The organism is Paenibacillus sp. 32352 (assembly GCF_002042965.1).
In the GTDB taxonomy this organism is placed as follows: Bacteria; Bacillota; Bacilli; order Paenibacillales; family NBRC-103111; genus Paenibacillus_S; species Paenibacillus_S vulneris.
In genome coordinates, this window is record NZ_MZNT01000004.1 from 346,029 (window position 1) to 461,371 (window position 115,343).

The 115,343-nt window shown below is 50.2% G+C and carries 101 protein-coding genes and 1 other RNA gene (2 of these 102 cut by a window edge); 9 read left to right on the top strand and 93 right to left on the bottom strand.

Features of this window, described 5'->3' with window-relative positions; genetic code table 11:
• The 19 genes from spoVE to B1728_RS12340 form a co-directional block, all read right to left on the bottom strand.
• A protein-coding gene (spoVE, locus tag B1728_RS12250) for a stage V sporulation protein E (protein ID WP_079910486.1) crosses the window boundary here: on the bottom strand, window positions 1-516 show its 5' end (the start). Its footprint begins 582 nt before the window's first position; only the first 516 of its 1,098 coding nucleotides appear in the window; it begins with the start codon at window positions 514-516; its stop codon lies off the left edge, out of view.
• A gap of 54 nt (window positions 517-570) precedes the next feature.
• Window positions 571-1,989 (bottom strand): UDP-N-acetylmuramoyl-L-alanine--D-glutamate ligase, encoded by a 1,419-nt coding sequence (gene murD, locus B1728_RS12255; RefSeq protein ID WP_079910487.1) that lies wholly within the window; start codon window positions 1,987-1,989, stop codon window positions 571-573.
• Between the two features lie 3 nt (window positions 1,990-1,992).
• Window positions 1,993-2,955 carry a phospho-N-acetylmuramoyl-pentapeptide-transferase gene (gene mraY / locus B1728_RS12260; protein ID WP_079910488.1) on the bottom strand — a complete coding sequence of 321 codons (963 nt, stop codon included), beginning with the start codon at window positions 2,953-2,955 and terminating at the stop codon, window positions 1,993-1,995.
• Between the two features lie 94 nt (window positions 2,956-3,049).
• Complete coding sequence (locus B1728_RS12265) at window positions 3,050-4,453, bottom strand: UDP-N-acetylmuramoyl-tripeptide--D-alanyl-D-alanine ligase (RefSeq protein ID WP_079910489.1); 1,404 nt, start codon at window positions 4,451-4,453, stop codon at window positions 3,050-3,052.
• Entirely contained in the window at window positions 4,446-5,936 is a 1,491-nt protein-coding gene (locus tag B1728_RS12270) for a UDP-N-acetylmuramoyl-L-alanyl-D-glutamate--2,6-diaminopimelate ligase (protein ID WP_079910490.1), read from the bottom strand. Before B1728_RS12270 ends, B1728_RS12265 begins: the two co-directional genes overlap by 8 nt.
• A gap of 89 nt (window positions 5,937-6,025) precedes the next feature.
• A complete protein-coding gene (locus B1728_RS12275) occupies window positions 6,026-7,966 on the bottom strand; it encodes a stage V sporulation protein D (RefSeq protein WP_079910491.1) in 1,941 nt (646 codons plus the stop codon).
• An 81-nt stretch (window positions 7,967-8,047) separates the two neighbouring features.
• The gene (locus B1728_RS12280; protein ID WP_256865336.1) at window positions 8,048-10,351 is read right to left on the bottom strand and encodes a penicillin-binding transpeptidase domain-containing protein; all 2,304 of its coding nucleotides are present in this window, start codon (window positions 10,349-10,351) and stop codon (window positions 8,048-8,050) included.
• Between the two features lie 21 nt (window positions 10,352-10,372).
• A complete protein-coding gene (ftsL, locus tag B1728_RS12285) occupies window positions 10,373-10,801 on the bottom strand; it encodes a cell division protein FtsL (protein WP_079910493.1) in 429 nt (142 codons plus the stop codon).
• Window positions 10,802-10,849: 48 nt separating this feature from the next.
• Entirely contained in the window at window positions 10,850-11,800 is a 951-nt protein-coding gene (gene rsmH / locus B1728_RS12290; protein ID WP_179135988.1) for a 16S rRNA (cytosine(1402)-N(4))-methyltransferase RsmH, read from the bottom strand.
• A gap of 34 nt (window positions 11,801-11,834) precedes the next feature.
• The gene (gene mraZ / locus B1728_RS12295) at window positions 11,835-12,272 is read right to left on the bottom strand and encodes a division/cell wall cluster transcriptional repressor MraZ (RefSeq protein ID WP_079910494.1); all 438 of its coding nucleotides are present in this window, start codon (window positions 12,270-12,272) and stop codon (window positions 11,835-11,837) included.
• A 117-nt stretch (window positions 12,273-12,389) separates the two neighbouring features.
• A complete protein-coding gene (locus B1728_RS12300; protein WP_079910495.1) occupies window positions 12,390-13,451 on the bottom strand; it encodes a DUF4349 domain-containing protein in 1,062 nt (353 codons plus the stop codon).
• A 258-nt stretch (window positions 13,452-13,709) separates the two neighbouring features.
• Window positions 13,710-14,972 (bottom strand): adenosylhomocysteinase, encoded by a 1,263-nt coding sequence (locus tag B1728_RS12305; protein WP_079910496.1) that lies wholly within the window; start codon window positions 14,970-14,972, stop codon window positions 13,710-13,712.
• Between the two features lie 111 nt (window positions 14,973-15,083).
• Window positions 15,084-16,724, bottom strand: coding sequence for a bacillithiol biosynthesis cysteine-adding enzyme BshC (gene bshC, locus B1728_RS12310; protein WP_079910497.1), 1,641 nt, complete (start codon window positions 16,722-16,724; stop codon window positions 15,084-15,086).
• Between the two features lie 154 nt (window positions 16,725-16,878).
• A complete protein-coding gene (locus B1728_RS12315; protein WP_079910498.1) occupies window positions 16,879-17,835 on the bottom strand; it encodes an ABC transporter ATP-binding protein in 957 nt (318 codons plus the stop codon).
• Window positions 17,832-18,857, bottom strand: coding sequence for an ABC transporter ATP-binding protein (locus tag B1728_RS12320; RefSeq protein ID WP_079910499.1), 1,026 nt, complete (start codon window positions 18,855-18,857; stop codon window positions 17,832-17,834). The genes B1728_RS12315 and B1728_RS12320 overlap by 4 nt, the downstream gene beginning before the upstream one ends.
• Before the next feature lie 74 nt (window positions 18,858-18,931).
• Window positions 18,932-19,849, bottom strand: a complete 918-nt coding sequence (locus B1728_RS12325; RefSeq protein ID WP_079910645.1) for an ABC transporter permease — start codon at window positions 19,847-19,849, stop codon at window positions 18,932-18,934.
• Entirely contained in the window at window positions 19,849-20,784 is a 936-nt protein-coding gene (locus tag B1728_RS12330; RefSeq protein WP_079910500.1) for an ABC transporter permease, read from the bottom strand. Before B1728_RS12330 ends, B1728_RS12325 begins: the two co-directional genes overlap by 1 nt.
• 291 nt (window positions 20,785-21,075) lie before the next feature.
• Window positions 21,076-22,731, bottom strand: a complete 1,656-nt coding sequence (locus B1728_RS12335; protein WP_079910501.1) for a peptide ABC transporter substrate-binding protein — start codon at window positions 22,729-22,731, stop codon at window positions 21,076-21,078.
• 368 nt (window positions 22,732-23,099) lie between these two features.
• Window positions 23,100-24,089 (bottom strand): asparaginase, encoded by a 990-nt coding sequence (locus B1728_RS12340; RefSeq protein ID WP_079910502.1) that lies wholly within the window; start codon window positions 24,087-24,089, stop codon window positions 23,100-23,102.
• A 167-nt stretch (window positions 24,090-24,256) separates the two neighbouring features.
• Between B1728_RS12340 and B1728_RS12345 the strand changes: the two genes are divergently transcribed.
• The gene (locus B1728_RS12345) at window positions 24,257-24,619 is read left to right on the top strand and encodes a helix-turn-helix domain-containing protein (protein ID WP_079910503.1); all 363 of its coding nucleotides are present in this window, start codon (window positions 24,257-24,259) and stop codon (window positions 24,617-24,619) included.
• Between the two features lie 92 nt (window positions 24,620-24,711).
• Here the strand turns inward: B1728_RS12345 and B1728_RS12350 are convergent, their stop codons facing one another.
• The 3 genes from B1728_RS12350 to B1728_RS12360 all read right to left on the bottom strand — a co-directional run bounded on the left by B1728_RS12350 (window position 24,712) and on the right by B1728_RS12360 (window position 26,833).
• On the bottom strand, window positions 24,712-25,107 hold the full coding sequence (locus tag B1728_RS12350) for a DUF3397 domain-containing protein (RefSeq protein ID WP_079910504.1): 396 nt from the start codon (window positions 25,105-25,107) through the stop codon (window positions 24,712-24,714).
• Window positions 25,104-26,096: a ketopantoate reductase family protein gene (locus tag B1728_RS12355; RefSeq protein WP_079910505.1), complete on the bottom strand. Its 993-nt coding sequence runs from the start codon at window positions 26,094-26,096 to the stop codon at window positions 25,104-25,106. The genes B1728_RS12350 and B1728_RS12355 overlap by 4 nt, the downstream gene beginning before the upstream one ends.
• A gap of 83 nt (window positions 26,097-26,179) precedes the next feature.
• Window positions 26,180-26,833, bottom strand: a complete 654-nt coding sequence (locus tag B1728_RS12360; RefSeq protein ID WP_079910506.1) for an RsfA family transcriptional regulator — start codon at window positions 26,831-26,833, stop codon at window positions 26,180-26,182.
• Window positions 26,834-27,171: 338 nt separating this feature from the next.
• On the opposite strand from B1728_RS12360, the gene B1728_RS12365 reads away from it, so the two are divergent.
• The gene (locus B1728_RS12365) at window positions 27,172-27,402 is read left to right on the top strand and encodes a DUF2626 domain-containing protein (protein ID WP_079910507.1); all 231 of its coding nucleotides are present in this window, start codon (window positions 27,172-27,174) and stop codon (window positions 27,400-27,402) included.
• A gap of 24 nt (window positions 27,403-27,426) precedes the next feature.
• Here the strand turns inward: B1728_RS12365 and B1728_RS12370 are convergent, their stop codons facing one another.
• Window positions 27,427-28,545 carry a class I SAM-dependent methyltransferase gene (locus B1728_RS12370; protein WP_079910508.1) on the bottom strand — a complete coding sequence of 373 codons (1,119 nt, stop codon included), beginning with the start codon at window positions 28,543-28,545 and terminating at the stop codon, window positions 27,427-27,429.
• A gap of 145 nt (window positions 28,546-28,690) precedes the next feature.
• Between B1728_RS12370 and B1728_RS12375 the strand changes: the two genes are divergently transcribed.
• The 3 genes from B1728_RS12375 to B1728_RS12385 all read left to right on the top strand — a co-directional run bounded on the left by B1728_RS12375 (window position 28,691) and on the right by B1728_RS12385 (window position 31,407).
• Window positions 28,691-29,656, top strand: coding sequence for a hypothetical protein (locus tag B1728_RS12375; protein ID WP_079910509.1), 966 nt, complete (start codon window positions 28,691-28,693; stop codon window positions 29,654-29,656).
• A gap of 115 nt (window positions 29,657-29,771) precedes the next feature.
• Window positions 29,772-30,869, top strand: a complete 1,098-nt coding sequence (locus B1728_RS12380; RefSeq protein ID WP_079910510.1) for a hypothetical protein — start codon at window positions 29,772-29,774, stop codon at window positions 30,867-30,869.
• A 34-nt stretch (window positions 30,870-30,903) separates the two neighbouring features.
• A complete protein-coding gene (locus B1728_RS12385) occupies window positions 30,904-31,407 on the top strand; it encodes a hypothetical protein (RefSeq protein ID WP_079910511.1) in 504 nt (167 codons plus the stop codon).
• A 96-nt stretch (window positions 31,408-31,503) separates the two neighbouring features.
• Here the strand turns inward: B1728_RS12385 and B1728_RS12390 are convergent, their stop codons facing one another.
• Window positions 31,504-32,835, bottom strand: coding sequence for a PhoH family protein (locus tag B1728_RS12390; RefSeq protein WP_079910512.1), 1,332 nt, complete (start codon window positions 32,833-32,835; stop codon window positions 31,504-31,506).
• A gap of 102 nt (window positions 32,836-32,937) precedes the next feature.
• Here B1728_RS12390 and B1728_RS12395 point away from each other — a divergent pair, with 102 nt between their 5' ends.
• Window positions 32,938-33,480 carry a YhcN/YlaJ family sporulation lipoprotein gene (locus B1728_RS12395; RefSeq protein WP_225948174.1) on the top strand — a complete coding sequence of 181 codons (543 nt, stop codon included), beginning with the start codon at window positions 32,938-32,940 and terminating at the stop codon, window positions 33,478-33,480.
• Between the two features lie 43 nt (window positions 33,481-33,523).
• On the opposite strand, the gene B1728_RS12400 is transcribed toward B1728_RS12395, so the two are convergent.
• From B1728_RS12400 to B1728_RS12465, 13 genes are all read right to left on the bottom strand, one after another.
• Entirely contained in the window at window positions 33,524-33,976 is a 453-nt protein-coding gene (locus tag B1728_RS12400) for a pyridoxamine 5'-phosphate oxidase family protein (protein WP_079910514.1), read from the bottom strand.
• 186 nt (window positions 33,977-34,162) lie between these two features.
• Complete coding sequence (locus B1728_RS12405; protein WP_079910515.1) at window positions 34,163-34,435, bottom strand: hypothetical protein; 273 nt, start codon at window positions 34,433-34,435, stop codon at window positions 34,163-34,165.
• 433 nt (window positions 34,436-34,868) lie between these two features.
• On the bottom strand, window positions 34,869-35,306 hold the full coding sequence (locus tag B1728_RS12410; protein WP_079910516.1) for a hypothetical protein: 438 nt from the start codon (window positions 35,304-35,306) through the stop codon (window positions 34,869-34,871).
• A gap of 17 nt (window positions 35,307-35,323) precedes the next feature.
• The gene (locus B1728_RS12415) at window positions 35,324-35,608 is read right to left on the bottom strand and encodes a YlaH-like family protein (protein WP_079910517.1); all 285 of its coding nucleotides are present in this window, start codon (window positions 35,606-35,608) and stop codon (window positions 35,324-35,326) included.
• A 150-nt stretch (window positions 35,609-35,758) separates the two neighbouring features.
• Window positions 35,759-37,606, bottom strand: a complete 1,848-nt coding sequence (typA, locus tag B1728_RS12420; RefSeq protein ID WP_079910518.1) for a translational GTPase TypA — start codon at window positions 37,604-37,606, stop codon at window positions 35,759-35,761.
• Between the two features lie 196 nt (window positions 37,607-37,802).
• Complete coding sequence (locus tag B1728_RS12430; protein ID WP_079910520.1) at window positions 37,803-38,471, bottom strand: TerC family protein; 669 nt, start codon at window positions 38,469-38,471, stop codon at window positions 37,803-37,805.
• An 81-nt stretch (window positions 38,472-38,552) separates the two neighbouring features.
• Entirely contained in the window at window positions 38,553-39,755 is a 1,203-nt protein-coding gene (gene thiI / locus B1728_RS12435; RefSeq protein ID WP_079910521.1) for a tRNA uracil 4-sulfurtransferase ThiI, read from the bottom strand.
• 2 nt (window positions 39,756-39,757) lie between these two features.
• Window positions 39,758-40,924, bottom strand: coding sequence for a cysteine desulfurase family protein (locus tag B1728_RS12440; protein ID WP_079910522.1), 1,167 nt, complete (start codon window positions 40,922-40,924; stop codon window positions 39,758-39,760).
• Between the two features lie 91 nt (window positions 40,925-41,015).
• Window positions 41,016-41,717 (bottom strand): lytic transglycosylase domain-containing protein, encoded by a 702-nt coding sequence (locus B1728_RS12445; protein ID WP_079910523.1) that lies wholly within the window; start codon window positions 41,715-41,717, stop codon window positions 41,016-41,018.
• A gap of 199 nt (window positions 41,718-41,916) precedes the next feature.
• Window positions 41,917-42,339 carry a hypothetical protein gene (locus tag B1728_RS12450; RefSeq protein WP_079910524.1) on the bottom strand — a complete coding sequence of 141 codons (423 nt, stop codon included), beginning with the start codon at window positions 42,337-42,339 and terminating at the stop codon, window positions 41,917-41,919.
• A gap of 36 nt (window positions 42,340-42,375) precedes the next feature.
• On the bottom strand, window positions 42,376-42,582 hold the full coding sequence (locus B1728_RS12455; RefSeq protein WP_079910525.1) for a DUF1540 domain-containing protein: 207 nt from the start codon (window positions 42,580-42,582) through the stop codon (window positions 42,376-42,378).
• Between the two features lie 47 nt (window positions 42,583-42,629).
• The gene (locus tag B1728_RS12460) at window positions 42,630-43,745 is read right to left on the bottom strand and encodes a glycoside hydrolase family 15 protein (RefSeq protein ID WP_079910526.1); all 1,116 of its coding nucleotides are present in this window, start codon (window positions 43,743-43,745) and stop codon (window positions 42,630-42,632) included.
• A gap of 71 nt (window positions 43,746-43,816) precedes the next feature.
• Complete coding sequence (locus B1728_RS12465) at window positions 43,817-44,317, bottom strand: YpuI family protein (RefSeq protein ID WP_079910527.1); 501 nt, start codon at window positions 44,315-44,317, stop codon at window positions 43,817-43,819.
• Window positions 44,318-44,514: 197 nt separating this feature from the next.
• Here B1728_RS12465 and B1728_RS12470 point away from each other — a divergent pair, with 197 nt between their 5' ends.
• Window positions 44,515-46,428 carry a S8 family peptidase gene (locus B1728_RS12470; RefSeq protein ID WP_079910528.1) on the top strand — a complete coding sequence of 638 codons (1,914 nt, stop codon included), beginning with the start codon at window positions 44,515-44,517 and terminating at the stop codon, window positions 46,426-46,428.
• 78 nt (window positions 46,429-46,506) lie between these two features.
• Here B1728_RS12470 and rnpB read toward each other — a convergent pair.
• The 27 genes from rnpB to efeO all read right to left on the bottom strand — a co-directional run bounded on the left by rnpB (window position 46,507) and on the right by efeO (window position 71,685).
• Window positions 46,507-46,913, bottom strand: an RNA gene (gene rnpB / locus B1728_RS12475) — RNase P RNA component class A.
• Window positions 46,914-47,038: 125 nt separating this feature from the next.
• On the bottom strand, window positions 47,039-48,154 hold the full coding sequence (locus B1728_RS12480) for a Nif3-like dinuclear metal center hexameric protein (RefSeq protein ID WP_079910529.1): 1,116 nt from the start codon (window positions 48,152-48,154) through the stop codon (window positions 47,039-47,041).
• On the bottom strand, window positions 48,121-48,891 hold the full coding sequence (locus tag B1728_RS12485; protein ID WP_079910530.1) for a tRNA (adenine(22)-N(1))-methyltransferase: 771 nt from the start codon (window positions 48,889-48,891) through the stop codon (window positions 48,121-48,123). The genes B1728_RS12480 and B1728_RS12485 overlap by 34 nt, the downstream gene beginning before the upstream one ends.
• Window position 48,892: 1 nt before the next feature.
• Window positions 48,893-49,729 (bottom strand): hypothetical protein, encoded by an 837-nt coding sequence (locus B1728_RS12490; protein ID WP_079910531.1) that lies wholly within the window; start codon window positions 49,727-49,729, stop codon window positions 48,893-48,895.
• Between the two features lie 125 nt (window positions 49,730-49,854).
• On the bottom strand, window positions 49,855-50,970 hold the full coding sequence (gene rpoD / locus B1728_RS12495; RefSeq protein ID WP_079910532.1) for an RNA polymerase sigma factor RpoD: 1,116 nt from the start codon (window positions 50,968-50,970) through the stop codon (window positions 49,855-49,857).
• Between the two features lie 45 nt (window positions 50,971-51,015).
• Complete coding sequence (gene dnaG / locus B1728_RS12500) at window positions 51,016-52,848, bottom strand: DNA primase (RefSeq protein ID WP_079910533.1); 1,833 nt, start codon at window positions 52,846-52,848, stop codon at window positions 51,016-51,018.
• 40 nt (window positions 52,849-52,888) lie between these two features.
• The gene (locus tag B1728_RS12505) at window positions 52,889-53,350 is read right to left on the bottom strand and encodes a YaiI/YqxD family protein (protein ID WP_079910534.1); all 462 of its coding nucleotides are present in this window, start codon (window positions 53,348-53,350) and stop codon (window positions 52,889-52,891) included.
• Window positions 53,351-53,444: 94 nt separating this feature from the next.
• Window positions 53,445-54,257, bottom strand: coding sequence for a pyruvate, water dikinase regulatory protein (locus B1728_RS12510; protein ID WP_079910535.1), 813 nt, complete (start codon window positions 54,255-54,257; stop codon window positions 53,445-53,447).
• 231 nt (window positions 54,258-54,488) lie between these two features.
• A complete protein-coding gene (recO, locus tag B1728_RS12515; protein WP_079910536.1) occupies window positions 54,489-55,235 on the bottom strand; it encodes a DNA repair protein RecO in 747 nt (248 codons plus the stop codon).
• 34 nt (window positions 55,236-55,269) lie between these two features.
• Window positions 55,270-55,413: a YqzL family protein gene (locus tag B1728_RS12520; RefSeq protein ID WP_079910537.1), complete on the bottom strand. Its 144-nt coding sequence runs from the start codon at window positions 55,411-55,413 to the stop codon at window positions 55,270-55,272.
• A 145-nt stretch (window positions 55,414-55,558) separates the two neighbouring features.
• Window positions 55,559-56,470 (bottom strand): GTPase Era, encoded by a 912-nt coding sequence (gene era / locus B1728_RS12525; RefSeq protein WP_079910538.1) that lies wholly within the window; start codon window positions 56,468-56,470, stop codon window positions 55,559-55,561.
• A 4-nt stretch (window positions 56,471-56,474) separates the two neighbouring features.
• Window positions 56,475-56,885, bottom strand: coding sequence for a cytidine deaminase (gene cdd, locus B1728_RS12530; protein WP_079910539.1), 411 nt, complete (start codon window positions 56,883-56,885; stop codon window positions 56,475-56,477).
• A gap of 30 nt (window positions 56,886-56,915) precedes the next feature.
• A complete protein-coding gene (locus tag B1728_RS12535) occupies window positions 56,916-57,617 on the bottom strand; it encodes a diacylglycerol kinase (RefSeq protein WP_079910540.1) in 702 nt (233 codons plus the stop codon).
• Window positions 57,614-58,168: an rRNA maturation RNase YbeY gene (ybeY, locus tag B1728_RS12540; RefSeq protein ID WP_079910541.1), complete on the bottom strand. Its 555-nt coding sequence runs from the start codon at window positions 58,166-58,168 to the stop codon at window positions 57,614-57,616. The genes B1728_RS12535 and ybeY overlap by 4 nt, the downstream gene beginning before the upstream one ends.
• Before the next feature lie 4 nt (window positions 58,169-58,172).
• Window positions 58,173-60,425: an HD family phosphohydrolase gene (locus B1728_RS12545; protein ID WP_079910542.1), complete on the bottom strand. Its 2,253-nt coding sequence runs from the start codon at window positions 60,423-60,425 to the stop codon at window positions 58,173-58,175.
• Between the two features lie 53 nt (window positions 60,426-60,478).
• Window positions 60,479-61,441, bottom strand: coding sequence for a PhoH family protein (locus B1728_RS12550; protein ID WP_377739581.1), 963 nt, complete (start codon window positions 61,439-61,441; stop codon window positions 60,479-60,481).
• 31 nt (window positions 61,442-61,472) lie between these two features.
• Window positions 61,473-62,654: a sporulation protein YqfD gene (gene yqfD, locus B1728_RS12555; RefSeq protein WP_079910544.1), complete on the bottom strand. Its 1,182-nt coding sequence runs from the start codon at window positions 62,652-62,654 to the stop codon at window positions 61,473-61,475.
• Between the two features lie 14 nt (window positions 62,655-62,668).
• Window positions 62,669-62,947, bottom strand: coding sequence for a sporulation protein YqfC (yqfC, locus tag B1728_RS12560; RefSeq protein ID WP_079910545.1), 279 nt, complete (start codon window positions 62,945-62,947; stop codon window positions 62,669-62,671).
• A 247-nt stretch (window positions 62,948-63,194) separates the two neighbouring features.
• Complete coding sequence (locus B1728_RS12565; protein ID WP_079910546.1) at window positions 63,195-63,704, bottom strand: hypothetical protein; 510 nt, start codon at window positions 63,702-63,704, stop codon at window positions 63,195-63,197.
• A gap of 36 nt (window positions 63,705-63,740) precedes the next feature.
• Complete coding sequence (gene floA / locus B1728_RS12570) at window positions 63,741-64,730, bottom strand: flotillin-like protein FloA (RefSeq protein ID WP_079910547.1); 990 nt, start codon at window positions 64,728-64,730, stop codon at window positions 63,741-63,743.
• A 149-nt stretch (window positions 64,731-64,879) separates the two neighbouring features.
• Window positions 64,880-66,274, bottom strand: a complete 1,395-nt coding sequence (locus tag B1728_RS12575; RefSeq protein WP_079910548.1) for an NfeD family protein — start codon at window positions 66,272-66,274, stop codon at window positions 64,880-64,882.
• Between the two features lie 156 nt (window positions 66,275-66,430).
• Window positions 66,431-66,874, bottom strand: coding sequence for a GatB/YqeY domain-containing protein (locus B1728_RS12580; protein WP_079910549.1), 444 nt, complete (start codon window positions 66,872-66,874; stop codon window positions 66,431-66,433).
• A 12-nt stretch (window positions 66,875-66,886) separates the two neighbouring features.
• On the bottom strand, window positions 66,887-67,060 hold the full coding sequence (rpsU, locus tag B1728_RS12585) for a 30S ribosomal protein S21 (RefSeq protein ID WP_010491812.1): 174 nt from the start codon (window positions 67,058-67,060) through the stop codon (window positions 66,887-66,889).
• Between the two features lie 106 nt (window positions 67,061-67,166).
• Window positions 67,167-67,511: a histidine triad nucleotide-binding protein gene (locus B1728_RS12590; RefSeq protein WP_079910550.1), complete on the bottom strand. Its 345-nt coding sequence runs from the start codon at window positions 67,509-67,511 to the stop codon at window positions 67,167-67,169.
• Between the two features lie 158 nt (window positions 67,512-67,669).
• Entirely contained in the window at window positions 67,670-69,469 is a 1,800-nt protein-coding gene (locus B1728_RS12595; RefSeq protein ID WP_079910551.1) for an FTR1 family iron permease, read from the bottom strand.
• A gap of 37 nt (window positions 69,470-69,506) precedes the next feature.
• The gene (gene efeB / locus B1728_RS12600; protein ID WP_079910552.1) at window positions 69,507-70,808 is read right to left on the bottom strand and encodes an iron uptake transporter deferrochelatase/peroxidase subunit; all 1,302 of its coding nucleotides are present in this window, start codon (window positions 70,806-70,808) and stop codon (window positions 69,507-69,509) included.
• A 4-nt stretch (window positions 70,809-70,812) separates the two neighbouring features.
• Complete coding sequence (gene efeO, locus B1728_RS12605) at window positions 70,813-71,685, bottom strand: iron uptake system protein EfeO (protein WP_079910553.1); 873 nt, start codon at window positions 71,683-71,685, stop codon at window positions 70,813-70,815.
• Window positions 71,686-71,921: 236 nt separating this feature from the next.
• On the opposite strand from efeO, the gene B1728_RS12610 reads away from it, so the two are divergent.
• Complete coding sequence (locus tag B1728_RS12610) at window positions 71,922-73,877, top strand: FAD-dependent oxidoreductase (RefSeq protein ID WP_079910554.1); 1,956 nt, start codon at window positions 71,922-71,924, stop codon at window positions 73,875-73,877.
• Here B1728_RS12610 and B1728_RS12615 read toward each other — a convergent pair.
• The 26 genes from B1728_RS12615 to gpr form a co-directional block, all read right to left on the bottom strand.
• Entirely contained in the window at window positions 73,867-75,990 is a 2,124-nt protein-coding gene (locus tag B1728_RS12615; protein WP_079910555.1) for a stalk domain-containing protein, read from the bottom strand. The two genes, B1728_RS12610 and B1728_RS12615, sit on opposite strands and share 11 nt — an antisense overlap.
• A gap of 86 nt (window positions 75,991-76,076) precedes the next feature.
• Window positions 76,077-79,535 (bottom strand): AAA family ATPase, encoded by a 3,459-nt coding sequence (locus B1728_RS12620; RefSeq protein WP_079910556.1) that lies wholly within the window; start codon window positions 79,533-79,535, stop codon window positions 76,077-76,079.
• A 21-nt stretch (window positions 79,536-79,556) separates the two neighbouring features.
• Window positions 79,557-80,720: an exonuclease SbcCD subunit D gene (locus B1728_RS12625; RefSeq protein WP_079910557.1), complete on the bottom strand. Its 1,164-nt coding sequence runs from the start codon at window positions 80,718-80,720 to the stop codon at window positions 79,557-79,559.
• Between the two features lie 68 nt (window positions 80,721-80,788).
• Window positions 80,789-84,817 (bottom strand): helicase-exonuclease AddAB subunit AddA, encoded by a 4,029-nt coding sequence (addA, locus tag B1728_RS12630; RefSeq protein WP_079910558.1) that lies wholly within the window; start codon window positions 84,815-84,817, stop codon window positions 80,789-80,791.
• Window positions 84,798-88,502, bottom strand: coding sequence for a helicase-exonuclease AddAB subunit AddB (gene addB, locus B1728_RS12635; protein ID WP_079910559.1), 3,705 nt, complete (start codon window positions 88,500-88,502; stop codon window positions 84,798-84,800). Before addB ends, addA begins: the two co-directional genes overlap by 20 nt.
• Window positions 88,503-88,828: 326 nt before the next feature.
• Window positions 88,829-89,932 (bottom strand): rhamnogalacturonan acetylesterase, encoded by a 1,104-nt coding sequence (locus tag B1728_RS12640; protein WP_079910560.1) that lies wholly within the window; start codon window positions 89,930-89,932, stop codon window positions 88,829-88,831.
• A gap of 205 nt (window positions 89,933-90,137) precedes the next feature.
• Window positions 90,138-90,734, bottom strand: a complete 597-nt coding sequence (locus B1728_RS12645; RefSeq protein WP_256865337.1) for a nitroreductase family protein — start codon at window positions 90,732-90,734, stop codon at window positions 90,138-90,140.
• A 221-nt stretch (window positions 90,735-90,955) separates the two neighbouring features.
• Complete coding sequence (locus B1728_RS12650) at window positions 90,956-92,329, bottom strand: class I SAM-dependent rRNA methyltransferase (RefSeq protein ID WP_079910561.1); 1,374 nt, start codon at window positions 92,327-92,329, stop codon at window positions 90,956-90,958.
• 127 nt (window positions 92,330-92,456) lie between these two features.
• Window positions 92,457-92,885 (bottom strand): NUDIX hydrolase, encoded by a 429-nt coding sequence (locus B1728_RS12655; RefSeq protein WP_079910562.1) that lies wholly within the window; start codon window positions 92,883-92,885, stop codon window positions 92,457-92,459.
• Window positions 92,886-92,966: 81 nt separating this feature from the next.
• Entirely contained in the window at window positions 92,967-94,307 is a 1,341-nt protein-coding gene (gene mtaB / locus B1728_RS12660) for a tRNA (N(6)-L-threonylcarbamoyladenosine(37)-C(2))-methylthiotransferase MtaB (protein WP_079910563.1), read from the bottom strand.
• Between the two features lie 5 nt (window positions 94,308-94,312).
• Window positions 94,313-95,116, bottom strand: coding sequence for a 16S rRNA (uracil(1498)-N(3))-methyltransferase (locus B1728_RS12665; RefSeq protein WP_079910564.1), 804 nt, complete (start codon window positions 95,114-95,116; stop codon window positions 94,313-94,315).
• Window positions 95,117-95,243: 127 nt separating this feature from the next.
• Window positions 95,244-95,921, bottom strand: a complete 678-nt coding sequence (locus B1728_RS12670; protein WP_079910565.1) for a site-2 protease family protein — start codon at window positions 95,919-95,921, stop codon at window positions 95,244-95,246.
• Between the two features lie 9 nt (window positions 95,922-95,930).
• Window positions 95,931-96,908: a 50S ribosomal protein L11 methyltransferase gene (gene prmA, locus B1728_RS12675; RefSeq protein WP_079910566.1), complete on the bottom strand. Its 978-nt coding sequence runs from the start codon at window positions 96,906-96,908 to the stop codon at window positions 95,931-95,933.
• 108 nt (window positions 96,909-97,016) lie between these two features.
• Window positions 97,017-97,409: a hypothetical protein gene (locus B1728_RS12680; protein ID WP_079910567.1), complete on the bottom strand. Its 393-nt coding sequence runs from the start codon at window positions 97,407-97,409 to the stop codon at window positions 97,017-97,019.
• Window positions 97,410-97,435: 26 nt separating this feature from the next.
• Window positions 97,436-97,588 (bottom strand): YfhD family protein, encoded by a 153-nt coding sequence (locus tag B1728_RS12685; RefSeq protein ID WP_079910568.1) that lies wholly within the window; start codon window positions 97,586-97,588, stop codon window positions 97,436-97,438.
• 194 nt (window positions 97,589-97,782) lie between these two features.
• Entirely contained in the window at window positions 97,783-98,898 is a 1,116-nt protein-coding gene (gene dnaJ / locus B1728_RS12690) for a molecular chaperone DnaJ (RefSeq protein WP_079910569.1), read from the bottom strand.
• 317 nt (window positions 98,899-99,215) lie between these two features.
• Window positions 99,216-101,057: a molecular chaperone DnaK gene (dnaK, locus tag B1728_RS12695; protein WP_079910570.1), complete on the bottom strand. Its 1,842-nt coding sequence runs from the start codon at window positions 101,055-101,057 to the stop codon at window positions 99,216-99,218.
• A gap of 152 nt (window positions 101,058-101,209) precedes the next feature.
• Window positions 101,210-101,779: a nucleotide exchange factor GrpE gene (gene grpE, locus B1728_RS12700; RefSeq protein WP_079910571.1), complete on the bottom strand. Its 570-nt coding sequence runs from the start codon at window positions 101,777-101,779 to the stop codon at window positions 101,210-101,212.
• 113 nt (window positions 101,780-101,892) lie between these two features.
• Window positions 101,893-103,434 carry a TCP-1/cpn60 chaperonin family protein gene (locus B1728_RS12705; RefSeq protein WP_079910572.1) on the bottom strand — a complete coding sequence of 514 codons (1,542 nt, stop codon included), beginning with the start codon at window positions 103,432-103,434 and terminating at the stop codon, window positions 101,893-101,895.
• The gene (hrcA, locus tag B1728_RS12710; protein WP_079910573.1) at window positions 103,431-104,456 is read right to left on the bottom strand and encodes a heat-inducible transcriptional repressor HrcA; all 1,026 of its coding nucleotides are present in this window, start codon (window positions 104,454-104,456) and stop codon (window positions 103,431-103,433) included. The genes B1728_RS12705 and hrcA overlap by 4 nt, the downstream gene beginning before the upstream one ends.
• A 116-nt stretch (window positions 104,457-104,572) precedes the next feature.
• On the bottom strand, window positions 104,573-105,034 hold the full coding sequence (locus B1728_RS12715; RefSeq protein ID WP_079910574.1) for an N-acetyltransferase: 462 nt from the start codon (window positions 105,032-105,034) through the stop codon (window positions 104,573-104,575).
• Between the two features lie 187 nt (window positions 105,035-105,221).
• Window positions 105,222-106,376, bottom strand: a complete 1,155-nt coding sequence (gene hemW, locus B1728_RS12720) for a radical SAM family heme chaperone HemW (RefSeq protein ID WP_079910647.1) — start codon at window positions 106,374-106,376, stop codon at window positions 105,222-105,224.
• Window positions 106,377-106,445: 69 nt separating this feature from the next.
• The gene (gene lepA / locus B1728_RS12725) at window positions 106,446-108,257 is read right to left on the bottom strand and encodes a translation elongation factor 4 (RefSeq protein ID WP_079910575.1); all 1,812 of its coding nucleotides are present in this window, start codon (window positions 108,255-108,257) and stop codon (window positions 106,446-106,448) included.
• Window positions 108,258-108,350: 93 nt separating this feature from the next.
• Complete coding sequence (locus tag B1728_RS12730) at window positions 108,351-108,728, bottom strand: DUF3679 domain-containing protein (RefSeq protein ID WP_079910576.1); 378 nt, start codon at window positions 108,726-108,728, stop codon at window positions 108,351-108,353.
• Window positions 108,729-108,758: 30 nt separating this feature from the next.
• Entirely contained in the window at window positions 108,759-110,015 is a 1,257-nt protein-coding gene (locus tag B1728_RS12735; RefSeq protein ID WP_079910577.1) for a stage II sporulation protein P, read from the bottom strand.
• Between the two features lie 618 nt (window positions 110,016-110,633).
• Complete coding sequence (gene gpr / locus B1728_RS12740) at window positions 110,634-111,626, bottom strand: GPR endopeptidase (protein ID WP_079910578.1); 993 nt, start codon at window positions 111,624-111,626, stop codon at window positions 110,634-110,636.
• A gap of 190 nt (window positions 111,627-111,816) precedes the next feature.
• Between gpr and rpsT the strand changes: the two genes are divergently transcribed.
• On the top strand, window positions 111,817-112,089 hold the full coding sequence (rpsT, locus tag B1728_RS12745) for a 30S ribosomal protein S20 (RefSeq protein WP_079910579.1): 273 nt from the start codon (window positions 111,817-111,819) through the stop codon (window positions 112,087-112,089).
• A gap of 137 nt (window positions 112,090-112,226) precedes the next feature.
• On the opposite strand, the gene holA is transcribed toward rpsT, so the two are convergent.
• The 3 genes from holA to B1728_RS12760 form a co-directional block, all read right to left on the bottom strand.
• Window positions 112,227-113,246, bottom strand: coding sequence for a DNA polymerase III subunit delta (gene holA, locus B1728_RS12750; protein WP_079910580.1), 1,020 nt, complete (start codon window positions 113,244-113,246; stop codon window positions 112,227-112,229).
• A gap of 229 nt (window positions 113,247-113,475) precedes the next feature.
• Window positions 113,476-114,843 carry an anti-sigma factor family protein gene (locus tag B1728_RS12755; RefSeq protein WP_079910581.1) on the bottom strand — a complete coding sequence of 456 codons (1,368 nt, stop codon included), beginning with the start codon at window positions 114,841-114,843 and terminating at the stop codon, window positions 113,476-113,478.
• A gap of 102 nt (window positions 114,844-114,945) precedes the next feature.
• On the bottom strand, window positions 114,946-115,343 hold the 3' portion of the coding sequence (locus tag B1728_RS12760) for an RNA polymerase sigma factor (protein WP_079910582.1). Its footprint extends 160 nt past the window's final position; 398 of the gene's 558 nt are visible here — the last part of the coding sequence; the start codon falls outside the window, past its right edge; its stop codon occupies window positions 114,946-114,948.

Genomic DNA, 115,343 nt, shown 5'->3' on the forward strand with positions numbered 1-115,343 from the left:
CCCTACGAGCACCGCACCCGTCCCCAGATCGGGCTGAAGCATGATGAGGCCGAAAGCCAAGCCTACCAACCCCAGAGGAGGCATAAGTCCCTTCGTAAACAGCGTAATTTTACTCTGCTGCTCGGACAGCATTTTCGATAGAAATAAGATCATGCCCATTTTCATAAATTCGGACGGCTGAATACCGAAAGATCCGATCCCGAGCCAGCTGCGGGCTCCCCCGCGAATAACGCCTATGCCTGGAATCAGCACAATCACCAGAAGGGCAAAGCAGATGATAAGGCCGATTTTGGCGTACTTCTTCCAGACCAGATAATCTACATTCATCGTAAATATCATGGCTGCTATCCCGAGAACGGCAAATAGTAGCTGTCTTTTCAAATAATAGTACCAGTCTCCAAACTCATGAAACGCCAGTACTGCGCTGGCGCTGTACACCATTACCACGCCGATAGCCAAGAGCATCATCGTACATACCAACATTGTTACATCCGGTGCAGACCGCGCTTTTGCCATGCATGCCACCTCTTACCTTATAAAATGGTAGGGTAGGCTTGTATACCCCCCTCTTTAAAGGGTATGCACGGACTGCCTAAACATTCTTCCCCTTTCCTCGTAGGAAGGAAACATGTCCCAGCTGGCGCACGCCGGAGATAATAGGACCACATCTCCCGCTTTAGCCATCGCCGCAGCCTGTCGAACCGCTTCGGTCACCGTGTCCTGCACACTGTTAGCAGTATCGACCAATTTGATTTGACTCATGCCTGCAAGCTTGGCGACATGACTTATTTTCTCTTTGGTTTGACCAATGGCGACCAATCCCTTGACCCTGGTTTGGAATACGGGCAGCAGGTCCATATAATCCATGCCCCGCTCCAGACCTCCGGCGATAAGGATAACGTCCTGCTCGAAGGATTCTATCGTTTTTATCGTTGCCGTAGGATTCGTAGCTTTGGAATTGTTAAAATACAGAACCCCGTTGAGCGTTGCTACGTGCTCTAACCGATGCTCCACTCCCTTGAACTCCTTCAAAACCTCAGCGATGATTTCGATAGACACGCCGAACGTCAATGCGGCACAAGCCGCTGCAGCCGCGTTCTCTACGTTAAAGCTCCCGAAAATCCCCATCTCTTTCACCCCTACGATACGATGGGTCTTTCCTTGAGCGTCACGGTAGACAATACTGCGCTCAGCATCAGGCACGTCATCGGAGAAGGACGGCTGAACGAAAACGCCATAGGACAACTCCTCCTTGGTCGAAAAAGGAAAGACGGAAGCTTTGACTTCCTGGGCCACTCGACGGCATACAGGATTGTCCCAGTTCAGCACGGCTGTATCTTCAGCGGTCTGGTTAGCGAACAGCTTGACTTTTGAAGCTATGTAGTCCTCCATTGTTCCATGGTAGTCCAGATGGGTTTCATACACATTTAACAGGCAAGCCACTTGAGGCCTGAAGTCCGTAGTGCCCTTCAGCTGAAAGCTGCTCAGCTCGACTACCATATGGTTGTCGGGGCCGGCCTCCAAAGCCGCTTCGGTTAAGGCACGACCTATATTGCCTGCCACAATAGGCTTTAACCCTGCTTTATCCAGCATGAGCCCAATCCATGTGGTGGTTGTCGTCTTTCCGTTGGAGCCGGTTATACAAACCATCGGCGCTTTGCATACATGGTAGGCAACCTCGACCTCGGTAACGATTTCTATGCCCAGCTCCAGCGCTTTTTGAATCGGTTCGATCGTATAGGGGATCCCCGGGTTTTTCACGACAAGCTTCACGCCTTCGTGAATCAGCCCGGACGGATGGCCCCCGCAAATAACAGAAATACCCAGAGCCGTAAGTTCATCGGCCTCAGGGCATAAGTCGCGTTCCTTTTTATCGTTAACCGTGACGACGGCTCCCAGCTCATGGAACAGCTTGGCTACAGCGACGCCGCTGCGAGCCAAACCTATAATGACCACTTGTTCGTTCTGATATGCTTGTGGATGCTTCATATGCTACAACACCTCGTTTACGAATAGTCCGATTCCCGCCAAAACGATGCCTGTTGCCCAGAAGGTGATGACAACACGCCATTCGGACCAGCCAACCAGCTCAAAATGATGATGAATCGGGCTCATTTTAAATACGCGTTTGCCCCTTGTTTTGAAGGAGACGACCTGAATGATGACCGAAAGCACTTCGACTACGAAAACCCCGCCAATCAGTACAAGAAGAATTTCCGCTTTGGTCAATATGGCTACTACGGCAAGACCTCCGCCGATACCAAGCGACCCCGTATCCCCCATGAACACCTTGGCCGGATGGGCATTGAAAACGAGAAAGCCCAGCACAGCTCCTACCATGGCAGCAGAGAATACCGCTACATCAGGCATCGTATTATTTAATGCAATAATAGCATACGCCCCAAATGCTACTGCACTTGTCCCCGCCAGCAAACCGTCCAATCCATCGGTAAAATTCACCGCATTGGACGTCCCCAGCATCATAACGACGACAAATGGGTAATAAAGCCAGCCCATCGGGATCGTATAATCGATAAAGGGAATGCGAACATCTGTGCTGTGACCGATTTTGGCAAGCAGGATACAGACAATCACCGATACGATCAGCTGACCGAGCAGCTTTTGTTTGGCTGTTAAGCCTAGTGAACGCTTCAGCAAGATTTTAATATAATCATCCATAAATCCAACTAATCCGTAACCGAGGGAAGCGACCAGCAGAATGACCATTTCCATGCTCTTATCGGCAAAACGCAGCACCGCCAGCGCCAGAGCGAACAGGATGATCGTGCCTCCCATGGTGGGCGTTCCCGCTTTTTTCAAATGACCCTGCGGTCCGTCCGTACGGATTTGCTGTCCAAATTTCAACCTCCTGAGCAGAGGTATGCCCAATGGTCCCATAATGACGGCAAGCAGGAACGCTGCCCCCAAAGTGATCATGACCACGTTAAAATCCACAATTAAGTCCCCCTAAAACTTTCCGTAGGAAAGTTACATCGTAAGCATCATCAAACCTATATGACGGAAAAATACCCTGTTGTTGCCTATGATTCTACTTGACTTGTTGGAGCAGCGTTACGACCTGCTCCAGCTTCATGCCGCGTGAGCCCTTGACCAATACGACGTCTTCCGGTGCCGCGTATGCAGCGACGGCTTGCGCCATCTGACTCTTATCCTCGAATGTATGAACGCGTCCTGCCGGATATCGTGTGGCGGCCTCTTCCGATATCAACTGTGCCAGCTTGCCGAATACGTAAACTCTATCGATGGTTGCCGGATTCAACAATCGGCCGATCTCTCTGTGAAACTCCTCTTCCCGTTCCCCGAGCTCCAGCATATCGCCAAGAACTACAATCTTCCGCCGATAGCCCTGAAGCTCATCCAGAAGGGACAGCGCCGCTTTCATAGAAGTAGGACTTGCATTATAGGCATCGTTTAAGATGGTAAGCCCCGAAGGTGCCTTAAGCATTTCAATTCGCATGCCGGTCATAACGGACGCTCTCAAGCCTTCCGCGATCTTGGCGGCAGGTATGGCAAAATGAATCCCCACGGCGATAGCTGCCAGAGCGTTTACTACGTTATGGAAGCCCAGGAGTGGTATATAGAAGGACACGCCATCGAACCGTTCAATGCGAAAATGCGTTCCGGCTGCATCCATCCGGGTATCGGAAGGATACAAGTCATTGTCCTTGTTGGCGCCAAAACGAACGTGATGAACCCTTGTCGCTTTCATTCCGCCTTCCGCTTTCAGCTCAGGGAGCACCTTCTCTATCAATGGCTCGTCGCCATTGTAGACGAGCGTCCCGTCCTGCTGCAAACCGGCCAAAATTTCCGTCTTCGCCCTTGCGATCTCTTCCCGGCTTCCGAGCTGGAGCAGATGCGCCTCGCCGATATTCGTAATCACTACAATCTCCGGTTCGGCCAGTTCCGACAAGAAACGGATTTCCCCCCGGCCGCTCATTCCCATTTCGAGAACGGCGACCTCCGTGTCCTCTTCGAGCTGCAGCAGCGTCAAAGGAAGACCGATATGGTTATTGTAGTTGCCCAATGTCTTATGCACCTTATAAGAAGCGGACAATACGGAAGCGGTCATGTCCTTCGTCGTTGTTTTCCCGTTGCTGCCGGTGATCCCTACTATGCGGACAGGCAGCTGCAAGCGGTACGCTTTGGCGAGCTGCTGAAGTGCCTTTAGCGTATCATCCACCAGGATTAACGGAACACCTTCCGGACGATTATCGTGATCGTTCTGCCACAGCGTTGCCGCCGCTCCTTTGGACACAGCATCAAGAGCGAATTGATGCCCGTCGAACGATTCTCCGATTAAAGGCACATACAAGTTGCCTTCCTGCAGCGTGCGCGTATCCTTGGACACGCCCTTTATCACAAGATTATCGTCACCATATGCGAGAGTGCCTCCCGCCATGTCGGCTATCTGCTTTAATGTACGTTTAATCATGGTATCGTCCCCTTATTGCTTCTTTGGCGACCTCACGGTCATCAAAATCATGCTTGACTCCCATGATTTCCTGATAGGTTTCATGCCCTTTCCCCGCAATCAATACTACATCGTCAGGGGTTGCCCGAGCAACGGCTTTTTGAATAGCTTCCCGCCGATCGGTGACCAATTCGTATCGGTCCTCATGCAGACCCGCCTCTACAATACCCGGTACGATATCCTGCAGTATTCGTTCCGGATCCTCGGTACGCGGGTTATCGGAGGTTACATACACATAATCGCTGTACGCCGCCGTTACTTTGCCCATTAACGGGCGTTTCGTCCGGTCCCGGTCCCCGCCGCAGCCAAACACGCAGTAAACCTGGCCTTTGGCAAACTGCTTGATCGTGGAGAGTGCATTCTCCAGACCATCCGGTGTATGTGCATAATCGACCAGCACAAGAAACGGCTGCCCTGCGTTGACGATTTCCATACGCCCATCCACGGATTCGATCGCCTCCAGGCTTTTTTTCACGCCCTCAAGAGGAATTCCTTCCAATAAAGCGGCTGTTATGGCAGCCAGCGCATTATACACGTTGAATTTACCGACCAGCTTCATTTGGATATCCGCCGTGCCGCGGAAGGTTACGCAGCGGAAGCGTGTGCCTTTGGACGTGATCTCGATTTGCTCGGCCCGCACGTCGGCGTTATGATCGATCCCATACGTTATGACCTGTGCGGAGGTCAGCTTGGAATAATACTCCGAAGCAGCGTCGTCCACGTTCAGGACGGCAAAGCGATGCTCATTGGGATCATCCGAAAAGTCGTTGCCGAGCCGGGAGAACAAAAGTCCTTTGGCCGCTTTATACTGCTCCATCGTTTCGTGGTAGTCCAAATGATCCTGCGTCAGGTTCGTAAAAATGCCGGTGCGAAAGCTGCAGCCTTTGACCCGGCCCAAGTCAAGCGCATGGCTGGATACTTCCATGATGCAGTAATCGGTGCCGGCGTCGGCCATAAGCCGCAGGTTTTTTTGCAGATCAACGGCTTCCAGCGTCGTACGCTCCATCCCGGTCACCGTTGAACCGATTTTCATCTTGATCGTTCCCATCAGTCCGGTGCGGAACCCTTGATCACTAAGTATCGCTTCGATCAAATACGTGCTGGTCGTCTTACCGTTAGTGCCGGTAACTCCGATCACTTTCATCTGACGGCTGGGATATTGATAGAAATGATTGGCTATGACTGCCATTGCAAACCGGCTGTCCTTAACAACAAGCTTCGGTACATCCACATCGACATCATGCTCTACAACCAGAGCCGCAGCTCCCATTTCTACGGCTTTTGCTGCATATTCATGACCGTCTGTTACCAAGCCGGAAATGCACAGGAACAAATCACCGGGCTGCACCTTGCGAGAATCGGTCTGAATCCCGGTAAACACCGTCTCGCCGTCACCCAAAATATGGCTTACTGCTAACTGAGAAGCCAGTTCCTTTAGCTGCATGAGTCCCCCTCCGTTTTTTACACATGGTATCTATTATGGACAAAAAACGCTCCGATGAAAAGCCCAAATTTTCATTTTCATAGAAAATGTTATTTTGGAGAATCCGGGCTGGGCGCGGTGTCCGACAAATAGATGCGAATGGTTGAGCCTTGCTCCACCTTGGCCCCCGCTTTGGGAACCTGATTGACAACATAGCTTCCTGTGCCGGACTTGGCCAGCAGGAAATCCGAGTTCATATCCTCGTAAATATCCGTAATACTCATCCCTATCAAACTGGGAACCTCCACTGTCTTCGTATCCCCATAAACATATTTGCGGTTAAGCTGATCCTTGCGCGGAGACACATTCATATAATGGAGCGCGTCCTCCATGATGTTTTTAACAAGCGGCGCGGCGATAAGTCCGCCGAATTGCACACCCTGCGGGTTATCGACGGCTGCATAGACGACAACCTTCGGATCATCCGCAGGAGCAAAGCCGATAAAGGAAACAATATGCTCTGTAGCGGAATACCTGCCGTTCACTACCTTCTGGGCCGTACCTGTCTTGCCGCCGACACGATACCCTTCTATGAAGGCGTTACGACCTGTACCATTCGCTACGACGCTCTCTAACGTTTCCCTAACCTGCTTGGAGGTTGCTTCCGAGATCACCTGACGAACAAGCTCCGGCTGCTCCTTCGCTACCAATTCTCCGGTCTCCGGGCTGTACCAAGCCTTCGCTACGTGGGGCTTAAAAAGCTTCCCTCCGTTAATGGCTGCCGACACGGCCGTAATCTGCTGAATCGGCGTAACCGACACCCCTTGACCGAACGAGGTCGTTGCAAGCTCAACCGGTCCTACCTTCGAGGGTTTGAACAAGATTCCGTTCTCTTCCCCATTCAGATCGATTCCTGTTTTTTTCCCGAAGCCGAAATTCGTAATATAGTTAAACAGCGTCTCCTTGCCCAAGCGCTGCCCCATGGTGACAAAGCCGGGGTTGCAGGAGTTCTCGACCACCTGCAGGAACGTCTCGCTTCCGTGCCCTCCGCGCTTCCAGCAGCGCAGATTTGCACCCGCCACTTTAATGGAGCCTGGATCGAAGAAAGGTTCGTTCAAATTGACCTTCTTCTCTTCCAGGGCGGCAGCCAAAGTAATGATTTTGAAGGTGGAGCCGGGCTCATACGTCATCCAGATCGGAAGATTGCGATCATAGCTTTCCTTCGGGAAATCTCTGAAGCTCCCCGGATTAAAGCCCGGCCTCGCTCCCATAGCCAAAATTTCGCCGTTATTCGGATCCATCATGATAGCGATTGCGTCGTTAGCCTGATACCTCACCATCGCCTGATCCAGCTCGCGTTCTAGAACGGACTGCAAATGATTGTCGATAGTGAGCTGCAAATTCAAGCCGTCCCGCGGCTTTACATATTCCTCGGAGGAATTGGGCATGAGACGTCCTGCTGCGTCCGATAAATAAGCAATGCTCCCTTTAAGACCTGTGAGCAATTTGTCATACTTTAATTCTATGCCCGTCAATCCTTTATTATAAATATCCGTGAACCCAAGAATATGGGCCGCAAGGCCGCCGAACGGATAATACCGTTTATTGTCCTCGGCGACCACAATGCCCGGGATTTGCAGTTGGCTAATCTCGTTGGCCTTTTCCAGCGTAATTTTACGGCCTGCAGGCTGTATCCGGACACTGGATTGCTTCTTCGTAATCAGTTTATAGATGGAATCCTCGGTTACCTGCAGCTGGGACGCCAGCTGCGCAGCCGCAGCCTTCGCGTCTTTGATTTGGGCAGGGATGGCATAAATCGTAGGAGAGCTGATATTATAAGCCAGCTGTACTCCATTGCGATCCCATATCTCCCCCCGTTTGGCTTCGAACGGGATTTCCCGGCGCCACAGCTTCTCAGCCATCTCGGATAATTCCGGCCCCATCCATAACTGGACGTATCCCAGCCTTACAATCAATGCGGCAAACAGTATAGTTCCTACAATTAAAGCGGCAAACAGCCGACGACGTACCGTTACGTTCGATGCCCTCATGACCGATCTATCCCCTCCCGAAAGGTTGTCTAGATTGTTTCATATCCAGACTATTCGGGACAACCTGAGGATAGAACAAGCTTACCGGCCCGACTGGGCAACTTTTTTGCCTGAGGCTTCGTTTCCTTTCGAAGGATCGGCTGCTTTGCCTGTATCCTTCTTATCGGACTTGGTCCCGCCGGAGTCGTTAATCGGCGTTTGCAGCAATTCGTTATATGGCTTGAGCTGCAAAGTAACGACTTTGGTATCCCCTTCCGTCGACACGGTTTGCGAAGCGACATACCCTTCGCCAGAGGATTGACATTTGGCCTTGATAAACGTACACACTTCGAGCGCATCCCTCAACGATTTGCCCGTTAAATCAGGTACGGCAGAATCGCCATTCTCCTGCATCGTTACATAAATTCGTTGGGTGGAGCCGATTTCTGTACCAGGCGCCGGAGATTGGGACGTAATTTTAGCTCCTTTGCCAATAGCCTCCACAACAACGTCATATTTATTGAGTGCGGTTCTGGCCTGCTCCAGCGTCATGCCGACCAAGTCCGGCAGCGTCGTTGTCTTCACTTCTTTTTCCGCGGCTTTTTGCTGCTGCGAAGAAGAAGGAACACCCATGTAACGCAGCGATTGCGCTACAATCTCCTTAAAGGCTGGAGGAGCTACATCACTACCCAGATGGTAGTTACCGCCCAAATCAGGCTGGTCTGCAATAATGCTGACCAAAATTTTCGGGTCCTCCACCGGAGCAAAGCCGATAAAAGAAATAACCCATTTATTAGGAGAATACCCTTTGCCGCCCGGCTCAACCACGTTGGCCGTTCCCGTCTTGCCTGCGACACGATATCCTTCGATTGCCGCCTTTTTCCCCGTTCCGATTTTTTGGTCGCTTACGACCTGCTCCAGCAGCTCACTTACCTGCTTGGCTGTCGATTCGGATACAACCTGCTTTACAAATTTCGGCTCAAACGATTGAACGACCTCTTTGGTACGAGGATTATAGATCTCTTTGACAACATGAGGCCACATCAGCTTACCTCCATTGGCGATTGCCCCGTAGGCAGCAGTTTGCTGGATAGACGTGGTGGTGATGGGACCCTGACCGTAAGTAGCCGTAGCGAACTCTACCGGGTTTTTCATATTCACGACACCTTTGACCTCACCGGCTATGTCGATGCCCGTTTTAGCCCCAAAACCGAACTTTAATATGTACTGTCTCAGAAGATCTGGTCCAAGCTTCTCATACCCCAGTTTAACAAAAGCAACGTTACTGGATCGTTTCAAGCCCTCTAAATAGGAAATCGGTCCCCAACCGACAATATTATGGTCATGAAGCCTATTTCCCGGAACCGCGATGGAGCCGGACTGAAACGTATCGTTCGGGTTGAACTTCCCTTCCTCCACCGATGCAGCTAATGTAACGATCTTAAAGGTAGAACCCGGCTCATATTGTGAAGCTACCGCATTGTTGAAGAAATCCTCCGGCTTCGATTCCCAATATTTGTTTGGATTAAAATTCGGAAGGCTCACCATACCAAGAATTTCCATAGTCTTTGGATCAGCCGCGATGGCAGTCAAGCTTTTCGGGTGATACTGGTTATACACTTTTTCCAATGCACTTTCCATATAATATTGAATATTTTTGTCTATAGTCAGCTTAACATTATTACCGTCAACGGCGGGCACATAATTCACTTTTGCATCCGGCAGCTCGACTCCATGCAGATCCTTTTCATAGGAACGATATCCCGGAATCCCCTTTAAATCCTTATCCAATGAAAGCTCCAGGCCCATCACAGGCTTGCCTTCCTTATTGTCATAGCCCAGCAGGTGAGCGGCCAGCTTCCCTCCAGGATAGAAGCGTTTCTGTTCTTCTATAAGCGTAATACCGCTTGAATATGGCTTTCCCCCTTGCTTCTTCAGTTCCTCCGACAATTGTTTGATTTGTTCAGCGACCTCTGCGTCTATCTTCCAGCCTTCATTGCGAAGCTCCACTTGGGGATATTGTGCAGTCGGATATTCTTTGGTCACGATCTTCCTAATCTTGTCTTCTAATTCAGCCACAGCCGCGGGATCATCCGATGTTTTCAATATGGCTGCCAGCCCTTTGGTTACTGCCGTTTGAATGCCTTTGGTTTGTATGATCTTCGGATTCAAGGCAACGGTATAGGCAGGGGCATCCTCCGCCAGTACATTGCCGTTGCGGTCAAAGATCATGCCGCGAACCGGACGGATAACCTCTTCCGACTCCCACTTTTTCTGCGCTTCAGCAAGCAGCACCTTGCCGTCAACGATTTGGACCCAATATAATCGGCCTACAATAGCAACAAAAAGGAGGGTAAATACCCCCCCGATTAACAATGATCTCAGCTTCGTTTTTTTGTTCATCATTCATCTCTCCCAGTCAGATGATTACGGGGTTTCCGTTTTTTTCTGGTTGGCAGCCGTTGCGCCAGAGGTGCTTTCGGTGTTTTGCCGAGCTACCTTGCTGATTTGCTTTTCATCCGTCGGCACCATCCCCCATTTTTTCGCTTCTTCTCTTAAACGGTCCGGACTGGAAAGCTTGTCTATCGTACGCTTGAGCACGTTATTTTCCGCCTGCAGCATTTGAATATCGCTCTCGAGCTTCATGATTCTTGTGTTCATCTCATAAATTTGCGCATAACGCCAAATAATTAGGCTGGCGACGGCTACGCATACAAGAACGGTAAAAAGATACAACAGCTTCTCTTGGACTGGAAGCGATTTACTCCGGTAAACGATTTTTTTCGTTTCCTTGACATTCACCTTTTGACCCGACTTCTGCTCGACAGCCAAATTCCCATGAATGTATGCAGGCATATAGGTTCTCCTCCTTCGCCGCTTGCAAAATAATAGACTTAATCTAATTTATAGTTTCTCAGCGATCCGCAGCTTAGCCGAACGGGCTCTTGGATTGGCTTCCAGCTCTACCTTGCCGGCTTCAATAGGCTTACGGTTAACCAGCTTGACGATTCCTTTGCTGCCGCAAACACATAGCGGAAAATCCGGCGGGCATGTGCAGCGTTCAACATACTTGGCAAAGGTTTGCTTACAAATCCGATCCTCCAGCGAGTGGAACGTAATAACCGCGACGCGTCCACCCGGTGCCAGGCAACGAATGGATTGCTCCAGCGCCTCCTCGAATGCCCCCAGCTCATCATTAACGGCAATGCGCAATGCCTGGAAGCTTCGTTTGGCCGGATGCGGTCCGCTGCGGCGGGCTGCGGCGGGAATGCCTTCCTTGATCAGCTCCACCAGCTGTCCCGTCGTTTCGATAACGCCCTTGCTTCTTGCTGCTGCAATCACAGCGGCTATGCGCCGTGCAAACTTCTCTTCCCCATATTCAAATAAAATACGGGCAATTTCCTGCTCCGGCCATTCATTGACGATTTCCTTAGCCGTAAGGTCCGTCGTCCGGTCCATTCTCATATCAAGCTCCGCATCATGGTTATAGCTGAAGCCTCTATCGGCTTCGTCCAGCTGCGGCGACGACACTCCCAGATCGAACAAGATTCCGTCCACTTGTGGAATCCCGTCTTTCACAGCCCATGGAATATGACGAAGCTGATTCTCGATCTCGCGAAAATTGCTTCTAACCAGCTTAACTTTATCCATATAGGGAGCCAGCTTGGTCTTCGCATTCTCCAGCGCCGCATCGTCCTGGTCAAATGCAATGAGCAGACCCTGATCATTCAATTGAGAAGCAATTGCTGAGCTGTGTCCTGCTCCTCCCAAAGTACAGTCAACATATACGCCGTCCGGCCTTATTTCCAAACCTTCAACGGCTTCTTCCTTCAAAACGGTGATGTGATGAAACATGATGCATAATCCTCCTGTATAGGTCATTCGGTATTTATAAATCAAAGTTAAAATCCACAAGCTTCTCGGCAATTTCGTTAAACGATTCTTCCGATTGTTGGGCATAGGATTCCCACATTTGCTTGCTCCAAATCTCGACCCGATTAGAAACACCGATGACGACGCAGTCCTTTTCCAATTTAGCGTGCTCAATAAGATTGTTAGGTAAATTCATCCTTCCCTGCTTATCGAGCTCACATTCCGTAGCTCCGGAAAAGAAAAACCGCGTAAATGCGCGCGCGTCCGATTTCATTAAGGGCAGAGCCTTCAACTTCTGCTCCAGTACACTCCACTCTTCCCTGGGGTAAACGAACAAGCATTGGTCCAAGCCGCGGGTTACGATGAATGAGGGTCCAAGGGCTTCGCGAAATTTAGCCGGCACGATCATGCGTCCTTTATCATCGATGCTGTGCTGGTATTCGCCCATGAACATGTCAACCCTCACCCCTTTCCACCACTTTACCCCACTTTCCACCACTTGTATAGTTAGTTTTCTCCACAAAAACAAAAAATCCTGCTACAGAGCAGGATTTCACAAAATATTTTCATCTTAGGCTTCCGGCCGCTCTTCATCGTTCGACGAAATTTGAATGGATTCCCGGTTTTCTTCCGCCAGTTTTTTTCTTAATTCGAGCTGTTTCTTCTTTCTCGACCTACGCACGAGCAGGGTGGGGATCAAGATGATAGCCAGCACGATGGCTACAGGCAATACGGCTGCGGCCGCAATGACGATCCACTGAAGAATGACGGACAGTACAGCGGTGCTGCCGCTCCATGCCGAGGCGGCCCTTTGAACCAGCGGCCCGCCTTCCTGGCCTTTGATGACAGCCGCAGAGCCCATCTTTTGAACCAACCGGAGCTCAATGGTCGAGTAAGAAACATTTTGCTCCAAATATCTCATTCTCCCTTTGATGCGCTCAATCTCCTCCTGCACCTTACCAAGCTCATTGGAGAAAGCAAGCAGCTCGTCGGTTTTCGAAGCTTTCTCCATAAAAGCGACCAAACGCTTCTCCACAACCTGCTTCGCATTTAACCGGGCCGTCAAATCCACATATTCCTCCGACACGTCCTGACCCTGCACGCTTTTTTGGGATGTAGGGTGAATCTTCTCCAGTTGATTCAGCAAGGAGCTGAAGCCATTCGCTGGGACCTTGATGACGAAATTCCCGCTTTTCTCATAAGCCGTCTCGCTCTGGTTGAACTGGAGCACGTAGCCTCCCGATTGCCTCACGGCATCTTCGATTAATTGCTGGGCATCCTCGTACTTGTCTACCTGCATGGTCATGCTGGCTCTGTAAATGATTTTGCGGTCCGGCGCATCAACCGACGTGAGGCTGGTTCCGTTGTAGCTGTCAGGTGCCTGGGCAGGCACGGAGGCAGCCTGTGGTTCCGCCCTGTTACCCTCGGCGCCCGACACAGCTAAGGCTGAGCTTTGATTCGAATCCGTTTTGATGGATTTGGCACTATCACTTGCCCCCGCAGAATATTCCGAGCTTTTGCTCTGATCTGCGGCTCCGCAGCCTGTCAGGACGACAGCCAGCAAAGCGGCTATTGCCCATTTTTTCCAACCGAGCTTCGATAATACCCGCACTCTATCCCCTTTGACCCCCATACACGATCCCCCCTATGGAATCTTCCTATATACGCCGCAACCGGCGATACTTTATAAACGAGGAGAATCGTGAGTTTGTTGCATAAATTTGGGAGAGATGCATTTTTTAGTATTCGTATGTGAAAACCAACCGCCTTTGCGGGTGTGTTGTCTCCTAGTCTGCTAATTTCCCGCAAAGTGAGGTCATGTTTTCACTTTGTGGGGGGCGATTTTCATATAGTTAAAAAGCCTTCCCATAAGGGAAGGCTTCACCTTTCATTAATGCTCGGTCCAGCTGTCCAAATAAGATTTTTGCTCTTCAGACAACGTATCGATGGAAACGCCCATGGATTCCAGTTTGAAACGGGCTACTTGCTCATCAAGCTCGTAAGGCACGTTAACGACCTTTTGACCGATTTGCTTGTAATTGTCATTCACATATTTCAGAGACATGGCTTGCAGCGCGAAGGTCATATCCATAATTTCCGCCGGATGACCGTCTCCTGCAGCCAGGTTCACCAGACGGCCTTCGGCGATCAGGTAGAACTTGCGTCCATCCTTCAGCGTATACTCTTCAATGTTGCGGCGAACCGTACGCTTGGATACAGACAGCGCATCCAGCTCAGGTTTGTTCACTTCTACATCAAAGTGGCCGGCGTTCGATAGAATCGCTCCATCCTTCATCACTTCGTAGTGCTCTCCACGGATGACATCGCGGTTACCCGTAACCGTAACGAAGAAATCACCGATCTTGGCCGCTTCCTTCATGGACATAACAGCAAATCCGTCCATATAGGCTTCAACCGCTTTAATGGCATCGATTTCGGTTACGACTACATTGGCACCAAGACCTTTAGCCCGCATAGCCACCCCTTTACCACACCAGCCGTAGCCTACAACGACGACCGTCTTGCCTGCAACAACCAGGTTAGTTGTACGGTTAATGCCATCCCAGACGGATTGACCGGTTCCGTAGCGGTTGTCGAACAAATATTTGCAATAGGCATCATTAACTGCAACCATCGGGAACTGCAATTGGCCGTCTTTTTCCATAGCTTTCAAACGCAGAATGCCCGTCGTCGTTTCTTCGGCGCCGCCGCGAACGTTCTTGAGCAGATCCTTACGCTCGGAGTGCAGAATGGATACAAGGTCGCCGCCGTCGTCAATGATCAGGTCCGGTTCGGTTTCCAGGGTTTTGATCAACAATTCCTTGTACTCCTGAGGCTCAGGATTGTACTTGGCGAATACAGTGATGCCGTCTTCCACAAGAGCCGCACATACGTCATCCTGTGTCGAGAGCGGGTTGCTTCCGCAAATGGTAACGTCAGCGCCTCCGGCTTGAACCACTTTAGCCAGATAAGCGGTTTTGGCTTCAAGGTGCAGAGAGATCGCAACCTTCAAGCCTTTAAAAGGCTGCTCTTTCTCAAATTGCTCGCGGATCCGGTTCAATACCGGCATGTGGGCATTCACCCAGTCGATTTTCAAGTGGCCTTCCGGGGCCAATGCAATGTCCTTAATAATGCTGCGCTCTTTCGTATTCATATATCATCCTCCAAATCTTGTTTATAGGCTTCAGCCATTGGTAAAGATCGGTTGCCACTCATGATGTCTTTATATAAATCAAAGCTAAGGCCAGTGCAGACCCGCTTCGCTTTATAGATAGCATACTTTATGCAGTCCGTCGAGCTCCAGCTCGCCGTCTACAAGCTCATACAGCCACTCGGTTCCGTATTTATTGAGATAAGTCATTATATTATAGACCCTCTCCTGCGGTTTCCCCAAAGGAAGCACGGATAGTCCGATCCGCTGAAATTGACGGAGTGAAGCATCGAATTGGGAACGAACCGCGTCGGCAGCCTTATGCTCCAGAAATCCGATTTGCTCCAAAATCTTGGCCATATTCGTCTCCCCCAGCTTCCCAAGGCCCGGATTCACTCCGGAAATGAGCTCAACTAACGGCTGATAGCTTTCTTTGAACTGAACCCTCACTTGCTCGAATCGCTCCTCGAGCTTCAGGCTGTCCTGCTCCTTCAGCCATTGCTGCTGCTTCTCCTCAAGCCGGTACAGCACATCATCCAGGGACAAGCCGTATTTCGTCATGTTTTTCTGGACAATTCCTTCCATTAATGTCACTTCCACGCGTGGAATGACAATCGGCATCTTCATCCCCGCGTAATGGAATGCATCGCGCGTCAATCCCCAATAAGCAATTTCGCCCGGCCCGAGCACCGTCCCCAGCACCGGCAGGACATAGTCCTGCATCAGAGGCCTGGTCAGGACATTGTTGCTGAACCGCTCCGGCGCCGTCTCTGTCCAGTCCAGCAGCTGACTCAGAGAATACCGTCTTTCCTGTTTACGGTCTGTAAACAGCTGCGGATCTTCCTCCGAAGCATACAGCAGAATGCGTTCATCTTCATCGAAAATGAACAAATTCGCCCCCCGCTCATGCATCTCCACCTGAGAGGCGTAGCCAAGCTCATTCACACGCTGCTTTCCTTGAAGGTACGCCGCATGCAAAGGCGCCTGCTGCTCCAGCAGCCGGCGGAACATAGGCGCTTCGACCCGGCGCAGCGCAGGATCGTCTGAATCCAGCAGCACAAGACCGTAGGAACCGAACAGCTTAGCCATCAGCTGACCGAAGAAATCAACCAGCGTCGATGAACTGGCCGCTATGGTCTGAAGAGCGTCCATCCAGGAAGCCTTAAATTCAGTAGGGATCAAGGACGCATCGAGCTGCTGCAGTGCCTCCTCCCATTGCCCGGCGGAAATATCCAGCCGGCTGACCGAGCTGCGCTTCTCGCTCGCAGAACTAACCTTGATTTTGTTCAACTGCAGATCTTGCGACAAAGCATAGATATGATTGACCTCGTCGAAATCGTGATCTTCCCCTGCGATCCAGAAGACGGGCACTACAGGGCGTCCCAGCCGTTCGGAAGCAAGCCGCGCGGAGCGGATCAAGGTTACCGCCTTGTAGATCACCAGCGCCGGGCCAGTGAATAAGCCGGCCTGTTGGCCTCCTGCGATGCAAAGCGTTCGTTCATCGCGAAGCTGCTCTATGGCATGCATCGCCTCAGGAGCGTTATGCAGCCGGGCATTGAAGGCGGATAGCACATCGGCGATTTGTCCGCGATCAGCTGCGGATTGACGTCCGTGATCCAGCCACTCCGCTCTTGCAGCCCATGATGAGCCATCCCATGGATTATAATCGAACAAGGTTCTTACCTTGTCAAATTGGTGAACATAATCCTCCGTGATAGGCTGGCTGGATTTCCAATGAATTGATTCTACTTTCAACAAGGCAGCCGCCTCACTTTACAATGATTTATATGTACCTCTTTGATTGTACACATGATTGGCACAATCGTCAAAAGAGAAAAACAGCAGCCAAACAGAAAGCCAGGCAGTTCAAGGACGACGTCCCGTACAACCCGGCTCTCGTGATATTCCATTAATACAAATGGCAGGCTACATAATGATTAGGCTCTACTTGCTTGAATTCCGGCATCGAAGCTGCGCATTCCGGCATTGCCTTCGGACAGCGGGTCCGGAACGGGCAGCCGCTCGGCGGGTTCAATGGGCTTGGAATCTCTCCCTCGAGAATAATGCGTTCCCGGGTGCGCTCTACTTCCGGATCCGGAATCGGGATGGCGGAAAGCAGCGATTCCGTATAAGGGTGCAGCGGCTTGGCGTACAGCTCATCGGAGGTAGTGACCTCGACCAGCTTACCCAGATACATCACGCCGATTCGGTCGGATATATGCTTTACCATCGCCAGATCGTGGGCAATGAATAAATAGGTAAGGCCGTGCTCCTTTTGCAGCTTCTTAAACAGGTTGACCACCTGCGCCTGCACCGATACGTCCAACGCGGAGATCGGCTCGTCCGCAATAATAAATTGAGGCTCGATTGCCAAGGCTCTCGCGATACCGATACGCTGGCGCTGTCCACCGGAAAATTCGTGAGGGAACCGGCTGGCATGCTCCGAGTTCAACCCTACGGCGTCAAGCAGCTCGAACACCCGTTCTTTCCGTTTGGCGCCGGAATACAACCCATGAATATCTACGCCCTCAGCAATGATGTTTCCGACCGTCATACGCGGATTCAGGGAAGCATAAGGATCCTGGAACACCATTTGCATCTGGCGGCGAAATTCATTCAGCTTGCGTCCGCGCATTTTATGAACGTTCTCGCCATTAAAAATAACTTCTCCTCCGGTAGCATCATACAAATTAATGATCGTACGGCCCGCGGTCGATTTACCGCAGCCGGACTCCCCTACCAGACCGAACGTTTCCCCGCGCTTCACAGAAAAGTTAAGATTGTCGACTGCCTTCAATATTTTGCCGCCGCCGACTTGAAAATGCTTCTGCAGATTGCGCACTTCCAATATAGAATCCTTGCTCATCGCATTCCACCTCCCACTTCTACAGGACGCTCTACCTTCGGAGCATCGGGGTGAAGCAGCCAACAGGCAGCCGAATGGGTGTCAGTCAGCTTTGTATGCTCCGGATCGATTTCCAGACAAGCTTTCATAGCATAAGGACAACGAGCTGCAAAGGCACATCCTTTGGGTGGAGCGAATAAATCAGGAGGCGTTCCCGGAATAGGAATAAGCTCGCTGTCGGCATCCTGATCCAGACGAGGCACCGAACGCAGAAGTCCCCACGTATACGGATGCTGAGGATTGTAGAACAGCTCGTCTACCGTTCCCTGCTCGACGACCTTGCCGGCGTACATTACGATAACGCGCTGAGCCATTTCCGCAACAACACCCAAGTCATGTGTTATTACTATAATAGAAGCTTCTGTCTTTTCAGACAAGGTTTTCATCAAATCGATGATTTGCGCTTGAATGGTTACGTCCAATGCAGTTGTCGGTTCATCCGCAATCAGCAGCTTCGGACTGCATGCCAGAGCGATGGCAATCATAACCCGCTGACGCATACCGCCGGAAAATTCATGCGGGTACTGATAAATGCGGCCTTCTGGATTGGAAATTCCTACCATTTTTAATATTTCAACCGCTTTTTTGTTAGCTTCGTCTTTCGATATATTATGATGCTTAATCAAGCCTTCCGTAATCTGCTTGCCTATGGTCATGGTAGGGTTCAAGGAAGTCATCGGGTCCTGGAAAATCATGCCCATCTCCGAACCTCGAATTTTTTCCATTTCTTTATCTGTACATAGGGTAACTTCCGTTTTGCCGTCAAACAAAATCGATCCGCCCTTAATGACGCTTGGAGGCGACGGAATCAGTCTCATGATCGTTTGCGCTGTAACGGATTTTCCGCAGCCGGACTCTCCGACGATCGCCAGCACCTCGCCCTTTTTCAATTCGAATGAAACACCGCGTACCGCCTGAACTTCCCCGGCATAAGTGCGAAAGGATACCTTGAGATCCTTGACCTCTAATATATTTTGACTCATTATTGGCACCTCCTGCTTGCGTTAATATAAGCATAAAGCTTTTTGGGGAACAGCCTGTTCCCCATTTATCGGCGTTATTTTCTCATCTTCGGATCAAGCGCATCACGCAAGCCGTCGCCGAGCAGGTTAAAGCTCATCAAGATCAAGCTAAACACGATAGTCGGGAAAACAATACGATGCGGGTACAAACGAATCGCGCCTGCACCGTCAGACAGCAATGCTCCTAACGACGCCAGAGGAACTCGGATACCCAAACCGATGAAACTCAAGAATGCCTCGGTAAAAATAGCCGACGGAACGATAAACGTAATTTGTACGATAATCAAGCCTAATGCGTTAGGCACCAAGTGCTTCAAAATAATCCGTGCGCCGCCCGCGCCCAATGTTCTTGCCGCAAGAACGTATTCCTGCTCCTTAAGCGTAAGGATCTGTCCGCGTACCAGACGGGCCATAGGAACCCAGCCTGTAATCGCGTAAGCAATAATAATCGTTTTAAATCCCGGACCAATGACAACGATCAGCAGGATCGAGATCAACAGAAACGGAATGGAGTATACAATTTCAATGATACGCTGCATAATATCATCGACGCGTCCGCCGTAATAAGCGGAAATCCCGCCGTACAGCACCCCGAACACCAAATCCAGCAAAGCGGCACAAAGTCCGATAGCCAAGGAAATTCTAGTGCCCCACCATACGCGGACCCATAGATCCCGTCCGAAATCGTCGGTGCCGAACCAGTGCTCGGCGGATGGCTTCAGGTTCTTGATATCATAGTTTTGCGTTGCATAATCGTGGTGCGAAAAAATAGGACCTAAAATCGATAAAACGGCTAATACTATAAGGGTAATAAGGCCGAACATGGCCAGCTTGTTCTTCTTCAGTCTTCTCCAGGCATCCCGCCAGTACGTCATGGACGGCCGTACGATTACATCGCCATGGGCTGTTCCTGTAGGTGCCGGCTCAAACATGTCTTTCGAAATTTGCTGCATCATTTGGAACCTCCCTTGGTCAGACGAATACGCGGGTCAACCAAACCGTACAAAATATCGGTCAGGAATAAAACAACCACTAAGAGGAATGAATAAAAAATCGTCAATCCGGTAATCATCGTATAGTCATTAGAATAAATCGACTGAACAAAGTGCTTACCAAGTCCAGGTACAACGAAGATTTGCTCGACAACCAGCGTACCTGTGATCAAGTTAACAAATACCGGACCCAGTACGGTGACAACCGGCAAAATTGCGTTTCGAAGTGTATGGCGAACCACAATGGCTCTTTGGGACAAGCCTTTCGCCTTCGCCGTTTTCACATAATCGAGACTTAATACGTCCAGCATGGACGTCCGCATCAAACGAGCCAGAATGGCGATGGTCCCGAACGACAAGGAGATGGCGGGCAGTATGCGGCTGGAAGCTCCGGTCCACATCCCTGCAGGAAGCCAGCCCAGCTTAACCCCAATAAAATAAGAAAGCAACGGTGCAAGAACAAAGGACGGAATCGAAATCCCTACGACAGCTGTAAACATCGCGCCGATGTCCCAGCCTTTATTGTGATTAAGGGAAGCAATAATACCCAGGATAAGTCCAACTACGATAGCGATACATAACGCCCACAGACCCAATTCGAGGGATGCAGGAAAGCCTTGTGCGATGATTTCTGTTACTTTACGGGTTGGAAAGGCGTAAGAAACCCCCAAATCTCCATGAATAACATTATTAAGATACTTCAAATACTGCTCCCACAACGGTTTGTCCAACCCATATTGTGCATATAAAAGTTGCTTCTGCTCAGCAGTAAGTTTTAATGAGTCTTCACCGAACGGATCACCCGGCAAATTTTTCATCAGCACAAAGGTGAACGTAATGATCAGCCACAGGGTAACCACCATATAGACTAAACGACGTAACGTGTAGCGAAGCATATTACACCTCCTGTACTTTGTTAAAGAAATGCGCTGGTCACGCACCCCATAAAAGACTTGCAACCGCAGGATGCGGTTAATGGTAGTCCACCAAACAGTTGGGCCGTATTTCTATGGAGCCGAACTGCTTCGCAAGCATAGACGTAGTAAAGCCAAGACTATGTTTGCGAAACAGTTCCGCATCATTCCACTTTAGACAGCTCAATCGGGCAGCTCGCCAATAAGAAAGGGCCGTTCCAAACGGCTGCAGAACGGCCCAATGACGAACGTATAACTTGGTTGCTCGCGTTCTTACTTAATGGATACCCATTTCAATTCCCATTCTTTCGACATAGCCGGAAGGATCAGTCCGTCGACATTCACCTTTTTAGCATAAGGTCTTGTACGGAAATAAAGAGGGCTCAACGGCATGTCGTTCATCAAGGTTTTCTCTGCATCAATAAGCATTTTGGAACGTTTAGCCAAATCAACTTCTTTATCTGCACCTTTTACTAATTCATCATACACCGGATTGCTATATCCCATATAGTTGAAAGATTTGTTATCTGATACCCACATGTCGAGGAACGTCATTGGATCGTTATAATCCGCGCCCCACAGACCGATCAAAGTATCAAAGTTGCCTTCCTGCATATTTTTCACGCGAAGCGCGAACGGCAACGGCTCACCAGTAACATCTACTCCCAGATTTTGCTTCCATTGAGCTTGAATGAACTCGATGGTTTTCTTGGAGCTATCTGTATCGTCAGATGTCAGCTTGAATGGAGGCAGCGAGGTCATATTCAGTTCTTTCAAGCCTTCAGCCAGCAAGGCTTTAGCTTTTGCAGGGTCAAAGGCCGGCTGCGTATCGCCCGCTACTTTACGGAACTCTTGCTTGTTACCGTCACTAACGGTTCCTGGTACCAGGCCAGTGGAAGGAATGGATGCTCCGCCCAGAACGGTTTCGTTTAACGCTTTACGGTCAATAGCCATACCAAGCGCTTGACGCACCTTTGCGTTAGCAAATGCCGGTACTTTTTTCACCTGGAACATCACATAGGACGAAACGAATTCTTTTTTGAGCGTCAATTCCGGCTTACCTTCGTACATTTTGAATTGATCGCCTTTTAATTCAGTCAAGTCAACTTGGTTTGTTTCAAACATGTTCAGGGACGTATTGGCGTCTTTTACAACGTTAACCGTGACCTTGTTCAATTTCACGTTCGCTGCATCCCAATATTTGTCGTTCTTAACCAGCGTCAATTGCTGTTCATGATCCCATTTTTCCAGCTTGAACGGTCCGGCACCGATAACTTTATCGGCATCAGCACCGTACTTATCTCCTTGTGCTTTAACAAAATCAGGCTTTTGAGGGAAGAATAACGGCATCGAGAGTTGGTCTGTAAAGAAAGCGACCGGTTTTTCCAAGGTAATAACCAGCGTCTTATCATCCTTAGCTTGAACGCCTACTTCCGCCTTTTTCGCTTCAATCTCTTCAGGCTTAGCTTTTGTCAAGGCCGCTCCGCCTTTGATCCATGAAAGCATAGAAGCATATTTCGCTTTAGTTGTAGGGTCCAGCGTACGTTTGTAAGCATACTCAAAGTCGCTTGCTTTCAAAGGCGTTCCATCCGCCCAAGTCAAACCATCACGCAAAGTAATTGTGTATACCAAGCCGTCAGGAGAAATGTTCGGCATGTCTTTAGCTAGAGCCGGTTGAGGCTTTCCATCCTTGTCCAGACGATACAATCCTTCGTTAATGGCATTCAAAATCGTAAATGTCGGATTCGTTGTAGCAATAGAGCTATCCAATGCTGGCGGTTCCGCAGACAAGTTTATTCTGAATTCTTGCGCCGGAGCTTTTGTATCTGTTCCCCCAGCTTGGTTTTTCGTATTGTCCGTCGAGCATCCTACTGCTGTACCCAGCATGGCAGTAACCGTCGCCAACACGAGAAGTTTGTTCAACTTCATAATCGTTCCTCCCTTGTTTAATATGTAATTATATGGTAACTCAAAGTTATGTCAGATAACCTAACCTTAAGTTTACACACAAGAATGATAAATGAATTATTGAGAAAAGTAAATAGTTTAAATAGTAAAATAATCTCTTTATGAAACCGTTACCAATATAAAATTATACGACCAAAGGTCAATTCTCTCTAGCAGAATATACTGGTAATGTCCAAGATTGGTATTATTTGTTAAATGCGCGGATCAGGAGCCTTGTACTAGGTTCCTGATAGATGGGTCTACTATCGGGTTAACATCGCGATTATTATTTCCTCCAATGCTGCGTTTATACCATAGGTATCCTCCATTGGATTCGCAATCCGCGAACGCTACAGCGAGGTATCGTGATTGATGGGCTTCTCCATAATGTTCTTTACCTCATCCAGATCGTCCGTTTTCCCTAATGCCCACATCAATTTTGGAACTATAGCTTCCGTGTTCATATCGCCGGATAAAATGATTTTATCTTGAGCGACCTTACGGCCGACCTCATACAAGTTCAGATCTTCTCCCTCTTCCAAGCATTGAGTGGATATAACCACGGCAATCCCCGAAGAGATTAACTCTCTTACCTTGGGCAGCAAGTCCCTGCCTTGGAAAGGAATCCCCCCATTGCCAAAACTCTCAATAATGACGCCTTTATAAAGGGGTTTCAACTGACTGAACAATTCCGGCTTAGTACCCGGCAGAAGCTTTAACAAAAACACGTCCGGGCATAACGATGCGTCAAGCTTCAGCTTCCTGCTGCTCTTTGCCGGCTTGGCGTTGACGTACTTGATTTCGGACTCGTTAATGTATGCCACGTACGGATGGTTGATGCTCTCAAAGGCATCGTAACTTTTCGTTCTGATCTTCACAGCCCGTGTTCCCCGGATTACCCGGCCGTCAAATACAAGAAACACTCCGCCCGTGTCCTCACAAGCGAATCGAATAGCGTCCATTACGTTTTTTTTCGCATCCGTTTTCTTGTAATTGATAGGGATCTGAGAGCCTGTAATAACTACCGGTTTGCTAAGATTTTGCAGCATATAAGACAGAGCCGCAGAAGTATATGCCATCGTGTCGGTCCCATGCGTGATTACAAAACCGTCGTAGTGCGGATAGTTTTCATACACAGCCTTGGCAATTTCCACCCAAGATTCAGGCTGCATATTCGTACTGTCAATATTCATTAACAGCTTGCTTTCCAACTGAACACTCTGGTCCTTCGCCTGTAAAAAGCTGACCAGCTCTTCAGCATCCATCCCAGGGGCCAATCCTTCCTCGCCTTGGACGGCGGTAATAGTTCCCCCGGTTGCCAATAAAAGCAATTTTTTCATCGTTGCACCTCAGATAGTCAAATCGTACGCTTTTTGCGACTTTCCTTGCTTATTATATTCGTCAAAAAACGATAAATCAAGCGATATTTACGCGATTCGCGAACTTATGTCTTGAGTATCCAGTTTCTGATGTTATAATGGGATTTGGAATAAGGGGGATAAAGGCAATGTTCTTAGATAGATTAACCGAACTGAGAAAAAGTAAACGGTGGTCGTTGCAATATATTGCAGATCGGCTTGGAATTGCAAAGAGCACCTACGCAGGCTATGAGTCCGGTTATCGCGAACCGTCCCTCGAGGCTACAAAGATGCTGGCAGATCTTTATGGAACTTCAGTGGATTATTTATTAGGCAGGGTTGATGACCCTAATGACAAGCCGGAGAAGCAGAGGAAGGAACCAATCGAGTTGATGGAGCTGAATCAGGTCACTTTAACCGTTGACGGGAAATCGCTTTCTTCTGTGGAAATTAAGCATGTCATTGCTTTTATCAGGGTTTTGCGGGAAATGGACGAAACTGCGAAAAAATAAATATAAAGTTACCCAGGACACCCCCTTCATTATCAGGTTATAAGCTTCCATCGCGTTTGCTGACAGCCAAAACCCCGTAGTCTCGCAAGGCCTTAGCTTGCCGCTATATACTTGCCTATGCCAATAAATAAAAGCAGTACGTAGCATGCCGACAATACAACAAATCCAAGCCTTAACAAGGTACGCGCAATTTTGACAGGATTGATTTTGCCTTTCAGCCGATTTTGCATATTGCCAAGCAGACCCCCGGCAATTAAGAACAACAGAACAACCAGCCAGAGGCCGAGCCCAGACTGGAATAAGCTCCGCGTCATTACCGACACGGAACCAATCAAAAATAAGGTCGTAACATCGATAGCTGCATAGGTCGCTTTCTTCTTATCGCGGGATATTGCATACACAATCCCCCATGAAGCTATAAAGGAAACAAACGGAACCAATGCCAAAAAAGTATACACAGTCTGCAACCAATCCAAGAATCCGTTCATAGCGGATCACCTGCTTTGCCTATATTTTTTCCCCATTGCTGTTCTATCGACCTCACCAATTGGTATACCGTATGATGGGTTGGCAGCGTGAGACCTGCTTGCTTCGCTTGGGCAAGCAGGCCTCCTGTAATGGAGTCCAGCTCCGTGAGCCTGCGGGCCCGAATATCCTGAAGCATCGAGGATTGATTGGCTGCCGTTCGCTCACACACCTTCAACAGCTGCTCCCACAAATCTTCCGCCAGCTCAATCTCGAGCCGGGCCGCCAGCTCAAGGCCCTCTTCATATAAAGCACGCATCAGTCCTTGGGCGGCAGGCAACTGTAACAGCATCCCATTGGGTACCTGCAGAATAGCCGTCAACGGGTTAATAACGGAATTCATCAACAGTTTATTCCAAACTTTACTAGTGATTTTGTTCGACAAAGATACACTGAATCCTGCATTCTGGAACATCTTTTGCAGATTTTTTTCCAAATGTATGTCCTGGCTTGCGTCATTAATGAGCGGCCCGATCCAGGTTTCCCCGCTCCCCGTATGCTCTACGCATACGGAATGATGCCGGAGCGCCCCTTCTGTTGTTACAGCCAGCCATAACCGATTCTCAGGTATGCATCGAGCTAAAATATCCGTATGCCCGATCCCGTTTTGAAAACATAGCAGCCGGGTCTCCGGCTTCATCTGATCTGCGATTGTACGGGCAAGCCGTTCCGTCACCGCCGTTTGCTTCACCATCAAGAAGATCCAGTCAGGAGCTGGAAGGCTGTCTGGACTGCTAATCAACTCTTCCTCAGCGATCACAAAAGGACGGACTCTAATGTCTTGCTGTCCTGATTCTGAGCTCTTGGTTAGCAGGCGAAGCCCTTCTAAGGAAACTCTCTCACTTTGCTCACGGCTATGCGTAACCAATTCGATATGTACGGCGCCCGATCGAGCGAGAGAGGCAGCAAACAGCATTCCAAGCGCTCCCGCTCCTATGATTCTGACTTTCATTTCGCTTCTCTCCCCCAGGTAAACCTTTTCCTTCCATATTAGCAAACAAAAGCCCTGCAAGCCAAATGCCTGCAGGGCTATGCTTATTCTATTCTTTCCAGATTACCGTTAGCATCCATTTTGAACCGCGGCTTGTTCTCGTCTTCCTCCTCTACGAGAAATGCCAGCTTACGGGCACGATCCATAATTTGTATGAGCGCTTTGTAGTCGTCATTAACGACCCGATAATCGGTCTCGACTTCGTTAACCTGCTTATTCAAAATATCATTCTCGCTCCGCAGGCGGTCCAGCTCATCCTGTTTCTCGCTTAATTCTTTCTCGAGATGACGAATATGCCGCGACATTTCTTGATAAGTGCCTTTCCATTGACGCAAAAAACGTATGACGGCATCGATAGAGATAGACTCTTCCACAAACGCATCGCTGGGCTTCACTTGCTCCGAATGAGCATGGTCCAATACAGCGGTGTTGTTGGATACAGCCGCGTAAGCCGAATGTTTTTTCTGCTGATTGCGCTTTTGCCGCTGCGACTTAGCTATCTGAATAGCAGCCTCGTATTTTTTCCTTACGAAACTATTCCAACGAAAGCCGCAGGCCGCTGCCGTTCTTCCTATTTTTTCGCCGACTTCCTCAAAAGCGGTTAGCTGTGTACTTCCTTCGCGGATATGACGCAGTGTCACCTCCGCCAATATCAAATCATCTTCATCGCTCCAAGCATCTTGTCTTATAGCTGTCATACAAAAGCAGTCCTCCTAACCCCTGGGTATCAATCATCCATGCATCTATCGAAAGTAAGACGTGGAATGTTGCGTTACTTCATCTCTATGCCCATAGTAGAGTTCATAGAATCTTTTTCTACTATTTTGTATTGCCATTTTTTAAGGGACTCATACATGTTTTTGTGCGGATTAGGGTAACCTAGGCATGCAAGCGATAAAATTGTTTTTAATTTCGTCACCGATTGGACGTTTACAGGCATTGACGCAGCAGTTATAATGTCTAATAGTAAAGTGCCGAAGTGAGAAAATATGCTAAAATGGCAGAACTTTCTACATAACTCTAAGGGGGAAGCAGAATGGATCGCATGTTTCGCGTTCTTGGATTCTGGACGCTGGTCATTGGTTTGATGGCGTTAGCCGGTGATATGATTCCGATGGCGTTGCTCTTTTTTGCTCAAACGGCAATCTTCGTACTGCTAGGGTATTTGAAACTATCCGAACGTACCTACATATTGCTTTTTTGGGGGTACATGATTCTTTCATTTACCGGCTTTACGTATTGGTCATTTTTCAAAATGTCCATCTAGTCAGGGAAAAAAAGGTGAGCTGCCTTATGGCAGCTCACCTTTTTTTTGAATCAGCACCTTGAACAGTTCGCTCATCTGATCGCTTAGCAGCAGCTGCCGGATTGCCCGGTTCCTTCGAGCCACAGGACTGAACGGGTCCGTTGAGACATGATCCTGCAGCAAATCAAGAATTCCGTTCTCCACCAGAAATTGCTTCTGCGTCATGTAGCTTTGTACCCGGAGCCCGACGGTCTCTCCCGCCTCCGCCAAAGCCGTAAAATCCACGTGTGACGTCATATCCTGCTCGCCGGGATTGGCATAGGGATCGTCGGAGGCTCTATGACTTCTGTAGCACATGAAGGTGCCATTCATTCTATGAGGGGCAAGCAGCTCCCTTGTCTCATCTCCATAATCCACCGTAATCACTTGTCCGCTCCCTAGCGAACTGCCGATGCTCCGCATCCACGAGGCCGCGCCGCTATTGATTTCCCATCGCTGGCCTTCCAGAAAGCTGAGCTGCTGGCGTTCAATAACTCGCAGTAACGCCGGGTCCTCGAGTCTCATTAATCTCTCACGGAAAGCACTGGATGGTTCATCCCATTCCACATAAATTTCGTGCGGCTCTCCATTCCTGAACTCCATGCGGTGAACGGCAAACGCATCCGGCAGTTCATTAGACAAGACGATAGTATCTGTCCATGGGCCGCCTTCGATCCATTCCGCTTCGCTTAACCAGCTGATCTGCCGTATATGTTCCTTACATTCCTCCGCTTGAAGCATACGGTGGTGCAGGCTTCTTTCTACGCAAATATATCGGACTCGGCGGTAAAGGTCCGGCGCTGTACGCTCCAGCTCGTCCAATAACAGCCTTGCAAGTCTTCCGGTACCTCCGCCCCATTCCACTATATTCAAGGGCCTCTCAGGGCCTAATTCTTTCGTTTGAGAGGCAATATAGCGCGCCAGTATCTCTCCCATCAAACCGCCAATGGAAGAGCTGGTATAAAAGTCTCCGTCACGTCCAATTTTGCTTTTCCCATTCATATAGTAACCGTATTCCGGATGATATAAGCACAGCTCCATATAGTCGTAAAAGCGGATAGCCCCTGCCGGACTTTGTCCGATCCGTTGTTTAATTACTTCGATAAGCGCCTGATTCCCTGCCATTTTGATCCCCCTGTCATGCCGCCATGTGCCATGTTCACAGCATAGTAAAAACATACATCTTAATCACTAAAGACAAAATGAACCATAGTCGATATAATGAAGGTTGTTTCTGTTTCTTGAATTCAAGTTGGAAGGAGCCACCCTTTTGCAAGCCTACCGCAAGCATTTCATCTCTGTTACTTTACTCTTACTGTTGTCCACAATGATCATCCTCGCAGGCTGTACGGATCATAAGCAGCTGAAGCAGGATTTATTGCAAGCTGTTGCCAAGCAGCAAGACATTGCCAGCTATCAGTTCGAAGGGGCTATCGAGCTGCATGCCGATTCTTCGCTGCTAGGACAAGCCAACCCGCTGACCGTATCTTTATTCTCCTTAATGAAGGAGAGCAAGATTGATTACAAAGGGGTTACTGCGCTTGAGCCGGCCCGTATGGAAACGAATCTTACGATAACGCCCGCCGGAGGCTCACCGATCAGCGTTCCTGTTCTCATTAAAGATAGCAAATTGTTTTTCCAGATGCCACCATTAAATAAGGCCGACGAATATATGATGCTTCCTATTCAGAACAAGCAAGCTTCTGACGCTGGTAAGGATCCTTTGAAAAACACCGGGCAATTGACGGCGAGCCTCACCCAGCAGCTGTATAAGGACGTAGATCCCGAATGGCTGCAGGCTCCCAAAGACTCTGGCACTTTGCCGGACGGAACACCTGCCAAACGCATTACGCTGGATATTAACAAGAAGAATGAGCAGGCTGTCACAGAATACATGAGCAAATCGGTCATTCCCGGCCTGCTCGAAATTGTTAAAACCAACGGCTTGGCATCCGAGGCTTCCATGAAGGCCTGGTCTGCAAGCCTTAGCCAGCTGAAAATCAAAGCCCCCAGCACGATTACCCTGTCTATGGACCAAAACGGATTTATCCGGGAGCAGCAGTGGAATTTGACCTTTACCGCGGGGAACAGCACTAATGAAAACCATGTAACATGGACTTATTCGATATCTGATATCAATACCAATCCTGCGTTTACTATGGAAACACCGGCTAAGGTCAAATCATTGGAGGACCTGCTCCGCTTGGTGAAGCCTGCGAATACCGCTAAACCTTAAATTTTGCGATGCATTATTCTACTTCTTCTTTCGGGAAGAAGTATTTTTTTATCCTTTTTCTCATAAAGTTGTGATAATCTAGTATGGATCTGATCCAGAAAGGAAGCCTATGCCGATGAGGCACTTTTCGCAAGCAGCCTGCATCCTGCTGTCCCTTTGTCTTTGCCTTTCCATTTATTCCTCGGCGGCTCTGGCGGCGCCCAATGAGGAAACCAAACAGCTTTTGCAAAAAGGGCTGACCGTCTATGAAATCGATCAGGAATTGACCCGAATCGAGGAGCAGCAAAAAAAGCTTCAGCAGCAAATCGACAGCACGGGGCAGCAGCTCATCCAACAGCAAGCCCGTTCACAAGAGACCCGACAGCATGCCGGCAAAGTGCTCCGTGCTTATTATATGGGGGACCGCGACTCCTTATGGATGCTTCTGTTTTCCGTCCAATCCTTCAAGGATGCCCTGTCGACCTTTGAATATTTGCAAATGATTATCATGAGTGATCACGAAACGCTTCAACGGTATTTGAACAGCCAGAAGGAGCTGCAGAAGCTCACCGCCTCGCTGCTTGAATCCCAGACAGCCCTGGAGCAATCCAAGGCTCGTTATATCGCCCAAAGAGAGCAGCAGGTTCAGCTGCAAAAGCAGCTTGACGAAGGATTGGCCAAGCAGGCTTCTTCTACCGCGGTCATACAGGAAATTACCAAGCTCACCGTACAATGGCAGGACAAGGGCGTTCCTTTGTTCAAAACCTATTTCCGTGCGCTGGCGCAAGCGATGAATCAGCTTCCCGAAATCATCAATGATACGAATGGCGGCAAAAGCAATCATCTTATCATGAACGGCTTTCAATATACGTTTCAAATTACAGATGAAGAGCTTAATGCCTTCCTCCGCTCCAAAAATCCTTTATTTCAAAATTTACATTTCCTGTTTGCCGATTCAAAAGTAATAGCCAAGGGGAAACAAGAGGATATGGAGGTTATGATCAAGGGATCGTATGAGCTGGCGGCCAAAGAAACGCTGAAGGGCAAATATATCCGATTTCATTTAGAGCAGCTGCAATTCAACGGCTTCGACCTGCCCCAGTCGACCATCGAATCTATGGTTCAGGACTTTGATTTTGGCATTTATCCGCAAGCCATCGCTTCTTTCCTGCAAGTGACCGATGTTCGGCTGGAGGAAGGAAAGCTCAGCATTATGCTGAAGCTTGCTCTGTAAGGAAACAGGTCTGTCTAACCGAAAGGAGCTTCGAATGAAACCGATACGGAAATATGGATTAAGCATGGAGCTGCCGGAAGGGAAGCTCCCGGGCTTTTACGCACAAATCATTAAAGCATTGGCTGAAAAGTCGCCTCCGTTTGACCGTGACAAGGAGCTGCTTATTTTCTCCACACCCGGGGACAGGGAGCATGCTTACGGCATTATGAAGCAGTACAAAATCCCCTTTGATGAGCTGGATCTGCTGCTTCTCCCCGAGCCTGCCTCCCCTGAGCCTGCATTTACCGACTACGGCTTTGTCAGCCGTTCGGGACATGCCTATGTCTATCAGGATAACGTCTGCCTCTTCACCCTTGAATCAGAGGACCCTTTGGCGGAGCCTGCTCCTGCCCGGCAGCAGATGGAGGAGCACTTGTTAGCCGTTTGCGAAGATGGCAAGAACACCCTCTTCATAACGGATTGCCAATCGGACGAGCTGATGAGCGGGATCGCGCGTGCGTACCGCTGCACTGTCAATTTCATTCAGCTGGATCCGTAAGCAAACGGGCCCCACAACATCTTCATTAACAATGAAAAAAGCGCAGAGTACGGCTTGTCATAAGAAGCCTTACACTGCGCTTTATTGGGTTACAGGTTAAAGCAAATCTGCCGCAAGCTGAGCCAGGTGTGAGCGCTCACCGCGCTCCAGAGTGATATGTCCGCTGATCTGTTGGCCTTTAAACCGCTCTACGACGTACGTAAGCCCGTTGCTTGAGGCATCCAGGTACGGATGGTCTATTTGCTCGGGATCGCCCAGGAGAACGATTTTACTGCCCTCTCCCACCCTCGACACGATGGTCTTGATCTCATGTTTGGATAAATTTTGCGCTTCATCTATGATGATAAATTGCCCCGGTATGGAGCGCCCGCGAATATAGGTCAAGGCTTCCACTTGAATACTGCCTAGTCCGGCCAATACTTTGTCGATATCACCCGGTTTTTTCGTATCGAATAAAAATTCCAGATTGTCATAGATCGGCTGCATCCAGGGCCGCAGCTTCTCCTCCTTCTCCCCGGGGAGGTACCCGATATCCTTGCCCATAGGGACTACAGGTCTGGCAATCAGCAATTTCTTGTATTTCCTCTCGTCCTCCACTTTCAACAAGCCGGCCGCCAGCGTCAGCAGCGTTTTCCCCGTACCCGCTTTGCCCGTCAACGTGACGATCGGGATTTCATCATTCAGCAGAAGCTCCAATGCCATTCTCTGCTGCGCATTGCGCGCGGCAATCCCCCAGATCGGATCGTTGCTCAGAAACAGCGGCTCCAGCTTCTTCCCATCCGAATTGACCTTAAGGAGCGCCGACTTGGAGGTTCCCATCTCGTCTCTCAAAATAACAAACTCATGCGGATGAAGCGGATACGCCAGATTTAAAGAGTTTACGCTTAAATACCGGTAGGTGTAAAACTCGTCGATGACCGACGGATGGGCATGAATAGTTAAATACCCCATGTACATATCCGGCATATTCACAATCCGGTCCGACAAATAATCCTGCGCGGTTAAACCGAGGACATCCGCTTTGATCCGGACCAGCGTATCCTTGCTGACCATTATAACCGGCTTGGGGTCCTCCTTCTCCTGCTCTTCCAGATGATAGTTCAGAGCGACTGCCAAAATCCGGTTGTCATTGGTTCCTTCGGCGAATACTTCCTGCAGCTTGGCAAAGCTGCGATGATTTAATTCTACCTTCAGCTGACCGCCATTGGGGAGCTCAATCCCCTCATATAACCTGCCTTGGGACCGCAAGCTGTCCATCATCCGGGAGATTTGTCTTGCATTGCGCCCCAGCTCATCCGCATTGCGTTTCTTAGAATCGATCTCCTCCAAGACAATGGCGGGAATGACCACCTCGTTATCCTCAAAAGCAAAGATTGCGTTAGGATCCTGTAAAAGCACATTGGTATCCAATACAAAAATTTTACTCATTTGAGTCCCCTCCCAGGCTGGTGTTTGGTTGCCGTTATACATAGGAATCGACTAGTAAGGACAAACTAACCAAAGCAATTAAGGGATAGAAAGGAACGATCGATGATGAGAGTGTTTGTCTACTGTGTTGTGTTGTTGTCAGTATTGGTAGGTTGTAACCAATCACCTAAGAATGGAGCTTCCCCGACTAATGATGTGAATCGACATGTACAAGTGAAGCAAACAGCACCTCAGAAAAAAGAAATCGTCGATTCCCGGGCCGTCTCCGAACGTTTGGAGCAAATCGCCACCAGCGTACCGCTGGTCGAAGGCGCCAAATGCGTCGTTTTTGGAAACACGGCGGTCGTTGGGATCAATTTGCCTCCGGAAATGGACCGTTCCAAAGTGGGAACCATCAAGCTGTCGGTTGCGGAAGCCTTAAAGAAAGATCCTTACGGTGTAGATGCCATTGTAACAGCCGATATGGATCTGTCCGCAAGAATCGGGAAAATCAGAGATAGCGTTGTTAACGGCAAACCGATAAGCGGTTTTGCACAAGAAATGGCGGAGATTATCGGACGTATTATGCCGCAAGTTCCCCGAGAAGTAGAGCCGATTTCACCTCCTCAGAGTACAGAGCCTCAAATGCCGAATAAACAGATGTAGGATGAAGAAAAATCATATGGGGAAAAAGCCTAGAATAACCATTCTAGGCTTTTTTCATAGCATCAAAAACTTGCGCATCCAGCTTCTCGGCTGCGCGCTTATCATAGGTTTTTTCAAATTCGGGCGCGACGGAAATCCGTGAGCCATAGAACATCGCGTCACGTACCGCGGTAATGTCGATATCGAAGCATGCCAGCTTGAAAGGCACACCCTCCAGCGTCTCGGTTACTTGACGCGCTTTGCCGTAAATGGCATGAACGGACCCTTCGCCAATGTAGGTTACATTGACCAATTCATTTTGCCGCAGGTTCGTTACAATTCTCGAACGCTGATCGATAGCAAAGCGAATCGTTTCCGAATCTTTGGCATAAAGCCAGGAAACGGCATTCATGCTGGGAGAACCCGATTCGAAATCAATGGTACTTAGCAGGGCGAACGTATCTTTCTGCATAGCATCAATTAGCTGCTGCGGGAGAACATTGATCGTTTCCGCCATGATTTCCCCTCCTGTGTCCATTGTTAAAATGATCTATATCTGACTTTATTATAACACAGGTACTGCTTGGCAACCACAGAATGCCGTAGCTGCTGCAAGGATGAACCGGTTATGTAGCTCTATGATAGGGGGACACTCCTTTCAAACGGTATTAATTTATTTTATCGAGTGTGTCCCTTTTATATGTCATTGATTGTACTTAGGATTGGAATTAATGTCATGGAGCAGCTGTTCGGCGTAATCCTTATCGAAGAAGAGCTTATTGGGAGCTCCGTTAACTTTGCAGACGATGTGAATCCGTTCCTCGTCATCTTGGGTTTCAAGCTCCGAAACGGCGTGATCCTCCCGCAGTATTTCTTCAAAAAAAAGCCTCGTCTCCTCCGCTGCCTTATCGTCGGGCCTAGCTTCGGATACAATCTTCATTTGCAGCCAGTTAAATAACGCGTCCTCCAGTTTCATGGGCATCCTCCTAAGGGCTTTCCGTAGGAAAGCCTACTTCGTAAGCGTATCCTGAGGGCTTTGCATTGCAAAACCTTCTTCGTAAGCGTATCCTAAGGGCTTTGCATTGCAAAGCCTTCTTCGTAAGCGTATCCTGAGGGCTTTGCATTGCAAACCTGAGTCTGTTGAGAAACCTATCCATTTGCAAAATGCTATGGTATCTCGGTGAAATATTCCCCTCCGGCCGCTGTTGTTCTCGGAAAATATGGATTGTATATGTTGTCAGCGGGTATTTTCCGAGAACAAAGGCGGACGCTATTGCTCCTCCGGGGAATACCTCACCTGCCACCTTCACATTTTGTATATGACGGGTTTCTCGGTGACCTAAGGGCTTTCCGTAGGAAAGCCTGCTTCGTAAGCATAATCTAGTGGCTTTCCGCAGGTATGCCCTGAGCTAGACAAGCAGCAGGATGGTGTAACCCTGCGCATTCCATTTCTTCATTCTATGCAGCCACTCCAGAATCGGTTCGTCCACACCCACGTGGTCAAGCAGCTCCTCAGCCTGGGATAGCATGACATCCAACTCAGCTCCTGCAGGGCGCTTATCGATATAAGCATGCGCACAGTGAGAAAGCTCCAGACGGTCGGGGGTAAACAAGACAGGATCTCCTGAATCCAGCCGGAACGGCAGCTCGTCTACTCCGCATCGGATCTCCGCTTCTTCACTAAGCAGCAGGTTGGACTTAAAAGGCACGAGCAGTCGCGGATGAACAGACTTCATCAGCTGAAGAAAACGCTCTCTGTTTTCTACAGGAGCCAGTTCAAAGCGTTCGGGTAACAGTAAGCAGGAAGCTCCATCCATCTTCAACGGTGCCAGCCAATAGCTTTTCACATGTTCACCCGCTTTCGTTACTGCTCTTCCGGCTGCTGTTTTTTAGTGCGTCCTTCAATGAAATAACGAATTCTGACAAGAAACATCAAGCCTACAGCAACGGCTAGGCACAGCACGATAGGAAGCGCTCCTAGCTGGAACAATAGCAGCATACCGGCGCCGATAGCGAGCATCAGGTAGACGATCGCTTCTTTGAGAATGGGAAGTCTGCGTACCTTGAATACTTTGTTGTACACGTAGCTGATTAGTACCAGGATAATCAAGTATGTAATAACGGGATGCTCACGAAACCATTCGGTCATTGATGATATAACCTCCTTCAGGTGAGATACGCCCATCTAGGACAGTGGTAAGACCAAAAACAGCAGCAATACCAGCAGGAATAAATAGATCCAGAAAACTTTATTTGGTAAAAAGAAAGCTCTGAATCATCAGAGCTTTCTCCCATAAATTTAAGCGTTAGCTTCAGCCATCTTGCGGTGCTTCTCAGCACGCTCGCGTTCGCTCTTGTTCAATATTTTTTTGCGCAGACGGATCGACTTTGGAGTGATTTCGCAATACTCGTCGTCGTTCAAATATTCCAGCGCTTGTTCCAGCGAGTAGATACGAGGAGTTTTCATCTTCACCGTATCGTCCTTACCGGCGGAGCGGATATTCGTCAATTGCTTTTCTTTACAGATGTTAACAATAATGTCGGTATCACGATTATGTTCGCCGACGATCATGCCTTCGTACACCTCAGTGCCCGGTTCTAAGAACAGGATACCGCGGTCTTCAACCGACAGCATACCATACAAGGTCGAAGTCCCTGTTTCGCTGGATACCAGCACGCCCTCATGGCGTCCGCCTACTCCGGAACCGTAATAAGGTCCGTAGCTGTCAAACGCATGGTTCATAATGCCGTAACCGCGAGTCAAGGTCAGGAAGTACGTACGGTATCCGATCAAGCCGCGGGCAGGAATCAGGAATTCCAGACGCACATTGCCGTTACCGTTATTGATCATGTTAACCATCTCGGCTTTGCGGGTCCCAAGGCTTTCCATTACCGCACCCATGCTTTCTTCAGGCACGTCAATAATCAGACGCTCCAACGGCTCCATTTTTTGCCCGTCAATGACCTTGATAATAACTTCCGGCTTGGATACCTGAAGCTCGAAGCCTTCACGGCGCATATTCTCGATCAAGATGCCAAGATGCAGCTCACCGCGGCCCGATACGATAAAAGCATCCGGGCTATCCGTTTCCTCAACGCGCAAGCTGACATCGGTCTCAAGCTCTTTGAAAAGACGCTCGCGCAGCTTTCTGGAGGTAACCCATTTTCCTTCGCGTCCTGCGAATGGACTGTTGTTTACAAGGAATGTCATTTGCAGGGTTGGCTCATCAATCTTCAATACAGGCAGCGCCTCTGGATGAGCGGGATCTGCAATGGTCTCTCCGATGTTGATGTCCTTAATCCCCGAGATAGCGACAATATCCCCCGCTCCCGCTTCTTCAATCTCGATCCGCTTAAGACCTTGGAAACCGAAGAGCTTCTCGATCCGCGACTGCTTCGTAACGCCGTCACGATTAATAACCGCTACCGGTTGTCCTTGCTTTACAACACCACGGTTGACACGTCCGATTGCAATACGTCCCAAGTACTCGTTGTAGTCCATCAAGGTCACCAAAAATTGCAGCGGTTCTTCCACGTTCTCTGTAGGGGCCGGAATATGGCTGACGACAGTCTCATAAATAGCCTGCATATTGTCGTCTTGCTTGGATGGATCGGAATCCAGACTGGAGGTCCCCATCAAAGCCGATGCATAAACAACCGGGAAATCCAATTGATCGTCGTTAGCTCCTAGCTCGATGAACAGATCCAGCACTTCATCGACTACTTCAGCCGGACGTGCGTTAGGACGGTCAATTTTATTCACGATAACAATAGGTGTGAGGTTTTGTTCCAAAGCTTTGCGCAGTACGAATTTCGTTTGCGGCATGGTGCCTTCAAATGCATCGACCACCAGCAAAACTCCGTCAACCATCTTCATAATACGTTCCACTTCGCCGCCAAAGTCGGCATGCCCTGGAGTATCTACGATGTTAATAAGGTAGTCTTTATAATTGATCGCCGTATTCTTTGCCAAAATCGTAATACCGCGTTCTCTCTCCAAATCATTGGAGTCCATCGCACGTTCTTGAACCGTCTCGTGTTCGCGGAACGTACCTGATTGTTGAAGCAATTTGTCTACCAAAGTCGTTTTACCATGATCGACGTGAGCAATAATCGCAATGTTGCGTATTTTATCTCTTGAATGCATGTTTTCCCTTACCTCTCCTAAATTTGACCCTGTTACCTTGCTCTATGTTTAGAGCAGCCGGGGCCCGTTCCACAAAACAAGCGTCGGACATAAGCGCCGACGCTTGACATTTACGTTTATTATACGTGCAAATAGTAAAAAAGGCAAGGCAAAACGACAAGATTAACATGCCATTTACATCCTTTTTACATTCATGTTAGGAATGGTGCGGCTTCGGTCTTCCCGACAGTTTTTTCAGGACGCCGGCACCGATAACGATAATTACGCCCGCAACCGGGATAATCCAGTGCGGAATGTTTGAAAGCAGCAAGTCGGAAACCGATTTGTCTTTCACAAACATCTCTCCGGCCGTATAACCGAGAATACCGGCCCCAAGGAAGACAAGAATAGGAAACTTCGTCAGCAGATTCATAACCAATGTGCTGCCCCAAATAATAATGGGAACGCTCAACCCGATACCCAAAATAATAACGGCGATGTCGTTATTGGCTTTTGCCGCAATAGCAAGCACATTATCCAGACTCATGACGAAATCGGCAACAATAATAGTCCAAACCGCTTTGCCAAGTGTGGAAGCTTCCTTCACATTTGCATGACCGTCATCATCAATGAGCAGCTTGATGGCGATCCAGATCAGCAGGAGCGAGCCAGCCGCCTGCAGATAAGGCACCTGCAATATGTAAACGGCTATAACGGTAAGAATAAGGCGTAAGCCTATTGCCCCGAAAGCCCCCCACCAGATCGCTTTTTTTCGTTGACTTAACGGCAGATTTTTACTGGCCAAAGCAATAACAACCGCGTTATCGCCGCTTAATACGATATTGATTAACATAATCTGCAAGAAAAGCAGGAACCATTCTAACATGCGCTTCTAACCTCCAAATTCGCTATCCATATAGTCCATTCCACTTCATACGCTGCATTCGGCATCCCGTTTCGCAATCATTTAGAAAAAGCTTGAGAATTTGGACTCCTGCCCTGCATGAATCCAGACGGTTTCCGTCATTTGCGCCGCGCGGTCAATTTCCTCCTCCAGCCATTCCATTTGCTTCTCGATGCTCATAACTACCCGCAAATTCGGATTGGTGCTCGGCGACGGCGGAAGAAAGAGCGTACAGCAATCTTCATGAGGCTGGATCGAAATAGCAAACGTATCGATCGTCTCCGCAATGTCAATGATTTGCTGCTTCTCCATACAAATCAAAGGCTGAATAACTGGCAGGTCCACTGCTCTGCCGATAACGTTCATGCTGGCGAGTGTTTGGCTCGCCACTTGCCCGAGGCTTTCTCCCGTAACGATAGCCATGGCCTCATTGGCTTCGGCAAGCTTCTCCGTAATACGAAACATAGCCCGTCTTAATATAGTAATCAGAAGGTTTTGGTTATATGACTGATGAACCCGGGTTTGCAGATCGGTGAAGGGAACGAGATGAAGCTTGATATCGCCTCCATATTCCGATAGCTTGCCAACCAGATCCTTTACTTTTTGCTGGGACCGCTCGGAGGTATAAGGGTAGCTGTGAAAATGAACCGCTTCGATCCTCAAGCCCTGTCGCATCGCGAGGAACCCGGCCACCGGGCTGTCTATGCCTCCCGAAAGCATGAGCATCGCCTTCCCATTCGTGCCGACCGGGAACCCTCCTGCCCCAGCTTCTACCTGGGAATAAATAAGCGCCCGCTCTTCGCGGAGCTCCACCTTCAGCTCCACTTCAGGACGATGGACATCGACCTTGAGACCAGGTATAGCGCGCAGCACAGCAGCGCTAACCCGTTGATTCATTTCTTGAGAATCATACGGAAAGCTTTTATTCACACGTCTTACCGATACTTTAAAGCTGTCCGGCACCCGTCCGATCTTGAGCATAGCTTCTAACGCGACGGATTGAACGGCTTCAAGCTCCAGAGGAGCCGTAAAGACTGGACTGAACGAAGTCAGCCCCAGTATTGTTTTCAAGCGAAGGGCTATCTCCTCATACGGCTCGCCATTTAGCGTAATGTATACTCTTCCAAAATCGCGCTGAAACGTTAAGCGATCATAGGGCCGCAGCTTTTTTCTAATTTGCTCGTAGACCGTTTTTTCAAAACGGTGCCTGTTTTTTCCTTTTAACACAAGTTCCCCGAGGCGGAGAACTATCAAATCCGGTGCCATAGCTACCTCCGTCTGCTCTGAGTTGTCATTGTCGGTTTTAATTTTTCTACAACCTCACGCAATGCCCGGCCAAAAAATTCCGCATCCTCCATGCTCTGGTCCAGCGAGTAGCTAAGCCGGATTCCATGCGCCGCTCTTGCATCGTCATATCCCATAGCATGAAGCACCCGGCTGGGCAGTTCAGCTCCCGACGAGCATGCAGATCGGGTCGAAACATAGATCTGATGCTGTTCTAAAGCATGAACTAGAACCTCCGACTTCATACCCGGAAAAGAAAAATGAACGATATGGGGCGCCATATCCTCTGCGCGCTCGGATCCGCTCAGCTTAAGCTCCGGAATGGCTTGAATCGCCGAAACAAACCTTTCACGCAGTCTGGAGGTATGCTCGAAAAACGTTTCGCGGTGATCATAAGCGATTCGCACGGCTTTAGCCATTCCGACTACGGCAGGAACATTCTCCGTTCCCGACCGGATACCCGCTTCCTGTCCGCCTCCCCAAAGCAAGGGTGTAAGCTCCAGTCCTTGCCGGCAATAGAGGAACCCTATACCCTTGGGGCCGCGAAGCTTATGTGCAGAGCAAGAAAACAGATCGATTCGCTGCTTGACCGGGTCTATCGGCAGCTTGCCGACCGCTTGAACGGCGTCAACGTGAAAGACCGCTTTAGGATAGCTTCTTAAGAGCTCCCCTATTTCCGAAATCGGCTGTATTCGTCCCATCTCGTTATTGACGGCCATAATGCTGACTAGAATCGTATCGTCCGTCAAAGCCTGCTCCAAATGATCCATACGGACACATCCGGTCTCATCAACGGGCAAATAGGTAACCCGGAAGCCTTGATGCTCCAGCTGCTGAAATGTCTCGTAGACGGATGCATGCTCGATGACGCTGGTTATTATATGGTTGCCGCGGTGCCTGAACTTGCTTACAGTCCCTTGAATAGCCAAATTGTTGCTTTCCGTTCCTCCGGAAGTAAAGCGGATTTCGTCAGGAAGCACATTCAAGCACTTGGCTATTACAGCCCTGGATTGCCGGATCAGCTGCTCCGCCTCCATACCGATGCGATGCAGGGAAGAAGGGTTGCCGAAATGCTTCTTCATGATCTCAGCCATCGTATCGACGACTTCGTCATAAGGAGGCGTCGTCGCCGCATAATCCAAATACAGCATGCCATATCCCTCCTTATCATAAAAATAAGACCCAGCTTAAGCCCCTTCCAAGAACAGGGCGCTTGCAGTAGGTCTTGGTATATTGCCGCAGTTAAGCTTCATAATCACGCTGCAGTCGCAGCACCTTGCCTACATAAGCTTGGGTTTCGCTCGGCAATAAATGCATCTTGGACTTCAGCTCTTGATCGTTCGTAATTCCTAAACGGTCTATTCGTCCCGGACCCGCATTATAAGCAGCTAATGCAACACCGCGGTTCCCATTGTACTTCTGGAGCAAACCGGCCAGATACTGGGTTCCGCCATTAATATTTTGGGCTGGATCAAACGGGTTCGTTACCCCTAATCCCCTGCTGGTGCCATCCATAAGCTGCATTAAGCCTTTGGCTCCAGCTCCGGACACCGCCCACGGATTAAAAGAGGATTCCGTATCAATGACCGCTTTGACCAAGCTGGATTGAACGCCGTGCTTACGGCTTGCGCTTTCTATTAAAGCTTCAAGATCTCCGGCTGATTTCACGCTGCCCGGCTTCTGTACGGAAGCATACGCCCCATAAGGCATAACAGGAACATAACTGTTCCGAAAAGGCTGCAACGAACCGGAAGAAGCGATCGTCCCAGCTGCCGCCAACGGTCTATCGGAGCTCGATGCCGATGAGGATAACAGACTGTTCAGGATTTCCGAGAAATTAGTATCGTCTTCCGTCGCAGTCTGCGCACTCGAAGATAACAAGCTTGATTTGCTTAAGATCTGAAGCTGAAGCAATTCCTTAATCGTTCTAGGGTCAATGTTCATTTCTGTTATATGCTCCCTATTCCCAGTTTCACCCCCTATTGTACACTGTTTTGGACTTGCCATCCAGTTCTTTTTGCACTAATTGTCAGAAACCTATGGTTACGTTGTTTCAAAGCTTAGGTAAACATAAAAAAGCACAGGATATCCCATACCCCGTGCTTGGTAATAAACCTGCCATGATGAAATGATAAAATACCCGTTAAGAATAAAGAGGCAGCAGCAAAAAATAACCGGCCAATGAAATAAGCCCAAGGATGACGGACCAAACCCCTAATGCCCGTATCCCCCGCATGTACGACAGGCCCCCTATAACAATGGCGGCTGTGCCGAGCGTTACCGGAAACATAAACATCGACAAGATAGCCGCAGCTAGCGCCGTATACCCTAACCAGCGGCTTTGGCCGCGGGCTTCGGCCCCCACATCCGTTGCCGACTCCATTTTCCGTTTGGATGACTCCCTTGTATGAACAGGAGCCTGAACGGGAGGACCGAAAGTAGACGAAATTTCGGCAGCATACTCATCCGAATCTTTAAACGTGTAAGGCTTCGGCATCCGCTTCATGGAATCATGCCTGGACTTGGCCTGTGCCCTTGCTCGCCCCCGCTTCCTATGGTCAGTCATAGGTTATCCCTCCGATCTGCCTGATCGTAGCTAAGACTACTTCTTCTTCGGCTGAAACGTGTGGCAGCAGGTGCTGCGGACACTTCCCGCACGGTCTTGATGATCGTCGAAGTCTTGAGCGAATTCGGAGTCATACTGGTCGTTGGCGTGTTTGTCGATCTCAATCATGATGGATTTGGCTGCGCACTGATTCCCTTCTGCCCAGAAATTACAGTTGGAAACACTGCATCTTACGTCTGGCATCCATATCACCCCCTCCTCAATGTGCCCGAAGAAGGGGGGGCGCTATACTATCTGTATAGCTGGGAATATAGCACAAGATACATCGCATGGGACCATAACAATGGAGTAGCCGGGGTCCCCCAACGTTCCACCCATTGCTTGTAAATATCTGTCGGAGCATGTGGAACCTGCTCCGGCAAGCGTCCCAATGCATCAGCTTGCCGCACAATCCATTCGAGTGCAGCCTCCGCATGCTCACGTCTGCCAGCCTTATATTCGATCCAGCCATACCAGGCTGTGAGCAGAATCCACTCGCCGCCGCCATAATATTCATCCCCTGCATATCTTCGGACTCCGCTTTGATCGCTTTTTAAATCCGTCCTAAGTTTATCCAGGGTAACAGACATCATCGGATGATCTACCGAAAATACTTGAAATGGCTCACAAAGCCACATCAGACTCGCATCCACACCGGCATAACTGACGTCATATTGACCGTTGTCTGCCGGACGAATGCTTTTTACAAAGCTGCCCGTTTGCCGGTCAACACAATGCTCTAACAAAAACTTGCGGATGGACCCGGTAACCTCATCGATGGAAGGGTCATTGATATAGGGTCTCATCGAGGTTAAACCGCCATATATGCAGGCAAGCGTAGAGGCATGAATTTGATCGTTGCGTTCCTCCCAGCAATCAAAATTCGGCTGCATCCAGAATGCGCTCAAATACCGTATAGTTAGTTCTACGCTGGTCCGGAACGATTCCGGTACCGAGGTCAGTCCCGATTGGTTCCAATGCCACGCAAGCCCCCATAACCAGGCTCCGTAACCGTCCAATTGAAAATGCCCCCACTCCGAGTGTTCATCGTCACGGCCATCGAGGTGGTATCTTGTATGTAAAAATTCGTGCTGAGCAATAGGCTCGCCCCTTTGATGCTTTTGCAGCAAGGCTTCCACACGATCCTTAAGCCGCGTCAGCACTTGATTCACCCAATCATGAAACTTCGCAGAGCTTTCCCTGTCCCCGGCTATATCCATCGAATAAGCAATAAAACTGCCGTCCCTTAGCCAGCTGAACGTATAATGGGAAAATAAAGGACATGCTACGTAACTCCCGCTAGGATGTTGGTTAAACCGGATGATCTGTTTGCTGATTGCAGCCAATTCATGCATAGTAACGGCCACAAGCGTACCCCCTCTCTAAACAAAAAGAGATGCATTAAGCATCTCTAGTAAGTATTTCCAAGTTGTTCTATTTATACGCGTTCGCCCTGCATGCGCTTTTGCGTAATATAATCCGTTTCATAATAAGCCAAGTCTTCACGAAGCGTCTCAAAAATTTTGGACAGCTCGATAGTCAGGTCACGAACGGCCCGAACCGGCTTTTTGCGGAAGCGGATCGCATCTTGTCCCGTGTAAGCGTATCGTCCATCCTCAGAATAGCATTCATTTTTAGGATAGAAGAAATTATTGACGCAGCTGTGGTACACTTCATACAATACTTTCTCAGCATACTCCACATTAAACGTAGGACGTCTCAAGCTTACGCCAAGCTTCTCATAAGCCACTTCGCAGAAAACAAGAAGATGGCGAGTGTCGGATAAGTACCCCTTATAAAATTCCTCCATTGTTGGATCCATTTCAGAATTCAGCTTTTGCAAGGAATGATCGTTCAAGAAAGTTTCCATTTTCGTGATGGCATCGCTTAGCTTGGATTTAGTCGTTTCACATAAATTTTTCACATTAAACATCGCCATAAGTCAAGACCTCCTGTATTTGAAACAAAACATGCTGATAAATAATCATAATATCTTCTCTTCATCCTACCACAAAATGTAGCTAAAAGTAATACGAAAAATAACTATTGGCAAAAAACGAGGAGATGATTTCCGGTTGTAATCTATTCTTCATACGGAGACTCTAACGGTATCATCAAGGAAAAGGAGTCAGTCCGATGTGGAAATACGCCTTGTCTTTTGCATTATTGCTTGCCTTTGGTGCGCTCCTGTTTCCCCGTAACGAAGGTGCACCCCGTATTGCAAATTTGTCTCCCGCTGAGGAGATCAAAGTGAAACAAGCTACCCTGTCGCAGGATATGAAGCTGACGGACGATTTATGCCGTTCGCAATGCAGCCTGGAGCTTGGGCGTATCCTTAGCCAAGCCGAGCATCAATCCGCGGATAAGAAGCAAACCGGTCTTACAACCCTGCAGCAGGAACATCCTCATATGCTTAAGCTGTATTGGGCAACCAAGAACGAGCCTCTCGACCGCAGCTTGCAGGCAGGCCAAATGGATGATGCTCTTCGTTCACTCGCCGAGCCGGAATTAAAGAAAGCGAAGGATCATACGGATCGGGGAGAAAGCTACCAATCCTCGCCTTTTCAGCATCAGGGCGAACCTTTTTTTGTTCTTGGCGTTCCTTCCAAAAGCTCCGATTCGGCCATGATTGGAGTCGTCAAGCAGACCATCTTGAAACAGGTGGAGAACCATCAGCTTAAAAACCTGCGAATTGTGACCTATCCGGCTGACAATAACTACAAGATTGAATCGGTGGATTCCAGGACATTGCAGGATGTTAAAGTGAACCATCCGGAAGAAAACGAAGGGACAAGCCATTATCATGTGAATCAGGTCGTCGTCCGATTCAAGCAGGAGCCCTCCAGCGCAGATTTAGCCAAGATCGAAGCGGATATAGGCACGACCCATTACCGTAAGGTTGGTTACACATATGTCTTCGAATCCCGTAAGTTGGAAGCCAAGCAATTGATGGACTACTTTCAAAAGTGGAATGTCGCTTATGCAGAGCCGCATTTTTTATATTTAACCAATAGTGAAGCTGTTGACGCGGTTAAAGAGAACGGCTCCCAGGCTTCTGACAATACCAATTTCAAGCCTAACGACTCCTTATATCAGCGATATCAATGGAACCTGCCTCTTATCGATACGGAATCCGGCTGGGCTATATCCAAAGGATCTCAGGACGTCAAGGTGGCTATCGTGGATACCGGAGTGGATTTGAATCACCCGGATTTGAAAGACCAGTTGATCTCCGGATATAACGTAGTCAATAGCGATGCTCCCCCAGCAGACGACGTAGGCCACGGAACCCATGTTGCCGGAGTCGTCGGCGCTATCGTCAACAACCATCTGGGAGTAGCCGGAATGAGCTGGTATAACCGCATTATGCCGGTCAAAGTATTGGACCAAAGCGGTGCGGGCAGCACGTACTCCGTCGCGCAGGGAATCATCTGGGCTACCGATCACGGAGCCAAAGTCATCAATATGAGCCTTGGCAATTACGCTCAAGCCAATTTCCTGCATGACGCCATCAAGTATGCTTACGATCATGATGTTGTCCTGATTGCCGCGAGCGGCAATGATAACACAGCGACTCCCGGCTTCCCGGCGGCATACCCAGAGGTATTTGCCGTAGCCGCTACAGACGCCAATAAAAATAAAGCATCCTTCTCCAACTACGGGGATTATATCGACGTTGCCGCGCCTGGCGTCAGCATCGCGAGCACCTATCCGCATAATCAATATGCTGCTTTATCCGGCACCTCCATGGCAAGTCCGCATGTCACTGCGCTGGCTGCCTTGATCCGATCTGTAAATCCGCAATTGAAAAACACAGAGGTTATGCAGATTATGCGGGATACCGCACAAGATATCGGACCTAAAGGAAAGGACCCTTACTACGGATACGGATTGATTGATGTCGTTGCCGCTTTGAACAAAGCTCAAGGCAATAAAAATCCGCAAACCATGCAAAAACCGCAAAATCACACAGAAACCAAAACACCCGAAGCGGCTCCCGCCCGGTCCGATTGGGCACAGAGACTCCTGGAACGCCTCGGATGGAGATAATCTTCGCTAATTGTTTATTTCCAATAAATAAGTATCAACAGCACAAAAACCGCCTGCAAGGGCGGTTTTTGTCGGTTCCAGGAAAGCTTGCCGTAAGCCGGGTTCTGTACTTCCAGTGGTCGTAACGGGTACCACCCTCCCACCGTTGAAGCGACAATCATCTATCTAGGCCAAACATTGCTGCTTGGCTCAAGCGACCAACCCGAACGCGTCCCGGGCAAGGACTATCTTCGAAAAGATGTGCGTTCCATTAGGTCTTGCTCCAAATGGGGTTTACCAGGACATATGTCACCATATCTCCTCGTGGTCTCTTACACCACGGTTCCACCCTTGCCTGTGCGAAGGGCAAGCCCTCCGCCATCGGCGGTCCATTTCTGTGGCACTAGCCTTCAGCTCGCGCTGACTGGACGTTATCCAGCATTCTGCCCTGCGGAGCCCGGACTTTCCTCTCGTGATTTCTCACCAGCGATTGTCTGTCAAGCTTTCCTGATGTGCATTTGCTAGTATACTGCGATTTCGAATAAAAAACAACTGTCGTGTTGTTTCCATTTGAGCCAAATGACGTTATCACATGCAAAAAGCTGCATATTTGAAGCCCGTTAATGGTTATTTAGACAAAACGGAACGGCTCCGTATGAATTTCCGATGCGAAGACACCGGTTTCCGATTTTTTATCCTGCAGCTTTTTACGCAGGTAATCGGCAACCCCCTGCTTCATTATCTTCTCTACATTATGACCCGGGTCTATAATAGCAAGCCCCGCGGCCAAGGCATCATGCGCCGTATGGTAGTCGATATCGCCGGTAATCAATACGTCGGCTCCCGCAAACAGAGCATGGCGCACATAGCGGCTGCCTGAGCCGCCCAGTACCGCGATTTTACGTACGGAACGGGCAGGATCACCTACAACACGTACCGCAGGAACATCATAGGCCTGCTTCACCTTCTCACACAGCTCCTGCAGCGTTACGGCATCGTCCAGCTTGCCGACACGGCCTAAACCGAAGGTCCGGCCTTTTAAATCCAATTGATACAAGTCATACGCCACTTCTTCGTAAGGATGTGATTTCAGCATAGCCTGGATCGCTTTGCGCTCGATGCTTTGCGGAATAATGGTTTCAAGTCGGACCTCCCGCACTTCTTCCAGCTTCCCTTGCTTGCCTATAAAGGGGTCGCTCCCCTCTTCCGGAACGAAGGTACCGGTCCCCTCGATATTGAAGCTGCAGTGGCTGTATTGTCCGATCCAGCCTGCACCGGCTTGGAACAGGGCCTGCCGCACTTTGTCCACGTGATCCTCCGGGATGAACACGACGAGCTTCTTCAGCTTGTCCGTATGGATATCCTCAAGCGGAGACAAACCCTGTAACCCTAACGCCTCTGCCATCAAATCGTTGACCCCGCCCTCCGCTACATCCAAATTCGTATGGGCGATATATACGGCAATATCGTTTTTGATCAGCTTCTCATACAGCTTTCCTGCAGGAGAATCCGTCTGGAGATGGGCCAAAGGTCTGAAAATAATCGCATGATGAGCAATAATCAAATTGGCCTGCAGACGAATGGCCTCATCGACTACCTCGTCGATCACGTCCAAAGCCACCAGAACATTGGTGATCTCTTTGTTCAGAGTACCCAATTGCAAGCCTATCTTATCATCGGGTACGGCATAATGTTTGGGTGCAAGCTCCTCCATCAATTGGATGACGTTTTGTCCTTTTGCAAGCATGCCATAACCTCCTTGATTCGTTTCATTTCCAGCTCCAGGTCCTTTTCTTTGGACCGCGACTCCGCTGCTTCAGACAAAGCCAGCTGACGTCGTATCATCTCCAGCTTGCCTAATTCCTGCTCCCATTTCTGGAACCATACCACAGAAGGCTGCCGTATCAAATAAGGACCCATTTTTATTAGCTGCTCGCGGTCCATAGTAACGCCTCCATGGAGGGTGCGAGTCTGATACAGCTCCTCATTGCTAACCTCAGCTTGCCCGGACGGCTCGGCTACGAGAATTTCGTATATTTTGCCATCCTCCTCCAAAATAAGCTCATCCGTTAGAACCCAGTGATGCTCCAGCAGCCAGCTGCGAACGTTGGCTTCCCCGACATTCGGCTGAAGAACGAGACGCTTTACACCGGCCAGTTTCTCTTTACCCGCCTCCAGAATACTCGCAATCAAGGCGCCTCCCATGCCGGCTATAGTTATTACCTCGACTTCGCCTGCTGAAATGACCGCCAATCCATCCCCGAGACGTACGTCTACTATTTCTTCCAGTCGGGATTCACGAATTTGCTTGGAAGCTGCCTGGAAAGGACCCGGATTTACTTCTCCCGCAATCCCTTTCACAATGCGCCCTTGAAGCGCCAAAAAGCTGGGAAGCAGAGCGTGGTCGGAGCCAATATCGGCCAGACTGCTCCCGGCAGGTACCTGCTTCGCTATCCATTCCAGTCGTTTTGATAATTTTAACATATTATGCAACCCACTCAGTCCATTTTTTTCTAAATGTAAACAATACGCTTGCTTCTAGAAATATTTTGCATACCAGGGCCAATTGTACCGCTTGAGGCCCATACTGTTCGGCATACAGCATACCATATAATTCGGGCATAAACCAAACGATACAGCTCAGCATAAGGAAGACTGTGCTTGTTTGCTTCGTTTTCTGATGCAGGAGCCATCCAAGCCAGCCAAACAGCAGACTGAGAGGCACCCAGCTTAGCTCCAGAGTTACCCAATTGATGGAATCCAGCTGATAATGCAGCAGCCAGCCATAGCAGAAAACAAGTGCGACCCAGCCGCTTAGTTGAAAAAGCAGGAAACGGGACAATAGACCCGTAAGCAGCCATATGAGACTGCACAGAACAACATAGCCTACGACAAGCACCGATTCATAAATATGATACAATCGGAACAAATACACGCCAATAAAGAGCAGGAAGAGCGAGGCCATCCCGAACAAGATTTGCGCTCTAAGCGGCTCTTTGTCTTTCTGCAGGCTTCCTGTCGCGTAGCATAGAAAAAGGAAGGTTAAGGAAACCCCAATTTGCATTGGTAAATTAAAAGCGGTAAAATTAAGAGCAGTTAAAGAAATGACGGCGATGAAGCCGAAGAGAAGAACCCATATTTTCCAATTACTGTTTTTTATCGCGTTAGGCGTAATCCCCAGGAACGATGTTTTGCCAGAAGCTTGATTTGTTCCCTCCTCCAAATAGAGGTTTAATAAAAAATCACAATAATGTTCAGGCAGCAGCTTGCTTTTGCGCCATTGCTCGATTTCGCGAATAATTATTTTTCTTTTATCATCCATACTAATGCTTTCACCTCTTTAACGACCTATTTGCTAATTACTACTTGTTCATTTATCGGTTGAGGTGAAACAAAAAATTAGACCTAACTGCAGCAAGTGCAGAAAGGTCGTAGGGTTCAAGCTGTTTATTCAAGAAAATCTTTCAATCGTTTGCTGCGGCTAGGATGTCTCAGCTTACGCAGCGCTTTCGCTTCGATTTGGCGAATCCGCTCACGGGTAACTCCGAACACCTTGCCGACTTCCTCCAGTGTACGTGTACGCCCGTCATCCAAGCCGAAACGAAGCCGGAGTACGTTTTCTTCACGTTCGGTTAACGTATCGAGCACGTCCTCGAGCTGTTCCTTCAATAATTCATAAGCAGCCGCATCTGCAGGAGCCAACGCTTCCTGATCCTCGATAAAATCACCCAGGTGAGAATCGTCTTCCTCTCCGATTGGCGTTTCCAGCGATACCGGCTCCTGAGCAATCTTCATAATTTCACGGACCTTATCGGTGCTGAGATCCATTTCCTTAGCGATTTCCTCAGGCATAGGCTCACGTCCAAGCTCTTGAAGAAGCTGCCGCGATACACGAATCAGCTTGTTAATCGTCTCAACCATATGCACCGGAAAACGGATCGTTCTTGCCTGGTCCGCAATCGCGCGGGTAATCGCTTGACGAATCCACCAGGTCGCATACGTACTGAACTTGAAGCCTTTGTCGTGGTCGAACTTCTCAACCGCTTTGATCAAGCCCATGTTACCTTCCTGGATAAGGTCGAGGAACAGCATCCCTCTTCCCACGTATCTCTTAGCAATGCTGACAACAAGACGCAGGTTGGCTTCGGCCAGACGGCGCTTGGCTTCCTCGTCTCCCAATTCGATACGCTTGGCAAGATCAATCTCATCCTCTGCCGACAGCAATGGAACTCTGCCGATCTCCTTCAAGTACATACGTACCGGATCGTTAATTTTGATACCCGGTGGCAGCGACAGATCATCATCAAAGTGGAAATCGTCATGCTCCTGATCCTGTCCATGCTCATGATCCTCATCCGATTCGTTGCCTACATCGATCCCCAACTCTGACAGATGTTCAAAAAACTCATCGATTTGCTCCGGATCCTGGTCAAAGGGAGCCAGCTTCTCCATAATATCTTTGTAGGTTAAAGAGGAACGCTTCTTGCCCTGCTCAATCAGCTGTTCCTTAACTTGCTCTAACGTCAACTCAGTCTCTATCTCCGTATGTTGATCGTTCGCCATAATCCAACTCCCTCCTCCCTAGAGACATCTTGTAGCTTCTCACGCTTAAGATGATTTCAATTGCTTTTCTAGGGATATAATCTCAATACCTATTTGTGCAGCCCGTGTTATGTCCCCTGAACGTTCTGCGCGAATCATTTCTTCTCTTTTTCGCTTAATTAATTGCTGCTGCGGATATTTTTTTATTTCTCGGATGTAATCATCAATGACTTGATTGTTGACCCCGTGAGAATTGCCCATCATTGCTATGGAACTGGCCAAGCTCTCCAGCTCCGCTTCTTGAAGCATGGCAATGAAGCTGCTCGCATTAGGCTCATACCCTTGTGCATAATAGGCGTACAAATAAGCAGCCAGCGCCGCGTGCGCATCTACGTTAAATTGGTCACCTAGCTCCCGTTCCACGTAGTGCGTCACTTCCCGATCGTACATCATGATAGCCAAGAGCTGACGCTCCGCATTATGATAAGCAAGATATAATGAGGGATTTGGCTGACGCGGTGCTCCGTCATTCATAACATTATTCCACGGTTTATCTTTATTATCCCCGAACTTGTTGTTTTTTTCCGCTTGGAGTCGAATTTCATTCAAGGTTTGTAATGTAAATTCGTAGGAATAATGGAATTCGGTTGACAGCTCCCTTACATAATGCTCTCGTTCGATTGGCGAAGGAATTTCAGCAATAATTTTCAAAGCTTGCTGAACATAACGCAGCTTTTCTCCATCCTCCTGCAGTTTGAAATTTTTGCGAAAATAAAGAAGTTTATATTTGATCGACGGTACGGCAGCTTCAATCACTTCCCGTACAAATCGTTCAGAACCGTTGCTGGCAATGTATTCGTCTGGATCTTGACCGTTTGGAATGATGGCGACCTTGACGAGCAGACCCGCCTTCTCCAGAATCGGAATGCTCTTATAGGCTGCTGCCTGACCTGCGGAATCTCCGTCATATGCAACAATGACCTGATCCGCCTGCTTGCGGATGATATCCGCGTGCTCGCTGGTCAACGCGGTTCCCATCGTGGCGACACCGTTGACAACCCCGGCCTCCCAAGCCTTAATGACATCCATATAGCCCTCGAACAACACCAATTGCTGATGCTTTCGAATATTAGGCCTTGCCAGATGCATATTATAGAGGCTTCGGCTCTTGTGAAACAGCATGGATTCGGGACTGTTCAAATATTTGGGCTGTGCGTCACCCATCGCTCTTCCCGCAAACGCAATGATGTTTCCCTTCCAGTCATGAATCGGAAATATGATTCGGTCGCGGAATTTATCGAAATATCCCTGATTTTCCTGCCTGGCTGAAATCAGTCCCCCTTTTTCCATTAAGGGCAGAGAGAACTGCCTCCGCTCCAAGAGCTGTGTCAGCGTATCCCATGGAGTGGGAGCGTAGCCGATTCCGAACGTTTCTATCTGTTTGTCGTTCAGACCCCGCGATCGTAGATATTGCATCGCCTGTTTGCCTTGCTCGGTATTTTTCAAAATATACTGATACAGCTTACCGGCAAGCTCATAGGCTTCAAGCAGCTTGGTTTTCTCAGGATTTTGCTCGCGACGCTGGTCCGCTATAGCATCGAGGCCGATATCCAGATTGGCTTCTTTGGCCAATTGGCTGACTGCCTCCGCAAAGGAATACCCCTCCATCGCCATCAAAAACTGAATGACACCGCCTCCGGCCCCACAGCCGAAGCAATGATAAATTTGCTTTTCAGGTGTAACGGTAAACGACGGCGTCTTTTCCGAATGAAAGGGACAAAGTCCTTTCATATAGTGCCCTTGCTTGCTTAAATGCACATAACGGCCAACGACATCCACAACATCATGATGCTTGAGGACTGTTTCGATGATTTCTTCCGGAATGCGTCCGTTACTCATCCTATCCACCTTCAATCAAATTAACACGTAATACTATTCGCTACAGGTTGCGAATCTCCTGCAAGTCCTGCAAAACTTTTGTCAAAGAATGTAGAAAAAAATGTCGATCCTCGTCGGTAAACGGTTTCGGCCCTTTGGAGTGCTTGCCTCCCCGGCGCTGCTTCGCCTGCTCATGCCTGCGATCCAATAAAAAATCAATCGTCCGGTCATTGTACTGCTGCCCGCGATTCGATAACGCTAGAGCTTTTTTACCCAAAGCTAAAGCAGCCAAACCAAAATCCTGAGTAATCAGAATGTCACCAGGCGAAATTCGGTTCGCTATATACAAATCAACGGATTGATCGGAACGATCGACTTGAACGATCTGCACTCCCTCCATGGGAGCCAGGCGATGATCGAATGAGGCGACCATCATAACTTCGACATTAAACTGCGAGGCGGCTTTGACGATTTCCGACTTAACCGGACATGCATCGGCATCCACAATAATTTTAAACGGCATAGTCAAGTCCCACCGAATTCCTACTGAAGTACCACCGTAATATTATATACGATGAATAAATAAAAAATCCTGCACGATTTCGCGAAAAAATGACTTACCGTCCTTGAAACATATCGATGATCAGGCTCGCCGTTTCTTCCACCGCTTTATTGGAGACATCGATTACGGTACAATCGAGCTTCTTCATAATTTGGTTCGCATATTCGAGCTCCTTATGGATTCGTTCCACATTGGCGTAGGTCGCGTTCTGCGGAAGTCCAAGCATCTTCAACCGCTCCGTGCGAATCATATTGAGCTTCACAGGATCGATGCGGAGGCCGACGATTTTTTTCTTGGAAATGGTAAACAGCTGCTCGGGAGGCTGAATTTCCGGCACAAGCGGAACGTTGGCCACCTTGAACTTTTTGTGCGCAAGATACATGGACAAAGGCGTCTTCGAGGTTCGGGATACCCCGACCAGTACGATATCCGCCTGCAGAACCCCATTGAAATCCCGGCCATCGTCATATTTTACGGCGAATTCGACGGCCTCTACCTTCTTGAAATAATCCTCATCCAACGGGTGAATCATGCCGGGCTGGTGCCGCGATTCCTGCTGAAGCTTTTTTTCCAAAGAACCAATAATCGGCCCCAGCAAATCGATGTAAGGAAGCTGATAGCGGATTGCCTGCTCCACCAAATAATCGCGTAATTCAGGTATAACCAGAGTAAACACAATAATGCCGTCTCTTTGCTTCGCGGTCTGCACCAGCTTATCGATTCCTGCCCTGTTCTCCAAAAACGGTACGATGCGCATATCCACCTGCTGGGGATAAAACTGAACCGTCGCCGCCCGGACTACCGCTTCACCCGTTTCTCCTGCTGAGTCTGAAGCTACATAGATAATAGGATTCGTTTGTTCCGCCACTACTGCACCTGCTTTCTTAAGACAAGCTACTAATAATACGTATGTAAGGTATAAATGTTTCACGTTGCTGCAGTATCAACTTGCTGCATTCGGCTGCGAGGGAAATTCCAGCTATTTCTCCCTTCTAACAAAAAATTCCCGCCGCAAAGTCTAGGAAAGACTTGGCAGGACGAGAAGTCGCCTTTAATGTTAATATATTATATTATCAAACGTAAATAAAAATGTCAAAGCTTAAACACCGTATTTCTCCATCTGTTCAAGAAAATTTCGGGATTTCAGATTGAGGCCGATATGAGTATCATAATAGGTCCTCATCAGCTGCTTCAGCGCTTCTTTGGTTTGGGGCTTTACGTCGATTTCTCCCAAGCGCCGAATATCCATCTGGGCAAACAGCCGCATCAGTCTCCACGTGCCGGAAGTCATCAGCACGGCTTGCGGGTCCTTGCTTCTGCATCGCCCGCATAAGATCCCCCCTAAGCCTGCGCTGAACCGCATCTCTCCCTCCGTCGATCTGCAGGAAACACAGGCGTCCAGCTCGGGCATATAACCGGCCTGCATCCAAATTTTCATTTCATACATAAAGCCGATGATCTGCATATCTTTATCCACTTCCAGACCCGCCAACGCAGCTTTCAGCTGTTCAAACAAAAAAGCGTTAGCTTCCTGATCGGCCATCATCCGATCGGTCAGCTCCGCCATGTAGGACGCATAAGCCGCTTTATGTAAGTCCTCCCGGATTCGATGATGGGAATCCAGGATTTCTGCATGATTCAAGGTTCCTAGCTGGCCGGACCTGAAGAATAAATAATCTCCGCTCGTAAAAAGCTGGGCGACGGAGGCATAGCGGCTTTTTACCTTTTTAGCTCCTCTAACAATGACAGCCACTTTACCCATTTCGCGTGAAAACAAAGTAATGATTTTGTTGCCTTCCCCATAATCCATGCTTCGAATGACAATCCCTTGCACTCTGTACTGCATCGTCCGTCCTTCCCCCAAAGCACCATGTAGACAGCTACTGAATCTCGTCCGTTAATTCTGTAACATCTTCCTCCGGATTTTCTTCAGAAGCGCGCCTCTCACTGTCCATCTCTTTGTAAAGCAGATAAGCATCCACATCACCGGTCATTGAAAAATACTTCCACGAAAAATCTCTCATGTGCGTATCAATCCCCTCTCCTAAGAGCTTTCCAAGGAACGCTTGACGTTGTAATCAAAGACATTAGATGGACTGTTCTTGCCTACAAGATTAGGATGATACGAAATGGCCGGAAGTATCCCAAGTAATAACTGGCATGAAGAGCTTATTCGTTGCGGAAGCCAAGATCGCGCAGAACGCGCTCCTGATTGCGCCAGTCCTTCTTCACCTTCACCCACAGCTCGAGAAAGGTTTTGGAGCCGAGCAGCGCTTCAATGTCCTGCCGCGCCTTTTGACCGACTTCCTTCAACAAAGCGCCCTTTTTCCCGATAATGATCCCCTTTTGCGAATCTCTCTCCACATAAATGACCGCCGAGATATGTACGACGCCGTTCTCCTCCACCTTCATGTCCTCGATGGCCACGGCAATGGAGTGCGGCACTTCCTCCCGGGTCAAATGCAATATTTTCTCCCGGATCAGCTCCGCGCAGACAAACTGCTCCGGATGGTCCGTCACTTGATCGGCCGGATAATATTGAGGGCCTTCCGGCAAATATTTGACTATCTGCTCCAGCAGTGTATTAACGTTATTGCCCTGCTTGGCCGATATCGGCACGATCTCGGCGAAAGGATACAGGTCCTTGTATTCCGTAATGACCGGCAGAAGCTCCTCCGGCTGCACCTGATCGATTTTATTCATAACTAGAATGACAGGCGTTTTGATTCTTTTCAGGTTTTCGATAATAAAGCGGTCTCCTCCGCCGATTCCTTCCACTACATCGATAAGGAAAAGAACGGCGTCGACTTCGCTAAGCGAGCTCTCCGCTATTTTCATCATATAATCGCCCAGCTTGGATTGCGGCTTGTGAATGCCGGGAGTATCCAAGAATACAATTTGCGAATCATTGGTCGTGTACACACCATGAATTTTATTTCTGGTTGTTTGCGGCTTGTCAGACATGATGGCGATCTTCTGCCCTATAACCTGGTTCATCAAGGTCGATTTTCCTACGTTAGGGCGGCCGATAATGGCTACAAAGCCGGATTTAAACGCTTTTTTGCTGGATGCTGATGTCATTCGATTAAGTTCCTCCATTAAGATCATTCATTGTAAATGCCCCGGGCAGCAGCTGGGCAACGGTCGTTTCTTGAATCTCTCCGCGCAGGTTAGCCATATAGACTGGCATATCGGGAGGGCAAAGCTCGATGAGAACTTGACGGCATACGCCGCAAGGAGTAATAGGTCCAGGCGTATCTCCTATAACCGCTATGGCCTGGAAGGAACGCGGCGCCTCTCCATCGGCTATGGCGCGGAACAATGCAGTTCTTTCCGCACAGTTCGTCGGGCCGTAGGCCGCATTCTCCACATTGCAGCCCAGATGCACCCGTCCCTGCTGATCCAGCAGTGCGCTGCCGACTTTGAAATGCGAATAGGGCACATAGGCTTTCTCCATAGCCTGCTTCGCCAAGGCTACCAAAGCTTGTTGATCCATAGTTATCATCCCCGTCCGAGAAATGGAATGTTATATATTCATCAAATAGTAAGCAAGAGCAGACACAAACCCTCCGATAACAGCTCCCAGCAGCAGCGAAGCAAAGCCTCTGCCGCGCTTATCGTATAATACCATCATAACCACAATAGCCAGTAAATACGCCAGAAGCGCTATAAAAGTAACGTTGGTATAACAGGTAATAAAGGTTGCAATGGCGAAAGCGACCGCCGACAACAGACTAGGTTGGACCCAGCTCCCTCTGCGTGAAAATCTTGTTTCCACAACAATAACCGTCAGCATGACCAGACAAAGCAAAATCCATATGGAGCCAGCCGATAATGCATGCCCCTCTACGTTCTTGGCTTCGCGGAACAACCGGTCGATCGGCTCGTAAAAAACGACCATGCCTACAATAGCGGCAAAAGCCGCAGACACCAGTACGGAGGCTGCGGCCACATCCTTGGCTATTTTGGCCAGCGGATGACGGTCCGGCATGGCAAGATCGACCGTTTTTTCTATTGCCGTATTAATAAGCTCCGTAACGATCATCAGCGTCACGGCCAACAGCAGAAACAAAATTTCCAGCTTATGCAGATGGAAGAACAAGGCCATCAGCAGCACGACGAAAGCGGCAAAAAAATGAAACTTCATATTACGCTGCGTAGATAAGGCATATTTCACTCCTTCATACGCGAACCGAAAGCTTCTATGCCACTTCACCTTCGGTCTCACCGGACAAGACCCGCCTGCTGTAAAATGTGCTCCTGCTTTCCAAACATCACTTTCTCTTCTTCCTCGCTTTGATGGTCATAACCTATGAGGTGAAGGAAGCCATGGACGAATAAAAATCCAAGCTCCCGTTCTACGGAATGACCGTATTCCTCGCTTTGCGCGATGGCTCTTGGCACGGAAATGATGATGTCGCCAAGCGGTTCCTCGAATTCCTCTTCGTCGTCTTCTGCCGAATCGTTTTCTTCATCGAGCCGTTTGACGTCCTCAAGATCGCTCTCCGAGAAATCCTCTTCATCGAATATGATCTCGATCTCATCGTCGCCCATTTCCTGCATGGCGAAGGAAAGCACATCCGTCGGCTTGTCAAGATTGCGATACTCTTTATTCAAACGCTGAATTTCTGCATCATCGACGAAGGTTAAAGCTACCTCTCCGTCCGTCACATTCTCGGATTGGCCTGCAAGCACCAATAGCTCGCGAAGCTTCGCAATCAGCTCATCCGAGATAGCGAATTCCTCTTGCTCGTTGTTCCATTCCAATCGCAGACTCATACGTCTAGCTCCTTTTCACCTGCTTAGCCTCTTCATTCTGATTCGTCCCCGGAAGATCGCTCGGGTATTCAATTCTCGAATGAAAGATGCCAAGCAGCGTTTCGTTCAAAGTTTTGGCTACTTGATCCAGCTCTTTTATCGTCAAATCGCATTCGTTAAATTGACCGTCGTCCAAACGGTTTTTAATGATTTTGCGGACCATGCTGTCAATTTGCTCCAGGGTCGGGTTGCGGAGCGACCGCACCGCCGCCTCCAGTGAATCCGCAATCCCTACGATAGCGGCTTCCTTGGATTGAGCTTTCGGTCCGGGATACCGGAAATCCTCTTCTTCCACCGGCTTAGGATCGTTACTCGCCTCTGCGAGCTTCTTGGCCTTGTGATAGAAATATTGCAGCAGCGTTGTTCCATGATGCTGTTCGGCAATGTCCCGAATCGGCTTGGGAATGTTGTACTCCTTCAACATCTCCACCCCGTCCCTGGCGTGGGCGACGATGATGGATTTACTTAATGCCGGATCCATCTTGTCATGCGGATTTTCCATATGGTTCTGGTTCTCAATAAAGTAATTCGGGCGCTTGGTCTTGCCGATATCATGATAGTAAGCGCCGACTCTGCACAAGAGTCCGTCCGCTCCGATGGATACGGCAGCCGCTTCGGCCAGATTGCCGACCATAATGCTGTGATGGTAGGTCCCCGGCGTCTCCGTCAGCAGCTTGCGCAGCAGCGGATGATTCGGGTTCGACAGCTCCACCAGCTTAAGTGGTGACAAGATGCCGAATGCAGCCTCGAAGAACGGCAGCAGCCCGATGACGAATACGGCTGTGAGCAAGCCGCCGCCTACGACGAACGAAAGGGCGAACAGCATGCCCTTCTTTGTCTCATGATCGTCGATCAACAGAAGGGAGCCAATAAGCGCTATTCCAAGCAGCGAGACGATCATGCCCGCTTTCAGGACGGATGCCCTTTGGCTTGCCCGCTGGATAGAGAAGATCGCCGCGAACGAGGTAGCGAGCGTCAGTAACCCGTACCGGAAATCAAACGGCTGGAGATGGTCCGTGTTAAAGATCACACTCGCCATAACGCTGAATACAACGGTTGCAACAAATGCCAGGTTCACATCCAGCAAAATCGTAATCAGCATAGCTCCCATAGCCGTAGGAGCAAGAAACCCGATGTACGGATAATCCAAATTTTGAACAAGGGAAAACAGCTTCATTCCCAAAATATTAATAAGAAAAATAAGAACAAGCATCAGCAGCTGGACATTATTATGACTTACGGCCAACGTACTCTGTTTGACGAACATAAAGATTACGAGACCGAACAGCACGACCAGCAGCAGCAGTCCTATTTTGGGCCAGTAGCTGGACTCGTCCTTCAGCATTTCTAGGCTGCTCAGCCGTTGATAGATTTCCTCGGTAATCACGGCGCCCTTTTTGACAAGGACCTCGTTTTTATTAATGAACACCGGTTTCACATTATCACGCGCATGGCCTTTGGCTTCATCAGTTCCCTTTTGATCAAAAAACTTGTTTGGGGTAATGGAAGCCCGGACGAGCTCCAGCACCATCTCCCTCGATGTGCTTTTGGTCAGGGTTGACGTGTTCACCAGCTCGGCGACTTTCGCTCTTGCGGTCTGCGCGTCCATAATCTGATCGTTCATCAGCCTGGTTGCAATATCTTTGGCCACCGGCTCCATGGCCGTAAGATCTTCCTTGGACACGCGAGGCATCTTGTAATACGTCTCTTCGGGAATGCGATACTGCTGCTCGCGTATTATTTTGCGCATTTCCTGAAGCAGCATCTCATTATACTGGCCGCTGTCCATATAGGTTTTGATCTGTTTTTCCACGTGATCGTCGATAAGATTCGGGATCACCGTTTTGAAAATATTGACTTTATCTCCGAGCGTAACTTCGGTATCGGCATTAATCTGCTGCAGCTTCTCGAATATCGCTTCCATCAGAATTTCGTTCTTCAGTCCGACGATGCGGTACACGGGCTGTACCTTTTGCGCCGCATCCTCCTTAGCCTGCTCGGTTGCAATAGCATTCTCAATGGCCCGGGGGGCCAGAATATCCTTTTCCGCCGTAGATCCTACTTGAATGTCGTACGTTTGCGGGATCAATTTCCCCATTAAAGCCATATAAAACATGACCGTTAGCACTAAAAACAGAAGAAAGCGCACAAGGGCGCTGTATTTCCAGCCGGCAAGCTTGTAATGGAACTTGCCCTGGATTGAAACCTGGTTCTTCATCTCGAAAGGTCATCCCTTTCACAGCTCTCCCACTATGGTTTTCATGAAACGAGCTATTTTTCTTTATCCTCTTGGTAAGCAACAATAATCCTCTGAACCAATGAGTGTCTGACGACATCCGCTTCGGCAAACTCGATAAATCCGATTTCCTCGATCTGTCTTAAAATGCGGTGCGCTTCCACCAAACCGGACGACTTCCCTCTTGGCAGGTCGATCTGGGTTACATCCCCTGTAATGACCATCTTCGAGCCAAACCCGAGACGGGTCAAAAACATCTTCATCTGCTCGGGAGTCGTATTCTGCGCTTCGTCCAAAATAATAAAGGAATCATCCAGCGTTCTGCCGCGCATATAGGCGAGCGGAGCGATTTCAATAAGCCCTCTTTCGAGCGACTTAATCACCTGCTCAGGGCCCAGCACGTCATTAAGAGCATCATACAATGGACGTAAGTAAGGGTCAACCTTTTCTTGCAGATCCCCCGGCAAAAAACCAAGGCTTTCGCCGGCTTCTACCGCAGGACGCGTTAGAACAATTCGTTTGACCTTGCCTTCCTTCAACGCCGAAACGGCCAGCACGACGGCAATATAGGTTTTTCCTGTACCCGCAGGTCCGATTCCGAAGACAATATCCTTTTGCTTAATGGTCGATACATACTGCTTCTGCCCAATCGTTTTGACACGGATCGGTTTTCCTTTGTGCGTTGTAGCTATTTCTCCCTTGAACAGATCCAGCAGCTGGTCCGCTTTCATCTGCTTGGACAGCTCCAGCGCATAATGAATATCCCGTTCGCTTAAGATGTAATTATTGCGAACTAGCTCAAGCAGCACTTCAAACAGCTGCTGCAGCGATTCCGTTTCGGCTGCCGGCCCCTGGATAACGATTTCTTCCTCGCGCGATTGAATTCTGGCATCGGTTTGCTGCTCGATCAGATGCAGAAACTTGTCCTGCGGACCAAACAAAGCCAATCCCTCCGCCGTGTTTTTCAGTGATACTTTCACAATACGTGCATTGTCGATCAACAGGCCTCTTCTCCTTCAAGCGAACACGTTATGGAATAATAGGTTGCTCTTGAGTGATAGATTCTTCTACTTCCAAATGTACTTCCATATAAACTTTACCATTCTCCGTCTTTTCATGCAAAATTTTTTCATTGACGACCTTGGCATCCGGTCCGGCCGACGCCAAAATTTCCTTCTTTGCCTCTTCGATCCCCAGTGCCCTGGCAACCTGCGGATCCAATGATTTCTCCATCACATGGACCTGCATGACCTTCTCATTCAGCCAGCCGATCGGCAAATTGTACGTTCCGATTTGCAGCGTTTTTCTCTCCGGAATCGTTTCAAATTGCTCGAACCCCGTCTTTCCGTATCCTGTCAGCTGCAGCGCGCGATTGCCGAAGACCAGATAGGAACGCTCCTTGACCTCTCCGGTATATACTTTATACTGCTGAACCAAAGGAACCTCCACCTTGGGCGAATACCATACCAATCCCCTGACCTCCCCGGATGCCACCACAGTCTGGCGGTTGACCTCGTCCCCCAAAATACCGGATATGAGGATGTCCCCTTTTTTCACATACGTATTCGTCTTGACCAGCGGCCTCCCTTTTTCCGCCAATATGTAAGTCACCATCCCGCTTTTGGATGCGACCAAATGTCTAGGATTAAGCAGCGGCTGCTTATCGGGCACCGTGGCCTCGACCACTTTGATAATAATATGTGTGCCATGGACCTCCACTCCGACCCATGCGGTTCCTGGCAGCTTGCTTTGCATCGCTCTTGACATGACATCGGGGTTTTTCAGTCTGTATTTCCATTGCAGCTTGTAAATGCCTTGCTCCTTGGCTGCTTCAAGCACCTGCTGCGTACTGATCAGCTCATTGCCTTCCACCCGGACCTGCCAGATGACAGAGGACAGCATGTACAACCCGATGACGAAACCGATGATGCCAATGGCAAATATTTTTCTTTTCTCTAGTTTGTCCAACAAAAAAGGAAGGCCATGCCTCGTGCGGACATGCACCCGGCAGCCTGTCTCCTTCAAGAGCGGACGAAGTCGGAAATAATCCTTCACAACGATAAACATCTCGGCATGTGTCTCGTCCACTATCCGGATGTCCCAAACCGACATCTTCTTTTCAGACAAAGCATTGATCAGCCTTTCAAGCTGTCCGCCCCTGATTTCAATCAGCACATAACCGCGCAGCGATAAGAGAAAAGATGATTTCACTGTCAGACACCTCTTTACGGGATAAATTTGACGTCTTCTATAACCCCTTCAATAAAGACTTCCTCGGTTAAAATAGCCCGGATCACCAGCTGCTTACCGCGAACCTCCAGGCTTCCTTTGTTCAGCGCCAATCGCATCAGCTCGTTGGAAAAATGCAAGACGCCCCGGTGATTTTCTATATAGAGCTGCATGTTGCCAATAAGAGTCATTCGGGGAAGATCCAGAACAAGGTCCTGGGGAAGGTCCAGCAGCTTGGCGGTGATTTGGTTGAATTTACGAGTCAGACTGCGCATACGATTCCCCCTCAGAGTTGTGATCCTTTTGCATTGCGGCTCTATTTACCGCCCTTATATAAGCACAGGCTATTTACACCATATGCTGGAAATCAGCAGATTATGAAGAGAGGCGGAACTTTTAAGGAGATATCCTTTCGCTTTCCTAGGATCGGCGGCATATCCTTTCGGAGCATAACAGCTGCCCATACAAAAAAAGCACCGCTCCAACTTCGGGTTGGAAAACGGTGCTTCGGATCTTATTTTATTACTTACGGAACGGCTTCTTGGCTCTGGGAGGGCCAAGAATTTCAGCCCAGATGATCCCTTGAGCCAACTGTTCTGCTGACGGCTGGCCCGGTGTTATAGGCTTTTCGGATGTAAAAGGCTGCCGGGAGGACCGGTTGGCGGATCCGGACGCTGTCTTCCTGCTATGTTCCAGAGGAGAGTTATTCCAGTAATCCGTCGTTTCCGGGCCTTCAGAGGCCGCAGGAGCCGGTTTCGGCTGTTCCTGGAGCTGTGGATTCACAGGTCTCCCAGATGGTTCAGAACGCGGTTTAACGTCTTTATTTTGTGTGACCGTTTGCTTTCTCGTTCTCCCCCATCCGGTGCCAGCGGCCCCTCCTCCGGCAAACGGAGGCATTCCTTGCTTCGGAGCGGCCGGTTTGTCGGGATCATTCTGCGTTTTGGACTTGAACATCTTGCCGATATTGCTCAAAACAATAAAAGCAATGACCACTAAAAACCAGTTGTTGAGAATGAGCTGGATGAGCTTCATGTAAGCACGCTCCTTTGGCGGTTCATACCGGAGGCGTTATTCCCGGTCATCTTGCTTGCCGCCGTCATTCATTTTTCCCAAGGAGGAGCGCATTTGCGTATCGGCGTCGATATTCTTCAAATTCATATAATCCATTACGCCCATCTGTCCGCTGCGAAGCGCCTCCGCCATCGCCAGCGGCACTTGCGATTCGGATTCAACCACCTTGGCTTTCATTTCAACGACCTTAGCCTTCATCTCCTGCTCGTGAGCAACAGCCATTGCACGGCGCTCCTCCGCTTTCGCCTGGGCGATTCGCTTGTCTGCCTCCGCCTGTTCGGTTTGCAGATGGGCACCGATATTTTTACCGACGTCCACATCGGCAATATCAATGGACAATATTTCAAAAGCCGTACCGGCATCAAGTCCCTTGCCCAGTACCGTTCTCGAAATCAGATCCGGATTCTCAAGCACGTCTTTATGGGAATTCGACGAACCTACGGTCGTTACAATTCCTTCGCCGACACGGGCGATGATCGTTTCCTCCCCGGCGCCCCCGACCAGGCGATCGATGTTCGCGCGCACGGTAACTCTTGCAATAACTTTGACTTCAATCCCGTCCTTGGCTACGGCAGACACCGTAGGCGTTTCGATGACTCGAGGGTTAACGCTCATTTGAACCGCTTGAAGCACGTCACGGCCGGCCAAATCGATAGCTGCCGCGCGTTCGAACTCGAGGTGAATATTGGCACGATGGGCCGCAATTAATGCATTGACAACCCGGTCTACGTTACCTCCAGCAAGGAAGTGGCTTTCCAGCTGATTGATCGTGACGTCAATTCCCGCCTTGGTCGCCTTGATCATTGGATTTACGATACGGCTTGGTATTACGCGGCGAAGGCGCATAGCCACAAGGGTAATAATCCCGATGCGCACGCCGGATGCTAACGCGGAAATCCATAGCATGATCGGAAAAAAGCTTAAAAACACGGACAGCGCTATAATAATTATCGCTGCTATTAACAATACGAAAACGATAGAGTTCATGTTTGAACCTCCTCAGAGTTTTTTGCGCCAGCAAAAAACTGGCTTCGTAAGCAGTTGCTTAGAGTTTTTTTGCGCCAGCAAAAAAACTGGCTTCGCAAGCTTTCGCTTTGTTTTTGCGCCAGCAACTGGCTTTGACACAGGGAACTTCGTTAGTGCAGGACTTCATTAACCTCCCGAACCACTACCCGGGATCCTTCTACTTGGACGATGACGATCTGCTTATTCAGCGGGATGAACTCCCCGGAAGTCACGACATCGACGCGTTCATCTCCGACATAAATCGTACCCGACGGACGAAGGGGCGTGATAGAAGTGCCGGTTTTGCCCAGCAGATCCGTACGTTCTACCGTCGGTGTATAGCCTTTCTCCTTGGTCAGTTCCTCCCGCAGGATAAAACGATTCCATACTCCCCTATGCTTAAAGATTCGGACGACAATCGCTACAACAATAACGGCAAGAACAAAGGCTACGGATAAATGAAGCGCAGCCTGCTTGGTATTGTAGGCAGCCATGACGACGCCGCTGAATAGACAGGCGATGCCGAGTATCCCCAAAATCCCGAAGCTGGATACGAAGATCTCAATGATCAGGAGCACCACCCCGATGATGAAGAGAGCGATATCCTCCACCCCCGCAAATCCGACAATATAATGTCCGAAGAAATAAAGACCAAATCCAAGAAGCCCAATAATTCCTGGCAATCCAAACCCGGGAACGAACAGCTCGATGGCTACGCCTGCAATTCCGATAAACAGCAGCAAAATGGATATGCTAGGCTGCGTTAAAAAGCGCGAGAACGATTCCGCTGCAGTAGGCTCCAAATGCAGAACCGGATGGTCGGCAGCTCCGATAAACCGGATAACCTCATCCAAATTATTGCCTATGCTTTCCGCATACCCTACCTTCAGCGCTTCGTCAGCGGTCAACGAAACGAGCTGCCCCTTGGGTACCGTCCGGTTGATCGCTTTCATTTCAACTCCGGCATTTTTATCCACCATCGCTTCGGCAATCTGCGGATCACGCCCTCTTAGTTCCGCTGCGGAACGCATCTGGCTTGCCCAATGGGCGATCACTTTTACATTGCCGACCTCCGCTCCGGAAGCATCCACAACAGCCGCCGCACCCATCGTGCTGCCTGGCTCCATGACGATTTTGCTTGCATTTAAGGCAATGTAGCTGCCAGCAGATACAGCCCTTCCATGAACATAGGCTATTGTCGGCACCTTGCTGTTGCGAATCATCTCCCCAATATCCTCAGCGGAATCTACCCTGCCTCCCAGCGTATCAATATCGAGAATAATGAACATGGCCCGCGAGTCTTCAGCTTCTTTCATAGCCCGCTCAAGAAACTTTTGCAGACCGGTCTCAATCGTCTGATGTACCGGAATGACTGCGACCGGGGCAGACTTTGCAACCGATGACGAACCAGAAGCCGGATTGCTGTCAACGGCGAATGCAGTTCCCAATGGCAGCAGCAAGAGAAACGCCAAGAGCAGCAGCAAACAGGATCTTGCCAGCCATGATCCAGGCTTAGCGTTCAACATCTGAATGACCTCCTTCAACCATTTTCCAAATCACATACATTCCTTACGTAAAGCATAGCCGATTCGATTCAAACTTGCAAAATTTTCCTCACTTTTTCCAGCTGCAATTCCCAAAAAGAAAAAGACACCCCTGTAACAGGAGTGTCTCTCGTCATACTATGATAATAGTTGTTGAACGGCTTGATTGACAATCTTGCCATCAGCCCGTCCTTTCACCTTAGGCATTAAAGCACCCATGACTTTTCCCATATCCGCTTTAGAAGAAGCACCCACTTCTTGGATGGTCTGCTGTACAATGGCTTTTACTTCTTCCTCAGATAACTGTTGCGGTAAGTACTCCATCAGAATTTCTATCTCTGCCTTAACGGTTTCGGCCAAATCATCACGACCGGCCTTTTCAAATTCTTGGAGGGAATCTTTGCGCTGTTTGATCTCGCGACTCAGAACATCAAGTACTTCCTGGTCATCTAAGGTTTTACGCTGATCTATCTCAATATTCTTGATAGCTGCACGAACCATACGGATTACGGTTAGTTTGAACTTGTCCTGGCTCTTCATCGCAAGCTTCATATCTTCGTTTAATCTATCGCTTAAGCTCATCGATTAAGCCTCCTAGAACTTTCTCTTACGAGCAGCCTCTGATTTCTTCTTGCGTTTCACACTTGGCTTCTCATAATGCTTGCGTTTTTTAACCTCCGCTAGTACGCCATCTTTTGCGATGGAGCGCTTAAAGCGGCGAAGTGCAGCATCTATAGTTTCATTTTTGCGAACTCGAGTTTCTGACACCAGTTTTCCCTCCCTCCGAACAGACCGTCCAAGACGAAAAAAGCGTTCATCAAATTTCATTATATGGTATACATAAACTAGGTGTCAACCTAAGGAATAAGATTCTTTACTTAGCGTTGAGCGGGCCTAATTTTTCACCTGCAAGCAGGTGATAATGAATATGAAAAACAACTTGTCCTCCGTCCTTGCCGCAGTTATTAATGAGACGATAACCGCTATCCGCCACACCTTCCTGCTTGGCAATTTCTTGGGCGGCACGATGAATTTCTCCGATCAAACCCCAGTCGCCGGGTTCAACATCGTTCATGGTTGCGATGTGTTTCTTGGGTATAATCAAGATATGTACCGGAGCAGCAGGCTGAATATCGTGAAATGCCACGACATGCTCGTTTTCATACACCTTTTTGGAAGGAATCGTTCCCTCTACAATTTTACAAAAAATACATTCCATGACGGGTTGTCCTCCCAGCTACTTAAACTATGACCGTTTCATTTTTACCTATAATACTATACCTAATTTTCAGCAAAAAAGAAACTCTGCATACAAAGAATTTGCAAAGTTTCTTGAAGATTTTGGACAGCAGCTCTTTAAAGCGGCTGTAAGACTCGTTATGCCGGATTCGAACCCAGCGGATTGGGGTCCTCTCCCCTCTTGCGGCCGAGACGAACGGCCTGATACAGGATAAAGGCAAGAACCAGCATCTGCGGAGCTGCTGTCTCCCATGTCGGATATACCCCAAGCCAGCCCCAGGATGGAATAAAACCTGGCACATGCGAGGAGAGTTTCCCCGCCACTTGAAGAGAGTGAATGCTTTCCCCGAGAAATTTGATAACTAGATAATAAATCAAAAAGGTAGCTGCCAGTAAGAATGCACGGACCGGAAGCTTTATGCTGCCCTTTACAATGATATAGCCAAGAATAGCTAACAGCAGAATGGCCCCTGCAATGCCCGCAAGCAGCTGTACAGGTTGGATGGCCGGAGCCATGCCGATGTAAAAGATGGTCGTTTCGGCTCCCTCACGAAGTATCGATAGGCAGGATACAACGAATAAAGACCACAGATTGCCGGTCGCCAGCGCAACACCGACCTGCTTCTCAATGTAACGGTTCCACGCATGGACCTGCGACTTTTTATGCAGCCAGACGCCGACCGTCAGCATTAACAGGACAGAAACGAGTCCGGTAATGCCCTCCAGCATTTCGCGTGTGCTGCCAGCTGCGACATTAGCGATCATGTAGTTTAGCAGAATTGCCAAGCCGCCGCTTAGCAGTAACCCTGCCGCCGCTCCGCACCAAATCCATTTTTGCTTGGCGGCATTGCCCGTTTTATGAAGAAAAGCTGCCAGGGCCGCAAGCACTAATAAAGCTTCGACGCCTTCACGAAGCAAAACGAGTCCGGCATCCCAGGCTGAATAACTGGTTTGCACGGCAAATGGCGAAAGCTCCTGCTGCATCGTTTGAATGATGGAGCCGGCTTCTGCTATCTGCGGCGGATTGGACAGCAGCCTGCTCAAAGCCTCCGTCATTTCATTCTCTACCTTAGTATACAGTTCAGGTGCTTTGGTTCGAACGGCGCCTTCAACAGACGGCCATAAAGTAATGAAGCTCTGCATTTGTGCGGCCGCTTCCGTCGCATTACCCGAGCTGATGCCAGCTGCAGCCTTATTCAGGATCACCAATCCGTCCGCGACGCTCTGTTTGCCCGATGCCGGCGAAGATACGGATAAGGAACCGTTGACGTAGTCGTTGACAGTTTGAATTAAATCTTGAATGCCTGCCGCTGCAGCATCAGATCTTGGAGGATCTGCTTGCACGGCAACTCTGGCCATCGTTGTTTTTGTTTCGATCTGACCGTATATTTGGTCATTGTCCGCACGGATCGCATTTTCCGCTTTGGCCCATAGGCTGGTGAATTGCTTGAAGCTGCTTTGCGCTTTAGCCCAGTCATTATGGCCGATTTCAGTCAAGCATTGCTGAAGGATGGGCAGTAAGGTCTTCGCCGCTTTCTTGCCATCGCCTTTATCCGCCGTCTTTTCCAGATCGGCTACATAGCCCCCCGTCGCTTTAGCCAGCTTGGATACTGCAGGGTATACAGCATCCGGCTTGTTCGCCGCATCCTTTAGAGCTTGCTTCGCTTCTGTCAGTGCAGAAGCTACATTATCGTATAGAGCTGACTTGGGAGCCTGAAGCTGCTTCCACTGTTCTTCAAAAAGGTCCAATTCCTTGGCTGCTTCCCCCCATTGCCGATCTCCGGATTCCACCAGCGCTCCGCCTACAAGAGGCATCAGCTTCTCAAGAGCCGCGTCCGACTCAGCTGCCCATCCTTTCCCGGCAAACGGAACGAAAAGAAGGACGGCGATCATTAACCAACCGACCCACTTCTTCCTATTGACTTGTCTTTGCCTCATTAGTTCTCCGTCCTCTCAAGCGGTATTCCATTACTGTTCATAATAAACCTTCTCCAATATACCCTCCTTGACGGACGCCCGGAAAACAGGCGAACGAAGCGCTTCCCATATGAAAAATATACTCATTGAGTGCATCATTCTTGGCCAAACGCTGCTGAATCGGAATAAATTGTTTCCGCGGATCACGATTGAAGCAAATAAAAAAGAGCCCTGCATCCAATTGACCTGTCTGTTTGTCGATGCCGCTGGAGTAAGAATAGGAACGCCGTAATATTTTTTCTTTATTTTCGCCATGAGCTAGCCGTATGTGAGCATTTGCGGGAATTACAGGCTTTCCGTCCGCGTTTTTAGCATCCAGCTGCAGGGGATCAAATTCGTTGCTCTGGCCCAGAGGAGCCCCGCTGCTCCGATAACGTCCGAACGTAGCTTCTTGATCGCTAAGGGTAGAACGATCCCAAACCTCGATACGCATACGAATACGCCGCACCGCCATATAAGTGCCATTTTGCATCCAAGATGGTCCATCGGACGATTGCACCCAGACCAGATCATTCATCAGCTTGCTATCCCGTACGTCCGGATTTCCCGTCCCGTCTTTAAAGCCTAGGAGATTTCTTGGGGTTTCTTGGATATTGGTCGCCGTCGCCGACCGCTGAAACCCTTCCTGCGTCCATCTCAGCACAGCCGTCCCGCGAGCTATACGGGCTAAATTGCGAATAGCGTGAAATGCCACCTGCATGTCATCCGCACAGACTTGAACGCCAATGTCACCGCCGCACCACTCTTCGCGTAATCGTTCGCCCGCAAATTTCGGGAAATCCACGAACGCTTCCGGACGTTTTGATGCCAATCCGAATCTTTCGTCGAACATCGAAGGCCCCACGCCAAAAGTAATCGTCAGCTGATTGGCATTCAGCCCAACCGCTTCCCCCGTATCTTCGGGAGGAAGACTCGGCTGGTCATTATGAGAGCCGACCATTCGTCCCTCTGCCATATTTGCCGAAGCCTCGGTCCAAGCCCGAAACAGCTTCGTTACTTCGGAGGCCTGTTTGGTTGTTAAATCGAAGGCGGCAAAGCAAAGGAAATTTTGTGCAGGAGTTAAGATCCCCGCTTGGTATTGATCATAAAAAGGGATGGTGGACTGACTTCTGTCCGTAGCTGCGGAAGCTGATTTGGAAGCCTTCCCGGTTCCGGTTAGCAAGCCTCCGACACCAACGCCGACGGAACCGAGCAGCAGTCCGATTCCTCCCGCTCCCGCCATTTTAAGAATATCCCTCCGGCTTACCGTTGACTTACTGTCGGGTAAATGTTCCTGATCCTGCTTCGTCATGTCATCCATCGGGCTACGCTCCCAACAATTTGCCCATATTGGAAAGCGGCTCAGCCAAGGCATCAATAGATTGGCTCAGCTTCTTAACTTCGTCGGGCTTAAGCTCGGTATACAATATATAACCGTTATCCTTTTTGTACGGGACAAGCAGAGATGTTAGCTCTTTAAACCGGTCATCGATGGTTTTAGCTAAGGCCGCATCTTTTTTCTGAAGCTCCGGCTTCAAGATTTCAAATATTTTACTAGCGCCTTCCACATTCGCTGCAAAGTCATACAAGTCCGTATGGGAATAACGTTCTTCCTCTCCGGTTACTTTGGTTGCCGATACCTCATTAAGCAGCTCTACTGCCCCGGTAACCAGCATATTGGCGTCGATTTCCACCGTTTCTACCTTTGCTCTTAACAGCTTGCTGTTTTTGAGCAGCTCGTCGGCGGCTTCCTCTTGACCTTTGGTCGTCTTGTCCTGCCACAGTGCTTTTTCAAGCTTGTGGAATCCTTTCCATTCCTTCGGGTCTACGTCATCCTCGCGGGCATCAATATCCGGGTCAAGATCACCCAACGCCTCGGCAATCGGCTCGATTCTCTCATAGTACATCCGTGCAGGTGCATACAGCGCCTGGCTTTTCGCCAAATCTCCGGCTTTCACCGCAGCGACAAAATCGCCGGTTTGCTTGACGAATAAATCGCACTGCTCGATCACAAATTTGCGGTACTGTTCCACCTCAGACTTCAACGCTGCACTGTCTGAAGCAGGAGCTGCTTGGTTAGACGTATTGTTAGCTGCTGGCGCCGGGGAAGGCTGCACACTCGCTTTATTAGCTCCGCATCCGATAAATACTAAGGTAGAGGAGAGGAGAATTGCTGAAACAACATTACGGGTCATCATTATAATAGGACATCTCCTTATATCGTTTATGAAAAACAATAGATATTGATAATCATTCTCAAATAAATTATCACAGTTCATCCTGTTTTTCAATTGTTTTTTGATGTACATAAAGACTCCCTTCCACAGCGCAAACTAAAAGTTCAAACCATTCATTTCATAGGCTTTTTCACTTATAGACTCACAGTCTAATTTTAGGTATAATGAAGCCGAAAAGACTTGTGAGGTGGGTCGGAATGAACCGGTTGATGCGATCGGCAACGAGAAAGAAGCGGGAATACATGATTGAGGTTGCCCTTCGATTGTTCATAGAGCATGGCTATGAGCAAGTTTCCGTAGATGACATCATCGCGGCTACGAACACGTCAAAAGGAACCTTTTATCATTATTTTAAAGGGAAGGATGAGATTTTGCGGGAAATTTACCGCAAGCAAATCCATACAATCAGCGAATGGGCCGTAAAAAAACCGTCCCAAGTCCAATCCTTGGAAGGACATATAAACAGACTCTTTTTAGACTTGGCGTCGAATATTCAGGCTTATCCCAGGCTGGTACGCAGTTTAATCGCCTTGTCACTGCAAAATGAGTCGGTCAAAAACATTGAAGACGAACAATTTCAGCTGCTGTACGATCGGCTGCTTTATTGGCTTCCAGAGGCGAATAAAGTTAGGCTGCTCATTACCGCATACAGAGGAACGTTGTGGATGTGGTGCTCTCAAGAGGAAATGGACTTACCTGATTTAATGCGCAGCAACCTGGCGTGGGTTTGGTCAGGTCTACGTTTGGAACAACAAGAATCATCCATCTCGGTAGAAACGAGGCAAGCAGGGCCGGAAGCGGCATGGCTTGCGCATAGCGCTAAGGAGGAAAAGAAGATGAGAATCGCAATTATTGGAGGCGGATTGGCCGGCTTGACGGCAGCCGCTTATTTGTCGGAGCAGCCTGGAGTCGAAGGCGTCTTATTCGAGAGAAGTCCGCAGCTGGGCGGCCGCGCGTTCACGTACGAGAAAGCAGGCTTCACCTTAAATTATGGAGCCCATGCCATCTATGGTATCGATCGTCATGAAATTTCAACGATGGAGCGTGAGCTTGGTCTTTCCTTCAGCTCCAAGCAGGTGGACAAACGCAGAGTTATGTATGCGAAGCACGATCAATTAACGCCTGCTCCACTCGATTTCGTCAACCTGATGCGGACCGAACTATTAAACACGATGCAAAAGGTGCGCTTCGTTGGGGAAATCACCGCGATTATTGCCCATATCCACAATGTTAAAAATTATGAAACGCTAGGCGACTATCTGGCTCATTCCGATGCCGACGAGGATGTCAAGGAGCTGTGGGAACATCTAGTGTGCTCCAACTTCTTTATTACTCCGGAGGAAGCCCGCAAGGTTCCAGGTGCGGTCATCAGCGAATATTACCATAACCTGTTCCTGTCCAGCCGTCCGGTAAACTATATATTGGGAAGCTGGGCCGTTATTACAAATCAGCTGCGGCAAAAAATCGAAATTTCCGGCCGCTGGGAATTGGCGCTCCAGGAAGGCGTTGAGTCCATTCAATATGCGGATCGTAAATACCAGTTGAAAACGAAAAACCGTGAAGAGAGCTTCGATCGCGTCATCTTCGCGATGCCTGTTCAGCAAACATGCAAGCTTCTCAAAGGCACACCTTGGGAACCGTTCCTGGCTCCTTACGAAAACAATACCGCAACCGAGGTTATGGTGTACGATATCGGCCTGAAACGCGTCGTAGCCAGTCCATTCTCCTACATTAGCGATATGGACAATAAGCTGTTCATCAGCGACGTATCGGCAACGGACCATACGTTGGTTCCTGAAGGCGGTCAGCTGCTGCAAGGGATTGCCTACTTAAGCGACAGCTTCGCGGACGAACAGGAGCGTAAAGATTATTTGGAAAAGAAAACGAAGCAAATGGAAGACCTGTTCGATCATTACTACCCAGGCTGGCGGGATGAAACCGCAGTGAAGCGTGTTTCCAAAAAAGCGATGGTAGCCAGCGTGAAAAACATCGTAACGAACGAGCTGCTGCCTACTCGTTTGGATCATGTACCGTTTTATTTCTGCGGAGATGGTTGTGTCGGAAAAGGCGAGCTGGCGGAGAGAGCATTTTCAAGTGCGCGGCTGGTTGCGAAATCGATTATTGAGGATTTAAAAGTGCCGGCTAAAGTATAGAGGATATCATTTGACCGATAAAAGAAAGCGCGGCTTGGACAATGAGCCCCGCAGTCCATAGCAGCTTGGAAAACCAACCCGATTCTTGAACGGAATCGGGTTGTTGTGTTTCCTTAGGCTTTTGCTCTATGGAAGGATTATGAAAGGCGGTCTTAGCCCCGGAGGATTTAATTGTTACGGTTCGAGTTGCCCCATCCCAGCTAAGCTGTCCTCCGAACGCCTCACCGATAAATCGTGCAGGCGCCATCGTGTAGCCGTTAACCAGCTGTGCTGCTGCTTCCAGCTGAACGGCCTGCCCGTTTTTCCAGGCTTGCCGATCCCCAATTTTCAGAGAGATTGTTATATCCCCTTTGCGTCCTGCCGCCGTCTGCGTCTTCTCATCCCAAGTCACGTCAGCACCCATCGCTTCGAAGATAGCCCTTAGCGGCACCAATGTATTACCGTCTCGGATTACAGGCGGCTGCTCGTACTGCTGCCGCTGCCCGTTCAATTCAACGGTAACCTGGGAGGATAAGGCAAACGATTTGGATGCGACCTTCGTTCCGCTTCGATTGTATACCGTGAGCTGAAGATTCGATCCTTCAGCGACTTGCCCGGCACTCAGTTCGATCCCGAAAGGAGGGTTCGTCTGGGATTCAATGATCTCCCCGTTGATCGAATATTCGATTTTTCCGATATAAATATCGGGAATTTTGACCCAAGGCGTGATTTTCGTTTTGACCGCGAAGGTGTTGTCAGAACCTCCCAGCTTCACATGGCCGATGCCGTCCGATGGCTTGGCTCCCTGCTCCACCTTGGATAAATAAAACGGGGAGGCGATCATCCGGCTGTACAAGCTTTTCATCTGCTCGTTGGCTCCGAGCAAATAGTTATTCTGCGATTCGCGGTTTTTCAGATCCACATTAAAATAGGTGATGGACTTCAATCGCGGGTACTTAAGCGGCATGATCTCATATAACCGGTGCAAATTCAGCAGACCGTAATCCGTAAACGATTCTTGCGGAATGTGGGCATAGTGGGAAACAGCCGTTTCACTGATCATGAGAGGCTTCCGGTCCGAATAAGTCTTATACAAGTAATCCAGCCTCTCGATCGGACTCGTCGCTTGCATATTCGCCTGCTTGGGGTCGCCGTTCTCATATGGTTCCGTATACATACTGACACCGACCCAATCCACATAATCATCCCCTGGATAATAGGCATCCATCGAGTAGGCCGGAACATCACCGGGACTCCAAACCATGGCCACATTAGGGGCTTCTTCGGCCATCACATCATGGACAAGCCGGAACTTTTCTATATACTTTGCCGGATCGCCATGCCACACGACCCAATCTCCGTTCATCTCGCTGGCATAGCGAAGGAAAATAGGGGTACCGGACGCTTTGGCTGCGCGCGCCCATTGACGCAGGTAGGCGTCATCCTGGACCGAATCGAGCCCCTTGGACGGCTCCCAAGCGATCTGCAAGGCTGCTCCCGCTTCCTTGGCTCTTACGGCATACTGCTGAGGGAAAGGATTCCCTACCTGTGCGTATGCCAAGTACAGGGCATGATTTTTCCCGTACAGGGATTTCGATTTGGTGAACTGATTTTGCATCGCAGGGTCCTGCTCGGAGTACATGCCGATATACATGCCGTACTCCGGCTCGAATTTGGCCAGCTTGCCGTTCTTCGGAGCCCCCTGTTGCCGCAAAAGCTCCGTATCGTCCGTGGACATGTAAACGTCCAGAATTGTCCTTATCTGCTCGGCGCGTTGAAGGTCGACGGCTCCCCAATCCTTGCCGTATAAGAGCCAATATTGATTTTCCAGCTCATAATAGCGAATGGCATTGTCATAATCGCGGATGCTGTCAAAATATTCGTCCAGCTTGCCGCTGAACAGCGCGGCACTCTGCCAATCCTCGATGGATGCATAGTGATCAACCAAAAACTCCCAATGGGGCACCGCTTCTTCCGGGCGGCCGGCGTTCACGGCGGCTTCAGCAGCCTTCCAGCGATCCCATATCGGGTCGGCATGCGCCGGGGATGCTCCCAGCCACAAGCCGCAAGCCATCGTTAACGCAAGCAAGCCTTTGATCCAACGGGTTATTACTTTAGGTGTAGCAGCAGCCATGTTCTTCTCCCCTCTCTCGCTGCCTGTAACCGGCTGCGAGTGGACCGTCGATTTTATCCATAATGAATCTATTTACGTATAAATGCCTATAAGGTTTCTAAATAGACGCTGCTTCCTTTGCCTCCGGGCTCAGCAGGCTGTACGACCAGCCGGCGCGGTAGACGGGCACGAAGCTCGGGAACGTGGCTGATGACCCCTACCGTCAGCTTATCGTAATGCAGCTTCTCCAGCGCAACAATGACCGTCTCCAGCAAATCCTGATCCAACGTGCCGAATCCTTCGTCGAGGAAGAAAAATTCCAGAGGATATTGCCCCTTCAGCTGGATTTGTGCAGATAAGGCCAGGGCTAACGATAACGATGTGAGGAAGGTTTCTCCGCCAGATAACGTGGAAACCGGTCTCTTCACGCCTCCATTAGAGTCGTCCCGAATGATAAAGCCGCCGGAGGAATCGACTTCAATGGCATACTTTTGCCGTGTGAGCTGTCCCAGACGCTCGGATGCCGCACGGCTTACCTGCATCAGCTGCTCTTCAGCCAAAAATTCGACGAAGGCATTACCCCGCAGCACCGACTGCAGCTTGCTGAGCAGCGTCAGCTCGCTCTGCTTGACCAACCGCCTGGATTCCAGCTCGCTCCACCTTGCGTGCTTGGCTTGGATCGATTCCCAGTCCCGTTCTGCCTTTGCCTTAGCCTGAAGCGCTGCTTCATCGAGCCGCTTGCATTCGGCAAGCTCGGACTCCATCGCTGCCCACTGCTCCTCTGTAATGCTGCGTCCGGCCAGCAGCCCGGCCAATTGGGCTTCCTGAGTCCTGAGCTGATGCTCCAGCTTGCTGTAGGCTTCTACCTCCGCGCTCCAGGCTTGCTTGTTATCGTCGGAAATTAATGCGGAGATGACTTCCTCCGGTGAAGCAAAGCTATGCAGAGCGCCTTGACGCTTCCACTCCTCCTCCGCTTGCTCCGCCTGCTCCGCCGCGTTCTGGACCGCCTTGCAGGCCGCTGCATAGGCTTGTGCGGCTTGCTGTCCGGCCAACTGGGACGACTCATGTTCCAGCTTCGTCCAATCATTGGCAAGCCTTAGTCCATCCAGTTGCTTGGAAGCAGCCTCCATTTGGGATTGAATGTCCCCGCTGCCTGCCCATTCCGTCAGCTTAGCGGCTTTCTCCTCCACCTGCTGATGGACGCTTTTCCATTCCGTCTTCCATTGAACGCTCTGGCGGTCCAGCTCGTTCATTCGCTGCTGAATCCCGCTGATCGCAAGCAGCTTTTCGTCTATAAAGCCTACGCTCTTGTCCAGCCGCTGGCGGATGTCCTCCGCCTGCTGCAGGCTCTTGCGTTGGCGCTCTGCAGCTGCTTCGACTTGCTCATAATCGATATCGGAAAACTTGCGTTTCCATGAATCCGTCAATTCGCTGACGGTTTGCTGGAGCTTCTCCGTTTTTTGCCGGACCCCAGCCGCCAGTGTATGTAAGGTCTGCTGCTTGGAACGCAGCTCTCCGCTCATCCGATCCAGGCTTCCCCTGAGCTGCAGCAGCTCCTGAAGCCTCTTCTGCAGCAGCTGATATTGCTTGTTAGCCTCCGTCAGACCGTTCTCGGCCTGCTGAAAATCCTCCTTCAGCTGCTGCTCAGCCGCAGATCGATCGACCACCGTGCAGGACCGTTCCCGTTCGGATCGCAGTTCCCATGCCTCGATGGCTGCAGCCGCTTCGGCCAACGTTTCATTCGCCTGCAGCTGCGGAAGCATGGACCTCCACTGCTGAACGACATGGTTCAAGCTCAAACTCAGCTGGCTTGCCGCCAGCTGCTGCTGCCTCGCTTGAAGCAGCAAGTGCTCAAGCCGGGCAATCGCGGCCTCGGTATCAGAGCCTGTCTCCGTTTCATGCTCGTGAAGCGAATTGGGAGCCGGATGATGCGTCGAACCGCATACCGGGCATGGATCTCCGGTCTCCAGCTTGGCGGCTAATGCAGCCGCCATGGCTTTCAGCTCGGCTTCGCGTCCCGCAGCCTTGAAATCGCCGATCCATCCCGGGATAGCCTCCGTAATCCCGGTCAGGCTATCCTCATGACCGCTTACTGCCGAGTAGATCTCGGACATATCCTGAAGCCAGGCAGACAAGTCTTGTCCCCATTGGCTCTCTTTGCTTTGTAACTCAGCTTGCTCCTGTCCGATAGCTTGCAGCCCGGCCTCGTGGCGCTCGCGCTCCGCATGCTGCTCTTCAAGCTGCTGACGCCATTGCTCGATCGTCCGCTTCTCCTGCAGCGCCTCCTGCAGGCGCTCCCGGATCCCGCTCGGCACCTCCACCAGCGCAAGCTCCGCCTTCAGGTCAGCTTGGCGCTTGACGGCCTTGTCGCGAAGCTCCTGCTCCCGCAGAAGCTGCTCGCGCGCTTCGGCAAGAGCGGCCTCCGTCTGCGCATCCTGCGCAGCGAGCCTGGCGAGCGCTTCGCGCTGCTGCTTCAGCTCTGCCGCGAGCGCCTGCGCCTGCTGCAGCTTGTCGAGCCGCAGCAGCAGCGGCGCCTCCTGCGCGGCGAGCGCCTCTCGCGCGGCGGCAAGCGCAGCCTGCGCTTGCTCCAGCGCGGCCTGCGCGCTCTGCAGCGCCGCTTCGGCGGCCGCAGCCGCGTCGCGCTCGCGGGCCAGCCGCGCCAGCGCCTGCTCGCGCTGCCGCGCGTACGGCTGCGCGAGCTCCGCTTGCGCGGCGCGGGCGAGCTGCGCCTGCAGCGCGAGCACGTGCGGCGCGCGGGCGGCGTGCTGCTCGCGCTGCACGCGCACGGCCGCGAGCTCCTGCTGCAGCTCGCGCACGCGGCGCTGCTCGGCTGCGCGCGCCTCGCAGGCGGCAAGCTGCTCGCGCAGCCGCTGTGCAGCCTGCGCTGCCGCTTCAAGCGCGGCCGCCGCGGCATCCAGCGCCGGCTGCGACGCATCGCCGAGCCCCTGCTGCTCGGCGGTGATCTCCTTGATCGCTATATCCGTTTCCTTATAGCGGGCGGCTGTCTTGGCGCTCAGCTGGTCGCCATACGGCTCCAGATGAAACAACCGCTGCAGCATTTGTCTCCGTTCGCTGCCCTTTAGTGCGAGAAACTCCGCAAATTTGCCTTGCGGAAGGACAACCGCTCTCGTGAAGTCCTGCATCGACAAGCCCAAAATATCCTGGACCTGCTGATTGACTTCTCCCGCTTTATCCGCCAGGACGACCGTCTCCCCATCCTGATAGCGGATAAGCCGGCTTACGGTATTGTTAACGGAAACCTCCCCGCCTCTCTTGAATTGGCGGTCTACTCTGTAGCGCTGCGCCCCGGAAGCATGCCCCAGCTCGAACGTAAACGAGACGCTGAGAGCCTGCTCCGCATGGTTCATAATGCCCTGCGTCCCGTTCGCCGCCCTCTCCACCTTGCCAAACAACGCCAAGGTCATGGCATCGAGAATGGTCGATTTGCCGCTTCCCGTCGGTCCGAAAATCCCGAATACGCCCGCATCGCATAGCGCCGTAAAATCAATCTCCTGTACCTCGCGGTAGCTCTGTAAGCCTGCCATTTGAAGGTATATCGGCCTCAAAAATGTTAACCTCCTTTCGTCTTATCCCTGCGGAGCCTCCAACAGCTCCATAAACAGCTTCACCAGCTCAGCCTCCGGCTCGGCTCCGCCTGTTTGTCTCGCATAGTAACGGCGGAACAACTCATCCATCGGCATACTGCGCATTGAAACAGAAGAAGCCGCTGCCGCTTCCATCTCCGGATAGATCGGGCGTATATTGACAATCCCTTCGTGAGCCTTGCGCAGCAAATGGATTTGCTCCATCGACATCGCCTCGGACATATGGATTTCCAGATCAATCCAGGCCCTCGCGTCCTTTCCTTCCTCCAGCCACGCATGCACCTGAGCCAAGCCGTCTTCCGCTCTCCAACGCGTTAGCGGTCGGCCGCAGGTCAAGAACAGCTCCTCCAGCTTTGGCGCTTCACCCGGCTTCACGTCCAGCACCGTGACCGATTTGGCCTGTCCCGCTTCCGAGAAGCTGTACGCCAAAGGCGATCCGCTGTACCGCATTAGCGATGGAGCTTTAATGGTCTGCGGTCTGTGCAGATGACCGAGTGCGACATACTGCGCACCGACAGCCAGCGCCGCCGTATCTACCGTATAGGCGCCTCCTACCTGGATGGGCCGTTCCGATTCGCTCTCCGCACCGCCAAGGACATAAATATGGCTCATCAGCACATTGACCGTATCGTTCCTGTAATGCTTCGCCTGCTGTGCCGCAATATATTTGACCCGGTCCGAGTATGCTGCCCTCAGCAGCTCTTCCTCCACCTGTTCGGACAGCAGCTCCTTAAGACGCGATTCCGAAGGATAAGGCAATGAAAATAAGCAAGCCTGTTCTCCTGTTCTTGCAATATCAATACGCTCGATCCGGTCCTCAGGCAGCCCTGCGAGCCTAACTCCCAGCTTTTGCGCCAAGGGGGCCGCCGCAGCCAAACGGTCCGGATGATCGTGGTTGCCTGCAATAACGGCAACTGGCCTGTTGCCGTTGTCCGCCAGCCGGGCCAACGCGTCGTAAAACAACTGCTCCGCCGCAGCCGGCGGATTGACGGAATCATATACGTCGCCTGCGATCAGCACCAGGTCAATCGATTGATCCTTCACCAGCTGTGACAGCTCCTCTACGAAGGCTTCCTGCTCCTCCAACCGGCTCCTTCCTTCCAGCTGCCGTCCAAAATGCCAATCAGCCGTATGCAATATCCGCATCGAAGCCCCTCCCTTCCGGCATGTATGCCTGACTGTATCCTAAACAAAGTCCAAACTCACATAAGGTTTTACAACTCCAAAATGTGAGCCCCGTCAAACAAAAAGATATATTTCCCGGTTACCGGCCTTCTCCATATCCTGGAGATCGCCTGGGCGTACAAGTCCAATTGAAGCCGATAGCGGTCACGAACCGCCTGCAGCGATTTTTCTCCCTGGCCCTTTAACCGGTCTGTTTTATAATCAAGAAGCACGAGCCCGTCCGCTTCCTCGAACACGCAATCAATAACCCCTTGCAGCAGAATCGTTTCTTCGGAGGAAGCCGCATCCGTTCCGCTATAGACTTCCCTTGCAGGCAGCCCGTAGCTGAACGGCACCTCCCTGTGCACAGCCTTCGATTGCAAAAGACGCTGTCCAAGGTCGCTACGGAAGAACGAGACGATAACTTCAGCGTCAACGACCTCTTTTTGAGCCTCCGTAAGCAGCTCCTTGTGAACCATCATCGCCAAAGTTTCCTTAACCACCTCTACCGACGGTGTGAAATGGATCGGCATATGCTGCATAACCGAGTGGAATACCGTCCCTCTCTCGGCCGCATTCAGCTTCGACTGCTCCATGAACCGGGGACGACGCACAATCGCAGGCTGATACACGCTTTTTGGCCCTTGCTGACCCAGAACTTCGGATACTCCGGCAGGCGCTTCCTCAGATACGAGCTCCAGCAGCTTGTGATGCTCGGAAAGCCGTTTTAATTCCGTTACGGATGTTTTCGACAGCAGCGAGGAGGACTTGGCAAATTCATATGACCAGGACAGCCGTTCTTCGATATGGGATTCAAACAGGCACTCGGTCCCGTCCTCCCCGGTTACAGGCTCCAGCAGGAAAACAGCTTGCTTCCGTTCCTCCGACAGCTCAAAGCTTACAGCCGCCTCCTCCAAAGCCGTGAACATATCGGGTCTTACCCAATGGACCAGCCATTTGGACGGTTCCTCCTCCATGAAAGCGGGTAGGCGATATCCGGCTCCCGCCTGATCCCTGAGCTGTCTGCCATCAGGGTGACGCATTAAAGCGGGGCCGATCCAATCCAAATAGCATTTCGCCCGCGCTACCATATCGTCTGGCAATAATGGCTCGTCATGCTCCAATACATTAGCCCAGCTCTGAAGCAGCTTATCCGTTCCTTTTACGGTTGCCAGCAGATAAAGCTTCTCACGGGCTCTTGTCAACGCTACATACAAGACTCGCATTTCCTCTGCAAGCATTTCCATCCGCATTTTTCTGCGAATCGCCAGCCATGGCAGGGTTGGATAGCTGATTCTTGCTTCCAGATCCATCCATTTCGGTCCGAAGCCCAGGTCCTTATGCACCATAAACGTATCCGTCAGATCCCTTTGGTTAAACCGCTTGGCCATACCGGCTACAAATACAACGGGGAACTCCAAACCTTTACTTTTATGTATGGACATGATCCGGACTACATCTTCCTGCTCACCCAGAGCGCGGGCTGTACCCAGATCACCGCCTCCGTCCCTCATCCGTTCGATAAAGCGCAAGAAACGAAATAAGCCTCTGAACGAAGTGGCTTCATACTGCCTGGCCCTGTCATATAACGCGCGCAAATTCGCCTGGCGCTGCTGCCCTCCCGGCAAGCCCCCGACAAAATCATAAAACCCGGTTTCCCTGTAGATATTCCAGATCAAATCAGAAAGTGAGCCTTCCTTTGCCTCCTCCCTCCAGGAGCGAAGCCGCTTTAAAAACCGCTGCACCTTGTCCCTGGCATCCGATTCGGCATCTGTCCCGGCAGGCAAGACTTCGAACGGTTCCCAACCACCAGAACGGCCGGCTGCAACTTCCTTCCACGCTGCATCATCGATCGTATTGTCTTCATTCTCCGATTCATACTCCTGGCAGACTGCGTCTTCACCGGACTCCATAAGCTCCGAGGGAGCCTTGCCATAGGCTCTGACTGCATCGTAAAACGCCGAGTATTTGCCGGCTATCCTTATCTGGGCCAGCTGCTCCGTGGAGAGCTGGACGATCGGAGAGCGAAGCACTGCAGCCAGCGGGATGTCCTGATAAGGATTATCAACCAGCTTAAGCAGCGACAGCAGCACCTCTACCTCCGTTGCCGAGAAATATCCCGAATTTAATTCGGCATATGCCGGGATTCCCTGCTGCCGAAGCTCCTCAATGAGAACCGGAGACCACTGTTGGGTCGCCCTGAGCAAAATCACCATATCCCTATAGGTAATGTCTCGTTTGCCGCCGGTGGCTTTGTCATACACCTGAAAGGCTTGTTCTCCGTTCGTACCGAGCAGCTTATGAATTTGTGCGGCAATAGCACGCGCCTCCAGCTGGACGTTTTCAAGCTCCTTACCCTCCAGAGCCGGATCGGCGGCTTCCCCGCTTCCTGTGCTCTCGTCAGCCTCGTTCCCTTCCTGGGAAGGAGCATCTGCTGCTGTATTATTGTCTTCCGTCTCCGAACGGTCGATCAAAATCAATTCGGCGGCTTCCGGTCCATTGCTGGCCGTATCCCATTCCGGATAATAAGCAGCCCCGTACTTCAGCTCAGCTTTATCATCATAAGCAATTTCTCCGACGGTTTCGCCCATCAGCTGCTTGAAGATGTAATTGACTCCGTGAACGACAGACAGCCGGCTCCGGAAATTTTGCGCCAGATCGATGCGCTGCCCCGGCTCCGTGCCATCGTTCCGGTAGCTCTTGTATTTCTCGAGAAACAATCCGGGCTCCGCCAGGCGAAAGCGGTAAATGCTCTGCTTCACATCGCCTACCATAAAGCGATTCCCGGGGGCTGTTCTCGATATCAAGGCTACAATCGATTCCTGTACCCGGTTCGTATCCTGATATTCATCCAGCAGCACTTCAACGAAGTGCTCCTGATAGCTGAGTGCGACCTGTGAAGGCTTCAGCTCTTCGGACTCCCCATCATCCTCCGATAAGATTTGCAGGCAGTAATGCTCCAAATCACCGAAATCGACAAGCCCTTTGGCTTTTTTTTCCTGCTGGTACCTGCGCCCGAACTCCATGACCAGCTCTATGAGTGTTTGCATCAATGGAGCCATAATCCTGAGCTCCTCGTCATACTGCTCCGGAGTCCGCCCGAACAGCTCGGCCCCGATGCCCGACAATTGGTCCTTCGCTTTGTTTCTGAGCTCCTTGACCTGCTCTTGAAGCTCTTTATCGTACTGGTCCCCCTTGCAAGGCTTCAGCTTGCCGAATGAGGTTCCCTGGAAGGAATCATACAAATGCTCCCAAGAATAGGCCGCCACCTGCTGCAAATAAGCAACAGCCTCCAGATCCTCCTTCAAATTAAGCAAATAAGGAGCGGGCCCCCCGGGCTGTTCGGCAATGCGCACTGCTTCCTTCAATACAGATGCGATTCCTTCAAGCTCCAATCGGACGGAAGCAAGCAAGCTTGGCAGCCATGGGTTCGGTGTTCCTTCGGTTCTTTCGAACATCGAGGCCATCTCTTGAAGCCATTGCGACGGCTTGGGATGGCTTCGCGATTCATCATATAGACGCTGAACCAATCTGTAGAGGGCATCATCACTCTTGTCTCCGCTGAACCATTCGGCAAGCCTCCAAAAGTTACTGTCCTCGGAAGCCTCCTCGTATCGTTCCTCAAACAGCTCCTCGATCAGATCCTGCCTCATCAATTCGCTCTCCGTCTCGTTGGCGATTCGGAATCCGGGATCGAGCGCAATCTTTTGGTAATGAGTCTGAATGACCTCCAAACAAAAGGAATGAAGCGTAGTGATGGAGGCTCTTCCGATCAGAGCCAGCTGTTTGCGGACATGATCCGATTCGGGATGACGTTCCAATGTTTTTTCCAGCGCCTCACTGATTCTATGCCTCATTTCGGCGGCCGCCGCATTCGTAAAGGTCGCAACAAGCAGCCTGTCCACATCCACCGGATCCTGCTCGTTGGAGATCCGCCGAATAATGCGTTCAACCAGAACAGCCGTTTTACCGGATCCGGCGGCGGCGGCCACCAGCATGTCATGACCGTGGATCGAAATCGCATCCCATTGGTCATCCGTCCATGAAGCTCCTTCCGGCTTAGGTATCTTGTTGATCATTCGTTATTCCTCCCGTCAGGTCAATCGTATCATCCGTCTGCAGCAGATCCGGCTCGGACGCATTCTCATCGGTGATCGCTATGAGTGAAGGGCTCTGCTTCTTCTGAGCCCTTGCCGGCCGGAACGGAATGACCTGCGGCGAAGCTTCCGCGGCTTCCATCCGCTCCTTCATCATATCCAGCGCACGATCTTTGCCCATCGGCGGCAGCACCCTGTGCTCATTGGCCTCAAACTGCGGATCGAACTGGCATACGGGTCTAAACGAGCAGAACGTGCAGGCGACCTCCGCCCCCATACGGTAAGGCTGAATCCCTACGTTCCCGCCTGTCATGGAAGAGCCTATGTCCTTGATCGTTTTACGGACATAATTGCGCATCAGAGTCCATTGAGCGTCGTCCGCTACCGAGGATGATTTGTAGAAGCTGCCGTCATTTTTGAGTGCGACGGGGATCAGCTGGGAATGGCCGCTGGAATCCGCCAGTGCAGCATCCATCAGCCGTGCCGTTTCGGCATCTGCGCGTATGAGCCCTCTCATCTTGAACTTTTTGCGGATCTCTTCCTCCGCTCTCTCCGCTGAAATCCGGTTCTGGGTCTGGAGAAGCGGGTTATGTACATGGAAATACAGCACTCCGGCAGGCTTGGCCTCCGTTCCGAGCCATTCTTTGGCATGAGTCATAATGACATCCAGGTAAGTAAGCATCTGCAGCGACAAGCCGTAATAAACCTCTGCCAGATGGAGCGCCGTTGCACTCGATTTATAATCAATTACACGCAGCAGCGTACCCTGTTCCGTATCCGCCCGATCCACACGGTCAATACGTCCTCTCACATCCATTCGGATCCCGTTATCGAGCTGATATGTAAGCGGTGGAATGGCCTGGTCCGAGCCAAAACCGATTTCGAGTCCAATAGGCTGGAATTGTCCATATTTCGCATGCTCGCCGAGCATCCAGGCCGAACGCCCGATAATTTGCTTCAGCTTGCGTGCAATATAGTGATTGCGCTTGGAGCTGAACAGGATCTCGCTTTGCAGTCTTGGAGCCAGCAAATCGACCACGCTGCCGGCTTTGACCATGCATTCTTCGGCTGTCAGACTTCCCCAGTCCCCGTCCCCGCCATCCTGAGCCACCTGCTCCGCAAACAAGCTGAGCGCCGCATGGAACAGCTGACCGATATCCGGGGCTTGAAGGCGATAGATCCGCCTCTCCTGCAGACGCAGACCGTGTGAGGCGAACTGAGAGAAGGGGCAGGCGACGAACCGTTCCATTCTGGATACGCTGGTCAGCACATGCTCGCCGTACAATAAACGGCTCGTTGCAGGACTGAGAGGCAGCGCTTCATTCGTGTACTGGAGCGACTTCAGGGTCAAGCCCAGACGGGCTCCCCAGCCTGGCTGACGGACGAACCAATTATATACGGACCACCAAAGCTCCGGCATCGGCTCTCCTTTCATCCACTGCTTCAGCTGGACGATAAGATAGGACAAGGCGTTGCCGGGACTCGCTATATAATCGAGCTGCTCATTTAAGCCCATGCCGGCCGTAGGCTCGCTCATAAGCAATCGCTCCTTCACCCCTGGGAACATACGTTTCATATGCCGGATGATTTCGGAAGGAAGCAGCATCTTGCCTTCTTCATCGGCCAGCGGATAACTGAGCCATAAGCACTGGGAAGGCGTACAGAAGGAGCAATAAATAAGGAATTGCTCGTCCAGCAGCTTTCTGCGGCTGCCCTCCGCCATCGGTAAGCCGAGATCGGTCAGCTTCTCCCTCTCGGGCTCGCTCAGCACGCTGTCTTCTTTCATTTTGGACGGGATGACGCCCTCATTGACGCCAAGCACAAAGACATGCTTCACGTTCCCGGTCCGCGTCCGGTCCATGCTTCCGATCAAAACCTGATCGAGCGACGGCGGCACCAGCCCTAGCTTAATGCTTTCCATTCCCGTTTCGAGAAGAGCTGCAAACGTCTCGGTTGACGCCTCTTCCTCCCCAAGAAGCTCTACCAGCTGATCGAACATGTCGATGATCCGGTCCCATACTTGGGAGTGCTCACGGGCTTTTTCCGGCTTTCCGTCGCGAATGGCTCTTTGGCTCCAGCTCTCTAGCCTTTGCGGCACCTGAAGCTGAACCAGCAGCTCATAGAGCGCTTTTACCTTCTCCTGAACCGTCCGGCTGCGCTTCATTTGTTCCTGAAACGCATACAGCGGTTCGGCGACCCTGCTGCGGCAAACATTCATTTTATGTAAAAAGGCCGCTTCGGCTTCACTTGAAGTTGCCTCCGGCTGCTCAAGACTGGCGCGCAGCGAATAAGTCCACGGCTTGCCGTCGAACCACCGCGCTCCTTGAATCCCGAAGGCCAGCACATAATTCTCGAGCTGGTCCATCGCATGGCGATCCAGCTGGATCCCCGTATCGTCATTGCCGAGCGGCAAAAAGAAATCCGTTTTGACGCAGCGGAATACGGCATCATACTTCCAATAATGGAGAATAACCTCCAGCGACGAACGAATCAGCTCCACCAGCGGATGGTGCATAACCGTTCTCTTCTGATCGAAAAAATAAGGAATGCCGAAGTCGGCGAATGTAGAGGACAACAGGTCTCCGTAGACTTCCGCGTTCCTTACGGTTACGGTAATATCTCGGAAACGAGCCCCTTCCTCCCGGACCAGCTTAAGAATATCGCGCGCCGCCCCCTCAACCTCCGCTCTGCGGTTTACGGCAGCGGTCAGACGAATGCCTTCCGCAGCAGACTTAAAGGGACTGTTGTAGGGCTTCTTCACCCGATGCTCAAAAGCTTGCTCCATGTAAGCCAGCATAGGATTTTCCATAAAACGAACCGGCGGACTCGCATTCAGCAGGATGCTTTCCCGAACGGGAATCTGCAGCCTATCCATCCTCTCCAGCAGCTGGAGCATGGTTCTCGCCGTCGGATGAAACAAATCCAGATCATGAGGCTTCTCGCCAAGGCGGTACTCCCTATTAAGACAAAGTGTCATTGTCACTTCACTGCATACGGAAGCCAAGCTTTCAATGACTGCAAATTCCTGGGGAGTGAAGCCGTGGAAGCCGTCGATCCAGCATTCGGCATCGCGCACGTACTCGGATTGCGACAGCTGTGATGCGAGCAGCGTCAAATAATCTTCGCCATCCAGGTAGGTTCGTGACAGCTCCTGCTCGAACTCTCCGAATAGAAGCTGAAGATCGTGCAGCTTTTCCTTCATTGACAGTGTCTGATTTTGCATCGAAGGGCTCTCCAGGAATTGCGACAAGCCTTCCGACGTCACACAGTACCTTTTGAATTCCTTGAACAAGTCGTTTATTTTTTCTATGAAACCCATTTGATCCGCTGTAGTGGAGAACAGCTTCAAACGGTCTTTTTGCCTATGTATAATTTTATGAAGAAGCAGCTTTTTGCCTGTTTCGTCTATTGGCAGCCTTGCCGTCCCTCCCGCTTCCTGCATGACGCGCCATGCCAGCCTTCTAAAGCTGAGCACCTGGGCGCGAAGCGTGCCTCCAAGCTCGGGTGCAGAGACCAGCGCATATTCCGCCTGAAACGTTGCCTGCTCCGGAACCAGCAGAATGATCGGCCTCCCGCTCGGCGCTTCGATCAGCTTTTCTTTTATATTTCGCAAACAATAGTCGCTTTTTCCGCTTCCGGATCTCCCGAGAACAAAACGGATCGCCATATCGCTTCCCCCTCAACGATGGTAAAACCTGTGCTTATCCAACCTCTGTAAATAACTCCCTAACTCTACTATTCTACCAAAAAATAAAGAATCGTGGGAAAGGGATGTTTTGGATTAGTATATCATACCATGGGAACTTAGAACATTCGTTCTTATCCATGGTGACTGAAAAAGATGCGCCCGGGAGTACACCCCATTCGCTTAAGCCTTTTGGTCGTAACCGGACCCTCCTTGCGATAGACGGCGCTTCATCGCCTATAATACAAAAAAACCGGGCGCAAACGCGTTCCGGTTCCAGAGTTTAAACATTTCTATGATTCGGAGAATCAGGTTCGTAAATACGTCATCAGCGGGGATACACCGGCTTCCCGGATACACTCCACAACGAGCCGGGCTATTTCAATTCCGCCGTATTCGCAAAAATGGGTATTGTCTTGAGCTCCCTCAGGCAGATTAGCCCATGTTCCGGGGTCGGCCCACATAAAAATTTCCTTGGTCGCTTCCTCACCCAGCCGCTCGAATAATTGCTTGCTCTTGGCCGCTAAATCCAAAAAGGGAACTCCCTCACGTACGGCAAGCTGACGCATCGCCTCAATGTACTCGCCATGGGTGTTGCGGATACAGTGATTTTCCTCAAAGAAACGTCTGTGCATCGGCGCTACCAGTACGGGGAAGGCTCCCCGCTCGCGGGCTCCATCTATATATTCCTTTAAATATTGCTGGTATGTGGTAAAGGGCTTCGTCCCGCCCTCATTGTCCTTCTCGTCATTGTGCGCGAACTGGATCAGCAAATAATCGGAGGGCTTTATTTTATTCCAAATGTTATTCAGCCGGTTTTCCGTAATAAAGCTCTTGGAGCTTCTTCCGGACCGCGCGTGATTGGATATGGCGATTTCCGGGCCCAGAAACTTGCCCAGCATTTGCCCCCAGCCGGCGTACGGATATTGTCCGGACGGCTGATCCGTGACTGTAGAATCTCCAGCCAGAAATAAGGTAGGCAGGTGAGGCGCGCTTTCGATTTCGATCGCTCTTACGCTTGGCGCCTCTCCCGAAACCGCAAGCTTCAGCTGACCATCCTCTACTAGCACTGCAAACGTCAACCGTTCGATTTGACCGGATTCCGTTCTAACGTTATCAAGCATGAGTCTCCCTAATCCCGCCTTGACGGTCGTCGACGAAGGTGCCTCCTGGCTCCCCAGGGTTACGGATACCCTGTAGGCTCCATAGGGAACATCCACGAGCAGCGTTGGTACAGGCTTGGCAAAGTAGTCCCCTGTCCAGGAATCCCTCAGATCCTCGTTTTTAGACGGCTTGACCGCTCTTGCATACCCGTAGCCTTTAACTGCATCGTAAGCCGCCGATTCCTGAAGCGGAATCGAATCGGAGCTTGTCTCTTCCTCATGAAGCACAAATCGATAATGAACCTTCAATTCTTCATCCCTCCTGCAGCTATTACCATAATAGTAAGCTCTGACAGAGGGCAGATCAATGTGAATTATTGAGTCTCATATGAATATCTGAAACCTCAGTTTGGCAGATAAGACAGCTGCAGGAATGTCAAAAAAAGCCCCTCTCGGCAGAAAGCTTTTTCCGCTTCCAGCCAAAGGGAGCTTTGTCTTGTGAATGAGAACTTATTTACTCTGTCATCCACACGGTTTTATCAGCCGCGGGCTTTCGTTTGCCCGGCAGCTGCTGCATATCGGGATACCCGATATAGATCAATCCGACGACCGCCTCCGATTCGTTCAAGCCGAACGCCTGCTTCATTCTCGGATGGTAAGCAGGCTCACCTGAACGCCATATAGCTCCGAGACCAAGGGCATGTGCAGTCAAAAGCATGTTCTGAACCGCGGAATGCGCTGCGGCAAATTCCTCCATTCGATTGACCTTCGGTGCTGTTGAAGGCGATACGGCAATCGCAATCACCACGGGAGCCCGGAAGGCTTTATCTCCCGCCTTGCGTCTCAATGCTTGCAGCTCCTCATCGGAAGCATGCGGAGCCGCTTCAGCCGCAATATCGGCATACGCATCGGCCAGAGCCTGTCTCCCTCCGCCCGTCATGACGAAGAAACGCCATGGCTCCGTAGCATGGTGGCTAGGGGCCCAGTTCGCAGCTTCCAGCAAAGTCTCTATCAGCTGCTTATCTACTGGGTCCTGCTTCACTTTACCTACGCTGCGACGGTCTTTAATAGCTTCCCATAAGGGCATCTTTATATCGATTAATTGATTCATTGTCGAGTCCCACCTTTTCTGTGCCGGTCCAAAGCAAGTTTTTATTTGAGAATAATTATCATTACCATTATAAGTTCGGCAAGCCTCAATTTCAAGCCCATTTGCTTCAACTAACAGCCTGATTCGGCTGCACCCCTAGCTAAACAAAAAACAGCGGATATCCAGGACGGTAGAGCTCCTGTTCACCGCTGCTTCATTAAAGGATTCGACTACTTATTTTCTTACTTGCTGCGTACTTCAAATATCGCGAATTTGAGGTAATGCCCTTCATCGACACCCAGGATACGCGGATGATCCTTACCGGCGCCGCGGAATTCGATTAAACGCAATATTTTTTTAGCGTCGACGGCTGCTGCATGAATCGTTTCCAGGAACAATTCCGGCTTCATATGATAGGAGCAGCTCGCAGTAACGAGATAGCCTCCTTCGTTGACCAGCTTCATTCCATGAAGGTTGATGTCCTTATATCCTCTGCATGCGCCTTCCACAGCGCTTCTCGTTTTGGCAAATGCCGGAGGATCAAGAATGACGACATCCCATGTCCTGCCCTTCGCCTGGATAGGCTGTGAGGTATCTACCTTCTTCTTGTCCGCTTGACCGCGCTCAGCACGCTGATCCAGCCCTCTAACCTGCTCACGCAAATATTCGAAAGCATCTGCAACGACAAATTCAACACGGTCCTCAAAGCCGTTCAGCTTGACATTCGTTCTAGCACTCTCAATTGCATGCTCGGAAATATCGAGGCAGGTAACCTTCTTGGCCCCATATTTACAGGCATTCAAAGTAAAGCTTCCCGTATGGGAGAAGCATTCCAGCACTGTCGCGCCATCCCAGTAAGGGAAGGACACCTGCTTGCCGTTGGCATTGAATGGGGCCATAACCCCTTGCCCGGCCCCGTCTTCCCCGACAACCTCTTGGAGCGCAATCCCGCTCCGTTTGCCCCATCCAAGCATCAGCGGTGCTATTGCGGCACGGTTTTCCCTTTGATCGAAGAAATAACCGGTCTTCTGTCCCTGCATGATATCAATATCCAGCAGCAGCCCGTTTTCTGTAATGCGAACATGCTGCGGACATTCTCCGTACAGCAGTCCCGTCCGCTCTTCCAGTCCTTCCAGCCCTCGTACCGACACATCGCTTCGTTCATAGATGCCGGAAGGGCGAACAACCTCTACCAGCGCAGATACAATAGCATCGCGAACCCGATCCATGCCAAGAGTCAATATTTGAACGACCAAAACATCCTCGAAACGGTCGACGATGAGTCCCGGCAAAAAGTCCGCTTCTCCGTAAACGAGCCTGTAGGAACGAGCCCCCTGCAGGAAGCGGTCTCGGTGCTCCAGACAGCGGCGAAACCGTTCTGCGAAAAATTCATGCGTCATCTCCGATGTCGGCTCATAAGAAACGATTCGGACCACAATTTGCGAGGCGGGATTCCAATAGCCGGTGGCTCCATATTGTCCCGCATGAGTGTATACATCGACCAGCTGCCCCGGCTCCGCTTCGCCCTCGAACCGCTCGACTTCCGTTTTAAAAATCCAGGGATGCCCCGCTTCAAGCCGTTTTTTTCTTTTTTTGTTTAAAAAAATAGATGCCAATGTAGCCGTTCCTCCTAATGAAACTTCCTTATACTTACTTGCCTGTGTATCGTTATGTATTTTAAAGCGGGCGAAGGATCTAATAGAAATGGAGCGCCATACAAAACCATGGGCTCCTCTCATCGGCTTAGTTCACTTCGTACCCGAGAGTATGCAAAGCCTTTTTCAAAACGCTATCGTTATTACCGTACCCGGAATGCGTCTGCTGATGCCATGCCTCCAAGGGATGCAGCCATTCGACGCCCCGAATCTCTTCAACCTGGGCTTGCAGCGTACCGCCGGTCGCCTCGACCAGAAAGTAATGAACCTCTTTATCGACCAGACCTACACCCGACATCGTAAACTGATATTTGATCGTCTCTATGGGCTCCACAATCGCTCCGACAATACCCGTTTCTTCCAAAATTTCCCTAAGTGCCGTTTGTTCGACGGTTTCTCCAGGCTCCATTTTCCCTTTGGGAAGCGTAATCTTGCCATAGCGATCCTGAATCATTTGTACATACGTTTCATTTCCGTTTTTCCGGAATACAACCCCTCCAGCAGATATTTCTTTCATGCGGCCCACCCTTTCCGTTTAGTTGAGAAAGAACAAGGATTTCACCCTGGAACCGGAATGAAATCCTTGCTTATTGCTGCCCTACACGATCAAAGCGCGAGACATTTCAGGAAGACGCAGCAGCTGTCCGCGGGACTCATTCACTCCCGCTTCCGTTACCTTCACCTTACATACGCTGCCGATCCAATCTTCGCTGCCTTCAAACACAAGCTGAATGTAGTTATCGGAATATCCCATAATGAGGCCGCTGGTAGCCTCCCCTTTATGAGCGCGCTCCGGAATCACCTCAAGGACTTGGCCGACAAATTGCTTGGCATAGGCCAGCTGCATCCGTTCGGACAAATCGATCAGCTCGTGCACACGTGCATTTTTGATTTCCTCGTCAATCTGATCCTCCATCCGCGCCGCAGGAGTTCCTGTGCGTTTGGAGTAAGGGAACACATGCATTTCAGAGAACTGCATTTGCTCCATGAAACGATATCCTTCGCGGAACATTTCGTCCGTTTCCCCTGGGAAGCCGACGATAACATCCGTCGTAATAGCCACGCCGGGCATAATCTTATGGATTTTCTCAATTTTGCTGCCGAACTCGGCCGTCGTATATTTACGGCGCATTCTGGCCAGCACGGCGTCATGTCCCGCCTGGAGCGGAATATGCAGATGACGGCACATTTTATCCGAGCCCTGCAGAGCCTCCAGCACCTCGTCCGTAATCTGGCTTGCCTCGATCGAGCTGATCCGAATACGCTTCAGCCCGTCCACTTTATCCAGATCCCAGAGAAGCTTCGCCAAGCTGTAGTTCTCCATATCTTCCCCATACCCGCCGGTATGAATACCTGTCAGAACAATTTCCTGATAACCGGCATCCACAAGCATCCGGGCCTGCTTCAGAACACTCTCCGGTTCCCGGCTTCTCATCAAGCCGCGGGACCAAGGAATGATACAGAACGTACAGAAGTTATTGCAGCCTTCCTGGATTTTCAAAAACGCTCTTGTCCGGTCTGCAAAGTCGGGAACGTCCAGCTCTTCGAACTGACGGGTTTTCATGATGTTGCGAACCGCATTAATCGGCTTGCGCTCATTCTCGAGCTGCTGCACGTAAGGAATGATTTTATCACGATCCTGAGTACCGATAACAAGATCGACACCCGGAATAGCCATAATTTCCGCCGGGGACGTCTGCGCATAACAGCCTGTAACCGCTATGATCGCTTCCGGGTTGCGGCGAACCGCGCGACGAATCATCTGCCTGCTCTTCTTATCGCCCGTATTCGTTACGGTACAAGTGTTGATAACATATACATCCGCGGTTGACTCGAAATCGACCTGCTCATAGCCTTCATGCTTGAACAGCTGCCAAATCGCTTCCGTATCGTAAAAATTAACTTTACAGCCTAACGTATGAAACGCAACTGTAGGCATCTTCGTTATCCTCCCATCTCTCCGGTTTCGTACAAAATACACGTAAGACCAACCATTGCTGCCGTTTCCGTCCGCAATATACGTCTTCCCAAGCTGACGGAACGGCATCCCGCCGCTTCCGCCGCTTGCACTTCCTGCTCGGTAAAGCCGCCTTCAGGGCCAATGACAAGCATCAGCTTCAATCGCTGGCCCAAATTGCCTGTTCCTTCACCATCGGCTGAATCTATACGAAACGCTTTGCTCTTGGACAAAGCTTCTTGGATTTGTTCTTTGAATGCAATTCCCGATTCCTTCTCATAGCAGATCCAGGCCGCATCCATTTGCGGGATCAGCTGCAGCAGCTGCTTCCATGAATGAGGCGCCTCTACAGCGGGCACCCGGTTGCGGTGAGCCTGCTCGGCGGCCTCCTTGGCAATTTTTTGCCAGCGTTCGATCCGTTTTCCTTCTTTTTTCGCATCTAACTGAACGACCGTTCTCTCCGATACGAAGGGAACAAACCGGTCTGCGCCGATTTCGGTCCCTTTTTGAATAACGAGCTCCATCTTGTCGCCCTTGGGCAAGCTTTGCGCTATCCAAACCTCTACCGCAGGCTCATGGGTCATAGGCAGCCATTCGAGAATGTCTGCTTCCACTCTGTCCTTTGCAGGCTCTCTAAGGCGGACCAGCGCCTCGCGGCTCATGCCGTCGCTGACAATGACTTGATCGCCTGCCTTGGCACGCATGACACGGCTCAAATGGTGGGCATCATCTCCGACTATGGCTACGGACGATTCCAGGAAAAGCTCGGGTGCAATAAAGTAACGCTGCATGGTCTTCTCTACTTTCTCTTTCACATATCAACTGCTTGAGCATCAAATTTCATCATACAACTTTTTTTATGAAAAAGCCACCGTTTACAGCAATACCCGAATGACGGCAGCTGTTTCCTGTACGTTGCTATTTCCCGAATATGAACAAAACAACGCGGTTCAGCGCGTCCAATATATCCCACTGCAGAGCAAAAACCGGTCCTATCGTTACGCGGCGAATCGGCGGAATGAAGAACATCAGCAAAATAGCGTAAAACAGCCATTGCTCATAGGCCTTTATCTTCATCATGATAGAAGTCGGGAGCAGATCCTCGACAATCCGGTAGCCGTCCAACGGAGGCAGCGGCAGCAAATTCAGGATAAACAGAAAAATATTTTGCAATATCATCAGATTGAAAAACAATTTCACCGCCATACCAACGCCGTTCGATGCATGGTCCAGCGCTTGGTATTTCATCAGCAAATAAAAAATAATAAGACTGATAAAGGCAAGAACAAGATTGCTGACCGGACCGGCGGCCGATACGATAATCCCCATGAGACGCGGATTTTTGAAGCGGGAACGGTTCACCAGCACCGGCTTCGCCCACCCGATTCCAATGATCAGAAAAAAGATCATCCCGAGCCAATCCAGATGGACCCTCGGGTTTAACGTAAGCCGACCCATGGAACGGGGAGTCGGGTCCCCGAACCGGTCAGCGAAAAATGCGTGTGCAAATTCATGCACCGTAAAGCCGATCAGCAGCACAACAAATACAAACGGAAGCTGCTCAACCGGAAACGGCAAGAACGAGTTCCAATCCATAGACTCCACCTACAGCTTTCGGGCGATGATAACGACCCAATCTTGGTCTTCATGGCATTCGGTTACCGTGAATCCGGCCTCCGCCAGCCCTTTTTCTACGTCATCCTGCTTGCTCTTGATAATCCCGGAAACCACATAGGTGCCTCCAGGGGCCAATACATCGTAGACATCCTTCACAAACAGGAGGATGATCTCCGCCAAAATATTAGCGACAACCACCTGAACCGGGATTTTCACGCCCAGAGATGCCTCCGAGCCTTCCGCTTCGCTTTCTCTCAAAACCCCAAGCAAGTCGGACAATTTGACGGTTATGTTTGACTCCAATCCATTCAACCTTGCGTTCTCCGTAGCACTTGATACAGCTACCGGGTCCAGGTCCACGGCTAATGCATGCTTGGCCCCCAGCTTGGATGCTGCAATAGCAAGGACGCCGGAGCCTGTTCCCACGTCGATAACGTCCTCCCCGCCTTGAATAACCTTCTCCAGCGTTCTCAGGCAGAGGGAGGTAGTAGCGTGAGTCCCCGTACCAAATGCCATGCCAGGATCAAGCTCGATAATCAGCTCCTCAGGGGTTGGCTGATAGTCCTCCCAGGTCGGCTTGATCGTCAATCGTTCGGAAATGCGCAAAGGCTTGAAATACTGCTTCCACGCGTTAGCCCAATCCTCGTCGTCCACTTCTTTCAGCTCATAAGTCGGGCTTCCCGTATCGATATCATAATCAGCCAGCTGCTCTACCGACCGCTTCAGTGATTCCATAATGGAATCCATCTCTGTCGTGTCGGAAAAATAGCCCTTGATAACGGCACGTCCTTCCGGGATATCGTTAAGAGGAAGCTCATACCATTGCCCAAGGGAAGTATCTCTTTGTTTGTTCAAGGTCCCCGATTCCTCTATCGATACTCCGCCCGCTCCGAGCTCATGGATAAAATTCGTAATCATCTCAATTGCTTCTTCTGTCGTATGTACGGTAACTTCATGCCAGCGCATGTCTAAAATCCTCCCTAAACGTTCAACTATGGCAATGCACATGATTCCCAGTATACAATAATTCCGGCAAACAAAAAAGCTTCCCCATTAAGGAAGCTTTGATTGGTCTTATAATTTCCCCCCGGCCTCGGTAATGACGCGAAGGGCTTGCTCATAATAAGGTTCGTTCACAACAACCGTTAGTACGGCATCCATTCTGTCAGTTCCGTTAAAGCCCCCGCCGAACACTTCTTCCATAGGCGCGCTCATTCCGCTGGCATCGACGCTAGCCGCAGTAAGAATGCGTTCGTCTATCCCTTGACCTTCATTTCCATAGGTTAAAAAGGAAAGTCCGGGAAACGTTCCTGTCGCTGGATTCATCGATTCGCTGACACCTGCGGCAGCGTTATGATGAATTGCATCCACGGATACGTCGACGACCCTAAGAGCCTTTAGCTTCGGAACGATACGTTCCGCTTGATCGGGGGATTGAAAGAAAGCCATAATACTCTTCTCAGCCATAATCAGCTTGCCTCCTGTCGGCTTGCCTAGGACTGCTGACGTGCATCCGCCTGCTCTGCGCGTTCACGAGCCTCCAGATCCTCTTCGTCAGCAAATTCGGCATTATATTCAACATCTTCGTTTTTGGCAACGGGAAGCTTCTTGTTAGATTGAAGCGGCTGCTTCTTTCCAGACATCATGCGTCTCTCCTTCCGAGTAAGTGAATGCGAATGTGGATTAAGACTCCTTCTATTGTCCGCAAAAACATGGTTTCTATGCATAAGAAGTCCCTATTAAGCTGGGCCAAGGCTGCGGAGCCGATTCAGGTATTTTACGGAGGATCTGAAAATAAATAAAAAACACACTAACAGGAGCTCCTGTCAGTGTGTTCAGCTTATTCGCCCAAAAACGCTTTTTTCATGCGTTCAAAAATGGACTGCTGCTGCTCGTGCGTATTTTCTCCGTTGAGCCGCGAAAACTCGCGAAGCAGCTCTTTTTGTTCCTCGTTCAGATGGGTAGGCGTTACGACGACGACCTTCACATGCTGGTCCCCTTGCCCGTAGCCTCTTAGGCGGGGCACGCCTTTCCCCTTCAGGCGGAAATACGTATCGGTCTGCGTTCCGGCAGGGATTTTCAGCTTCACCTTTTCCGTCAGCGTAGGGATTTCAATCTCATCACCCAATGCCGCTTGTGCGAACGTCAGCGGAATTTCGCAATAAATATCGTCACCCTCGCGTTCGAAGAAATCATGCGGCTTTACGCGAATAACCACATACAAGTCTCCCGGAGGACCTCCGCGAATCCCTGCTTCCCCTTCGCCGGAAACACGCAGCTGTGCTCCATCGTCCACACCCGCAGGAATATTCAGGTGAATCGTACGCTGCTTCTTCACCTTTCCGGAGCCGTGGCAGGTACCGCATTTTTCCTTGATCGTTACGCCTTGACCGCCGCAGGCCGAACATACACGGCGGTTGACGATCCGGCCAAAAGCCGTGTTCTGAACCACTTCCTGTTGACCTGTACCTTTACAAACCGTACATGTCTCCGGCTTGGTTCCAGGCTTCGCACCGTTGCCGTGGCAGGTATCGCAGGTTTCCGTGCGAGGAATATGAATATCGGTTTCTTTACCGAATACAGCCTCTTTAAATTCGATGGTCAGCGTGTACTGCAAATCGTTCCCGCGCTGAGGAGCGTTCGGGTTACGACGCTGTCCGCCTCCGCCAAAGAACATATCGAACAGATCGCCAAAGCCGCCAAAATCCGCGCCTGCGCCGCCGCCCATGCCCTGGTTCGGGTCAACATGGCCGAAACGGTCGTACTGCGCTTTCTTTTGATCATCGCTCAGAACGTCATAGGCTTCCTTCGCTTCTTTGAACTTTTGTTCGGCGTCTGGAGCTTTATTAACGTCCGGATGGAATTTTCGGGCCATTTGGCGATAAGCCTTCTTGATATCATCTTGCGAAGCATCCTTGCTTACCCCAAGTACCTCGTAATAATCGCGTTTGCTCATTGTTCCACTCCCATTCTTAAAGCCATGAGAAAAACGTCTAACGACGTTCTTTCATAAATGCGCGACCTCGTTCATCGCGGTTTTTATCGCCAATAGGAAATCCTTTCACCTGGGAAATCATCGTAGTGAAACAACATTTCCTATATGGTGATAATTGCTAACCAGGCAGGATGAACGACTTGAACGTGTGTGCTGCAGCCTGTATCCCAAGCATGACGTTATCGCAGATAGCCGAAATTCCTAATCAACATACGGAAAGTCAAAGCCGACAGGCAGCTTTGACCTTTCCATACGCTATAGGGTTGAACTACCGTGAATTAGCCTTGCTTTTTGTCGTCTACAACTTCAAAATCCGCGTCTACGACATTCTCTTTTTTAGGCGCACCTTCTGCACCGGCTGCACCCGCAGAGCCTGCTTGCGCTTGCTGAGCTTGCTCATACAGCTTGACGGAAAGCTGTTGAACAACTTCAGTCAGCTCATCCGTGGCCGCTTTGATTTCGTCCAGGTTGTCGCCTTCCAGAGCTTTTTTCACTTTTTCTTTTGCGGCATTCGCTTTATCGATTTCACCTTGGTCGACTTTGTCGCCAAGATCTTTAATCGTTTTATCTACAGAGTATACCAGCTGATCGGCATTGTTGCGAGCCTCTACCAACTCTTTCCGTTTACGGTCCTCATCAGCATGAGCTTCCGCGTCCTTCATCATGCGGTCGATTTCATCATCTGACAAGCCGCTGGAGGAGGTGATGGTAATTTTTTGGCTCTTGCCTGTTCCTTTATCCGTAGCGTTTACGTTAACGATACCGTTGGCGTCGATATCGAAGGTAACTTCGATTTGCGGGATTCCGCGCGGAGCCGGAGGAATATCGCCCAGAATGAAGCGGCCCAATGTCTTGTTGTCGCTAGCCATGGAGCGCTCCCCTTGGAGCACGTGAATTTCAACGCTAGGCTGATTGTCAGCATATGTGGTGAACACCTGCGATTTGGTTGTAGGGATCGTCGTATTGCGCTCGATCATTTTCGTAAATACGCCGCCTGCAGTTTCGATACCCAAAGACAATGGAGTTACGTCCAGAAGAACAACGTCTTTTACGTCGCCTGTCAATACGCCTGCTTGAACGGCAGCGCCCAATGCAACGACTTCGTCAGGGTTAACACCTTTATGCGGCTCTTTGCCGATCAAACGTTTTACAGCTTCTTGAACGGCAGGAATACGAGTAGATCCGCCGACAAGTACCACTTTGTCGATTTGGCTTGCAGACAAGCCAGCATCGCTTAGCGCTTGGCGAGTAGGCCCCATAGTTCTTTCAACTAGGGAAGCGGAGATCTCTTCGAATTTGGCACGAGTCAGGTTGATCTCCAAGTGCTGAGGAACTCCATCCACTACCGTGATGAACGGCAGGGAAATCGTCGTCGTCAACACGCCGGAAAGCTCTTTCTTCGCTTTTTCCGCAGCGTCCTTCAAACGTTGAACTGCCGCTTTATCTTTGCTCAGGTCGATGCCCTGCTCTTTTTTGAACTCGGCTACCAAATAATCGATGATGACCTGGTCGAAGTCGTCACCGCCCAGACGGTTGTCACCGCTGGTTGCTTTAACTTCGAAGAAGCCGTCGCCCAGCTCAAGAATAGAAACGTCGAACGTACCGCCGCCCAAGTCGTATACGAGGATCGTTTGGTCTTCGGATTTCTCCATACCGTATGCCAATGCAGCCGCAGTAGGCTCGTTGACGATACGAAGAACTTCAAGACCTGCAATTTTACCGGCATCCTTCGTTGCTTGACGCTGGCTGTCGTTGAAATAAGCCGGAACGGTAATAACCGCTTGGGTTACCGTAGTTCCAAGGTATGCTTCTGCATCAGCTTTCAGCTTTTGCAAAATCATTGCGGAAATTTCTTGAGGTGTATATTCTTTACCGTCAATCACTTCTTTATGGTTTGTACCCATATGACGTTTAATCGAAATGACCGTACGGTCCGGGTTCGTGATGGCTTGACGCTTTGCCGTCTCCCCAACGATACGCTCTCCGTCTTTTTTGAAGCCGACTACGGATGGAGTTGTACGGTTGCCTTCCGCATTGGGAATAACAACAGCTTCTCCGCCTTCCATTACGGCCACGCAAGAGTTTGTTGTTCCTAAGTCAATACCGATAACTTTACTCATGTTGGATTAAACCTCCTTTAATTTACAAACGGTCGCATGATGCGCTGATGAAGCATTGTTGTCATGATAGATGACGGTGAAAAATGCGTTTCCTCAGGCAATAAAGGAATGGGGTTCGCGTTAAGCCATAGGCCCTCTTACTTAAACTGGGTCTAGGAGCTTACTTTCACCATGGCAGGACGCAGTACTTTATCCTTCAGCATGTAGCCTTTTTGTACTTCCTCCACTACGATGCCTTCCTCGTGCTCATCGGATTCCACCTGCATAATCGCTTGGTGGAACTCGGGATTAAACGGTTGTCCTACGGCATCCATAGCTTTCAAGCCTTCGTTTGCTAGAACTTGATCCAATTGGCGGAAAATCATATCGACGCCCTTCAGCAGCGCATCGTAATCTTTACTGTCTCTGCCAACAGCCAAAGCTCTATCGAAGTTATCTACTACCGGAAGAAGCTGCTCAACCAGCTTCATGGAAGCATACTTGGCGAACTCCTCTTTCTCCTGACGCGTGCGTCTTCTGAAGTTATCAAAATCCGCTTGCGCACGAAGGAGACGCTGGTAATTCTCTTCTGCCTGCTGGCGAAGCTGCTCCAGCTCGTTCGATGGCTCGCTTGCTGCTTCTGCTTGTTCTGCTTCAGTTCCGGCATTTTCGTTATATGTAGCGTCAACCTCTTGCCCGTTGTCCGCTTGTTCTTCGAATTGGTTTTTGTGTTCAGTACTCAATCTCTGTCACCTCCTTAATCTGAATCCGATAAGGTTCTATTTATTTATTTTAACCAAGCCATCCCTGATGTAAGCAATCATAGATGATGGAGCTGCGGGTGACCGGATAAAAGCTATTCTTCAGCGCGGGCCTGCTTCATCTTGATAACCGTATGAATGCGAAGCACTGCCGCGGCCACCTCTCCCGCTGCCTGCAGAGCATGCAGCTTCACATGAGCGGGATCGACGATGCCGTGCTCCAGCATGTCGATAACCAATCCGGTATCGCAATCGATGCCGAGTGCATCGGAGCCCGCGTTAATCTGCGCCGCCTTGACCTCTTCGACCTTCTCCAGCGGGTTGTATCCCGCGTTGACAACGATCTGGGCCAGCGGCTTGCGAAGCGCTTGAGCTACGGCGGCTACGCCGAAGCCTTCCATTCCCTGGATCGTCTCTCTCAAGCGATCCAGCTCGTAGGCCGCGGCCATTTCGGCTGCGCCCCCGCCAGGCAGACAGCCGCCGCGCAGTGCGGCCTGTACCGCCGAAGCGGCGTCCTTGGCGATGCGCAGGCGTTCGCCTACCACTTCGCTTGTGCTGGCGCCGACGACGATCGTCACCTGCGTCCTGCCTTTGCCCTCGGCCATCCGGACGCATTCAAGCCGCTCATCGTACGAGACACGGCCCGCGAAGCCGAGATAGCCTGCCAGCTCGGAGGACGGCTTGCGCAGCCCGCTGCGCCGAATCGGGCGGGCCCCCGTATATTCGCAGATCAGCCTCAAGTCCGATCTCGGCACGCGCTGTACGACCATAATGCCATGGTCCGTACAGAACTGCTCCGCCTCGGCGTTCACACCCCGATCGGCAACAATAAGTCCAACCTGCAGCTCTACGAGCTTCTCGAGCGATTTGCGAAACTGCTCCTTCAGCTGCATTTGCTTCTGGAAGCCCGCTTCGGTCATCAGCGCTTCCTCATCGATCGTTTCCGGCTCGAATGCGTCCTGAAACACCAGAACCGAAGCGGCGTCCGGCGGGAATTCGAGCTGGGAATTGATCGGCTTCTTCTGAATCAGGAGGCCGGGCCACACTTCGCTAACCGCCCGGCTGTGAGAAATCACGACATCCGCATAACGGAAGTTTTCCTCCTGCAGCTTATGAACCCCGAGCCGTCGGACTCCCTCCAGGACCAGCTCCGCCAGGTCGGAATGCTCGCGGCCGGCAATATAGCCTATGCGATACAACAGCGGATCCTTTAAGCCCTCGATCCGCCTGCTCCGCTTGGCAAGGGATTCCAGCGCTGCAGCGACCCCCTGCTGAATCCCTTTAACGACTTTGGCTACAGGCACCCCGCGCGTCACCTGATTGACTCCCTCGGCTACCAGCGCTCCGGCCAGAACCGTAGCTGTCGTCGTTCCATCGCCGACCTGCTGCTGCTGCGAGCGTGCGACCTGAATCAGGAGGCGCGCCGCCGGGTGCGTAACGTCCATCTTCTCCAGTATGGTAACGCCGTCATTCGTAATAATGACCTCGCCCTGTCCGCCGACCAGCATCGTATCAAGCCCTTTGGGCCCGAGCGTACCTTCGACAGCCGAACAAATTGCGCGGATGGCCCCCGCGTTATTCAACAGCGTAGCATACGTATCATCGCTTTCGTGCGTGACAGGTTTCATCTGACTCATTTATACCATCGCTCCAGCATCAAGGTCATATCTTTGGACAAGTGATCGAGCAAATTGATCACTTTGCCGTAATCCATCCGGGTAGGTCCGAGAATCCCTACGGTACCGAGGTGCTTGCCTTCAAACGAATAGGATGCGGTTATCAAGGAGCAATCGTTGATAGCCTCGAACGAGTTTTCACTGCCGATTCTGACTTGTATACCTGTAGGCGTCCCTGTAATGAGCTTAGCAAGTACAGGTGTCTCCGCCAGCAGATCGAGAATGCTCTTGACCTTCTCCATATTTTGGAATTCAGGCTGGGTCAGCATATTGGTTGTGCCGCCCAGCACGATACGGTTCTCATCGTCGTGCTCGACGACATTGTTCAGCATCGCTATCAGCTCTTCATAGCCTGTCACGTAGCTGCGCATTTCTTCTCCAATCTCGCTGAACAGCTTGGATTTAAAATGCAGCAGCGGTACGTTTTGCATCCTGATATTAAGCAGATTGACGAATTTCTCAATCTCCGAAACCGATATTCCTTCCGGAATCGTCACCGTCTTGTTCTCGACATGTCCCGTATTCGTAACAATAATAGCGACAGCCGTACGGTCGTTCAACGGAACGATCTGCAGATGGCGCAGCGTAGTGCTGAACATTTCCGGACCCATAACAATCGATGTATAATTAGTAAGATTGGACAACATCATCGCCACATGCTGGATGACTTGCTCCATCTCTTGCATCTTTTCTGAAAAGAACGATTTGAGCGCCTCCACCTCATGCTGCGCAAGGCTGCCGAAGGTGACCAGATGGTCAACATAATAACGGTAGCCTTTGTGGGATGGTATTCGTCCTGCAGACGTATGCGGCTGCTCCAAATAGCCCATTTCCTCCAAATCGGACATTTCATTACGAATGGTGGCAGGGCTGAATCCCACATTTCCGCGCTTGGAAATACTGCGGGAGCCTACCGGCTCTGCTGAACGAATATAATCATCTACGATAGCACTTAAAATTTGCCGCTGGCGTTCGGTCAACATATTCAACCCTCCCAAATGATTACCAGGATTTACATGATTATTTCGCCGTTAGCACTCCGAACTGTTGAGTGCTAAATCATAATACAAAAATAACAGACCCGAAGGTCTGTGTCAAGTCAATCCAGCCGCTTCAAAACGGCTATTTCATCGCAGCAATGCTGCTTTTTGCAGTGAATGCAGTCGCGCCATACCTTCTCGGGAAAAATCTCCTTCTGTACGACCGTAAAGCCGTTTTTCTCAAAGAAGGATACTTCGTAGGTCAATGCCATCACCTTAGGGATTTCCTGGCGTCTTGCTTCTTCGATCAGAGTGTCAACCAGGGAACTTCCGATTCCTTGTCCCTTGTATCCTCCCGTCACGCCCAGCGAGCGAATCTCAACCAGATCCTGTCCTAACCGCGTTAAGGAACCGCAGCCGACCAAACGGTCTTCTATAACAGCCACAACAAAGGTATCCAGCTGCTCGATCAAGGTTTCTCTCGATCTTGGAAGCATAATCCCTTGCTCTGCATATCCTTGTATAATTTCATATAATGTTTCAATATCGTCTTCTGTTGCTTTTCTGCATGTGACTGCCATAGAAAACCCACCATTCATAGAAAAAATAAGATATGAATAAATATACAACAAGACGTATAAAGAATTCAATAAGAAAAATGCTCACTCCTGAAAATTTCAGGAAAGGGTCGACCGTGCAAAGCTCAGTCCCTCTTTACGGTTCCTCCGCCGGGATATACTCCTAATGACGAGTGGTTGTCCCCTTATGCTATTCGCTTAAAAACGCCCCGAATACTTCATTTCCGAGCAATATCCCTTGCGGCGACAAACGGTATCCGCTCTCCGTCAATTCCAGCAGGTTCTGCCCGATAAGCCTGTTTAACTCGGTCCCGAAGACCGATTCCAGCTCCCGCCCGAATTGCCGCTGAAAGTCCGCCCGGTTAACGCCGCGAAGCAGACGCAGACCGACCATCATGAAATCCTCCATGGCATCCTGCTCGCTGATCTCATACCTTTCAAGGATTGGCAGTCCGTCACGCGTTGCATCGATATAAGGCTGTACCCCTTTAATATTAATGTGGCGGTTGCCGTACGTATAGCCGTGAGCGCCGGCACCGATGCCGTAGTAGCTGCGGTTCAGCCAGTACATGCTGTTGTGTCGGCTCTCAAAGCCGGGCTTGGCAAAATTGCTGATCTCATACTGCGAATATCCGGCATTCTTCAAACGATCCATAATAAGCAGGAACATATTCAGCTCTTCATCCTCCTCCGGCAAAGGAAGCTGATTTTTCTGGTAGAGCGTATGGAACAGCGTATTCTCCTCCACCTTCAGGCTGTAAATGGAGTAATGAGGCAAATTCAACGCCAGAGCCTTGTCTATAGTATCGTTCAAAATGCCAACTGTCTGCTTCGGAAGTCCGAACATCAAATCGATGGACATGTTGGTGAAGCCGACCTTGCGGGCATTTTCCAGACTGCGGTACACATCGTCGGTATTATGAATGCGTCCGATCCCTTCCAGCAGCCCGTTATCAAACGACTGCACGCCGAAGCTGATCCGGTTGACGCCGCCTTCCTTCATGGCCTGAAGCTTCTCCAAGTCCGTTGTTCCCGGGTTCGCCTCCATTGAAAATTCGATGTGCGGGGACCGGTTAGGGAAATACGTTCGGACTCTTCGCAAAAAGCTCTCCATTTGATCTGGCAGCAATACGGTCGGAGTTCCGCCCCCAACAAAGATCGTCTCAATTTCGCCGGGCGGTACTGCAGCTACGGTCTGCTCCATCTCCCTCTCCAGCGCATCCAAATAATCCATCACCGGCTGGCCCTTCAATACGAACGAGTTAAAATCGCAGTAATGGCATTTATTCGTGCAAAACGGGATGTGAATATATACAGCCTGCGGCGTTTCCTGACGCTGGTACATCATTTCACGTCTCCCTCCCTTCTAATGTGAAAAGCAGATGCGCTTGCTCGGCGCACCTGCCTGTACCTACTACTCGTCTATTCTCAAAACGGCCATGAACGCTTCCTGCGGAACCTCAACGCTTCCGACCTGCTTCATCCGCTTTTTACCTTCCTTTTGCTTTTCCAAAAGCTTCCGTTTACGCGATATATCACCGCCGTAACACTTGGCCAATACGTTTTTGCGCATGGCCTTGACGGTTTCCCGGGAAATAATTTTTTGTCCGATTGCGGCCTGGATAGGCACTTCGAACATTTGGCGAGGAATCAGCTCCTTGAGCTTCTCACAAATGATGCGTCCCCGGTTATAGGCGCGGTCGCGGTGAACGATAAACGACAAGGCATCCACCTGTTCCCCGTTCAGCAGAATATCCATCTTCACCAGATTAGATCTTCTGTAGCCGGATAGCTCATAATCGAAGGAGGCGTAACCTTTGGTGCTCGATTTCAATTGGTCGAAGAAATCGTACACGATTTCGGCCAGCGGAATCTGGTACGTCAGCGTAACCCTCGTTGTATCGAGATACTCCATATTGACAAACTCGCCGCGCTTGTTTTGGCACAGCTCCATAATCGCTCCTACGTAATCGTTAGGAACAATGACGGCCGCTTTGACGTAAGGCTCTTCCACAAAATCGATCTTCCCCACTTCCGGGAATAAGGAAGGGTTCTCGATGGTCAGAACATCGCCATTGGTCAAAGTCACCTTGAACACAACGCTAGGCGCTGTCGTAATCAACGGGATATTGAATTCCCGCTCAATACGCTCTTGGATAACATCCATGTGCAGAAGCCCCAGGAAGCCACAGCGGAAGCCGAAGCCGAGAGCGGTCGACGTTTCCGGTTCAAAGCTTAGCGAAGCGTCATTCAACTGAAGCTTCTCCAGCGCTTCGCGCAAATCGTTATAATCGCTGGTTTCAATCGGATATAATCCGCAGAATACCATCGGGTTGATTTTGCGGTACCCCGGCAGTGCCTCCGGAGCCGGATTCTTGGCATCCGTCACCGTATCCCCGACCCGGGTGTCACCGACGTTTTTAATTCCGGCTACAATGAACCCTACATCGCCGATATCCAGGGAGTCGACGATCGTCATACGCGGCTTGAATGCGCCGACCTCGATCACCTCGAATACTTTCTCGGTCGCCATGAACTTGATCTTGGAGCCGGCACGGATCGATCCGTCAATGACACGAACGTAAACGATAACCCCTTTGTACGGGTCATAGTGCGAGTCGAAAATCAGCGCCTTCAAAGGTTCGTCCGGATTTCCTGAAGGGGCAGGAACCTTCTGAACGACCTGCTCCAATATTTCCTTAATCCCGATTCCTGCTTTCGCCGACGCTAGAACCGCTTCGCTTGCATCGAGCCCGATAACATCCTCAACTTCTTGCTTGACCCGCTCCGGATCTGCACTCGGCAGATCAATCTTGTTAATCACCGGCAGGATCTCCAGGTTGTTATCCAGAGCCAGATACACGTTAGCCAACGTTTGTGCCTCTATGCCTTGGGCTGCGTCCACTACGAGCAAAGCGCCTTCACAGGCGGCCAAGCTTCGCGATACCTCATACGTGAAATCGACGTGTCCCGGCGTATCGATCAAATTTAAAATATATTCTTCCCCGTCATCCGCACGATAGTTTAAACGTACGGCCTGCAGCTTAATCGTAATGCCCCGTTCTCGCTCCAGATCCATCTGGTCCAGAACCTGCTCCTGCATCTCGCGTGAGGAGAGCGCTCCGGTATACTCTAGAATCCGGTCGGCCAAGGTCGACTTGCCGTGGTCGATATGGGCAATAATCGAAAAGTTTCTAATCTTCTTCTGTCTTGCTTGAATATCCATCTGCGGAGACCCTCACTAACCTACAAATTTACAATACCTCTAATTATAGCAGTTGTGAAGGTGCACAGCAATGGATCGTTGCCGTAAACCTGATTAAGTAATCGTATCAAATAGCGCAACAAACCACCTTATGCCGTGGAAGGCAATGATTTGCAGCAGCTCGCCTATTTTGTTGCCTAACCGGTTAATCCCGGTTGCTTTGGAAATTTCCGTTTTGGGCTCGGCAGGCTCCACCTGTTCCTTTCCCTTTTCTTCCTTGGGGGAGGAAGAGTCTGCTGACTTGGAGCCGGTAGCGTTCGGCTTCTGCTCCTGCGTTTTGCCACCCGGCTGCCATGGCTTGACAATGGCTGCGTCCGAGGAGATCGGCCCCTGAATTCTCTCGACCCCTCGCGTAGCCATATCGACGCCGAAAAAGATGCAAAACCCGATACCAAGAACGATAATCAGCAATCTTACATAAAACTTTTTCATGGAATCCGCCCCCGCTGGTTCAAACACCCATTAATTTTTCTTGGCTTCCTTGGCATCGTTCTGAACTCCGCCGTCCACTTTCTGCACGTTCAGTACAACCTCCGTAATAGCGTTGGCCAGTAAATCCACCGTTCGATAGCATTCTTCCAGCGTATTGTCCACACCGCCTACTTCGATCAGCACGCTGTTCGGAGAAAAGTTCTGATTGTACACGCCATTGCCTTCCGCCGCTTTAGCGAACATTCCCTTCGAGATCCCCGGATATTTGGCTTCCAAAGCCGAATGAATTTGAGAAGCGAATTGCTCGTTTTCCTTCCAATCCGGGTTTTTACCCCCAATGATAAAGTACAGCTGTGCATAATCTTTGCCGTTCAGGGTTACCGTCGTTTTCTCGCGGCGCTGCGAATCGCGGTGAATATCAAAATAAAATTTCAAATCCGGGTGAGATGTCGTCGCTTCCTGCAAAGTTTTCAAAGAGTATTTATAGGAATAGGGATAATAAAATTTCTTTTCCACCGCCGGATAGTTAATATCTGAGTGAACGGCGCCAATACCGTCCTCCTCCAGCTTCTGTGCCAGTCGCAAGCCGACCAGCGTGACGTTCTTTTTGGAGTCGTATGCTTTATCCGGGTCCGTTACACCGGGCAATTCCGGTAAATAGGATTCGGTATTATGAGTTTGATAGATGAAGGCTACATTTTTGCCGGCTGTCTTTGGAGGCTGTGCCGAAGGGGCAGGAACGGCAGGCCCGATCACGGCAGCATCTCCTTCTTTTGGCGCAGTGGGGTTGGCGGTTATCGAGCCTTCGGCTCCTTCGCCGATTTTCGGAAGAGCGTCGCCTTTGGGGCTGTAATCCTCCGGACCATCGTTGCCAGTCGTGCTGCTTTTGCGCAGAACCACCGACCGGTCCTCTGTTAACCCCGGCATCTCTCTCGCAATAAACGTCTTGGGATCCTTCATATTGAGATCCGTAACCAAAGAAAAGAGAAAGCCGGATACGTTAGCCTGGGAAAACGTGAACGATTGCCGATTTTTTTGCAAGTGCGGCATTTCCATCCCCATCATATCCATAAAAAATTGACTCGATACCGCCGCAGCCAATCCTTTCATGGAGGACGACGGCGTCGTATTGCTCCATCTCGCCTGAGCGTATCCAAGCAAGCCTAGCGCTATGAAAAAGAACAGGCAGCCCGCCACTAAAAAACTGATGATTCGAACGTATACTCCCAGGTCTTGTCCTGCTTTGCGATATTTGTTCAGATTTACCGTTACTGCAGTCCATTTCATTTGGTTCCCTCCTTAGAGCTTTCCGCAGGAAAGCTGTCTTCGTAAGCGTTGCTGAGCTTTCCGAAGGAAAGCTGTCTTCGTAAGCGTTACTGAGCTTTCCGCAGGAAAGCTAGTTTGTTAAAAAACACAGCACTTGAACTATTGCCGATATACTCCGGTGGGATATCCCCCTCCAGCCGCTGTTGAAACCCGTGGAATGTCATTATATTTAGCGGTATTTTCACGGATTTCAAAGGCGGACGTAAACTCCTCCGAGGCATACCCCACCTCCGTTTGCAGCGTAGTTCTCGTAAAACAAGGTTTTTCAACAAGCCAAGCTTTCCAAAGGAAAGCTGTCTTTCGTAAGCGTTACAAGCTTTCCTTTCTGGAAAACTATCATCATATTCGCTGCAAGCCATCGAAGCATCCTCTGCCTAGTAACTAGCACCCATCCTTCATCCATCGTCCTGCCTTCTAATTTAAATCTATGAGAGGTTGCTAGAAGATAGAACCGCTATTTCATAGTCATAGGCTTTCTTTAAGATTCCTTTTTAATAGAGAGCATAAACAACAGCAATAGGGACACCCGCCCTAAGCCGTAGAACGGCTTGACCGAATGTCCCTATGGTAATAGCAGGATTAATGTGTATAAGCCGATACATTATCGGCGTCGATGGCCTCATGGAGAGCTGCATTTAAGCCGCTCGCAATAATATTGGCAATGTCTTCAATAAACTGGTCGATTTCTTTCGGGGTTACCAGCAGATCATGCCCGAGCGGATTTAATACCTCTCTAACCAGCTCCAGACGTTCATTTTCCTGCATTTTGTCCAGGAGACCCAATATGGTTCCTGTATTATCAGTTTGTCTCCGAAAATGATTGTGCATCATGTCGAACGCATTATTGACGATGGTGGAGGCAAAGACCACTGTCGGCACCCCGATCGCAATAACCGGTACACCAAGGGTTTGCAGTGTCAATCCTTTGCGTTTATTTCCGATTCCGGAGCCGGGATGGATGCCCGTATCGGCTATTTGGATCGTCGTATTGACTCTTTCGAGGGATAGAGAGGCAAGAGCATCGACGGCTATGACCAAATCCGGCTTGGACTTCTCCACGATCCCTTGGACGATATCCCCTGTCTCGATCCCGGTAATTCCAAGCACCCCGGGTGCCACGGCACTGACAGGACGGTACCCCGGGCTTACCTGATCAGGCATCAGCTCAAAATAATGGCGGGTGACCATTATATTTTCAACGACAATAGGGCCTAAAGCGTCCGGCGTCACATTCCAGTTGCCCAGCCCGATAACAAGAACCTTGGCGTTCGGACTTATGTTGAGCTTTTTCAAAAACGCCTCAAATTCCTTGGCTATCACCATGGCAACACGGTCCTGCAGATCGGTGTTTTTTTGACGAAGCTCGGGAGCCTCGATGGTGATATAATGACCGGGAAGCTTGCCGATTGCTTGGGCACCTTCATTCGAAGTAATATCGATCGTGCTGATCCGAATGCCATCCTGATTATCTACAGACCTATGTACTCCCGGGATGAGCTGCTCGCCTGAAGAAGCCAAATCATGCGCTTCGAGAGCCAGGTCAGTCCGGACCGAATAAGCGCTTAAATCCATCGGGCATATCTCCTTTCATCATAAGCATGCATCGTTAGTGTGTGATAAAGGAATGAGCGCTATTCAAAATTGTCAGACCCGCCCAAATGACTCTATTGCAATTTGATATGGGGCATGTTAGAATATCAAGAGTTGTCAACAAATAGGCATCGAATGTAGGAATGCAAGTCGTATTAGGAGGTGAACGTCAATGCCGAACATTAAATCCGCGATTAAAAGAGTAAAAGTAAGTGAAAAGCGTCGTCTTCGCAACGCATCTCACAAATCCGCTCTTCGCACTGCAGTTAAGAGCTTTGAAACTGCTGCAGCCAGCAACAATGTGGAAACTGCAAAAGCAGCCTTGATTGCTGCCAGCAAAAAACTGGACAAAGCAGCAACTAAAGGTTTAATCCATAAAAATGCCGCTGCCCGCAAAAAATCCCGTTTAGCGAAAAAACTGAACGCGATTTCTGCTCAGGCCTAATTCAAAAAGACCGGTTCCCATTGGGAATCGGTCTTTTTTTACTCCTGTAGAATGGATAAGCTCTAAGGGCATCGGTTGTAATTATCATCCGAGCTATCGGAGTATATCTTTCCCCCTCCAGCTCAGATGTCCCTCTCTTAAGCAATCAGCTTCAATAAAAACATTTCAAGCCCCAGTACCTTGTCGATTTTGCCGCTCTTCATCTGATAATCCAAATCGGATAATTGATCCAAAATGTTCGCGAGCCGCTTCAGCTCAAAACGGCTGCTTTGGCCTGCCGCAATTTTCACTGCATATGGATGCAGCCCCAGCTGGGAAGCCATCTGCTGCTGGGAGTAGCCTTGCTGCTGCAAATCCTTTACCTGGAACATGATGCGGAACTGACGGGCAATTAAAGCCATAATCTTGATCGGCTCTTCTTTTCTGCGCAGCAGCTCGGAAAGCATCGTAAATGCTTTTTCCAATTGCAGCTGTACAATATGCTCTATAAGGATAAAAATATTTTGCTCTATCGTACGCGTGACGAGCTGCTCCAATGCATCCTCCGTCAGAACCCCTCCACGCCCGACGAAGAGCGCGCATTTTTCCAGCTCGCTCGATAAAACCTGAAGGCTTGTCCCCGTATACATAATGAACTGCTCGATGACACCCGGCGCGAACGAGAAGCCTGCCTTCTCAGCCTCCTGCTTCACCCAATGGGACAGGTCGTCCGCCGATAATGAAGCGCAGGAAACGAGGCAATCCGCCTCCTTCAAGCTCTTGACCACCTTCTTTCTCTCATCGAGCTTATCCGCATCCACCGTCAGCACAATGACGGAGAAATCGGCCGGTGTCTTCAAATATTGGGTTAGACGTTCCGGCTTATGCTCCACCTTAGCACTTTCCTTGGCTCCAGTAAGGAACAAGGCATTAGAGGCCACAACAAGCTTGCGGGGCACCATAAATGGGAGTGTCTCTGCTTCCTCAATGACGGTATCGAGCGTTGTCTCCGACAGGTCATATTTGGTTACGGCAAAAGGCTTTTGCTCCGGATCGATCATTTTGTCCGTCAGCTTTTCTATCAAGGCATGAATCAGGTAAGATTCAGCACCGTAGAACACATAAACAGGAGCAAACCTCCCCTGTTGAATTTGTTTTAATGCCGCTTTATAGTCCATCTCCGCCACCCCTACATTCTTCTTTTGCCATTGTAGCAACAACAAAGGGATTACGTCAAAACCTGCAGGTTTTAGACATAATCCCTTTGCACGAAACCCCATCTATATAAACACTTAGAGGAAAGCTCTAGAAACCTTCCCCGTGGTGGTCATACGACGCGCTCGTAGAGTGACGGTACACCATATTATATTACGCCGCGACAATTTGGTGACTGCCGCGGCATAATCCTTATTTTTTTATTTCCGTTTTGTCTTTTAAATGAATGACATAAGTCGTTGTTCCTGAATCGTTACTTACACGGTAAGTCAGCAGATTGCCTTCCGTCCATTCCACCAGTTCGATCTTGTCTTTATCCGTCCATTTGTTGGGCGAAGTATATAGAACCTTCTGCTGATTATCGGTAATAATGACCTGATGGTTATCATTGACAGACGCGATATATGCCTTATCCTGAGAGGCCAATGCGGTCGGAGTACCCGCAGAGGCTGCCGAATACAGCCGATTATATCCTGGCTCCTCCTGATTCGTCTTGTCTTCGGAATCATGCTTCATTATCCCCATCATTCCTGCCTTTTGGTCGAGAGCCGGCGTAGAAGATCTGCTATCGCTCTCTTGCCCGCTGGAATCCGGGTGTCCGTGATCAGGAGCCACCATCTTGCTGACGGCACCGCCGCTGCGCTCCGGTGAAGCACTAACAGGAGGAGGGGCCATCCCCTCATTCACAGGGGCTTCTGACGGCTGTACCTCGGGCTCGGACGCCGGAGCTTGATCACCCGCATCCGGCAGCTTAGGCTCTTCTACTGCGCCCGCAGGGGGAGCTTGCTGCTGCTGCTGATTTACCTGCTGCTCTTGTACAGGAGCTGTGTCTACTGATTTCTTCAGTTGATCTGTCAACGCCCCCGATTCATTGCCACCGGCATTGGCCGAAACCTTTGGCTCCGCATCCTTAGGTGCAGGAGAAGCCGCCGGGGCTGTCGGAACGGAATCCGGCTTTGGTGCTTCCTTTGCCACATTCCTATCCAAAAACGGTTCGGCCGCCCCTGCCGCCTTCGGCTGCGTCGAATTTCCGGCCCCGGAAGAAGCTGCGGAGTCCGCGCTTTTCGCTTTGGTTTGCGAAGAAGATAACAGCATGGGTCCCGCATCCTTCATGCTGCCGTTTTTCTCCTGCTGCTCAAACACGAAGAACCCGAGAACCAGTCCGGCAGCAACCACACCGCCGACAATACGCATGGAAACGAGCCCGCGAATTCTTTTGCGCCAGCCCGCTGCCTGGTCGATAGATACGGCAGCTTTCTCGTTGCTGCTCGTCTCATTATATTTTTCAGGCTGTGCCATGACAGGAGCCGCCGGATATTCTACGGCCGGGAACCCCTCATCAATTCTTTGCAGCTTAGGCATAATGGCATCCACCAGGCTGTAGGCTGGGGTTACCTTCGGCAGCTGCTCCAGCTCCTCAGACAATGCCACCAACCGTTGAAACAGCTCTGTGCATTCCGAGCAGTGCTGCAAATGCCCGAGCATTTGTTCATATTCCAATTCATCGAGATCCTGATCGAGGTATCTCTGCATGAGTTCGATCACCTCTTGACACATCATCCCGCACACTACCTTTCTAAACAATTCACAATTGATATTTTTACAAAGACGAAAGCAGAATCCTTATTGTCTGTTATTATCCGTTCCGCCGCGCATAACGATCTACCCTCTGACCGTATCGCTTTTGGTTTTTTTGTAATCCTGCAACAACGTTTGTAACTGCTGCCTTGCCCTGAATAAATAGGACTTCACCGTGTTGATGGGCAAATCTAAAGATTCGGCAATTTCGTTGTAGGAAAAATCCTGCAAATATCGCAGTACAACCACCGATCGATGATGTTCCGGCAGCCTATCAATCGCCTCTTTTATATCTTGGGCAACATATGCGGACATTACCTCATCTTCTACCGTCTTGTTTGCAGTAAAATTCAGCTCATGCTCCTCAATGGAAATTGTAGGCTTGGTTCTTCTGAATTTGTCTATACATAGATTAGTGACAATCCGTTGTACCCATGTCTTGAACTGAGCCTTCTCTTCATATGAGTTGATTTTTGTATAAA

Bases quoted from the DNA above. Each gene is read 5' to 3' on its own strand.
- B1728_RS12370 (WP_079910508.1), bottom strand. From the start codon at position 28,545: ATGGCAGGGAATCAGGCGCTTATCGAAGTAATTAAACAACGGATCGGA.
- B1728_RS12365 (WP_079910507.1), top strand. From the start codon at position 27,172: ATGGATCGCATGTTTCGCGTTCTTGGATTCTGGACGCTGGTCATTGGT.
- B1728_RS12300 (WP_079910495.1), bottom strand. From the start codon at position 13,451: ATGGGGGTCAAAGGGGATAGAGTGCGGGTATTATCGAAGCTCGGTTGG.
- B1728_RS12415 (WP_079910517.1), bottom strand. From the start codon at position 35,608: ATGACCGAATGGTTTCGTGAGCATCCCGTTATTACATACTTGATTATC.
- dnaK (WP_079910570.1), bottom strand. From the start codon at position 101,057: ATGAGTAAAGTTATCGGTATTGACTTAGGAACAACAAACTCTTGCGTG.
- B1728_RS12545 (WP_079910542.1), bottom strand. From the start codon at position 60,425: ATGAAGAACCAGGTTTCAATCCAGGGCAAGTTCCATTACAAGCTTGCC.
- B1728_RS12685 (WP_079910568.1), bottom strand. From the start codon at position 97,588: ATGATGTCTGGAAAGAAGCAGCCGCTTCAATCTAACAAGAAGCTTCCC.
- B1728_RS12490 (WP_079910531.1), bottom strand. From the start codon at position 49,729: ATGGATGATAAAAGAAAAATAATTATTCGCGAAATCGAGCAATGGCGC.
- gpr (WP_079910578.1), bottom strand. From the start codon at position 111,626: ATGGATTTAAGCGCTTATTCGGTCCGGACTGACCTGGCTCTCGAAGCG.
- B1728_RS12565 (WP_079910546.1), bottom strand. From the start codon at position 63,704: ATGAAGCTCATCCAGCTCATTCTCAACAACTGGTTTTTAGTGGTCATT.
- recO (WP_079910536.1), bottom strand. From the start codon at position 55,235: ATGCAGTACAGAGTGCAAGGGATTGTCATTCGAAGCATGGATTATGGG.
- B1728_RS12705 (WP_079910572.1), bottom strand. From the start codon at position 103,434: ATGAGTCAGATGAAACCTGTCACGCACGAAAGCGATGATACGTATGCT.
- B1728_RS12615 (WP_079910555.1), bottom strand. From the start codon at position 75,990: ATGGCTGCTGCTACACCTAAAGTAATAACCCGTTGGATCAAAGGCTTG.
- B1728_RS12355 (WP_079910505.1), bottom strand. From the start codon at position 26,096: ATGAAAGTCAGAATCATAGGAGCGGGAGCGCTTGGAATGCTGTTTGCT.
- B1728_RS12325 (WP_079910645.1), bottom strand. From the start codon at position 19,849: ATGCAGCAAATTTCGAAAGACATGTTTGAGCCGGCACCTACAGGAACA.
- floA (WP_079910547.1), bottom strand. From the start codon at position 64,730: ATGAACTCTATCGTTTTCGTATTGTTAATAGCAGCGATAATTATTATA.
- addA (WP_079910558.1), bottom strand. From the start codon at position 84,817: ATGATCAACAAGATACCTAAGCCGGAAGGAGCTTCATGGACGGATGAC.
- B1728_RS12390 (WP_079910512.1), bottom strand. From the start codon at position 32,835: ATGAGTAAAATTTTTGTATTGGATACCAATGTGCTTTTACAGGATCCT.
- B1728_RS12520 (WP_079910537.1), bottom strand. From the start codon at position 55,413: ATGAGAGATTTTTCGTGGAAGTATTTTTCAATGACCGGTGATGTGGAT.
- B1728_RS12345 (WP_079910503.1), top strand. From the start codon at position 24,257: ATGTTCTTAGATAGATTAACCGAACTGAGAAAAAGTAAACGGTGGTCG.
- B1728_RS12680 (WP_079910567.1), bottom strand. From the start codon at position 97,409: ATGGCTGAGAAGAGTATTATGGCTTTCTTTCAATCCCCCGATCAAGCG.
- B1728_RS12385 (WP_079910511.1), top strand. From the start codon at position 30,904: ATGAAACCGATACGGAAATATGGATTAAGCATGGAGCTGCCGGAAGGG.
- B1728_RS12575 (WP_079910548.1), bottom strand. From the start codon at position 66,274: ATGTTGAACGCTAAGCCTGGATCATGGCTGGCAAGATCCTGTTTGCTG.
- thiI (WP_079910521.1), bottom strand. From the start codon at position 39,755: ATGGCACCGGATTTGATAGTTCTCCGCCTCGGGGAACTTGTGTTAAAA.
- dnaG (WP_079910533.1), bottom strand. From the start codon at position 52,848: ATGAGTAACGGACGCATTCCGGAAGAAATCATCGAAACAGTCCTCAAG.
- ftsL (WP_079910493.1), bottom strand. From the start codon at position 10,801: ATGCCTGCATACATTCATGGGAATTTGGCTGTCGAGCAGAAGTCGGGT.
- B1728_RS12265 (WP_079910489.1), bottom strand. From the start codon at position 4,453: ATGATTAAACGTACATTAAAGCAGATAGCCGACATGGCGGGAGGCACT.
- B1728_RS12305 (WP_079910496.1), bottom strand. From the start codon at position 14,972: ATGAATACGAAAGAGCGCAGCATTATTAAGGACATTGCATTGGCCCCG.
- dnaJ (WP_079910569.1), bottom strand. From the start codon at position 98,898: ATGAGCAAACGCGATTATTACGAGGTACTTGGGGTAAGCAAGGATGCT.
- B1728_RS12735 (WP_079910577.1), bottom strand. From the start codon at position 110,015: ATGAAATGGACTGCAGTAACGGTAAATCTGAACAAATATCGCAAAGCA.
- hemW (WP_079910647.1), bottom strand. From the start codon at position 106,376: ATGTACCAGCGTCAGGAAACGCCGCAGGCTGTATATATTCACATCCCG.
- yqfC (WP_079910545.1), bottom strand. From the start codon at position 62,947: ATGCGCAGTCTGACTCGTAAATTCAACCAAATCACCGCCAAGCTGCTG.
- B1728_RS12445 (WP_079910523.1), bottom strand. From the start codon at position 41,717: ATGAACATTGACCCTAGAACGATTAAGGAATTGCTTCAGCTTCAGATC.
- B1728_RS12315 (WP_079910498.1), bottom strand. From the start codon at position 17,835: ATGAGCAAGGATTCTATATTGGAAGTGCGCAATCTGCAGAAGCATTTT.
- B1728_RS12595 (WP_079910551.1), bottom strand. From the start codon at position 69,469: ATGAGGCAAAGACAAGTCAATAGGAAGAAGTGGGTCGGTTGGTTAATG.
- mraZ (WP_079910494.1), bottom strand. From the start codon at position 12,272: ATGTTCATGGGCGAATACCAGCACAGCATCGATGATAAAGGACGCATG.
- hrcA (WP_079910573.1), bottom strand. From the start codon at position 104,456: ATGTTGACCGAACGCCAGCGGCAAATTTTAAGTGCTATCGTAGATGAT.
- B1728_RS12610 (WP_079910554.1), top strand. From the start codon at position 71,922: ATGAACCGGTTGATGCGATCGGCAACGAGAAAGAAGCGGGAATACATG.
- ybeY (WP_079910541.1), bottom strand. From the start codon at position 58,168: ATGAGTCTGCGATTGGAATGGAACAACGAGCAAGAGGAATTCGCTATC.
- cdd (WP_079910539.1), bottom strand. From the start codon at position 56,885: ATGGATCAACAAGCTTTGGTAGCCTTGGCGAAGCAGGCTATGGAGAAA.
- era (WP_079910538.1), bottom strand. From the start codon at position 56,470: ATGACATCAGCATCCAGCAAAAAAGCGTTTAAATCCGGCTTTGTAGCC.
- B1728_RS12655 (WP_079910562.1), bottom strand. From the start codon at position 92,885: ATGAAAGAAATATCTGCTGGAGGGGTTGTATTCCGGAAAAACGGAAAT.
- B1728_RS12430 (WP_079910520.1), bottom strand. From the start codon at position 38,471: ATGTTAGAATGGTTCCTGCTTTTCTTGCAGATTATGTTAATCAATATC.
- B1728_RS12380 (WP_079910510.1), top strand. From the start codon at position 29,772: ATGAGGCACTTTTCGCAAGCAGCCTGCATCCTGCTGTCCCTTTGTCTT.
- B1728_RS12400 (WP_079910514.1), bottom strand. From the start codon at position 33,976: ATGGCGGAAACGATCAATGTTCTCCCGCAGCAGCTAATTGATGCTATG.
- murD (WP_079910487.1), bottom strand. From the start codon at position 1,989: ATGAAGCATCCACAAGCATATCAGAACGAACAAGTGGTCATTATAGGT.
- addB (WP_079910559.1), bottom strand. From the start codon at position 88,502: ATGGCGATCCGTTTTGTTCTCGGGAGATCCGGAAGCGGAAAAAGCGAC.
- B1728_RS12485 (WP_079910530.1), bottom strand. From the start codon at position 48,891: ATGTTAAAATTATCAAAACGACTGGAATGGATAGCGAAGCAGGTACCT.
- B1728_RS12280 (WP_256865336.1), bottom strand. From the start codon at position 10,351: ATGATGAACAAAAAAACGAAGCTGAGATCATTGTTAATCGGGGGGGTA.
- B1728_RS12465 (WP_079910527.1), bottom strand. From the start codon at position 44,317: ATGGCGATGTTTAATGTGAAAAATTTATGTGAAACGACTAAATCCAAG.
- B1728_RS12275 (WP_079910491.1), bottom strand. From the start codon at position 7,966: ATGAGGGCATCGAACGTAACGGTACGTCGTCGGCTGTTTGCCGCTTTA.
- B1728_RS12715 (WP_079910574.1), bottom strand. From the start codon at position 105,034: ATGGCAGTCACATGCAGAAAAGCAACAGAAGACGATATTGAAACATTA.
- B1728_RS12405 (WP_079910515.1), bottom strand. From the start codon at position 34,435: ATGAAACTGGAGGACGCGTTATTTAACTGGCTGCAAATGAAGATTGTA.
- B1728_RS12440 (WP_079910522.1), bottom strand. From the start codon at position 40,924: ATGCTGTATTTGGATTATGCGGCGACGACGCCTCCTTATGACGAAGTC.
- B1728_RS12730 (WP_079910576.1), bottom strand. From the start codon at position 108,728: ATGAAAAAGTTTTATGTAAGATTGCTGATTATCGTTCTTGGTATCGGG.
- B1728_RS12580 (WP_079910549.1), bottom strand. From the start codon at position 66,874: ATGAGCTTAAGCGATAGATTAAACGAAGATATGAAGCTTGCGATGAAG.
- mtaB (WP_079910563.1), bottom strand. From the start codon at position 94,307: ATGCCTACAGTTGCGTTTCATACGTTAGGCTGTAAAGTTAATTTTTAC.
- B1728_RS12320 (WP_079910499.1), bottom strand. From the start codon at position 18,857: ATGAGTCAAAATATATTAGAGGTCAAGGATCTCAAGGTATCCTTTCGC.
- B1728_RS12270 (WP_079910490.1), bottom strand. From the start codon at position 5,936: ATGCAGCTAAAGGAACTGGCTTCTCAGTTAGCAGTAAGCCATATTTTG.
- B1728_RS12455 (WP_079910525.1), bottom strand. From the start codon at position 42,582: ATGCCAGACGTAAGATGCAGTGTTTCCAACTGTAATTTCTGGGCAGAA.
- B1728_RS12450 (WP_079910524.1), bottom strand. From the start codon at position 42,339: ATGACTGACCATAGGAAGCGGGGGCGAGCAAGGGCACAGGCCAAGTCC.
- lepA (WP_079910575.1), bottom strand. From the start codon at position 108,257: ATGGATATTCAAGCAAGACAGAAGAAGATTAGAAACTTTTCGATTATT.
- efeO (WP_079910553.1), bottom strand. From the start codon at position 71,685: ATGATGACCCGTAATGTTGTTTCAGCAATTCTCCTCTCCTCTACCTTA.
- B1728_RS12625 (WP_079910557.1), bottom strand. From the start codon at position 80,720: ATGCGGATATTGCATACGGCTGATTGGCATTTTGGACGGCAGCTGGAA.
- holA (WP_079910580.1), bottom strand. From the start codon at position 113,246: ATGGACTATAAAGCGGCATTAAAACAAATTCAACAGGGGAGGTTTGCT.
- typA (WP_079910518.1), bottom strand. From the start codon at position 37,606: ATGCATTCAAGAGATAAAATACGCAACATTGCGATTATTGCTCACGTC.
- B1728_RS12505 (WP_079910534.1), bottom strand. From the start codon at position 53,350: ATGCCGTTTAAAATTATTGTGGATGCCGATGCATGTCCGGTTAAGTCG.
- rpsT (WP_079910579.1), top strand. From the start codon at position 111,817: ATGCCGAACATTAAATCCGCGATTAAAAGAGTAAAAGTAAGTGAAAAG.
- B1728_RS12645 (WP_256865337.1), bottom strand. From the start codon at position 90,734: ATGAATCAATTAATCGATATAAAGATGCCCTTATGGGAAGCTATTAAA.
- B1728_RS12665 (WP_079910564.1), bottom strand. From the start codon at position 95,116: ATGCAGCGTTACTTTATTGCACCCGAGCTTTTCCTGGAATCGTCCGTA.
- B1728_RS12330 (WP_079910500.1), bottom strand. From the start codon at position 20,784: ATGCTTCGCTACACGTTACGTCGTTTAGTCTATATGGTGGTTACCCTG.
- rpoD (WP_079910532.1), bottom strand. From the start codon at position 50,970: ATGGCGAACGATCAACATACGGAGATAGAGACTGAGTTGACGTTAGAG.
- prmA (WP_079910566.1), bottom strand. From the start codon at position 96,908: ATGCGCTGGCATGAAGTTACCGTACATACGACAGAAGAAGCAATTGAG.
- rsmH (WP_179135988.1), bottom strand. From the start codon at position 11,800: ATGTTTCATCACATCACCGTTTTGAAGGAAGAAGCCGTTGAAGGTTTG.
- B1728_RS12350 (WP_079910504.1), bottom strand. From the start codon at position 25,107: ATGAACGGATTCTTGGATTGGTTGCAGACTGTGTATACTTTTTTGGCA.
- efeB (WP_079910552.1), bottom strand. From the start codon at position 70,808: ATGGATGACATGACGAAGCAGGATCAGGAACATTTACCCGACAGTAAG.
- B1728_RS12470 (WP_079910528.1), top strand. From the start codon at position 44,515: ATGTGGAAATACGCCTTGTCTTTTGCATTATTGCTTGCCTTTGGTGCG.
- B1728_RS12395 (WP_225948174.1), top strand. From the start codon at position 32,938: ATGATGAGAGTGTTTGTCTACTGTGTTGTGTTGTTGTCAGTATTGGTA.
- B1728_RS12755 (WP_079910581.1), bottom strand. From the start codon at position 114,843: ATGATGTGTCAAGAGGTGATCGAACTCATGCAGAGATACCTCGATCAG.
- B1728_RS12590 (WP_079910550.1), bottom strand. From the start codon at position 67,511: ATGGAATGTATTTTTTGTAAAATTGTAGAGGGAACGATTCCTTCCAAA.
- B1728_RS12340 (WP_079910502.1), bottom strand. From the start codon at position 24,089: ATGAAAAAATTGCTTTTATTGGCAACCGGGGGAACTATTACCGCCGTC.
- B1728_RS12670 (WP_079910565.1), bottom strand. From the start codon at position 95,921: ATGGATTGGAACTCGTTCTTGCCGTTTCCGGTTGAGCAGCTTCCGTTT.
- B1728_RS12480 (WP_079910529.1), bottom strand. From the start codon at position 48,154: ATGCTTGCAAAAGGACAAAACGTCATCCAATTGATGGAGGAGCTTGCA.
- B1728_RS12335 (WP_079910501.1), bottom strand. From the start codon at position 22,731: ATGAAGTTGAACAAACTTCTCGTGTTGGCGACGGTTACTGCCATGCTG.
- B1728_RS12360 (WP_079910506.1), bottom strand. From the start codon at position 26,833: ATGACAGCTATAAGACAAGATGCTTGGAGCGATGAAGATGATTTGATA.